Source organism: Streptomyces sp. NPDC014870, assembly GCF_043081505.1.
GTDB lineage: Bacteria > Actinomycetota > Actinomycetes > Streptomycetales > Streptomycetaceae > Streptomyces.
Window position 1 is genome coordinate 1 of sequence record NZ_JBIBWQ010000016.1, and the last position, 107,669, is coordinate 107,669.

The following is a 107,669-nucleotide window of genomic DNA, read 5'->3' on the forward strand; positions in this document are numbered from 1 at the left end:
ACCCTGTGGGAGAGTAGGACGCCGCCGAACAATCATTGTGGGAAAGCCCCGCACCATCTGGTGCGGGGCTTTTCTGCGTTCACGGCCAATTATCGTTGAGGCATGCGCTATGACCTGGTCGTCTTCGACAACGACGGTGTGCTCGTCGACAGTGAGCCCGTCGCCAACACCATCCTGGCCGGCTATCTGACCGAGCTCGGGCACCCCACCTCCTACGAGGACTCCCTGCGCGACTACATGGGCGCCGCCGTCCATCGCGTACACGACCTGATCGGGGAGCGGACCGGGCAGCGGCTGCCCGCGGACTTCGACGCGACCCTGCATGCCCGTACGTTCGCCGCCTTCGAGCGGGAGTTGGAGCCTGTCGTCGGGGTGACCGATGTGCTGAAGCAGCTCGTCGACGCCCGCGTTCCGTACTGTCTCGCGTCCTCCGGGTCCCATGAGCGGATCCGGGTCGGGCACCGGAAGACCGGGCTCGACGTGTGGTTCCGGGACGAGAACATCTTCAGCGCCCAGGACGTCGGGCGGGGGAAGCCGGCGCCCGACCTCTTCCTTCATGCCGCCGCGCGGATGGGGGTCGCGCCGGAGCGGTGCGTGGTCGTCGAGGACAGTCGGCTCGGCGTCCAGGCGGCGCTGGCCGCCGGGATGGACGTGTACGGGTTCACCGCGATGACGTCCGAGGAGAAGCTCGCCGGCGCCACCGGGTTCTTCGGAGGGATGGACGAGCTTCCGGCGATTTTGGGTCTGTGATCCATCTACCCACGGGTAGCGCCTGGGCCTACTCTGTGCGGCCATGACGGATGCGCGGTTGCGGCGTGGGCGGGGATCCCTCGCGTTCAGTTTCTTCGTACAGGGAGTGACGTTCGCGCTCCTGGTGACCCGAATACCGGCCATCCAGGACCGCTACGGGATCTCCGACGGGCTGCTGCCCCTCTTCCTCGCCGCCGTACCGATCCTCGCCGGTGTGTCCAGTGTGGCGACCGAGAAGGTCGTGGCGCGGGTGGGGCCGGGGGTGGTGCTGCGGTGGGCCCAGCCGCTCGTCCTGCTCGCGCTGCTCGCCGTGGGGGCGGGGGATCAGCTGTGGCAGGCCGCCGTCGCCCTCGGGGTGTTCGGGCTCGCGGTCGGCGCCCTGGACGCCTCCATGAACATGCTGGGGGTGAGCCTGCAGCGGGCGTACGGGCGGTCCATCATGCTCGGGTTCCACGCCGCGTACAGCCTGGGCGGGATCGCGGGGGCCTCGCTCGCCTGGGCCGGGGCGCACTGGGATCTGCCGCTGTTCGTGTCGTACCTGCCCGTCGTGGCGGTGCTGTTGCCGGCGGCGTTCGTGGGCGGTCGGTGGTACTTCGGTGGGGCGGTCGCGCCCGCTGCCGTCGACATCGGCAAGGGCGAGGGCGGTGGGGTGGCCTTCAAGCTGCTGCTGCCGCTCTGCCTCGTGATGACCTTCGCGTACATCGGGGACTCGACCGTCTCGAACTGGAGCGCCAAGTACCTGCAGGACGTGCTCGGCAGTTCGGAGGAGCTGGCGACGGTGCCGTACAACGCGTACATGGTCACCACGCTGCTCGGGCGGGCCGTGGGCGACTTCGGAGTGCGCCGTCTGGGCGCGGCCGCCGTGGTGCGGGGTGGGGCGGTGCTTGCGGCGCTGGGGTTCGCGGTGGTCGCCGTGGCGCCGGGGGCCTGGGTGGGGATGGTCGGGTTCACCGTTCTCGGGCTCGGGCTCAGTGTGATCGTGCCGCAGACGTTCGCGGCGGCCGGGCGGCTCTTCCCGGGGGCGAGCGACGCGGCGGTCGCGCGGCTGAACGTCTTCAACTACGTGGGGTTCCTGATCGGCTCCCCGCTGGTCGGGGCGCTCGGGGACGCGTGGAGCTATCGGGGGGCGATGCTCGTGCCGATGGTGCTGGTCCTGGTGACGGTGGTGTACGCCACGTCGTTCGGTTCTCGGGCGGCCCGATACGGTGGCGGGCATGAGCGGCCGCGCACTGTTGATGTGGGATGAAGCTGTCACGCAGTACGACTTCGGGTCCCAGCACCCGATGGATCCCCTTCGGCTCGCGCTGACCATGGGGCTGGTGCGGGCGTACGAGCTCGACCGTGCCGTGGACGTGGTGGCGGCGAAGCCGGCCGGTGATTCGACGCTGCGGCTCGTGCACCGTGAGGACTACGTGGCGGCCGTGCGGGCGGCTTCGGCGAACCCGAGGGCCGCGGACCAGGCGTACGGGCTCGGTACGGTCGACGATCCGGCGTTCTCGGGGATGCACGAGGCGTCCGCGCTGATCGCGGGGCAGTCGGTCGGGGCGGCGGAGGCGGTGTGGCGCGGTGAGGCCGCGCACGCGGTGAACTTCGCGGGTGGGCTGCACCACGCGATGCCGGGGTCCGCGTCCGGCTTCTGCATCTACAACGACGCGTCGCTCGCGATCGCCCGGCTGCTGGAGCTGGGTGCGGAGCGGGTGGCGTACGTGGACGTGGACGTGCACCACGGGGACGGGGTGCAGGCGGCGTTCTGGGAGGACCCGAGGGTCCTGACCATCTCGCTGCACGAGCACCCGAGGACGCTGTTTCCGCAGACCGGGTGGCCGGAGGAGACGGGCGCGGCCGGGGCCGGTGAGGGCTCGGCGGTGAACGTGGCGCTGCCTGCGGGGACCGGGGACGCGGGCTGGCTGCGGGCCTTCCACGCGGTCGTACCCGAGCTGCTCGCGGACTTCCGGCCGCAGGTCCTGGTGACCCAGCACGGGGCGGACACGCATTTCGAGGACCCGCTGGCGCATCTGGCGGTGTCGCTGGACGCCCAGCGTGCGGTGCAGGTCGCCTGCCACGAGCTGGCCCACGCGCACGTGGACGGTGGGAAGTGGGTCGCGCTGGGTGGCGGCGGATACGCGGTCGTGGATGTCGTACCGCGGTCGTGGACGCATCTGGTGGGGATCGCCGGGCATGCCGAGATCGAGCCCGCGTCGGAGATCCCGGCGTCGTGGCGGGACCTGGTGTACGCGCGGACGCGGCAGCCGGGGCCGGTGCGGATGACGGACGGGCGGTGGCCGGTGGGCTGGCGGGACTGGGAGGAGGGGTACGACCCCGCCGACCGGCTCGACCAGGCGGTCCTCGCGACGCGGCGGGCGTCGTTCCCGCTGCGGGGGCTGCTGGCGTAGCACGGGGTCCGGGCCGCGGTCGCGCGGTTACGCCGACTGTGCGGTCTCGGACGGGTTTTGGCCCGTCGTCAGGTGGGCTGCGGCAGCATCGAGAGGTGCTGAGTACCGGGGCGCTGCGGGCGCATCTGTTGGCGGCGGGGTTGGCCGGGACGGTGGCGACCTCGCGGGAGGAGAGTCTGCGCAGTTATCGGCTCTTCGCCGCGCGGGATCCACGGGTGATGCTGGGCCTCGACCCCGAATGGGGTTGGGGCGAGGGAGACTTGCTGCGGCTGATGGCCGACAAGTGCGGGGTGTCGGGGGATCCGGCGCACCGTTCGGGGCCCGATGTCATCGATCCGGAGCGGACGTTGAACGCGTTGGAGGCGTTCGCGGAGCGTCTGGGCGAGGCGGCCGGGCGGCGGGCTCCGGTGCTGATCGGGACCGGACATCCGCACCGATTGCTGGGGTTCTACGCTGCGCTCGCAGACGCTCTGTCGGCGGTGGGATGTCTTGTCCTCACCCCCGCGCAGGGGCGATGTGTCGACATAACGACCCGGTTCGGTCTACGCACGTACATCCTCGACTACGCGCGCGGTGTGGCGTTGGTGCGAGAACCCGGTCTGCCGGGAACGGGGCGTGAGACGGGGGCGCACACCCACTCGCCGCTGCCGGTTAGGGCCGCTCTCGAGGGGGTCGTGGAGGGCGGCTGGCCGCTTCCGGAACTGGTCATCGGGGATCACGGCTGGGTCTGCGGTGCAGGTCAGCTGGGTATCGAGGCCATCGGTCTGGCCGACACGGACGATCCCGCGCTGTTTGTCGGGGAGGCCGAGGGGCAGGTCTCGGTGGCCGTTCCGCTTGACGATGGGGTGTGCCCCGACCATTACCGGCCGCTCACTCGCTATGTACTCAATCGAGCGTGTCTGTCACGGTAAACGGCCGATGGCTGCTCCTCTTCCCCACTCGTACCACACGCCCCTAGTCTGGAGCGTGAGCGCACAGCGACGCAGGGTCACCGGAGGGGAAGCCGGTGGGCGTCGTGTGCGGAAGGTACAGGTGGGTCATGGCTGCTGGCGATAGGCCTCTCAACGAGGTCAAGTTTCTTACCGTGGCGGAGGTCGCCTCGGTGATGCGTGTGTCGAAGATGACCGTGTACCGCTTGGTGCACAGCGGTCATCTGCCGGCGATTCGGGTGGGCAGGTCCTTCCGGGTCCCGGAACAGGCGGTTCACGAGTACCTCAGGGAGTCTTTCGTGGGGGTGGAGACGGCCTAGCCGGAGCTTGTGAACCCCTCGGATTACAAGCTCGGCGCTCGGGCCGGTAGGCTAGGCCGACGTAGGTCGTGTGGGCCCAGACGCCCCGCACCGAGTGAGAAGAAGTGAGCGAGGGTAGTCGTGGGCTCTGTTATCAAGAAGCGGCGCAAGCGGATGGCCAAGAAGAAGCACCGCAAGCTGCTCAAGCGCACCCGCGTTCAGCGTCGCAACAAGAAGTAAGCGACGGCTGTAACGACGGCTGTTTGTGCGTCGAGCGTGGCCCCGCACCGAAATCGGTGCGGGGCCACGCTTTTTTCGTGGCGTTTTCGGGTCGGGTTCCCGGACGTTGCCCACGGCGGTCATCGCGGCGCAACACCGAGGCGCTACGGTGGCGCACAGGGCCTCGAGGGAGCATCCGGAGGCCCGTACCGACGGAGAACCGACGGAAGGCGCTGATCTTGGGCAAGGTCGTGCTCGTCACCGGTGCGGCCCGGCATCTCGGAGGGCGTTTCGTACGGCGCCTCCAGCGGGATCCCGATGTGGAGCGGGTGATCGCGGTCGACGCGGTCGCGCCGCCGCACGACCTCGGTGGGGCCACCTTCGTACGGGCGGACATCCGGCAGCCGGCCATCGCCAAGGTGCTCGCGGAGCACGAGGTGGACACGGTGGTCCACATGGACGTCACGGGGACGGCGCTGGGCGCCGGCGGCCGGACGTCCATCAAGGAGACCAACGTCATCGGCACCATGCAGCTGCTCGGCGCGTGCCAGAAGTCGCCGCGGATCGGGCGGCTGGTGATCAAGTCCAGTACGAGCGTCTACGGCTCCGCGCCCCGGGACCCGGCCGTGTTCACCGAGACCACCCCGGCGAAGTCGCTGCCGAGCGGTGGCTTCGCCAAGGACGCCGTCGAGGTCGAGGGGTACGTGCGGGGCTTCGCGCGGCGCCGGCCGGACGTGGCCGTGTGCGTGCTGCGGTTCGCGAACATCCTGGGGCCGCGGGTGGACTCCCCGCTGGGCGAGTACCTGTCGCTGCCGGTCATGCCGACCGTGTTCGGCTACGACCCGAGGCTGCAGTTCGTCCACGAGGACGACGTGGTGGACGTGCTGCACCTGGCGGCGGGCGAGCCGCGTCGGGCGACGCTGAACAGCGGCACGTTCAACGTGGCCGGGGACGGGGTGCTGCTGCTGTCGCAGTGCGCGCGGCGGCTGGGGCGGCCGACGGTGCCGGTGCTGCTGCCGGCGGTCACCTGGGTGGGTTCGGCGCTGCGCACGGTCGGGGTGACCGACTTCTCGCCCGAGCAGATCCGGCTGCTCACCCATGGCCGGGTGGTCTCCACGGTCCAGATGCGCGAGACGCTCGGATTCACCCCCCGGTACACGACGGCCGAGACGTTCGCGGACTTCGTCCGCAGCAGGGGTCCGGGGCTGCTGCCGCCGGAGACGCTCGCGGGGGCGGTGGACCGGGTGGCTGCCCGGCTGGATCAGAAGGAGCCCAGGTAACGATGGCGGACGCCAAGGTCATTCCGTTCGACGACGACCGGTCCCGGACGCGCCGGGGACGGCTGGGCAGGGCAGCAGCCGGGGACGCCGCCGTGCGGGCTCTGCCGGGACAGCACGGGCCGGAGGAGGCCCCCGCGCGGGCCGTGGGCCCGGTGGAGCCCCTTCGGGCCGCCGACGACAGTGGCAGCGGTGCCACGGCCGGCGCCGCCGGGGGCTCCTCGGATTCCGTGGCGCGCCGGGACGCGTGGGAACGGCGGCTCGCGGGCGGGCTCGCGTTCCTGCGGCGGCGGGTGACGGGTGAGTACGAGGTCGACGAGTTCGGCTACGACAAGGAGCTCACCGACCAGGTCCTGATGTCGCTCGTGCGGCCGCTCGCGGAGAAGTACTTCCGGGTGGACGTGAAGGGCGTGGAGAACATCCCCGCCGAGGGCGGCGCCCTGGTGGTGGCGAACCACTCGGGGACGCTGCCGCTGGACGGCCTGATGATGCAGGTCGCCGTGCACGACCACCATCCGGCGGGCCGTCATCTGCGGCTGCTCGCCGCGGACCTGGTCTTCATGCTGCCGGTGATAAACGAGCTGGCCCGCAAGGCCGGGCACACGCTGGCGTGCGCGGAGGACGCGGAGCGGCTGCTGCGGGCCGGGGAGATCGTCGGCGTCATGCCGGAGGGCTTCAAGGGGATCGGGAAGCCGTTCAGCGAGCGGTACAAGCTCCAGCGCTTCGGCCGGGGCGGGTTCGTGTCGACGGCGCTGCGGGCCGGGGTGCCGATCGTGCCGTGCTCGATCGTGGGCGCGGAGGAGATCTACCCGATGCTCGGCAACGCCAAGACGCTGGCGCGTGTCCTTGGCTTCCCGTACTTCCCGATCACACCCACGTTCCCCTGGCTGGGGCCGCTGGGCGCGCTGCCGCTGCCGACGAAGTGGACGATCCAGTTCGGCGAGCCGATCATGACGGACGGCTATCCGCCGGAGGCGGCGGAGGACCCGATGCTGATGTTCAACCTGACCGATCAGGTCCGGGAGCAGATCCAGCACACGCTGTACAAGCTGCTGGTGCAGCGGAGGTCCGTCTTCTTCTGAGACGCGACACGGCGGGTGCCCCCTTCCGGCGAAGGGGGCACCCGCCGTGTCCTAGCGGGCGTCCTCGCTGTCGATGCCGAGGCCGGGGAGCAGGCCCGGCAGCAGCGGTGGCAGGGTGACGTCCGGCATCGGGGGCGTCGACTGGCTGCCCGAGGGGGTCGGCTGCGTGCCGCCCGTCGGTGCCTGGTCGAGGAGCCCGCCGGTGTTTCCGCCGAGCAGGCCGTCGTTCTCCGGCGAGCTCGTGCCCGGGCCGCTGCCCGAGGGTTGGGGCCGCGTGGAGCCCTCGCCGCCCGCGGTGGGGGCGGCGGGGGAGGACGGCGGGCGCTGGGTGTGCGTCCGCGGGGTGTCCTGCGGGGTGGCGGCGCCTCCACTGTCGACGGCGCCCTTCTCCGGCGTGCGCGGGAGCATGCCCTGGAGCGGCTCGACGTCTTCGTCTATGGCGACGAAGACGTCGTTGACCTCGTTGCCGACGTCGGTGAGCTGGACCGGCAGGCGGTCGCGCAGGCCGATCCAGGTGGAGCGGTGGGCCTGGGCGAAGGAGTTGAGCCGGGCCATCGGGCCGATCTCGCCGTCCCGCTGGTACGCCTGGCGCAGCAGCCGGTGGCCCTCGGAGGCGTCGTGCTTCATGCCGCCGAGGACGCGCCGGATCTCGCTGAGCGACTCGTGGTCGAGGTCGCCGGCGCGGCCGCGCTCCATGAGCCTGCGGGCCTCGCTGAGCCGGGTCGATGCCTGGTCCAGATAGATCCCGCCCCGGTCGGCGTCGTCGTCCGCCATCCCGAGCTTAATGTCTTCCATGCCACGCTTCAGCCCGTAGAGCGAGTCACCGGGGAGGGCGTCGGAACTCGCAGCGGCCACACCGCTGAAAGCGCCCGCGGCCACACCGACCGTGAGCCCGCCCGCGGCGATCCCCTTCGACCAGCGGGAGCGGGGGCGCAATTTCCGGAGCGGGGAGGCCCGGTGGGCACCCCGCCCGCTCGACGTCCGCTGCTCCGGCACCGTAGGGCCCGCGGCTGCACTCCCCTCCGCGAGCATCGCTTCCATGGCGGCGACGAGCTGTGCCCGTTGCACCACCTTGACCTCGGGGTCCAGCTCCGGCTTCGGCAGCTCGCCGAGTCCGTTCGCCAGGGCCAACAGCCGCCCTTGCTCGGCCGGTTCGGCCGAGGCCTCGGGCTGCTCGGCCGTCGCGTCCTCGGGCGTCCGATCGTCCAGGGCCTGGGCGAAGGCGTTCGCCCGCCGGTGCGCCGATACGTTCGCGATCACTGGCGGCACCTCCTCTCGTCATGACGGTCGACTCCCCGGGGTGTCCGGAAGGTTGCACACCTTGAGCACATCCACACGAAAGAGTGAGTGGCTGTGGGCATGGCGTGACCACAGGGAGCCTGCATCCCGCACAACGAGCGGCGCGGCACTTGGGTTACGCGCGAAAGATGATCGGACCAGTGCGTCATCGAGGCGTCACCGACTGTGAGTTGGGCGGGGGTCGGGGGGACGTGGGGGGAGGGTGGAGAAAAGGGGCGTGGGAGGGCTGGGGTGGGGGCGCGACGCGGTCGGTGGGGGGCGCGTGCGGGGGGCGCGGAACGGGTCTCAGCGGGCGTCGTCCGGGAGCAGGCGTGCCAGGGTGCGCACGGCCCGGTACTGGAGGGTCTTGATCGCACCCTCGTTCTTGCCCATGACCCGGGCCGTCTCGGCGACCGAGAGGCCCTGCAGGAAGCGCAGGGTCACGCACTCCTGCTGCTGGGGGTTGAGCCGGCGGACGGCGTCGAGGAGCGCGGCGTTGGAGAGGGACTCCAGGACCGAGTCCTCGGGGCTGCGCTCGACCTCGTTGGCGTCGAGCATCTCGCCGGTGGTCACTTCGAGGCGGAAGCGGCTCGACTTGAAGTGGTCGGCGACCAGGTTGCGGGCGATGGTCACCAGCCAGGCGCCGAAGTCGCGGCCCTGCCAGGTGAAGGTGGAGATCCGGCGCAGGGCGCGCAGGAACGTCTCGCTGGTCAGGTCCTCCGCCGTCGCCTTGCCGCCGACGCGGTAGTAGATGTAGCGGTAGACGGTGTCGCTGTACTGGTCGTACAGCCGGCCGAAGGCCTCGGCCTCACCGGCCTGGGCGCGCTCGACGAGGTCCATCATGCGCGCGCTGTCGCTGTCGGCGGTGGGGCGGCGGGCGGCGGTCGAGGTTCCGGTGCCGCCGCGGCTGCCCCTTCTGCCGACAGCGGCTCCGCTCTCGGCGAGGGCATAGCAGGGACCGGCGGGTGCCGGTGCGGCGAAGGCAAAGGCGGGGACAGGGCCGGCGTACGCGGTGGGGACGAAGCCGCGCAACTGGTCGAGGACCGTTGCGCGCAGCGTAGCCAGGCCCGAGGCGTCAACCCCGACGTGTGGGTACACGGGACTCCCAGAGGCAGAGCTTCCATCACGTGCAGTGCGGGACCGTTCACTCGTCGTGGCGACGTGTGGGTTCCGTTGTGCGTCTGAGGAGAATAACGCTTCGTACAGGCAGCGCTACACCCAGTTGCTCAAATCATCGATTCCGTCGCATTGGTTACTGCTTGTGGGCGGGATCGATCGCGCTTCGTGACCGGTTGTTGATCGTATTGCTTCCGAGTGTGACTGCGCGCACGCTCTGTTGTGCTCAAGTGCTAGGGCGGGGAGTGATCCGCGCCGCTGCGGGGTAAGGAGCCGCGAATGCGCGCGAGTCGACCTGTGCGGTCGTGTTCGACCACGCACGGGTGAGGGGTGTTGGTCCCGGGTTGTCGGAGATGATCGCAGCCGAAACGTATCGGCAGCGGCCCGTCACGCCGTGCGGGCCGCTGCCTTCCGGTGGGGTGGACCCTGCCTCAGCGCCGTCGGCGGTGCAGGGCGACCGCGGCGGCCGTGCCGCCCGCGAGCGCGCCGACGCCCGCCGCGGCGGGGATGCCGACCTTGGCGGCCTTGCGGCCGGTCCGGTAGTCCCGCAGTCGCCAGTCACGGGCCTTGGCGTGCTTGCGCAGCTTGGTGTCCGGGTTGATGGCGTACGGGTGCCCGACCAGGGAGAGCATCGGGATGTCGTTGTGCGAGTCGCTGTACGCCGCGCAGCGGTTGAGGTCCAGGCCCTCGGCGGCGGCCAGCGCGCGCACGGCTTCCGCCTTGGCGGGGCCGTGCAGCGGTTCGCCGACGAGCTTGCCGGTGTAGACGCCGTCGACGGACTCGGCGACCGTGCCGAGCGCGCCGGTCAGGCCGAGGCGCCGGGCGATGATCGTGGCCGTCTCGACGGGCGCGGCGGTGACGAGCCAGACCTTCTGGCCGGCGTCGAGGTGGGCCTGGGCGAGCGCGCGGGTGCCGGGCCAGATGCGGTCGGCCATGTACTCGTCGTAGATCTCCTCGCCGATGGACATCAGCTCGGAGACGCGGTGGCCCTTGACGATGGACAGCGCGCTGTCGCGGGCGTCCTGCATGTGCTCGGGGTCCTCGACGCCGGCCAGCCGGAACCACGCCTGCTGCCAGGCGAAGCGGGCCAGTTCGCGGCGCTGGAAGAACTTCCGCTTGTACAGGCCGCGGCCGAAGTGGAAGATCGCGGCGCCCTGCATCACGGTGTTGTCGAGGTCGAAGAAGGCGGCGGCCTCGGCGTCCCCCGCGACGGGGAACTCGGGCTCGGTGGGCTTCGGCGGCTTCTCGGCGGCGCGCGCCGTCTCCCGTTCCGCTTCGAGCTGTTGCGAGGTCTTGCGCGCCGCCTCGGCGGCGGCCTCGCCTGCCAGAACGCTGCGCGCGGTGGCGGAGCGCCTACGGGGGGTGAGCCATCCCATTGCGGCCATGTCGTGAGCATAGCCAGTCTGTTCGGTACTTCCCGACCTCCTGGGATGCCGAGGCGTGAACACTCCGCGACTCTCCTGTTAAACGGACAATGGGGGCAAGCTGGAGACAGGGGTCCCGGCCGTTAAGGCCGGGGGTGGCGTCGGGCGCGGCGCAGAATGGACGGCATGTTTGGACGAGCGAAGAAGAACACCTCCGCCGCCGACGCCGCCGCGCGGACGGTGACGCTGATCGGGAAGCCGGGCTGTCATCTCTGCGACGACGCCCGGGCCGTGATCGAGGCCGTCTGTGCCGAGACGGGGGCGCGCTGGGAGGAGAAGGACATCACCCAGGACGAGGAGCTGCACCGGGCGTACTGGGAGCAGATTCCGGTGGTTCTGGTCGACGGCGAGCAGCACACCTTCTGGCGTGTGGACGCCGGGCGACTCCGCCGTGAACTGGGTGGCTGACGCGAAGACGGTTACCATCGTGGACGTTTTGACGGGTTTCGGGGGCGTGATCGTGAGGAGAGTGTGCGGTTTTGCCCCCTTCGGGTATTCAACGGCCTGACGCGCTCCGTGGTTCCGTCCCGGCGCGATCCTGTCGCGTGACCCCGGTCACTTTGGCCGGACAAAACGGACACCATCTTTGTGCACGCGTTCACAAAGACATAGCCTGCATTCGACGGGGCGGTCTTGGGACACACGGCCGCCTGCAGCCCCGCTCATCCCGCAGGAGCACCGTGGCAACTGGCCGAACTCACCGACCGGCGACCCGTAGCCGAGGAATTCCCGAGGCCACCGTCGCCCGGCTTCCGCTGTATCTGCGTGCGCTCACCGCACTGTCGGAGCGCTCCGTACCCACGGTCTCCTCCGAGGAGCTCGCCGCCGCCGCGGGCGTCAACTCCGCGAAGCTGCGCAAGGACTTCAGCTACCTCGGCTCGTACGGGACGCGCGGCGTCGGCTACGACGTCGAGTACCTCGTGTACCAGATCTCCCGTGAGCTGGGCCTGACGCAGGACTGGCCCGTCGTCATCGTCGGTATCGGTAACCTCGGCGCCGCGCTCGCCGGCTACGGAGGCTTCGCCTCCCGCGGCTTCCGCGTCGCCGCGCTGATCGACGCCGACCCCGCCATGACCGGCAAGCCGGTCGCCGGGATCCCCGTCCAGCACAGCGACGACCTCGAGAAGATCATCGAGGAGGACGGCGTCTCCATCGGCGTCATCGCGACCCCCGCGGGCGTCGCCCAGCAGGTCTGCGACCGGCTGGTGGCCGCCGGAGTCACCTCCATCCTGAACTTCGCCCCGACCGTGCTCTCCGTGCCCGACGGCGTGGACGTGCGCAAGGTCGACCTCTCCATCGAGCTGCAGATCCTCGCCTTCCACGAGCAGCGCAAGGCCGGCGAGGAGGCGGAGGCCGAGGCCGCCGTCGTACCGGCGCCGCCCGTGCCGCTCTCCACCGCGGGCGAGAACCAGCCCCGGAACACCGGTCGCAAGGGACCCGACGGGGACGTCCCCGCGGTGATGCCCGCATGAGCCTCCTCGTCGTCGGCCTCAGCCACCGCAGCGCACCCGTCTCCGTCCTGGAGCGGGCCTCGCTCGCCGCGGACACCCAGGCCAAGCTGCTGCAGGACACCCTCGCCGCCGAACCGGCCGCCGAGGGCGCCGTCCTCGCCACCTGCAACCGCATCGAGCTCTACGCCGACGTGGACAAGTTCCACGCGGGCGTCGCCGAGCTGTCCACGCTCCTCGCCCAGCACAGCGGCGTCGGGCTCGAAGAGCTCACCCCCTACCTGTACGTGCACTACGAGGACCGGGCCGTCCACCACCTCTTCTCGGTGGCCTGCGGGCTCGACTCCATGGTCGTCGGCGAGGGCCAGATCCTCGGCCAGATCAAGGACGCCCTCGCCCTCGGCCAGGACCTGCACACCGCCGGCCGGCTCCTCAACGACCTGTTCCAGCAGGCGCTGCGGGTCGGCAAGCGCGCCCACAGCGAGACCGGGATCGACCGGGCCGGGCAGTCGCTCGTCACCTTCGGCCTGGAGCAGCTGGCCGGGTCCACGGACGTCGACAGCTGGGCCAAGGGCAAGCGGGCGCTGGTCATCGGCGCCGGTTCGATGTCCTCCCTCGCCGCCGCCACCCTGGCGCGCGTCGGCGTCTCCGAGATCGTGATCGCCAACCGCACGGCCGCCCGCGCCGACCGGCTCGTCCAGATCCTCACCGAGCCCGGATCCACGGGCGTCGCCGCCCGGGCGGTCGAGATGGTTGCCGTCGGCGACGAACTGACACGTGCCGACATCGTCGTCTCCTGCACCGGAGCCACCGGGCTCGTCCTGACCGGCGACGCCGTCGAGACCGCCATGGCGGGCCGTACGGCCCCGCTCGCCCTGCTCGACCTCGCCATGCCCCGCGACATCGACGCCGCCGCGCACCGCATGCCGGGCGTACGGCTCGTCGACATCGAGTCGCTCGCCGAGGCCTCCGCCGACGCGCCGATGGCCGCCGACGTCGACCAGGTCCGCTCCATCGTCTCCGACGAGGTCGCCGCCTTCGGCGCCGCCCAGCGCGCCGCGCACATCACCCCGACCGTCGTCGCGCTGCGGACCATGGCCGCCGACGTCGTCGCCGGTGAGGTCGCCCGCCTCGAAGGGCGCCTGCCCGACCTCGACGACAAGCAGCGCGCCGAGATCACCCAGACCGTGCGCCGCGTGGTCGACAAGCTCCTGCACGCGCCGACCGTGCGGGTCAAGCAGCTGGCGAGCGAGCCCGGCGGCGCCGGGTACGCCGACGCGCTGCGGACACTCTTCGACCTCGACCCGGAGACGGTCGCCTCCGTCTCCCGGGCCGACCTGAATGACGCCGACGTCAAGAACCGAGGGCGAGTATGACCGAGAGGGCACTGAGGCTCGGGACCAGGCGCAGCAAGCTCGCCATGGCCCAGTCCGGGCAGGTGGCCGACGCCGTCCGGCGCGCGACCGGCCGGTCCGTCGAGCTCGTGGAGATCACGACGTACGGGGACGTCTCCCGTGAGCACCTCGCGCAGATCGGCGGCACCGGCGTGTTCGTCGCCGCCCTGCGCGACGCGCTCCTGGCCGGCGAGGTGGACTTCGCCGTCCACTCCCTGAAGGACCTTCCGACGGCCCAGCACCCCGACCTGGTGCTGGCCGCCATCCCCGAGCGCGAGGACCCGCGCGACGTGCTCGTCGCCCGCGCCGGCCACACGCTCGACACGCTGCCCGAGGGCGCCCGGATCGGCACCGGTTCGCCGCGCCGGACCGCCCAGCTCAACGCGTACGCGCGCAGCCACGGGCTGACCATCGAGACCGTGCCGATCCGCGGGAACATCGACACCCGCGTCGGATACGTACGCGGTGGAGAACTGGACGCGGTGGTTCTCGCCGCGGCCGGCCTCAACCGCATCGGCGGGACGGCGGAGCTCACCGGCTCCCTGTCGCTCGACCACCTGTCGGTCGACTCCGTCCTGCCCGCCCCCGGCCAGGGGGCCCTCGCGATCGAGTGCCCGGCGTCCGACGCCGACCTCGTCGCCGCGCTCGCCGTGCTCGACGACCCGCTCACCCGGGCCGCCGTGACCGCCGAGCGTTCCCTGCTCGCCGCCCTGGAGGCCGGCTGCTCCGCACCCGTGGGTGCGCTGGCCGACCTGCTGGCCGAGGATTCCGGCCGCGGGCAGGTTGTCACTGAAATGCGCCTGCGCGGCGTCGTCGGCACCACCGACGGCTCGACGCTGGTGCAGCTGTCCACCACCGGTCCCGTACCCGCGTCGCACGACGAGGCGATGGCGCTCGGACGCGAACTCGCGGACGAGATGCTCGCCAAGGGTGCGGCCGGTCTTATGGGGGAGCGAGCACTTTGAGCCCCACCAGCCCGACCACCAGCCCCGCGCCCGCGGCCGTCTTCGGACACGGGAGCGTCACCTTCCTCGGCGCCGGACCCGGCGACCCAGGACTGCTGACACTCCGGGCCGTCGAAGCCCTCGCCGGCGCGGACGTACTGATCGCCGAGCCCGAGGTGCTCGAAGTCGTCCGGTGCCATGCGCGCGCGGGGGTGAGCACGCCTGAGCTGACCGTTGTTGACGAGGCGTCAACAGCCGCCGGAGTCCCCGTGTTGAGGGATGCGACCAATCTTGTCATGGAGGCCGCACGCGGCGGCAAGCGGGTCGTCCGTGCGGTGACCGGCGACCCCGGCCTCGACGGAAACGCAGGTCAGGAGATGCTCGCCTGCGCCACCGAGGGCATCCCCTTCGAGGTCGTCCCCGGCGTCGCGACCGCAGTCGGCGTCCCCGCGTACGCCGGCGTCCCGCTGCGCGACGCGCAGGGCACCGATGTGCGCTTCGTGGATGCCCGCACCGCCGACGACCGCTGCTGGACCGAGGTCGGCGCCTCGGACGGCACCGTCGTCGTCTCCACCACGCTCGACGCGGTGGCCGCGGCGGCCGGTGAACTGGTGGCGGCTGGCCGTAAGCCGGACACCCCGCTCACCGTGACCATCGGCGGCACCACGACCCGGCAGCGGACCTGGACCGCGACGCTCGGCACCATCGCCCAGGTCTTCAAGCAGGGCAAGGTGCTCCCCTCGCCCGAGGGCCACCGGCCGGTGATAGCCGTGGTCGGCGAGCGCAGCGCCCCGGCGCAGCGGGACCAGCTGGCCTGGTTCGAGTCCAAGCCGCTCTTCGGCTGGCGGGTGCTGGTGCCGCGCACGAAGGAGCAGGCCGCGTCGCTCTCCGACCAGCTGCGTTCCTACGGTGCGGTGCCGCACGAGGTCCCGACGATCGCCGTCGAGCCGCCGCGGACCCCGCAGCAGATGGAGCGGGCCGTCAAGGGGCTCGTCACCGGACGCTACGAGTGGATCGCGTTCACCTCCGTCAACGCCGTCAAGGCCGTACGGGAGAAGTTCGAGGAGTACGGGCTCGACGCCCGGGCCTTCGCCGGGATCAAGGTCGCGGCCGTCGGCGAGCAGACGGCCGCGGCGCTCGTCGACTTCGGTGTGAAGCCGGACCTGGTGCCCAGCGGCGAGCAGTCGGCCGCGGGTCTCCTCGAGGACTGGCCGCCCTACGACCCCGTCTTCGACCCGATCGACCGGGTGTTCCTGCCGCGGGCCGACATCGCCACCGAGACCCTGGTCGCCGGGCTCATCGAGCTCGGCTGGGAGGTCGACGACGTCACCGCCTACCGGACCGTGCGCGCCTCGCCGCCGCCGGCGGACACCCGTGAGGCGATCAAGGGCGGTGGCTTCGACGCCGTGCTCTTCACCTCGTCCTCGACGGTACGGAACCTCGTCGGCATCGCCGGCAAGCCGCACAACGTGACCGTCATCGCCTGCATCGGGCCCGCCACCGCGAAGACCGCGGAGGAGCACGGGCTGCGGGTCGACGTCCTGTCGCCGGAGCCGTCGGTGCACAAGCTCGCCGAGGCCCTCGCGGACTTCGGTCTGCGGCGGCGGGCCGCGGCCCTTGAGGCCGGCGACCCGGTGACCCGCCCGTCGGAGCGGCGGCCGGGCGCGCGGAGGCGTCGGACGACGTAGCAGCTCGTACACGCACGGGGTGCGGGACCTTTCCGGGGTCCCGCACCCCGTGCGGTTTACAGGTCCCGCACCCCGTGCGGACAGGTCCCGCACCCCGTGCGGTCTACGGGTGGATGCCCACAGAGGGTCGGCAAAAGTGGTCCATGCGCGGGCGTAGCCTCGGGCGTATGAACTCGTACGGAACCTTTCCCGGGGCGCGGCCGCGGCGGCTGCGGACGACGCCTGCCATGCGGCGGATGGTGGCCGAGACGCGGCTGAGCCCGGCCGACCTGATCCTGCCCGCCTTCGTGCGCGAGGGGATCACCGAGCCGCGGCCGATCACCGCGATGCCCGGCGTCGTCCAGCACACGCGGGACACCCTGCGCAAGGCGGCCGTGGAGGCGCTGGCGGCCGGGGTCTCCGGGATCATGCTCTTCGGCGTGCCCGAGGACGAGAAGAAGGACGCCGCCGGGACGGCGGGCACCGACCCGGACGGGATCCTGCAGGTCGCCATCAGGGACGTGAAGGCCGAGGTCGGCGACGACCTGGTGATCATGTCCGACCTCTGCCTGGACGAGTACACCGACCACGGGCACTGCGGCGTCCTCGACGAGCACGGCCGTGTCGACAACGACGCGACGCTGGAACGTTACGCCGAGATGGCCCAGGTCCAGGCCGACGCCGGCGTCCACGTCGTCGGACCGTCCGGGATGATGGACGGCCAGGTCGGAGTCATCCGCGACGCGCTGGACACCATCGGCAAGGAGGACGTGTCGATCCTCGCGTACACCGCGAAGTACTCCTCCGCCTTCTACGGCCCCTTCCGCGAGGCCGTCGGGTCCTCCCTCCAGGGCGACCGCAAGACCTACCAGCAGGACCCGGCCAACCTCCGGGAGTCGCTGCGCGAACTCGCCCTCGACCTGGAGGAGGGGGCCGACATGGTGATGGTGAAGCCGGCCGGACCGTACCTCGACGTGCTCGCCAAGGTCGCCGAGTCCGTGGACGTGCCGGTCGCCGCCTACCAGATCAGCGGCGAGTACGCGATGGTCGAGGCCGCGGCCGAGAAGGGCTGGATCGACCGCGACAAGGCCATCCTGGAGACGCTCACCGGCATCCGCCGGGCCGGGGCGCAGATGATCCTCACCTACTGGGCCACCGAGGTCGCCCAGAAGCTCGGCCGCCCTCTCACCGCTTGATCAGCAGCTCCACCATGCGCGACGCGCCGTCCCCGGCGTAGCCCTCCTCGACCGCGCGGTCCAGGAGGGCCTGGAAGGGCTCGAACAGCTCGGTGCTGACCCCCTGGGCCCTGAACGTCGAGAGGAAGTTCGGGAACGCCGCCTGGCTCACGGCCAGGCTGGACACGTCCGTGAGGTGGCTTCCGGAGTCGACGGCCCTGGCGATCTCGGGAACCCCGCCGAGCATCGCCGTCATCCACGGGACGAGCAGCTCGGCGTACTCCTCGGCGCCGATGTTCTCCGTGCGGACCAGGGCGAGCGCCTGCACGACACCCGTGAACATGCCGTACATGCCCGTGAGCAGACCGAGGTCGTACAGGGCGGCGAGGCCCGGGTCCGTACCCGTCCACCGGGTGCCGCCCAGCACGGCCAGGGTCGACCGATGGGTCTCGTACGCCTCCTCGTCACCGCTGTAGAAGACGTACGCCGCCGGGCTCGCGATCATCTGCGGGACCGCCATGATGCCGCCGTCGACGTACCGCGCGCCGAGCGCCGTGGCCCGGGCGGACAGGGCGCGGGCCTGCTCCGGGGTCCCGTTGGTGAGGTTGACCAGGGTCTTTCCGGCGAGCGGGCCGCCGTCGAGGCCGTCGAGGCCGCCTTCGCCGAGGCCGCCTTCGCCGAGCCCGTCGAGGACCTCGTCGACGTTGTCGTTCGTCAGCAGGCACAGGACCACGAGCGGACTCGCCGCCACCGCGTCCGCGGGCGTCGCCGCCGGCAGCGCGCCCTGGGCGACCAGGGGGCCCGTCCTGGCGGGCGAGCGGTTCCAGACGGTCACCGGATGGCCGGCCCGCAGGAAGGCCGAGGCGAGGGCCGAACCCATCATTCCCAGGCCGAGGACGGAGACGGGGGTGGGTGTGGGCTTGGCTGCGGGCATGGGTGTGCTCCAGGTCTTGGAAAGGGAGGTGCGAGCCGTTCCTCGGCTCGCGTTCGATCCTTCTCCCGGGCGATCGGTCCCACAAGTACCGACTTGTTCGTCAGCTACGCACCGGTTGGTAAGGGAGGGCCGAGCGGCGCACCCTGGAAGTACTCAGGAGGTGGTCCTCATGATGCACACGCTCGTGGGATGGCACGTCGAGATGGAGTTCCAGGAGGAAGGCGACCGGACGAGGGCGGCCGCCATGGTGCGGCTGGGCGACGGCACCGAGTTCCGCGCCCACGGCAACGCCATGCGGCACCCGTCCGACCCGGAACAGCTGCGGGTCGGCGAGGAGATCGCGGGCGCCCGCGCGCTCATGGATCTCGCCTCACAGCTGCTCCAGAAGGCCCACACGGAGATCGACGAGGTGTCCGGACGGACGTCCCGCCCGATCCGGTGAGGGACTGAGGGGCGACTCGTGACGGGCGGCCCGCCCCCGTGGCTGTCTTCGGGGCGGGCCGGTCGCACGTGGTTCGTCGACGGTTGGTCATTGATGGTTGATCAGGGCGATGACGATCGCCGTACAGGCGATCAGCACCGCCAGGGCCACGGTGTCCGTGATGCGGTCGGTCGGCATGGCTCCCACCTTGCGGACCCCGTCGTCGGGCCCGCAATGGGCACGGGACAATAGGGGAAGCCGGAACGCCTGCACCTACTGTGACCTGGGATTACACGCTCTCCCTGGAACGCGTTCCTGGGACGGCGATACGAGGGGGATGGGGCGGGTGGCAGCGGAGACCGACGGTTTCGCGGAGTTCGTACGCGGGCTGAAGGAGCGATCCGGGCTCAGTTACGGGGTGTTGGCCAAGAAGCTCCACACGAGTACGTCGACGCTGCACCGGTACTGCAACGGGGATGCCGTCCCCGCGGAGTTCGCGCCCGTGGAGCGGCTCGGGCGGCTGTGCGGGGCCACGCGCCCCGAGCTGATCGAACTCCACCGCCTCTGGATCCTGGCCGACGAGGCGAGGCGGCGGCGGGCTTCCCTGCCGACTTCGGACGCTGCGGATGCCGCTTCGAATGCCGCTGAGGATGCCGCTTCGGGGGCGTCCGGGGCGGTCGAGGCCGTGGGCTCGCAGGTCGCAGGGGTCGATGTGGCTGCCGAGGCCGAGGCCGAGGTCGAGGTCGAGGCCGAGACGGTCGTGGTCGGGCCCGGCGAACCCGACGAGGCCGTACGGGCCCGGTCCCGCAAGCGGCTCCGCGTGGTCCTCGCCGCGGCCGCCGTCGTCGCGCTGGCCGTGCCCGTCGCCTACGGGATCGGCCGGTCGGTGACCGGCGACGACGGCGCCGGCCGGAACGCGGCCGGGCCCTCCGACCTGCGGGGCGGGAGCGTCGCGTCGAGCGGGGGACCGTCGGCAGCCGGCTCGCCGCCCGCCACGACCTCGACGTCCCCCTCCGCCACCGCCCCGCGGTCCGCCTCCGCCTCGGCCACCGCTTCCGGGACGGCTTCAGGTACCCCCGTGGCCCCGACCCGGGTGAGCGCCGCCGACGCGCCCCTGAGCGTCGGCATCAGCTCCTACAACTGGGCCGGACCCTGCGGGCAGCACTACCTGATCGGCCGGCCGCCCGAGCAGGTCCCGCCGCCGCCCCCGCCGCAGGACTCCCGACGCTGGGCGACCGCGCTCGGCGGGGTCGACGGCGGCCACATGAACCTGGAACTCACGGCGACCGGCCGCACCGACGCGGCGGTCGTCATCAACGCGCTGCACGTGCGCGTGGTCGAGCGCGCCGAGCCGCTCGCAGGGAACGCGTACTTCATGGGCGACGGCTGTGGCGGCGGCATCACGCCCCAGACCTTCGACATCGACCTCGACGAACCGGCGCCGTACGCGAGGCCCGTCGCGGGCCTCGACGGCGAACGCCGGGTGCCCGCCAAGGACTTCCCGTACAAGGTGTCCACCACCGATCCCCAGGTCCTGAACCTCGACGTGCACACCGAGAGCCACGTCGCCGCCTGGTACCTGGAGCTGGACTGGAGCAGCGGCGGACAGCACGGCACCATCCGCGTCGACGACGGCGGGAAGCCCTTCCGTACCACCGCCGTCGACGGCAGGAAGACCTACGACTACCGGCACGACCCGGGCCAGTGGGCCACGGGCTGAGCCACCAACGGCCACGGAACACAGAAGAAGGCCCCGGCACGGGTGACCGTGCCGGGGCCTTCCTTCACTTCCTCAGGCCGACTTCCTCAGCCCGCCCTCCGCGCACTCGCGCCGTCGCGCCCTCGCGATCAGAGGCGCTCGGGCGTCCGGATGCCCAGCAGGGCCATGCCCTGGTGGAGCGTGCGCGCCGTCAGGTCGCAGATGAACAGGCGGTTCTCCGCGACCTCCTTCGGCGGCTCCGGCTTGATGACCGGGCACTGGTCGTAGAACGTCGTGTACAGCGACGCCAGCTGGTACAGGTACGCGGCCAGCTTGTGCGGGGCGTACTCGGCGGCGGCCTCGGCCACCGTCTCGCCGAACTGGTCCAGGTGCAGACCGAGCGCGCGCTCCGCCGGCGCCAGCTCCAGCTCGGGGTGGGCCAGCGGCGTGCGGTCGCCGGCCTTGCCGAAGATCGACTTGATACGCGCGTACGCGTACTGGAGGTACACCGACGTGTCGCCGTTCAGCGACACCATCTGGTCCAGGTCGAACTTGTAGTCCCGCGCCGCCGACGTCGACAGGTCCGCGTACTTGACCGCGCCGATGCCCACCTGGGCGCCCCGCTCGGCGATCTCGTCCTCGGTCAGGTCCCGAGCCTTCTCCCGGACCACGGACGCGGCCCGGTCGATCGCCTCGTCCAGCAGGTCCACCAGCCGGACCGTCTCGCCCTCACGGGTCTTGAACGGCTTGCCGTCCTTGCCGAGCACCGTGCCGAAGGCCAGCTGGACCGCCTTCACGTCCTCGTTCAGCCAGCCCGCCCGACGTGCCGTCTCGAAGACCATCTTGAAGTGCAGGGACTGCCGGGCGTCGACCACGTACAGCAGGGTCGTCGCCTTCAGGTTCCCCACCCGGTCCCGGATCGCCGACAGGTCCGTCGCCGCGTAGCCGAAACCGCCGTCGGACTTCTGGACGATCAGCGGCGTCGGGTTGCCGTCCGGGCCCTTGATGTCGTCGAAGAACACGCACAGCGCGCCGTTGGAACGGACCGCGACGCCCGACTCCTCCAGGATCCGGCAGGTCTCCGTCAGCATGTCGTTGTAACCCGACTCGCCGACGATGTCGGGGTCCCGGATGTCCATGTCCAGCTTCTCGAAGACGGAGAAGAAGTAGATCTTCGACTCGTCGACGAACTTCTGCCACATGGCGAGCGTCTGCGGGTCCCCGGCCTGCAGGTCGACCACCCGGCGGCGCGCCCTCGTCTTGAACTCCTCGTCGGAGTCGAAGAACTTCCGCGCGGCCTTGTAGAGGCGGTCCAGGTTCGACATCGCCTCTTCGCCGGACACCTCGGCGTCCTTGTGGTCCAGCTCGTGCGGGTGCTCCTCCAGGTACTGGATGAGCATGCCGAACTGGGTGCCCCAGTCGCCGATGTGGTGGCGCCGGACCACCTTCTCGCCCGTGAACTCCAGGATCTCGACCATCGCGGCGCCGATCACGGCCGACCGGAGGTGGCCGACGTGCATCTCCTTGGCCACGTTCGGCTGCGCGTAGTCGATCACCGTCGTGCCCGCGTCCGCCGCGAACGGCACACCGAGCCGGTCGTCGAGGGCACGCGCGGCGAGCGTCCTGACGATCGCCTCGTCCGTGACCGTGATGTTCAGGAAGCCGGGGCCCGAGACCTCGATCTCCTTCAGCACGTCGTTCGCCGGGATCCCCTCGACGACCTTCGTCGCCAGCTCACGCGGGTTGCCCTTGAGCTGCTTGGCGAGCGCCAGGATGCCGTTGGCCTGGAAGTCGGCCCGGTCGCTACGTCGCAGCAGCGGGTCGGCAGAACCGGCCTCCGGCAGGGCTGCCGAGAGACCTTCCGCGAGACGCTGCTGCACGGTCGAAGCGAGGGAAGGGACCGAGGCCATGAGCTTCCGTTCCTGTCGGTGGTTCGGGTGGGCTATTTCGCTTGTCAAGTGTCCCATGGGTGGGCAACGTGTTTTCTCCACCTGTGGACAAACCTCAGGGCTGTGGACAACCTCCGAGCGCCCTCTTCCGTCTGGGAGAATGGCTGACGTAAGGCTGCAAGGCGTTCGAGGGAATCAAGGAAGAAGGACGTACCGACCGTGGCTCAGAGCAGCACCGAGACCGACTGGGTCTCCCGTTTCGCGGACGAGGTCATCGCCGAGTCGGAGCGACGTGCGCCTGGCAAACCGGTCGTCGTCGCCTCCGGACTCTCCCCCTCCGGCCCGATCCACCTCGGCAACCTCCGCGAGGTCATGACCCCGCACCTGGTGGCCGACGAGATCCGCCGCCGCGGCCACGAGGTCCGGCACCTGATCTCCTGGGACGACTACGACCGCTACCGCAAGGTGCCGAACGGCATCGAGGGCATCGACGCGTCCTGGGCCGAGCACATCGGCAAGCCGCTGACCTCCGTGCCCGCCCCGGCCGGCTCGGCGTACGCGAACTGGGCCGAGCACTTCAAGGCCGCCATGGTCGAGTCGCTCGCCGAGCTCGGCGTCGAGTACGACCCCATCAGCCAGACGGAGCAGTACACCGCGGGCACCTACCGCGAGCAGATCCTGCACGCCATGAAGCACCGCGGCGACATCGACGCCATCCTCGACCAGTACCGGACGAAGAAGGCCCCGAAGAAGCAGTCGCAGAAGCCCGTCGACGCCGCCGAACTCGAGGCCGAGGAAGGCTCCGGCGCGGCCAACGAGGACGACGGCTCCGGCGGCACCGGCGGCTACTACCCGTACAAGCCGTACTGCGGCCGCTGCGAGAAGGACCTGACGACCGTCACGTCGTACGACGACGAGACCACCGAACTCGCCTACACCTGCACCGCCTGCGACTTCACCGAGACCGTGAAGCTCAGCGAGTTCAACCGCGGCAAGCTGGTCTGGAAGGTCGACTGGCCCATGCGCTGGGCGTTCGAAGGCGTCATCTTCGAGCCCTCCGGCGTCGACCACTCCTCGCCCGGCTCGTCGTTCGTCGTCGGCGGCCAGATCGTCCGCGACATCTTCGACGGCGTCCAGCCGATCGGCCCCATGTACGCCTTCGTCGGCATCAGCGGCATGGCCAAGATGTCCTCCTCGAAGGGCGGCGTGCCCACCGCGGCCGACGCACTGAAGATCATGGAAGCGCCGCTGCTGCGCTGGCTCTACGCCCGCCGCAAGCCCAACCAGTCCTTCAAGATCGCCTTCGACCAGGAGATCCAGCGGCTCTACGACGAGTGGGACAAGCTGGAGGCCAAGGTCGCCGACGGCACCGTGCTCCCCGCCGACGCCGCCGCGTACGCCCGGGCCGCCCGCACCGCCGCCGGCGAGCTGCCGCGCACCCCGCGCCCGCTGCCGTACCGCACGCTCGCCTCGGTCATGGACATCACCGCAGGACACGACGAGCAGACCCTCCGGATCCTCACCGAACTCGACCCGGAACAGCCCGTCACCTCCCTCGACGAGGTCCGCCCCCGCCTGGACCGCGCCGAGAACTGGATCACCACCCAGGTCCCGGCCGACCAGCGCACCATCGTCCGCGACGAGCCCGACACCGAGCTGCTCGGCTCCCTCGACGACGAGGGCCGCGAATCCCTGCGCCTCCTCCTCGAGGGCCTGGACACCCACTGGTCCCTCGACGGCCTCACCACGCTCGTCTACGGCGTCCCCAAGGTCATGGCCGGCCTCGACCCCGAGGCCAAGCCGACCCCCGAGCTGAAGGTCGCCCAGCGCTCCTTCTTCGCCCTGCTCTACAAGCTCCTCGTCAGCCGCGAGACCGGGCCCCGCCTGCCCACGCTCCTCCTCGCCGTCGGCGCGGGGCGCGTACGCAAGCTGCTCGGCGCGTAACCGTACGACCACGGCGAAGGGCCGCCACCGGGATCGCTTCCGGTGGCGGCCCTTCGCCGTGCCGACGCGGGCGGCCGTCACCTGCGACCTTCGGACTAGCCGCGATTCCGACGTGCGCACGACGAAAACCGCCGGCTCGCACGAGACCGTGAAGACATGAAGAACGAAGCCATCGCCATCATCGGCTGGATCACCCTCGTCCAGGGTGGACTCGGCGCCGGCGGCCAGATCTTCGGCGACAGGGCCTGGGGTCTGCTCCAGAAGTGGTGGGACATCCCCACCGCCGGATACCTCGCCCTGGCCGTCGTCGGCCTCGCCCTCGCCCTCTGGGGCGAGACCACGAAAAAGCGGGCCAAGGCCTGAGCCCCGGCCCGCCACCCACCACCCGTCACGGAATGTGGTTCTCGGCCATTTCCAACTCGATGCGCTGACGGATCTGCGGAGTCAACTCCCGCAGGATCGACGCACTCCGCGGATGCTGCACGCCGTACATGTCACTCAGCCATATGTCGAGCTGCTCGGCATTGGGGAAGTCCTGCCGCTCCTCGACGTAGTCCCACATCGCCTTGTACGCCGCCTCCGCGAACTCGTCCGGATGCGGCTCCGGCTCCACGTACTCCGGATACTCCTCGAACTGCTCCGCACCCTGCTCCTGGCGCGGACCAGGGACCGGAAGCTCCTCCGGACCGTACGGCACCGCCACCGGCGTCGGCTCCAGACCCTCGACGATCTGAGGCGCGTACGCACCCTCGTACGCCTCCGGAGCCATCTGCTGCGCCGCGAACCACGGGCTGTCGTGGTTCGCCTCCAGCTCTTCCTGCTGCTGCTCCAGCTGGTCCCGCAGCTCCTGCTGAGGGCCCTGCCCCTGCTTCCGCAGCCCGCCGCCGGCCGCCGGACCCTGCTCGAGCTCCGGCGCCGTCGGCCCCACCGGCGCAGGAACCGCCACCGCGAGCGGCTCGGCCTGCGCCACCACCGGCTGCGGCGGCAACAACACCGGCTCCACACCCGCCGCCGCGAGACCGGCCGCAGCCGTCTCCGCCAGCGGCACCCCGTACTTCGCAAGACGCAACGGCATCAACGCCTCCACCGGCGCCTTCCGCCGCCACGCCCGCCCGAACCGAGCCTGCAACCGCGCCTGATAGATCAGCCGGTCCTGCTCCAGCTTGATCACCTGCTCGTACGAACGCAGCTCCCACAGCTTCATCCGCCGCCACAACCGGAACGTCGGCACCGGCGACAGCAGCCACCGCGTCAGCCGCACACCCTCCATGTGCTTGTCGGCGGTGATGTCGGCTATTCGACCCACCGCGTGCCGCGCCGCCTCCACGGCCACCACGAACAGCACCGGAATCACCGCGTGCATACCCACGCCCAGCGGGTCCGGCCACGCGGCCGCGCCATTGAACGCGATCGTCGCCGCCGTCAGCACCCACGCCGTCTGGCGCAGCAGCGGGAACGGAATCCGGATCCACGTCAACAGCAGATCCAGTGCGAGCAGCACACAGATACCGGCGTCGATACCGATCGGGAAGAAGTACGAGAAGGTACCGAAGCCCTTCTCCACGGCGAGCTCGCGCACAGCGGCGTACGAACCCGCGAAACCGATGCCGGCGATGATCACCGCACCGGCGATCACCACACCGATCAGCACCTTGTGCGTGCGTGTCAGCTGCACCGCGGCCACCCGCGATCCCCTCCCGTCAAATCCACATCTCGCGGGCACAGCGTGGCACATGCGCGAGGAGCCCGACCCCCGGGGGAGGGACAGGCTCCTCGACAACACGTGCAAAACCGGGTGTACGCGACGCGGACGCGCCCCCCTGTGACCTAACGGTTCCCTACTGGTTCGCCGCCGCGACCGCCGCGACCGCCTCCTTCGAGGCCTTCACCGCACCATCGAGGATCGCCTTGTCCGACGGCGCCTCCGCACCCGCGTACCCCGCACCGTTGTACGTGAGCAGCACCAGCACATTGCCCGTGCGCGCCACCACGGAGACGTACTTGAAGTCCTCGTCCGTCTTCTTCAGCTCGTACGCCACCGTCTTCGACTGGTCGCCGATGCCCGCGCCGTCCGCCGTACGGATCTTCTTGGCGCCCTCGGTCGCCTCGACCTTCGCCAGCTCCTTCGCGAAGTTCGCCTGGGCGCGCTCCTGGCCACTGCCCAGCGAGGCGTCCGACGCGTAGCGGTAGAACGAGACGTCGAGCCAGCGGTACTGCGAGCCCTTCACACCCTTGTCGTCCAGACCGTTCCACGAGCAGCCGCCACGGCTCTCGACATCGCTGGACGGCGCCGCCGTACCGTTCTTCGCCTTCGCCTTCGGCACCAGACTCGCGGTCGTCTTCGCGGAGATCGACTTGCAGACGTCCGGCAGCTTCGCGAACTTCGCGGGCTCGACCGCCTTCGTCGACTGCGAGGCGCTCGGCGCCGACGACGCCGAACCCTTGCCCTTGTCCGGGGTGCCCGAAGCACCGTCGGAGTCCGAGGAGCAGCCGGCGACGACGAGCATCACCGGGACGGCTGCGCAGGCGAGTATGCGGGTGAGTCGCGGGGCTGATCGGTGCATGGTTCCTTCAGTCGCTTGTCGTACGGATCCGGGTTCCGGCGTGCGGCCAGGAGGGAGTACGCCGACACGTTACGTGGTCCGGCACCCGTCACGGAGCGGCTCCGGGCACCCGCCGGGCGGCTACTCCTCCAGCCGCTCGGCGAGCAGCCGGGCCAGATTCCGGGCCTTTTCCTGCAGTTCCTGGCTGTCGGGGGCCTCCGCGGAACCCGTCGTCTGCTCCACGTACTCGACCGTCACGATCACATTGGATGTGCGGAACACCACGCTCACGGTGCGGTGCCGGCCGTTCGCGCCACCAGCGCTGAGCGCGTCGTCGAGGAACGCCACCTGACCGAGGCCCGCCAGCACGCGAGGCTCCAGACCGGTGGTGGGCGCGGTGCTCGGGGTGACGGGCGCGCTGCCGGTGGCGGTGCCGGCGGGCGAACCGGTGGGGGAGCCGCCGGTGGGGGTGTCGCCGGTGGGGGTGCCGGGGGCCGTCGCCGCCGTCCCCGCCGTCGCCGTGCCGCTCGGGGTGGTCCCCGTCGGGCTCTGAGGGCTCTGCGGGGGCTGGGGGAGGTCCGCCGCGAGCTGCTTGCCGGCGAACACCTCCTGCGCGCGATCGTCGTCGCTCACCGTCGGGTCGTACGACACCACCCGCTCGATGTCGAGCCGCAGCCGGTGCATCGTGTCGGGGGTGTCGGCCTTCCAGCTGCAGCCGACCCTGCGGTCCGTGTCGTATGTGACGGCGGCGGTGCCGCGGTACGTGGCCTCCCGCTCGTCGTCGGGCAGCTCGGTGGCGCCGGGGAGCAGGTCGCGGAGCGTGTTCTGCGGGACGGCCCGGCACGGCTCGAAGAGCGTGCGGTAGCGGCCGGGGGGAGCTGCGGAGGCGGCCGGGCCGGCCTTGGAGTCGACGTCGCCGGTGCCTGCGCCGCTGCCGGCGGAGCATCCGGTGAGCCCGAGGACGAGCACGGCGCCGAGCGCCGTCAGACCGGGTACGTACGCCTGTCGCTGCACGCTCCAAGGCTCCCTTCTGCCGAGGACTCCCCGAAAACCCTTTGCCGCCGGAGACCGGTCGGTGGACACAATGTCTATCGCACGCGCTGCCGTTGATGCCGGTCCGTTGTCACCTGTACGGGCCTTGGAACCGGTTTTTGCGTTATCAGGCTTTTTGGGGGAATCGAGGAAGTATGTCGTATGTAGAGGTACCGGGTGCGAAGGTGCCCATCCGGATGTGGACCGATCCTTCCATGATCGACGACGGCGCGATGCGCCAGCTCCACAACACTGCCACTCTTCCGTGGATCAAGGGCCTCGCCGTGATGCCGGACGTGCACTACGGCAAGGGCGCGACGGTCGGTTCGGTGATCGCGATGCAGGGGGCGGTCTGTCCGGCGGCGGTGGGCGTGGACATCGGCTGCGGGATGTCGGCGGTGAAGACGTCACTGACGGCGAACGACCTGCCGGGGGATCTGTCGCGGCTGCGCTCGAAGATCGAGCAGGCGATTCCGGTGGGGCGTGGCATGCACCGGGACATGGTGGATCCGACGAGGCTGTACCAGTTCGGCACGGCGGGGTGGGACGATCTGTGGTCGCGGTTCGACGGGATCGCGGAGTCGGTGAAGTTCCGCCATGACCGGGCGCAGAAGCAGATGGGAACGCTAGGCGCGGGAAATCACTACTGCGAAGTTTGCATCGATGGCCAAGGGTCGGTCTGGTTGATGCTGCACTCGGGGTCCCGAAACATCGGCAAGGAGCTTGCCGAGTACCACATCGGCGAAGCACAGAAGCTGCCCCATAACCAGGGTCTCGTGGACCGTGACCTGGCGGTCTTCGTCGCGGACACCCCGCAGATGGCGGCGTACCGGAACGATCTCTTCTGGGCGCAGGAGTATGCGAAGTACAACCGCGCGGTGATGATGGCGCTCCTTCAGGAGGTCATCCGCCGCGAGTTCCGCAAGGCCAAGGTCGCTTTCGAACCGATCATCTCCTGCCATCACAACTACGTGGCGGAGGAGCGGTACGAGGGGATGGACCTGCTCGTCACCCGCAAGGGGGCGATCCGGGCCGGTGCCGGTGACTTCGGCATCATTCCGGGGTCGATGGGGACCAGTTCGTTCATCGTGAAGGGCCTCGGTAACGAGGCCGCGTTCAACTCCGCCTCGCACGGCGCTGGGCGGAGGATGAGCCGGAGCGAGGCGAAGCGTCGCTTCACGGTGCGGGATCTGGAAGAGCAGACGCGGGGCGTGGAATGCCGCAAGGACGCCGGCGTCGTGGACGAGATCCCTGGTGCGTACAAGTCGATCGAGAAGGTCATGGAGCAGCAGCGGGACCTTGTCGAGGTGGTCGCTCAGCTGAAGCAGGTCGTCTGCGTGAAGGGATGAAGGGCCGACGGGCGGAAGGGGGCAGCGTGAAAGCGCGCCCCCTTCCGCCTTCCTTTCAGTCGGGGAGGGGCGCCAGTCCGTGAGTCAGCTTCCAGCGACGCACCTGGCATGCGCTCTGAGAGAGCCCCAACGTCGCGGCGGCTTGCGCCAGGGTCGGTGCTGCCAGCAGGATGCGATCCTTCTCCGGCGACCATTTGATCCGAGGCGCCGCCTTCTTCATTCCGGCCGGACGCACCCACATTTGGATCGTGGCCGCATTGGCCTTCTTGTGGTCGAGCGCCAGGCAGCCGGGATAGTAGAGGTGCTCCGCGAGCCGCTGCGCCTGCTCCTTGACGTAGGTGACGACGTAGACCTGGTCGCGGGTGTTGCGGCGGGCGATGCGCTCGGCACCGGTGATCCTCTTGGCGTAGTGGCACAGATACGCGGCCGCGGCTGTGCTGGCGGAAGTGAACGAGAGGAACGGGAAGCCCTCGGCGGTCCAGCCGAGTGACCCGTCGGCATCGATCAAGCCGCGGACGTAGTCCGGCCGGGAGAACTCGACGCGGGGTGGCCGGATGGCCCGTGACTTCTTGCCGTAGGGGATCCCGAGTTCGTTGACGATGGCCCGTGCCTCTTGGTCGCACAGGGACCACGTGGCCGAGTGGTGGTTCTCGGCGAAGTTGGTGGTGCGGACCCGCTCCGTGACTGAGCTGTAGTACGGGGTCAAGCGCTGGAACTCGTAGAGGATGTGGATGTCCCGCGCGTTGATCTCGGCGGTCAGCCTGCCCTTCTGGCCCGCTCCCGCCGCGAGGTGCCCGTCGGCCTGCAGGAAGCCGAACATGTAGGCGTAGCAGGGGTCTTCGAGGTCCATGAAGGCTGTCTTCGGGGCTTCGGAGGTGAGGGCGCCGAGGTCGAAGAGTGTGGGCGCGTTAGGGTCGTGCTCAGCCACGAGGAAGTCTCTTTCCTTGGTGGTCAGACGCCCGGCCGGGACGGCAATCCTGGTCGGGCGTCGTTTGTTTGGGTTGTGGCTGACCCTAGGTCGCGTTTTCGGTTGTCGTCCGGGTGATCCAGTCGGTTCACCCAGACGTGTGGCCTTCGGGTCAGAGTGCGCGGTGGACCTTGGTGTTGGAGGCCTGGGCTCGGGGGCGGACGACGAGGAGGTCGATGTTGACGTGCGGGGGGCGGGTGCAGGCCCAGGTGATGGTGTCGGCGACGTCGTCGGCGGTGAGGGGTTCGGCCACGCCCGCGTAGACCTTGGCGGCCTTCTCGGTGTCGCCGCGGAAGCGGGTGGTGGCGAACTCGTCCGTCTTGACCATGCCGGGGGCGATCTCGATGACGCGGACGGGGGTGCCGACGATCTCCAGGCGGAGGGTCTCGGCGAGGACGCGGGCGCCGTTCTTGGCGGCGACGTAGCCCGCGCCGCCTTCGTAGGTGGAGTGGCCTGCGGTGGAGGAGAGGACGACGACGGTGCCGTCTCCGCTCGCGGTGAGGGCCGGGAGCAGGGCCTGGGTGATGTTGAGCGTGCCGATGACGTTGACCTCGTACATCTGGCGCCAGTCATCGGGGTCGCCGGTGGCGACGGGGTCGGCGCCGAGTGCGCCGCCCGCGTTGTTGACGAGGACGGCGAGGGTGCGGAAGGCGGTCGCGAACTCGTCGACGGCGGTGCGGTCGGTGACGTCGAGGGCGTAGGCGGTGGCCTGGCGGCCGGCCGCGACGATCTCGGCGGCGAGGGCTTCGATGCGGTCCTTGCGGCGGGCGGTCAGGACCACGCGGTATCCGGCGGCGGCGAGCTGCCTGGCCGTGGCGGCGCCGATGCCGCTGCTCGCTCCGGTGACGACGGCGATGGGGGTACCGGCGGCGGTCATGACGTGCTCCTCGCGCGTGTGGTCGATTATGTCGATCGCGTGGTCAGGATAGGTCCGGGTGGTCGGCGGGTGCGGGGGCGGTGTCGGACACGCTGACTGATGGATAGTCAGAACATGTGTCGATTCGTCGGTATCTTCTGGCTATGGGTGCGATGCGCAAGGCGCTGCTCGGGGCGGTTCTCGCGGGTGTGGTGGTGGTCGGTACGGGTACGGGTGCCCGTGCTGTGGGGGGCGAGGCCGACCTGGCCCATCACGGTCATCTCTCCTTGTGGGAGGGGCGGGTCGGGGTCTGGCTGGTCAGTGCGAACCATGGGCCGTCGGACGTGTCGCAGGCGACGGTGCGGCTGGCGTTCTCCGAGCCGATGGCGGGTGGGCAGGAGCTGCCGCCGTCCTGTCTGTGGGGCGGTGACCGGGTGGTGGTCTGCCGTACGGGTGAGCTGCGGGCCGCGGGGGTCGTGGGGGAGCTGGCCCTGGATCTGCGGACCGCCGCGTCCACGGACGAGGTGACCGTGGACATCTCGACGGTCTGGATGGACGGGGTCGTGGATCGGAACGCTCGGAACGACCGGCATCGTGTGCTGGTGCTCGCCACGGGTGATCCGTACGTCTTCTGACGTCTTCCGGCGTCTGCTGGGCGTCAGTGGGTGTAGCCGTCGGGGCGGACCAGGAGTGTCGTGGTGCGGGTGGGGTCGGTCCAGGTGGCCCGGACGACGCGGGCCGGTGTCGTGGGGGCGGCCGGGAGCTCGGGTGTGGCGCCTTCGGGGGCGATGAGGACGAACTCGCCGGCGCGCAGCAGTTCGTAGAGCCTGCCCTCGCGCAGGGCGAGGTCGGGGACGCGGCGGTGGGCCCGGCCGTAGTCGATGCCGAGGCCGCTGATCATGCCCATCGCCTTGGCGGAGGCCGGGGGCACCTTGCTGATCAGCTGTGCGGCGAGGGTGCGCGCGGTGCGCAGCAGGGGGCCGCGGGCCATGGCGAGGCGGATGATGGCGCCGCTGCTGCGGAGCACGGTCGCCCCCACCGGGTGGCGTTCGGCCTGGTAACTGTCGAGGAGGGCCTCGGCGTCGGGGGCGTCGCCGCGGAGCGCGGCGGCGAGCTTCCAGGAGAGGTTGGCGGCGTCCTGGAGGCCGGTGTTCATGCCCTGGCCGCCGGCGGGGGAGTGGACGTGGGCGGCGTCGCCGGCGAGGAAGACGCGGCCGACGCGGTAGCGGGGGGCCTGGCGCTCGTCGCTGTGGAAGCGGGAGATCCAGCGGGCGTCGTGCATGCCGTAGTCGGTGCCGAAGGCGAGGCGGGTGATCTCGCGGACCTCGTCGAGGTCGACGGGCTCGCTGTCGGGGACCTGGCGGGTGCGGTTCCAGCCCATGACGCGGTACCAGCCGTCGCCGAAGGGGGCGATGAAGGCGAAGGCGTCGTCCGCTCCGGCGACGCTGAGCAGCTCTTCGGGCTTCTCGGTGAGGCGGACGTCGGCGAGGACGAGGGAGCGGATCGCCGCCGCGCCGGGGAAGGGCAGGCCGAGTGCCGTCCGGACGGCGCTGCGGTGGCCGTCGGTGCCGACGAGGTAGCGGGCGTGGAGGGTGAGGGGGGTGCCGTCGGGGTCGGTGGCCTCGGCGGTGACCCGGTCGGAGTCCTGGCCGAGTCCGCGCAGCTCCGTGCCGTACCGGATGTCCACACCCGCGGACTGTGCGCGGCGGTCGAGGACGCGCTCCACTTCGTACTGGGGGGTGACGAGGAGGTAGGGGAAGCGGGAGCGGAGCCGGGCCAGGTCGAGGGAGAGGCTGCCGAAGAGCCGCAGCTGGGTGATGGGGGTGCCGGTCGCGACGATGTCGTCGGCGAGGCCGCGGGCGTCGAGCTGCTCCAGGGTGCGGGCGTGGACGGCGAAGGCCCGGGTCATGTTGCTGATGCCCTGCGGGCGGCGTTCGAGGACGGTGACGCGGTGGCCCGCGGCGGCGAGGTCGCCGGCGAGGAGCATTCCGGTGGGGCCGGCGCCGATGACGAGGACGTCCGTGTCCAGGACGTTCGCGTCGTGGGCGGTCGTGTCGAGGTGGTTCATGGCTGCCTCCAGCTGGGTGCGTGTGCCATCAACGGTCGTTTGCCAACGCTTGTTGGTCAACGCTTGTTGGCAACGGTAGAGCCGATCGGGCTGGCACGTCAACACCTGTTGGCCTACAGTTGTTGGCATGACGACCGCCCGCCGCTCCGACGCCACCCGCGCCGCGATCCTCGAGGCCGCCCGTGAACGCTTCGCGTCCGACGGCTACGAGCGCGCCACGATCCGCGCCATCGCCCGCGACGCGGGCATCGACCCGTCGATGGTGATGCGCTACTACGGCAGCAAGGAAGGGCTGTTCACCGCGGCGTCCGACTTCGAACTGGACCTGCCCGAACTGGGCGCGCTGCCGTCCCGGCACATCGGGGCGGTCCTCGTCACGCACTTCCTCGAACGCTGGGAGCGCGACGACGTCCTGACCGCGCTCCTGCGGGTCGGCGTGACCAACCCGGCGGGCGCCGAACGCATGCAGGCGATCTTCGCGGGCCAGCTCGGGCCGATCACCCGGGGCGTCTGCCCCGACCCCGCGCAGGCGCCCCGGCGGGCCGCGCTGGTCGCCTCACAGATCCTCGGCATGGCGCTCGCCCGCTACGTGCTGCGGCTGCCGCCCGCGGTGGAGATGTCCACGGACGAGGTCGTCGCCTGGCTGGCGCCGACCGTCCAGCGCTATCTGACGGCGCCGGAGCCGTAGGCCCGCCGTCCCCGCGGCGTACGAGACCGGGGTCGGGCGCGGACGAGGCCGGTCAGGCGCGTTCGAGGCCGGTCAGTGGGCCGCCGCGCCGCCGAACTCGCGCACGGCGTCGGTGACGATCGCCTCCAGGCGGGCGTGGTGGGCGCCCCGCCAGTACACCCGCTCGCACTCCGTGCACCGGGCGAAGACGTCGTACGTCTTCTCCGTGCCGCGCTCCAGGCGCTCGCGCACCGAGTCCTTGTCGGCGGTCGTCAGCGGCCCGTTGCAGGCCGTGCAGCGGGTCCAGGGCCTCAGAGGCGGCGCGAACCGCTCCAGTACGTCACGGAGTTGGTCGTCGGGCTGGTCGCTGTACACATAGGCGCCCGCCCACAGCTCCCTGCGGCGCAGCAGCCCCCGGTCCCGGGACAGCATCACGCGCCGCTCCCGTGCGGAGAGTGCCGCGAGCGCGGGGTCGCCGATGTCCTCGCTCTCGTACGCCGCGTCGATGCCGAGGAGCCGCAACCGCCGCGCGAGCGTGCCCAGATGGACGTCGAGGAGGAACCGGAGCGGGGCACCGGGCACCGCCTGGGGGCGCTCCACGTCCTCTACCTCGATCGTCTCGCCGGCGGCCGGGATGTGGGACACCTCGACCGGGCGTCCGTCGACCAGGATCCGGCCGGCCTCGGTCAGCGGCACGCCCAGCGACTCCACGACATGGCCGAGCGTCGAGGCGCCGTCGGTGGCCACGGCGGTCCGCCCCGTGCGCCGCTCCGCCGAGACGAAGAGCCTCAGGCCGGGGGCGAAACTGATCTGGATCTCCGGTCCGTTCACGTGGCCAGGATGTCACCGCTGCGGGTGGCGCGGCCAGGCATTTCGGCCGGGCGCGGCCTGCCCCGGCGAGCGCCGTGGGCCCGTGACCCCCGCGGGCCAATGAGGCCGTGACCGCCGTAGGCCCGTGCCCGCGAGCGCCGTGGGCCCCCTCCCGCCACTCCGAGGCCTGGGATACCGTCCCCCGCATGAAGATCGTCGACTTCGCGCCCGGTGACCCGCGCCTGGACTCCGACCTGCTCCCCGTCCTGCGCGAGCTGCGCCCCCACCTCACACCGCAGCTCTTCCACGAGGTGCAGGAGCGGGGCCACGCGCAGGGACTGCGCTTCACCGGCGCCTACGCGGACGACGGCGCGTGCGTGGGCGCCGCCGGCTGGCGGATCGTCGACAACACCAGCTCGATCCGCAAGCTCTACGTCGACGACCTGGTGACCGCCGCCGGCGCCCGTTCCACCGGCGTCGGCCACGCGCTCCTGGCCCACCTGGAGGAACACGCGCGTGTGGCGGGCTGCCGGGAGCTGAACCTGGACTCCGGCACGCAGCGCACCGGAGCCCACCGCTTCTACCTGCGTGAGCGCCTGGACATCGTCGCCTTCCACTTCACCAAGGAGCTCGTGAACGAGGCCGAGCGGGGCTAGGCGACGCCCTCCAGGCCCAGGCCCAGGCCCAGTTCCAGGTCCAGGCGCCAGTCGTTGCAGCGCAGCGGGTGGCCCGGTGGGTACTCGAGTTCGCGCTCGCCGCGCAGTTCGAAACCGGCCTTGCGGCACACGGCGTTCGACGGCCCGTTGTCCGTCGACGGGAACGCGTGCAGGTGGCGGCGGGCACGGGTGGCACGGGCGAGTTCCGCGACCGCGCGCGTGGCGGCCGTGGCGACGCCCCGGCCCTGGAAGCCGGGCAGCACCGTCCAACCCGTCTCGTACACGGGCTCCCCGTCCCAGGTCTGCGCCCAGAACCCGATGCTGCCGACCGTGACCTCCTCGGGGAGCAGCACGATCCGGAACATCCGCCCCGCGTCCGCCGGCCGCTCGTCCGACGACGCGCTCAGGTCCACGTAGCGCCGGTGCCGCTTGAGCAGCGCGTCCTCGGTCTCGGGGCCGCCGAGGTGCTCCATGAGCTCGGGGGCGTTCATGGCCTGCAGGAGCCACAGGTCGTCCTCGGACCAGGCTTCGAGGCGTACGGGTGAGGTGTTGACGTCCATGGGGCGCACTGTAGGTCAGGGGTCTGACACCTGACCGCCCGACGGCTGCCGGGCGTACGCGGTGGGCGGCACCCCGACCGTGGCCGTGAAGTCCCTTACGAGATGGGCCTGATCGCTGTAGCCCAGCTCGGCGGCGAGCGCGGCCCAGTCCGGGGATCCCTCGGGCCCGGCCGCCTCGGCGCGCTCCAGGGCCTCGTGGATGCGGTAGCGCAGGATGACCCATTTCGGGCCCACGCCCACGTGGTTGGCGAAGAGCCGCTGGAGCGACCGGCTGGAGAGGCCCGCCGCGCGGCCCAGTTGGGACACGCGGCGGATCGACCGGTCCGTACGGGCCTGCCGCACCAGCTCCGTCGCCAGCGCGGCCTGCGGATCGGGTGCGGGGCCATGGGCGAGGAGGAAGGCGTCGAGGGCCGCCACGCGCGCGTGGTCGCCTTCCGGGTCGAGTACGGCCGCCACGGAGGCGGGGCCGGCGTCGGCGAACACCTCGTCGAGCGGGACGCGCAGGCCGGTCCAGTGCGACACGGGCCGGCCGGGGGCGAAGGGCCGGAAGCCGCCCGGCAGGAACTGCACGCCGCAGACCCGGCCGACGCCGGTGAGTTTCTTCGTGAACAGTTCGAGACCGATCCCGGAGACCTCCGCGACGTCCTCACCGGCTGTGTCCCCGTCCCGGTACCGCTGGAAGACGATGTTCACGGAGGGGTGCGGGACGACATGCGTGGCGTACGGCTCGGTGAGCTGCCAGTCGATGAACCAGTAGTGCTCCAGGTACGGGCGCAGCTCCGGCGCCGGGTCGTGGCGGCGGAAGCGGACGCGGGTGAGGAGTTCGGCCGCGTCGACGATGCCCCGGGTGTCGCGGCGCGGGCCGGGACTCACCGCAGCCGGCCCGCCGAGCTCAGCGTGAGGCGGGAGACGACCTGGCCGAAGGCGTCCTCTTCGGCGGGGGTCAGGGACACGGTCTCCTGGGGGTGCCAGACCCGCTCCAGGGGTGCGGCGGCCCGGGCCCTGCGGGCATGGGCGCGCAGGCTCATTGCCACCCACACGGCCGTGGACACGGTGAGGAGCCCGAAGAGCGTGATCACGCGGGGGTCCGAGAACTGGCCGGGCAAGGACGACATGGCTGACTCCGGGGAGCGAGGGCCCTGCGGTGACGCGCCCTGGCAGACGGCGCGCGCGCACGGCGCTGACGATTCCTACTGCTTCCTCCCGACCTGTTCAGTCAACACCATTCCGGGGACTTTCGGCAGGGGGGCCGGGCCCTGGGTCCGGGCCCTAGGTCCTGGCCGGTACCGGGTGGGTCGGGGGCCCTCTTGCGGCGGGCCGGTGTAGCGCCCCGAGGAGGCGGGAAGGGGGTCAGGCAGGTTTCCGGCCGGGGAGGGAGCAGCCGCATGTCGGAGACGAGGGCGTGGGGGTTCACCGACGACAGGGGCACGGCGGTGGAGGCCGTACGGGCGCCGGTGAGGGTGGCGGCATATGTACGGGCGGGGGCGGCCCTGCTGGACCTGGGGGTGACGCCGGTCGCGGTGTACGGCTCCGGGCACGACGGCGACGTCCTCGACCCGGTCAAGGCGGGTCGGCTGGAAGCGGCCGGTGTGCCGTATCTGGGGGCGGGGCGGGCCTTGGACGAGGCGCGGCTGGAGGGCCCGCGTCCGGACCTGATCGTCGACGTCACGTACGACGGGAAGAGCGCGTACGCGGTGGACGAGGGGGTCGCGGAGCGGGTGGGGGTGCCGGTGGTGGCGCTCTCGGTGGGCAACGAGCTGACGCTCGGGGCGATCATCGGGCGGTTCGGGGAGTTGGCCGTGGCGTTGGGCGGGAGCGGCAGCGGGGCTCCGGCGGCCGGGGTCGCCGAGGCCGCCGAGTCCCTGGCCTCCGCGGAGGCGGTCCTGCGGGACGTGGCCGCAGTGGTGGACGTCAGCGTGCTCGCGCTGTCCGGGGCCGGTCCCGACCAGGTGCACCTCGCTCGGCCGCAGGCGTGGCCCGAGCTGGCACGCCTTGCCGAGCTGGGCGTCCGGTTGCTGGATCCCGGGCCCGGGCCCGGGGCGAACTGGCTGACGGCGGACTGGGAGCGGGTGGCCGCGTTGGCGCCGGGGCTCGTGCTGTACGACAGCCGCGCGAACGCCGTCGTGCCGACCGGTACGGCGGCGGGGTCGGCGGCGGAGTCGGGGTCGGCGGCGGGTGCGCGGGTGGCGCCCTGGAACCCGGAGACGCCGCCGAGCGCGGTGGCGTACGCCGCGTTCTTCCTGGAGTTCGCGGAGGCCCTGCGGGCGTAGGACCCCGGACCGAACCGAACCACGCGGGACCGAACCGAACCACGTAGGACCGAACCGAACCGGCCGGGCAGGACCGGGCCGAACCGGGCGGGACCGCCCCGCCCCCTACCCCAGCCTCGCCCGCAGGGAGCCCGCGAATTCCTCCGCTCTCGCCAGTTGGGCGCGGAGTTCCGCGACGCGTTCGCTCGCCGCCTGTTCGTAGCGGCGGATGCGGGCGAGGAGGGTGGCGCGTTCGGCTTCGGTGAGGGTGGGGTCGGTGAGGCGGTCGACCGCCGTCATGAGGTCGCGGGTCTCGTCGATCGTGAAGCCCAGGGGCTTCATGCGGCGGATCACCATCAGGCGGTCGACGTCCGCGTCCGTGTAGAGCGGGAAGCCGCCCTGGGACGAGGCGGAGGGGACCACGAGGCCGCTGTCCTCGTACTGGCGGATGGTCCGCAGGGACAGCTCCGTCCGTGCGGCGACCTCGCCGATCTGCATGGGTTCACCGGCCATGCGCAGTCTGCTCACGGCACCCGTCCTTCCCGCGCGGCTTCCGCGCACCCAGAAGTCATTTGTCCTAACTTCAGCACTTATGAGAGCTGGAAGTGCGGCGAAACGCCTGCTCGTGGGACGGCCTTTGGACAGCGGCCGGCTCGGCGAGACACTGCTGCCCAAGCGGCTCGCCCTGCCGATCTTCTGCAGCGACCCGCTCTCCTCCGTCGCGTACGCCACGGAGGAGATCCTGCTGATCCTCGCCCTCGGCGGGCTCGCGGTGCTCCATCTGGCCTGGTACGCGGCGGTCGCGATCGTGATCCTGCTGCTGGTCGTCGTCGCGTCGTACCGACAGACCTGCTATGCCTACCCGGGCGGCGGCGGGGCCTATGTCGTCTCCGCCGAGAACCTCGGCCAGACCGCCGCGCTCACCGCCGCCAGCGCCCTGCTCATCGACTACGTGATGACCGTCGCCGTCTCCATCGTCTCCGGCGTCGCGGCCATCACCTCCGCCGTGCCCGCGCTCGACGGATACGCCGTCGGCCTGTCCGTCGCCTTCGTGGCGATCCTGGCCTGGCTCAACCTCCGCGGTGTCCGTGAGTCCGGGCGCTACTTCGCCATCCCCACGTACGCCTTCATCGCCACTATCTACCTGATGTTCGCCGTCGCGGCCGTCCGCATGGCGACCGGGTCGACCATCCGCGCCGAATCCGCCGACCTGCCCGTCGAGGCGGAGTCCACGTACACGGGCCTCGCGCTCGTGCTCCTCGCCATGCGGGCCTTCGCCTCCGGCTGTACGGCCCTGACCGGTGTCGAGGCGATCAGCAACGGCGTACCGGCCTTCGAGAAGCCCAAGAGCCGCAACGCGGCCACCACCCTCGCGATCATGGGCGGCTTCGCCGTGACCATGTTCTTCGGCATCACCACGCTCGCCATGATCTACGAGGTGCACGTCGCCGAGGACCCGACCGAGCTCGGGCTCGCCCCCGGCACCGCCATGCCGACCGCGCTCGCCCAGATCGGCCGCGCCACCTTCGGCAGCTGGCACTTCCTCTTCTATCTGCTCCAGGCCGTCACCGCCGCCGTCCTGATCATGGCGGCCAACACCGCCTTCAACGGCTTCCCCATGCTCGCCTCCGTCCTCGGCCGCGACCGCTACGCGCCCCGTCAGCTCTTCCACCGCGGCGACCGGCTCGTCTACTCCAACGGCGTGCTGCTGCTCTCCCTCGCCGCCATCGCCCTGATCGTCGCCTTCGACGCCAACCTCACCCGGCTCATCCAGCTCTACATCATCGGCGTCTTCGTCTCTTTCACCCTGTCCCAGGCGGGCATGGTCAAGCACTGGCGGCGAGAACTCGCCACGCCGGCGGGCGCGGCGGACCGGGTCCACATCCTGCGCCGTCTCTCCATCAACGCCTTCGGCGCCTGCCTCACGGCCGTCGTCCTCGTGATCGTGCTGATCACCAAGTTCACGCACGGCGCCTGGATCGTCGTCGTCGCCATGCCCGTGCTCTTCGCCGGGATGAAGGGCGTGCGCCGGCACTACGAGGCCGTCGCCGCCGAGGTCGCCGTCCCGTCGGGCGCCCGCCCCCAGCCGCTCTCCGAGAACCACGTGATGGTCCTCGTGGCCTCCGTCAACGCGCCGAGCCTGCGGGCCCTGTCCTACGCCAAGACCCTGCGCCCCGCCTCACTGACCGCGGTCACCGTCGCCGAGGACCCCGCCGAGGCCGAGGTCCTGCGCGCCTCCTGGGACGCCCACGGCATCGACGTACCCCTGCGGGTGCTCAGCTCTCCGTACCGCTCCGTGGTCCAGCCGGTCCTGCGGCACATCCGCGACGCGCCCGAGCGGACAGAGGATTCGGTGGTGTCGGTGATCATCCCCGAGTACGTCGTCGGCCACTGGTGGGAGCAGCCGCTGCACAACCAGAGCGCCCTGCGCCTCAAGGCCCGGCTGCTCTTCATGAAGAACGTCGTCGTCATCGACGTCCCCTACCGGCTCGCCTCCGCCCGCGAGCTGGCCGCCGAGCGGGCCAGGGCCGCCGCGGCGGCGCGCGACGAGGAGAACGGCCGGAACAGCTAGGACTACGGCCAGACCAGGCAGTACGGCTGGTGGCCCGCCTCGTGCAGGCGGTGCGAGAAGTCCTGCCACTCGTGGAGCAGCTGGTAGACGTTGAAGGCGTCGCGCGGGCCGCCGCGGTCGGGGACCGTGGACCAGATGAAGGCCGCCGCGCCCACCGATTCCTCGCCGATGCCGCGCAGCGGGTCGACCACGGTCATGGGCAGCTTCACCACGGCGTAGTCGGGGTGGAGGACGACCAGTTCCAGCGGGGGCACCTTGTGCAGGGGCATGCCCTGGATGCCCGTGAGGACCATCGCGGCTATCGTCTCGGGCTTGATCTTGCTGAACATGCCGCCCATGCCGAGTTCGTCGCCGCCCAGCTCCTCGGGGCGCATCGAAATCGGGACGCGGGCCGCCGTGGCACCGTCGGGCGCACCGAAGTACTTGTACGTCACCCCCAACCGGCCACTCCCGCTTCCCGTCGTGGGCTCCGTCGATCCCGACGATCCCGCCGGTCCGCCCGTGGACCCTGTGGACTGCGTGGGTTCTTCCGTACGCCGTCGCCGGTGCCTCCCCCGCCGGGCAGGCTCAGGACCCAGATCGTCCGTCCCCTCGCCCAGTCCGCCACCGCGATGCATATCTCCACCCGACTGCTTTTTGGGCAACACGGTCCCCGCCGTGCAACCCGATCATCGTGACAGTGACCTCCCCCACGCTCTCGCGGTGAAACACCTGTCCGCAAGAACGTCCGGCCCTCTGACACCATGGATTCCGTGAGCCATCCCTATGTCGCCCCAGTTTCGCAGACGCGGAGGAGCTACGCCCGGGCGTAATGCGCGGGGCATTCCACGGGTTGCTCACACCCTCCCTCCGTACTCGCAGCCGTACTCGCAGGTCAGGACCACAGTGCCGTATTCATACGAAGCCCCAGTCTCACAGACGCTTTTCGACCGCGCGTCCCTCGTGACGCCCGGCGGCGTGAACTCACCGGTGCGCGCCTTCCGGGCCGTGGGCGGAACGCCCCGGTTCATGGTGTCCGGTACCGGCCCGTACCTCACCGACGCGGACGGCCGGGAGTATGTCGACCTCGTCTGCTCGTGGGGGCCGATGATTCTCGGACACTCCCACCCCGAGGTGACCGCCGCCGTGCAGGCCGCGGTGGCCCGCGGCACCTCTTTCGGTACGCCGGGAGAGGGTGAGGTCGCCCTCGCCGAGGAGATCGTCTCCCGGATCGAGCCCGTCGAGCAGGTTCGGCTGGTTTCCTCCGGTACGGAGGCCACGATGTCCGCGATCCGGCTCGCCCGGGGCTTCACGGGCCGGGCGAAGGTCGTGAAGTTCGCCGGCTGCTACCACGGTCACGTGGACGCGCTGCTCGCCGCGGCCGGCTCCGGTGTGGCCACCTTCGGGCTGCCCGACACGCCCGGCGTGACCGGCGCGCAGGCCGGCGACACGATCGTCCTGCCGTACAACGACCTGGAGGCCGTGCACGAGGCCTTCCACAAGTACCCGGGCGAGATCGCCTGTGTCATCACCGAGGCCTCGCCGGGCAACATGGGCGTCGTCCCGCCGCAGCCGGGCTTCAACCAGGGCCTGAAGGACGCCTGTGCGAAGAACGGCGCCCTGTACATCTCCGACGAGGTCATGACCGGCTTCCGGACCTCGCGCGCCGGCTGGTACGGCGTCGACGGGGTGAAGCCCGACCTGATGACCTTCGGCAAGGTCATGGGCGGTGGCTTCCCGGCCGCGGCCTTCGGCGGCCGCGCCGACGTGATGGGGCACCTCGCCCCGGCGGGACCGGTCTACCAGGCGGGCACCCTCTCCGGTAACCCGGTCGCCACCGCCGCCGGTCTCGCGCAGCTGCGGCTGCTCGACCAGGCCGCGTACGACAGGGTCGACGCGGTCTCGACGGAGATCCAGGGTCTCGTCACCGACGCGCTCGCCAAGGAGGGTGTCGCGCACCGGCTGCAGACCGCCTCCAACATGTTCTCCGTGTTCTTCACGGCCGGTGAGGTGCGCAACTACGAGGACGCGAAGAAGCAGGAGGCGTTCCGCTTCAACGCCTTCTTCCACTCGATGCTGGCCGACGGGGTCTACCTGCCGCCGTCCGCCTTCGAGTCCTGGTTCGTGTCGTCGGCCCACGACGAGCGGGCGATCGAGCGGATCGCCGCCGCGCTGCCCGCCGCCGCGCGCGCCGCCGCGGAGGCCACCGCATGAGCGTGAAGAGCGACGACGACATCACCGTCGTCCACCTGATGCGCCACGGCGAGGTCCACAACCCCGACGGCGTCCTCTACGGCCGCCGCGCCGGCTACCACCTCTCCGACCTCGGCCGGCAGATGGCCGACCGGGTCGCCGAGCACCTGGCCGAGCGGGACATCACGTACGTGGTGGCCTCGCCGCTGGAGCGGGCGCAGGAGACGGCCCAGCCGGTCGCCAAGGGCCACGGCCTGGACCTGGCCACGGACGGGCGGCTGATCGAGGCCGGGAACGTCTTCGAGGGCAAGACCTTCGGGGTCGGCGACGGGGCGCTGCGCAAGCCGGGCAACTGGAAGCACCTCACCAACCCGTTCAGGCCGTCCTGGGGCGAGCCGTACGTCGAGCAGGTCGTGCGGATGATGGGCGCCCTCGACGCGGCGAAGGACGCGGCGCGCGGGCACGAGGCGGTCTGCGTCAGCCACCAGCTGCCGATCTGGATCGTGCGGAGCTTCGTGGAGAAGCGGCGGCTGTGGCACGACCCGCGGCGCCGCCAGTGCACGCTGGCCTCGCTGACCTCGTTCACGTACCGGGGCGACAAGATCGTCTCGGTCGGCTACAGCGAGCCGGCGCGTGACCTGGTCCCGGCGCACCTGCTGGCCGGCGCGAAGCCGGTGAAGGGGAAGTCGAAGGCCTTCGGCGCGTAGCGCTCCGCGGGGAGAGCGGTAGGAGCTACCAGGGTCGGTGCGCGGGTGCCGGTCCGTCGTGGCCTGTCGCGCAGTTCCCCGCGCCCTCAGCGGGCCCTGCCCGTGCGCACTTTGTTCGAGTCCCGCACATCTGGGTACACCCTCAGGGCGATCGGATGACAGAAAGTCATCTGGTCGCCCTGAAATTTTTGTGCTAATTCCCGGAACCTACGTGTTCCTCCCGTCATCTCACTCATTGTCGGTTTGGATGACCAACAGGTCATACGTACACGCGAATGGGGACGTCATGCGCGGGATCACTCGAAGGGGCCTCATCGGGGCGGGTGTTGGTGCGGCGGCTGCGCTCGGGATCGCCGGGTGCGGCGGCGACGGACCGGACAAGACCGGAACTTCCGGACCTGGTAAGGGTGGGGACGCCTCGGGGTCGCCGAGCGCCCGGCCCACCGGTCCAGAGGCGAAACTCATCGGCGACGGTTCCACCGCCGACACCGGAAAGCAGCCGAACCAGCCCGACGCCCCCGTCCCGCTCGAACCCGGCCAGACCCCGCCCCAGTTCGTGATCTTCTCCTGGGACGGTGCCGGCGAGGTCGGCAACGGGCTCTTCCCGCGCTTCCTGGAACTCGCCAAGAACCACGACGCGGCGATGACCTTCTTCCTCTCCGGGATCTACCTCCTCCCGGAGTCCAAGAAGGACCTCTACCGCCCCCCGAACAACCGCGTCGGCGCCTCCGACATCGGCTACCTCACCGACGACCACATCAAGGACACCCTCAAGAACGTCCGCCAGGCCTGGCTCGACGGGCACGAGATCGGCACGCACTTCAACGGCCACTTCTGCGGCGGCTCCGGCTCGGTCGGCAACTGGACCCCGGCCCAGTGGCAGAGCGAGATCGACCAGGCGATGAAGTTCGTCACCGAGTGGAAGACCAACAGCGGCTGGACCGACCTCGACCCGCTGCCCTTCGACTACAGCAAGGAACTCGTCGGCGGCCGCACCCCCTGCCTGCTCGGCCAGGACAAGCTGCTGCCCACCGCCAAGCGCCTCGGCTGGCGCTACGACGCCAGCTCGCCCGGCGGCCGCCAGATGTGGCCGGACAAGCGGCAGGGCATCTGGGACCTCCCGCTGCAGGCCGTGCCGTTCCCCGGGCACTCCTTCGAGGTCCTCTCGATGGACTACAACATCCTCGCCAACCAGTCGAAGAACACCACCAAGGGCGTGCCCTCGCGCTACCCGGGCTGGCGCAAGCAGGCCACCGAGGCCTACCTCGCCGGGTTCAACCGGGCCTACGAGTCCAACCGCGCGCCCTTCTACATCGGCAACCACTTCGAGCAGTGGAACGGCGGCATCTACATGGACGCCGTCGAGGACGCGCTGAAGGGCATGGCCGGCAAGAAGGACGTGCGGCTCGTCTCCTTCCGCCAGTTCGTCGACTGGCTGGACGTGCAGGACCCCCAGATCCTCGCCAAGCTCCGTACGCTCGAGGTCGGCCAGGCGCCCGCCGGCGGCTGGAACGCCTTCCTGAAGCCCGCGGCACCGCCCGCGACCTCCTCCGCGCCGCCCGCGGCATAAAGCGGCGTACGTCCCTTAAGCCCCCTTGACAAGGGGCTTTACGGGCACCCAGGGGGGCGCCCAAGATCCCCCAAACGCCCATGCGAAACTTTTCACATGAGCCTTAGCCGTGCCCCTCGACGCACCCTGCTCGCCGTCGGATTCCTGTCGGCCGCCCTCGCTCTGTCGGCCTGCGGTTCGGACTCCAACGGCAAGTCGGGAGGCGGCGGCGGAACCAACTTCGTGACCAACACGGGCGGTATCTCCACCGTCGCCAAGGGCGAGCGCACGGCCCCCAACAAGATCGCCGGCGAGACCCTCGAAGGCGAGCAGCTCGACATCGCCGACCTCAAGGGCAAGGTCGTCGTCCTCAACGCCTGGGGATCCTGGTGCGGCCCCTGCCGCGCCGAAGCCCCGCACTTCGCCAAGGTCGCCGGCGACCTCAAGGCCAAGGGCGTGGAATTCGTCGGCCTGAACACCCGCGACTTCAACAAGCAGCAGGCGCTCACCTTCGAAGAGGGCTACGACGTCCCCTACCCGAGCCTGTACGACCCGGCCGGGAAGCTGATCCTCAACGGATTCCCCAAGGGCACGCTCAACCTCCAGGCCATCCCGTCCACCGTCGTCCTCGACAAGGACGGCAAGATCGCCGCCCGCGCCCTGATGGCTCTCGACGAGAAGAAGCTCCGCTCGATGATCGAGCCGCTTCTCGCGGAGAAGTGATCCGGTGAACGAGACGGTCTTCAGCGGGGCACTCCTGCTCGCCCTGCCCATCGCCGTCCTCGGCGGCCTGGTCTCCTTCTTCTCCCCGTGCGTCCTGCCGCTCGTCCCCGGCTACCTCAGCTACGTGACCGGCGTCACCGGCACCGACCTGGCCGAGGCCAAGCGCGGCCGCATGGCGGGCGGCGCCGCGCTGTTCGTCCTCGGCTTCACCGCCGTGTTCGTCTCCGGCGGCGCCCTCTTCGGCGGCTTCGGCAACACCCTGCAGGAACACCGGGAGATCATCTCCAAGGTCCTCGGAGCCCTCACCATCCTGCTCGGCCTGTTCTTCATGGGCGCGATGCCCTCGATCACCCGCCGCGAGTTCCGCTTCCACAAGCGGCCCGTGACCGGACTCCTCGGCGCGCCCATGCTGGGCGTGCTGTTCGGCGTCGGCTGGGTGCCCTGCATCGGCCCGACCCTCGCCGCCGTGCTCGCCCTCGCCTCCAACGAGGCCAGCGCCGGACGCGGAGCCGTCCTCACCGTGGCCTACTGCCTGGGCCTCGGACTGCCGTTCATCCTCACCGCGATCGCCTTCCGCAGGGCCCTTGGCGCCTTCGGCTGGGTGAAGCGGCATTATGTCTGGGTCATGCGCATCGGCGGCATCATGCTGATCGCGACCGGCCTGCTGCTCGTCACCGGAGCCTGGGATCGCATCGTGTCCGAGATGCAGGTCTGGACTGCCGGCTTCACCCCGGGGATCTGACCCAATGACCCACACCAGCCCGAACGAGACCAGCCCCAACGAGACCGCAGCGCGCGACGACCTGGCCGCCGCGGGCTCCCAGCTCTCCACCGCCCCGCGGGAGGAGACCGCCGTCGCCGGCCCCACCCTCGGGGTCATCGGCTGGATCCGCTGGTTCTGGCGGCAGCTCACCTCCATGCGGGTCGCGCTGATCCTGCTCTTCCTGCTCTCCCTCGGCGCGATCCCCGGCTCCCTCATCCCGCAGACCCCCGCGGACGAGCTGAAGGTGCGGACCTTCCAGGAGGCCCACCCCACGCTCACGCCGATCTACGAGAAGCTCCAGCTCTTCGACGTCTACAGCTCGGTGTGGTTCTCCGCGATCTACATCCTGCTCTTTGTCTCCCTCATCGGCTGCATCGTCCCGCGCAGCTGGCAGTTCATCGGCCAGCTCCGCGGCCGCCCGCCCGGCGCCCCCGGCCGCCTCACCCGGCTTCCCGCGTACACGACCTGGCGGACCGAGGCCGAGCCCGAGCAGGTCCGCGAGGCCGCGCTCACCCTCCTCAAGGGCCGCCGGTTCCGCGCGCACACCGTCAAGAACGCCGTCGCCGCCGAGAAGGGCTACCTCCGCGAGGCCGGCAACCTGCTCTTCCACCTCGCGCTGATCGTGATGCTGATCGCCTTCGCCTGGGGCCAGCTCTTCAAGTCCGAGGGCGGCAAGCTGATCGTCGAGGGCGACGGGTTCTCCAACACCCTCACCCAGTACGACGACTTCAAGTCCGGCTCGCTCTACAGCGCCGACGACCTCGCCCCGTTCAGCTTCCAGCTGGACAGCTTCACCGGCACGTACGAGAAGAGCGGCCCGCAGCGCGGCACCCCGCGCACCTTCGAGGCCGCCGTCACCTACTCCGAGGCGGCCGGCAAGGACAAGAAGGCCGTCATCCGGGTCAACGAACCGCTGCAGGTCGGCGGCTCCAAGGTCTACCTGATCGCCCACGGGTACGCGCCCGTCGTCACCGTCAAGGACGGCCGGGGCAAGGTCGTCTTCCACGGCGCCGTCCCGCTGCTGCCGTTCGACAACAACATCACCTCCACCGGCGCGATCAAGGTGATGGACGGCTACCACGACAAGAACGGCAAGAAGGAGCAGCTGGGCTTCAACGCCTTCTTCGTGCCCACGTTCGCCGGTGCCGGCAAGGGCGACATGTTCTCCCAGTTCCCGGCGCTCGACTTCCCCGTCATGGCGCTCACCGGCTACCACGGTGACCTGCGCGTCAACTCGGGGCTGCCGCAGAACGTGTACCAGCTCGACACCTCCAAGATGAAGCAGTTCTCGGTCGAGGGCGGGACCGGCGTCGCGCAGCGGATGCTGCCCGGCGAGACGATGAAGCTGCCCGACGGCGCCGGCTCGATCACCTTCGAGAAGGACATCAAGGAGTGGGCGAGCTTCCAGATCTCCCAGCAGCCGGGCAACGGTCTCGCCCTCACCGGCGCGATCGCGGCCATCGCGGGCCTCACCGGCTCGCTCTTCATCCAGCGCCGCCGCGTCTGGGTGCGGGCCGTACAGGGGAAGGACGGCGTGACCGTCGTCGAGATGGCGGGCCTTGGCCGGAGCGAGTCCGCCAAGCTCCCGGAGGAGCTGGCCGAACTCGCGGCCGCGCTCCACGCACAGGCGCCGACCGCGCCGGAAGCCGAACGGGCGGACGCCGAACCGGCGGACACCGCAGAACCTGCCGAAGCGGAAGCCGAAGCCGAAGCCGAAGGGGCTGAGAAGTGAATCTCGCCGCCGTGAGTCTCGCCGCCGAGACCAACGAGAGCCTGGCGCAGCTGAGCAACGAGCTCATCTACGCCTCGATGGCCGTCTACACCCTGGCCTTCCTCGCGCACATCGCCGAGTGGGTGCTCGGCAGCCGCAGCAAGGTCGGCCGGACGGCCGCCGCGCTCACCCCGCAGGCGAAGGCGACCGCAGCCGCCCCCGCCGTCCAGGTGAGGACGGCCGGCGGATCCACCGCCGTCCTCGACAAGCCGCAGGTCGTCACCCGCTCCGGCGCGGGCGTCCGCGACGTGCCCGACGGCCCCGGCGCGGCCGGCGGCACGGTCAAGGGCGACCTGTACGGCCGTATCGCCGTCTCGCTCACCGCGCTCGCGTTCCTCATCGAGGCCGCCGGCGTGGTCTCCCGCGCCCTCGCGGTGCAGCGCGCCCCCTGGGGCAACATGTACGAGTTCTCCACCACGTTCTCCACCGTGGCGGTCGGCGCGTACCTCGGCTTCCTCGTCGCGAAGAAGAACGTCCGCTGGATCGGTCTGCCGCTGGTGACGACCGTCCTGCTCGACCTCGGCCTGGCCACCACCTGGCTGTACACCGACAGCGACCAGCTGGTCCCGGCGCTCGACTCGTACTGGCTGTGGATCCACGTCTCCACCGCGATCTTCTGCGGCGCCGTCTTCTACCTGGGTGCGGTCGCCACGCTCCTGTACCTCTTCCGCGACTCGTACGAGAACAAGCTCGCCACCGGCGGCAACCCGGGCTCGTTCGCCCGCTCCGTCCTGGAGCGGCTGCCGTCCGCGGCCTCTCTGGACAAGTTCTCGTACCGGGTCAACGCGGCGATCTTCCCGCTCTGGACCTTCACGATCATCGCGGGCGCGATCTGGGCCGGCGACGCGTGGGGCCGGTACTGGGGCTGGGACGCCAAGGAGGTCTGGTCCTTCATCACCTGGGTCGGCTACGCGGCGTACCTGCACGCGCGCGCCACGGCCGGCTGGAAGGGCCGCAAGGCCGCGTACATCGCGCTCATCGCCTTCGGTTGCTTCCTCTTCAACTACTACGGCGTGAACATCTTCGTGAGCAGCAAGCACTCGTACGCGGGCGTCTGACCCGCTCTGAGCTGGCACGGTGCCCGTACCGGCGTGACGCTTGAGGCATGAGCGAGATTCCTCGGGGCAGGTGCGAGACCCACGACGGCAACCTGCGTCACCTGCGGTACGTGATCGATCTGCCCCACCCGCTCGCGCGGGTCTGGGCGGCGGTCGCCAGCCCGGAGGGCCTGCCGCAGTGGCTCTGCGCGGCCGATCCGCTGGAGCCGAGGCTCGGCGGAGCGGTCACGCTGCGCTGGCTGAACGGGGACACGGTGGTCTCGGGCACGGTCACGGCCTGGGACCCGGAGTACGTGGCCGAGTACACGGTCGAGCCGACGCACGGCCGGATCAGGTTCCATCTGGAACCCTCCGGCGGCGGCGACTCGACCGTGCTGCGTTTCACCAACGAGTTCCGGGCGGGACGGGACGAGAAGCTGGACGTCATGGCCGGGTGGCACGACCACTTCGAACGGCTCGCCCGCGCCCTCGACGGCCACCCGACGGACTGGCGGGACTGGACCGCCGAGCGCTGGCAGCACCTGCGGGACCTGTACGAACGGGACGAGGCGCCCTGGCCGAAGTGGGAGCCGTGAACCGCCGGTACGGGTGACTCACCCCCGCCGCGGCGGCAGGCACTCCGCCTTCGGCGCGGTGCGCTCCGGCCACGCGATCTGGACGAACCGCTGGCTGCCGTCCTCGGCCAGCTCCACGATCGGGACCGCCTTGTTGAACGGGTTGCCGTAGTTGTCCAGGCAGATCCAGCCGCTCGCCCCGTCCACCCGAAGCGAGCCCTTCACCTGGGGCCACTGCGTGACCACGTCCGCGAGCTCCGGGTACTGGGCACCCCGCGGGGTCGCCTGGCGGATCGCGTGGACCGCCGTCGCCATCGCGTCGTACGCCACGATCGCCTGGCCGTCCGCGAGCGGCAGCGGCTTCTTCGACGCGCGGGCGATGTCCGCGACGAACGTCTCGTAGGCGGCCGTCGAACCGCCCGTCGCCGGGACCGGGCGGCCGGTCGCCGGCTTCCAGGCGTCCGGGTGGGCCAGCGAGGCGTAGCGCACGGTCAGCTTCGCCCGCAGCGCGGACCGGTTGAGCTTGGTGTCCGCGCCCAGGTACGAGCCCTCGTCGCCGGTCAGGATCGTGAACGGCCGCTCGGCGCAGCCCCGCGCGCCGAGCGCGTTGATGAACTGGCGCAGCTGGGTGTGGCGGCCCGCGAAGAACACCGTCTCCGCCTGCGTGTCGCAGATGAGGTGCGTGATCTGGCGGAAGGTGTTCGCGGTCGTGCCCTCCTCCGTGGGGTCCGGCGGGGAGGTGAAGAGCTGCGGCTCGTACGGCGCGCCCTTGAGGGAGGCGGAGAACGCCGCCTTGAGGGTGTCCGTGTAGTGGTCGCCGGTCCGGGTGTCCTGGACGAGCAGCGCCTTGGCCCCCTCGACCCTCCCGAAGTGGGCGAGCGCCTTCGCCTCGTCGCCGTTGGTGGGGGAGACCCTGGCGAGGCCGGGGTAACGGTTCTTCCCGGCGCCGGGGCCGTTGGCGATGTCGTCGGCGGTGATGGTGGTGCCGACGACGGCGATGCCCGCGCCGGTCAGGGCCGCCACCGCCTGCCGTATCTCGGTGGAGGAGGTGGCGACGCCGGAGACCGCCCGCAGCCGGTCCTCGCCGCCCGTCATCCCCTTCAGCTGCTCGACCGTCGTCCGCCAATGGGCGTTGCCCTTGCCGGTGTTGGCGAGGACGAGCCGGATCTTCGGGGTCTCGCTGTTCGACTCGTGGTTGGCCCGGTACTGACGGGCGTACGCGCCCGTGACCTCGTACAGCATCTTGTCCCGCATGCCGGGGTCGGTGGAGGTCAGCGGCAGCAGCAGGGCGACCGTCGCGTACTCGCCCGGCTTCAGGGAGCCGTTCTCGGTCCGGATCAGCCCGGCGATCTCGGTCAGCGACGGGACCCCGAAGTCGTAGCCGTCGCCGTTGACGCCCACGCACTCGGCGCTGCCGGTCGGCCGTGCCACGCCCGCGGCGCAGGAACGGTCCTCCGGGGTCGTCGCGCGGTCCACCGCGTACCAGCTCACGCCGGCGAGGAGGGCCACGGCGACGGCGCCGGTGAGGATCTTCTGCCGGGCGGTGTACCAGAAACGGGCGCGCAGGGGGCTGACCATGGCCTCAGACTCCGTTCTCCGCCCCGGGCGGGAGCGAGAGCGCCCGCCAGGCGCGGATGTCCCTCGGCCAGTGGGTGGCCGCGTCCCAGAGCGGACTGTTCCCCGTCCGGTGGCGGCCGGAGAGCTGGCGCAGCTCGTGCGCCAGCTTGTCGGTCACCGCCTCGTCGGGCAGCGCGAGCGGATCGGTGAGCAGCCAGACGGCGTGCAGCAACCGCCGCAGAGAGAGGTGGAGTTCGACGGTGTCGTCGTCGAAGGTGGCCGGCAGCGGTTCGCCGGTGACCTGGCCGAGCGCGATGGCGCGGCGGGGATCGCGGCGCGGATCGGGGTGCGGGTCGTGGCGGGCTTCGTGCCGCGGATCGGGGCGCTCGGGGTGGTGTCTCTCGCGCGGGTACGGCGCCGAGGCGATGAAGCGGAGCCGGTCGAGCCAGCCGAGGACGTCCGGCTCGGGGAACGTGAGGCGCAGATGGGTCACCGCGTCGTCGGTGCGGCCGAGCGCCAGCTCCTGGTGCAGCCGGTACGGGACGGGCCCGGGGGCGTAGTGCCGGTGCAGGGTCTCGTGGACGGCCCGCCAGGTCGCGTACTCCTCGCCGTCCTCGAACCGCAGCCGGTGCAGGAGCAGCGCGCGCAGCAGCGGGTCGGCGACGAAGCGCTCGCGGCCCTCTGGCCAGTCCTCGGCGCGCAACTGGTCCCGTACGCGCAGGGCCATGTCGCCGTCGAGGGACTCGCCGCGCAGCCGGGTCCGGGCGAGCAGCCGGGCCGAGTCCTCGTCGTGGGCGGCGGCGAGCACGGAGTACGGGCCCAGGCGCAGACCCGGCAGGAGCTGTGCGAGGAGGGTGGGCGCGACGGGCACGGGGGCGCTGTCCTCGCGCAGTTCGACCGTGAGGTCGAGGAGCGCGCCGGGGGTGAGCGTGGGCTTCCGGTCGGCCGGTGCCTCACCGGCCGCGCGACCGAGGAGGACGACGCCGAGCGGCCTGCCGCCGGTCAGCCGGTGGACGGCGCGGGCCAGTTCGGCGGGGGTGCGGCCGGCCGGGTCGAAGCGGTCGAAGGCGCTGCGGGTCTGGGCCGGCGACAGCGGGGACAGTTCGACGGCGAGGATGCCGGAGGTGACGTCCGGGCCGCGCGGGCAGGGCGCGCGGTGCGCGGTCTCCGGCAGCCGCAGCCGGGTCGCGTGCCGGAGGGAGTCGTGGTCGCGGACGCGGGAGGCGGCGATGACGACGACCCGGTCGCGGCGGCCGTCGGCGCGGGCCCGCAGGATCGGTTCGACCAGGCGCCGGCCGAGCGGCTCGTGGGCGTTGTCGAGGAGGACGACGGGTCTGCCCCGGCGGGCGCCCCGGTTGGCGAGGCCGGTGAACGCGCGGGCCAGGTCCTCGACGAGGGCGCCGACGAGGAAGTCCTCGGCCTCGCGGCGGCGGCCGCCGCCCTGCTCGAAGTCCATGGCGAGCTGCTGGAGCCCGGCCTTGCCGCGGCCGCCGGCGTTGCGGTAACTCCCGTACCACCCCTCGGCCTTCTGCTGGAAGCGGCCGAACACCTCCTCCAGGACCGTCTCGACGGTGGCCTCGGCGAGCAGGCCGGCCATGGGGGCGGTGGCCTCGGCGAACTTGGCGGCGAACTTGGTGAGGACCTTGGTGACCCAGTTCGCGGCGGCGCCCTTGGTCGCGTCGACGGTGGACAGGACGGGGCCGAGCCGCTGCAGGTCGCGCCGGGCCCGCTCGTCGTCCTCCTGGGACCAGCCGATGGAGGCGACGGCGACGAGCCCGAGCGAGAGCCGGGGGAACTGCACGGGCTTGGCGGCGAGCACGCGCGGCGACAGCTGCACGGCGAGCTCGGCGAGGGCGCCGGTGAGCGGGTTCCAGCCGGGGCCGTGGTCGGCCGGCGGTTCGATGTGCGCGCAGTCGAGCAGGGCGAGCGGAGTGGCGGCCTTGTAGGCGTTGCGGACCTGCTTCAGGAGGGCGGTCTTGCCCATGCCGCGACCGCCGGTGAAGACGGTGACGGGTGGGTCGTCGTCGTGCTCGTACGGGGTGCGGGCGTAGCGGTACGGCGTCATCCCGATCAGTCGTGGGGCGAGCCCGGCGTCCTGGAAGACCGCCTCCCGCCCGTACAGCTCCCTGTCCACGTGCCGCCACCCCCGTCACGCCACCGTTCACCCTCAACTCAAGGATATGCAGAGGGTGTTGGAATGACGGCTGTCCATTCGACTCTGTTGTGGGTCTGTTGTGCGCCTGTTGCGCGGAAGGGTTCAGTCCGTGGCAATCGCGTCGAGTTGCCCCCGGAGGTAGGCGTGGGACTCGATGCCGTGGATGGTCGTGCCGGGGTCGCACTCGTAGAAGTAGACGAGCGAGATCAGCTCCTCGGCGGGCGCGTCGGCGGGCGGCGGCAGCACGCGATGGCGGCCGGAGCGCCAGCGGGTCCCGGTCCAACCCGCCATCAGGTCACCGATGTTGACGGTGAAGGCGTCGGGGTCGTACGGCGCGTCCTGCCAGCCGGCCGCGTCGGTGTGCACCTGGAGCCCGCCCTTGCCGGCCTGCCGGTCCAGGATCGTGACCGTGCCGAAGTCGGTGTGCGGCCCGATCCGGAACTGCCCCGGCTCGGGCTCGCCGGTCCGCTCGCGCCCCGGGTACCAGTTGATGTTGAAGCCGAAGGTGGGGTGTCCGGTGTGCCGGGTGAAGAAGTCCCGCTCCTCGCCGAGGGCCTCGCCGAGGAGGTCGAGGACGTGGTCGGAGAGGACCTGCATCTGTGTGAGGTAGGACTGGACGAGCGGCTTCAGCTCGGGCACCTCGGCGGGCCAGGTGTTCGGCAGGAACCACTCGGCGTCCACGGCGAGGTCGCCGGTCGGTTCGTCGGCCGCGAAGGAGAGCGACTCCTTGAGGTCGGGCGGGGTCGCGGTGCCCTCCGCGTACCCGTTCGCCTCCGCGCCGGGCCCGAGCCACCCGCGCCCGCCGACGCGCACGGCGTACGGCTCCTTGGCGGCGGCCGGGAGGTGGAAGAACCGCCGGGCGACGTCCCGGATCTCGGCCCGCAGCCCCGGGTCGACCCCGTGCCCGGCGACGAGCAGGAACCCGGCCTCGCGCAGGGCACGGTCGACGGCGGGGAGCTGGGGGGCGGGGTCGCGGGAGAGGTCGATGGTGGGGAGGGCGGCGGTGGGGGGCTGTTCACTCAAGTCACTCATGACCGATGTCCTCGTTCCAGAGAGCGGGGTGGTGGGCGACGAACTCCCGCATGAGCGCGACGCATTCGGGATCGTTGAGCTGGATGATCTCCACCCCGTGTTCGGCCAGCCAGTCGTGGCCGCCGTGGAAGGTCTCCGCCTCCCCGACGACGACCCGCGAGATCCCGAACTGCCGGACGAGCCCGGAGCAGTACCAGCAGGGCGAGAGGGTCGTCACCATCGTGGTCCCCCGGTACGACCGCTGCCGCCCGGCGGCCCGGAAGGCGGCGGTCTCCGCGTGCAGCGACGGGTCCCCGTCCTGCACGCGCCGATTCCGCCCCCGCCCGAGCAGCGTCCCGTCGGCACCGTAGAGGGCGGCGCCGATGGGGATCCCGCCTTCGGCCCGTCCGGCCCGCGCCTCGTCGAGGGCGGTGGCGAGCCACTGGTGTGCCTGTTCCTGGTCCACGGGGGAACCCTTCCCCGGACGGGCTCTCGCCTCACGCGCGGATCGGGTGAGGGGGGCGGGGCGGGGCTTCCTTGCCTTTCGTGGCCAGGGGTCTTCGCGAGCCTCTGGCGCCGGCCGCCCTCGTCTTGAGTGTGGCGACCTCCGGCGGTGCGTCAAGGGCGCTCCCTGCGGTCGCGTCGGCTGCGCCGATTACACCCTTGACCCACCACCTCCGGTCGCCGGTTTCTACTCGGGGGGCGGCCGGGGGGGCGTGGCCACGGGGGAGGACGGGGAGTGCCTTGGGCGGTGGGGCGGGGTGCGGCCCGGTGGGGTGGGGGGCCGGGTATCGCTCCGGTCGGGGTGCGGATTACGGCCGGTGGGTGGGGGCTTGGTTTGTTGTGGGGGTGGGGGAGTCGGTGCGGGTTGGGTGTGGGGCGCGGCAGTGGGATGGGGCGGTGGCGGCACCGGCTCGGCGGCGGACGCCGACTGGGCCGCCGGGCTTCATGCCCCGCCGGTCGCTCTGGTCGGGCAGGAGGGGAGTACGCGGGAGGTCGCCGTGCCCTAAGTGCAGCGAACCCCGCGCAGACCATGTGAGCAATGGCTGCTACCGGGCAAACCGGGCACCTGCTGGTGACTTCGGGGGCAAACGTGCAGTCAGACGGCGAACTGGGAGGTGGCCCCGGTCTTCTGCGGTCTTCCCGCCGGGTGCGAAACTCCGGCCGTGTCCGAGGAACTGTCGCGCTGGTATAGAGGCCGCTTGGTCGTGGGGCCGTTCAGACCGTACGGAGCCGACGAGGTTGAAGCGTTGGAACGGGAGATCGGCCTGCCGCTGCCATCCTCGTACCGCTCCTTCCTGGAAGCGGCGGGTGGGGAGAGTCTCCCGTACTCGGTGCGGTTGTCGGCCTGCGAACCGGAGCCGTTCCAGAGCTTCGGCGATCTCTACGGGCTCGGTCGTGACGCCGAGGGTGAATACGGCTGGGGCACCCTGCTGGGCGAGTACCGCCGAAGCCGCGAGGGGTGGCTTGCTCGTGGGGTCTCGACGGCCGGCCTTCTCCCGATCGCCCGCAACGGCGGCAACGACACTCTGTTCCTGGACCTGAACCGGGCCACCCAGGGCCGGATTCATGCCTTCGTTCACGGCATTCCTCACCCCGGGTACCTCTCGGAGGGGGTCTACACGAGAGTCGCCGACGACTTCGACGCGTACCTCGACAGCCTGGTGGTCGAGCCGGACCTCGCGGAGGACACCTGGGCAGATGCCGTCGACAGTGACCCCACCGACCCATGGCGGCGGACCGTCGAGGAGTGGCTGGACAAGGAATTGCCGGGTTGGCGTGCCGAGCCGTGGGCAGCGGCCTGAGCTACCGGTTCGCCGTCTGTCTGCACGTTTGCCCCCGAACTCGCTAGCAGGTGCCCGTAGTAGCCACTACTCGCAGGGGTCTGCGCGGAGTTCGCTGCACTTAGGGCAAGGCGACCGACCAGAGCGACCGGCGGGGCATGAAGCCCGGCGGCCCAGGCGGCGTCGGACGCTGAGCCGGTGTCGTCACCACCCCATCCCACTGCCGCGTACCCCGAGCCGACCGGCACCGACTCCCCCACCTCGGCCGCGAACCGAGCCCCCACCCACCGGGGCGAGGGGTCCGTCTCGCCGGAGCGATGCCCGGCCCCCCACCCGCCGGGCCGCAGGCCGGTCGGGGGGCGGAGCGATGCCCGGTCTGCGAGGGCGGCCCCGCCAGAAGCTCGCGAGGTCGTTCAGTGCGAGTGCGGGAGGGGCGGAAGCCTGTGGGGGCGGAACCCTCAGGCCCCTGCCGGAGGGCCCTGCTGCCCGGCGGTGGGCAGAACGTAAGAGCCCTTGCCGGGAACGGTGACGATCAGTCCGCGCTCACGAAGTTCCCGCATCGCGCGGCGGGCGGTCAGCACTGCGATGCCGTACTCCTCGGAGAGACGCCCAGGCGTGGGGATCATCCGGTCGGGGGCGAACTCCCCGGAGGCGATCTTCGCTGCGATCACGTCGGCCAGCTGCATGTACAGGGGCCGTGCCGACTTGGGATCAAGGCTGCTCATAGTCCAACAGTAGATAGTCGTACAAATACACGTTGGGATGGCTCTAGCTACAGCGTGATGCATCACAGTGCATCACGCACTACGGTGGGCGTGAACGCAGAACCCCGGCGGCCGCTGGAACGGCCCCGGGGCATGGCCACCAACTGCTAAGGGAGTTGATGACGTGCGGAACCCTATCGCGCGCCTGCTGATCTGGCTGCTCGTCCTGACCCTGCCACCCACGGGCCGGCACCGCCCGCGTCCGGCGGTTCGACGCCGCCCGACGCCACCACCGCTCGCCGCGCCGCGCCACCGCACCCGCCGCTCTCCCTACGCCCAGGAGCAGGCGCTGCTCCTCGACGGCGCTCGGTCTCCACTGGAGCGGCCCTACGTCCAGCGCAGGCGGCGCCAGGTGTTGTGGCTGGCCACCGTCGGGGTGGACGCCGACCGGCGGAACATCCACGCCGGGGGCGTCCGTTGAGCCGCTGCGGGGCGCGGCGGCCCGTGGTCGCCGTAGTGGAGGTCATGCGGGCGGTCTGCGCGGGCTCGGTCTGCGTCCTCGCCGTGGGGCACGACGGTCCGCACCGCGACCGCGCGGGGGATGCCTGGTGGGTGACCCCGGAGATCGCCGACGCGGTGAGCGTGTCCCTGCTGACCCGCGCCCTCGTGGTCGAGCCCGAGCCGGAGTTCCGGTCACCGCGCTGCATCGACGGCTGCCGGGACGGGGTGCTCCGTGACAGCGGCGCGCAAGGGGTTCGCCATCTCGTCTGCGGGTGCTTCTGTCATCCGGATCGGAGCGCTTGATCAGCTCGGCTGTTCGATGACGCAGAAGCCGGAAGCCTTCAACGCCTGGTTGATGGCCTTGCCCTGCGCTTCGGTGGTGGTCACGTCCTTGTAGGTGAAGTGCTGCGAGGCGAACCAGTCGGGCTTGTAGGCCCCGTGGTTGAGGGATTGGCACTGGTCACGTGCGGCTTCGATGGCCTCGTTCTCGTAGCGGACGGTCTCGGGGGCGACTTTGCGTAGGGCGGTCAGGAGTTCGGTGCGGGCGTTGCCGGTCGGTGCTTCCGGGCGCCGGGCGGAGTCCCTGAGTACTTCCTGTCTGGCGGCCTCGGCCGCGGAGGCGGAGGCCTTGATCTCTTCGATTCCGATGCGCCTCTCCGGCCCGCCGACGCAGGCGGTGACGGTAAGAAGGGCCGTGGCGCCGAGGCCGGCTCCCGCTGCGATGGTGCGGATGCGCATGGTGTCCCCCAGTGCGTGGTGATGGCAGGAACGCATCAGGCGGCTCGTGGGTGAACGGGGAGGGGGCGTGGTCCTGAACAATGGCTTCGCCCGCCGCACGCCCCTCCCTCAGCCGAATCGGCCGGCCACCCGCCGGAGTTCACGGGCGCTTCGAGGTGACAGGGCCTGCAGCACGGAGTCGAGGAGGGCGCGGGCCTCGCGCGGGTTGCCGCAGCAGTACCAGTGCAGGTTGTCCCCCTCGTCGTCGTCCCACCGCTCGCGCGCGGGACGGCGGACGTGGTTCCTCCACAGGTGAAGGGCCGTGCTGACGTCTCCCTGGTGGAGATAGTTGCGGGTGCGTTCGAGACTCAGGATCTCGGACATCGCACGTGCAGACAGGCCGTCGATGGCCGGCTGTGGTGCTCGGGCCCGGTGGCGGGAGACCCCGGCCCGGGCGGGTCCTCGGCGCCTACGTGGCATGGACCCTTCGGTTCGTCGTCATGCCGCGCATCGTGCCACGGCCTCGGACGTCGAATCGACCGGATTACTGGCAGGGCCCACTCGCCACGTCGTCGTCGCCGCCGATCGGCTGAAGCCCGGGACGGTACCGGCCAGGTGTGCGGGGCGTGGGGATCCGGTGGTCTTAGCTGGCCGAGCAATCCGTCGTTCCACCGAGAGGTCTCTGCCATGCGTTCCCTGCTGACCGCCCTTGCCGCCGGTGCTCTCGTCCTCGGGGCCGCCGGGGTCGCGAGCGCCGACGTGTACGTGAACTACGAGCCGGAGGACTCGCACACCATCGTGTTCGGCGACTGGTTCCAGTTCGCGGAGGACGACGTGTTCAACGCCGGTCACGACAACACCGTGGGCTCCGACAACTAGGCCCCATCGGCCTCGCCGATGAGGCCATCGGCAGGACGCCCCACTGGGTCGTGGCCCGGGACCCGGCACCCTTCGTAGCGTCGGTGGCATGACAAACGAGAACCGTATGCAGCGCAGGGGAACCGTCGAGTTGACCCTTGCCATGGTGCTCTCCGGCACCCTCGGCATCTTCGTCGTCGAGTCCGGGGCCTCGCCCTTCAGCGTGGTGTTCTACCGGTGCCTCTTCGGCGCCCTGGCGCTGGGGGTGTACAGCCTCGTGCGGGGGTATTTCACCCAGCACGGGTTCACGCCGAAGAAGCTGGGGCTCGCCGCGCTCGGCGGGGTGTTCATCGTCTTCAACTGGGTGTTCCTCTTCGAGGCGTACGAGGCGACCTCGATCTCCTTCGCCACGGTGGTCTACCACACCCAGCCGTTCTTCCTCGTCGTCCTCGGCGCCGTGCTCTTCCGGGAGCGGATCACCGTGGCGAAGTTCGGCTGGCTCGCGGTCGCGTTCGTCGGGCTCGTGCTGGTGTCCGGCATACGGCCCGGGGACACCGCCTCCCTCAAGGGGCTCGGGTTCGCCCTGGCCGCGGCCGTGCTGTACGGGCTCTCCACCATCGTCACCAAGCGGGTCAGCGGGGTACGGCCGCATCTTGTCGCGCTCGTGCAGGTGCTTGTCGGGCTGCCCCTGCTGCTGCCCTTCGTCGAGTTCGAGGAGAGCGGGCGGATCGGGGGCGGGTGGGGGTGGCTCGTCGGGCTCGGGTTCATCCACACCGGGCTCATGTACGTGCTGATGTACGCCGCCTACCAGAAGCTGCCGACCGCGAAGATCGCCGTGCTCGCCTTCACCTACCCCGCCGTCGCGATGGTCGCCGACTGGGCCGTGTACGGGCATCACATCGGGCTGGTCCAGGCGCTCGGGGTGCCGCTGATCGTGCTCGCCAGTCTGCGGGTCACGCTCGCGGGGTCTGCTCCGACACCAGCTTCCGCGCCTGCTCCACGAACAGCCGCACATGCGCCGGAAGCCGCTTCCCCCGCCGCCACGCGATCTGCGTGAAGAGGGTGAACGGTGCCTTCCAGTCCAGTTCGACGAGGACTCCGGACGACAGTTCGTCCGCCACCGTGATCCTGGGCACCAGGGCGATGCCCAGGCCGCCCGCCACGCCCCGCTTCGTCGCCTCGATCGTGCCGAACTCCATGAAGGGCGGCGCCCACTCGCTGAGCGCCGCCTCGAACAGGTCGCGGTACGGGCAGCCCGGCTCGGTGCCCACCAGCTGCGCCGCCGCCAGGTCCGCCGGGGTCAGGGCCGTACGGCCGGCGAGCGGGTGGCGTGGCGAGGCGACCAGGGCCAGCGGTTCCGGGGCGAGGACCTCGCTCTCCAGGCCCTCGTGCTCCGTGTCCGGCTCCATCAGGAAGCCGATGTCGTACGTCCCCTGGCGCAGCGCCTGACGCGTCTCGTCACCGAGTGTCGTGCGCAGGGAGAGCTGGACCTTCGGGTAGCGGTGGTGGAAGAGCTCCAGGAGCGGTGGCAGGCGGTAGGACGTCAGGGATTCCATCGTGCCTACGGCGATCGTTCCCGACGGTACGTCCGTCTCCGCGACCGCCGTCCGCGCCTCCTCCGTCAGCTCGATGATCCGGCGGGCGTACGGGACGAGACGCTCACCGGCCTCGGTGAGCCGGATGCGGCTGCCGAGCCGTTCGAAGAGCTCCACACCGAGCGAGGATTCCAGGGCGCGGATCTGGCTGGTGACGGAGGACTGCGCGTAGCGGAGTTCTGCCGCTGCCCGGGTGAAGGAGAGGACGGTGGCCACCTTCTCGAAGGTGACGAGGAGCCTCAGCTCCATCAGCCGTTGTCCTTGCCCTTGTCCTCGTCCTGATCGCGCTTCTTCAGCTCCTCCTCGCGGCGGCGCAGGTCCGCCTCCCAGTCCTTGAGGAGGGACTCGTCCTTCCCCTTCTCCTCGCGGATGGACTTCAGGAACTCCGGGTTGTCGTCGGGCGCGACCCACTCGGTTCGCTGCGCGCGGCCGCCGGACGCTGCCTTGCGCTTCTTGCCCGCCGCGAGCCACACGATCGGGCCGACGATCCAGAACAGCAGGATGATGATGACCCAGACGACCTTCGGCAGGTGCTTGGCCTCGTCCTCGGGGGTGTTCAGGCAGTCGATGAACGCGTAGATCGTCAGCGCCAGCGGCAGGATGAACATCAGCGCCCTGAGCATGTGGGACAGCCCCCTGGAAACGGTGGCGGGGAACGATTCGACGGCCCCGGTGACAGGTCAAGCCTAGCCGGTGACCGATACTTGCCCCTATGGCTTACGACGATCTCCGCTCGCTGCTCAGGGCGCTGGAGCGCGAAGGTGACCTCAAGCGCATCAAGGCCGAAGTCGATCCGTACCTGGAGGTCGGGGAGATCGTCGACCGGGTGAACAAGGCGGGAGGTCCGGCGCTTCTCTTCGAGAACGTCAAGGGCTCCGCCATGCCGCTCGCGATGAACGTCTTCGGCACCGACCGGCGGCTGCTCAAGGCGCTGGGCCTGAAGTCGTACGAGGACATCTCCGACAAGATCGGCGGGCTGCTCAAGCCCGAGCTGCCGCAGGGCTTCGTCGGCGTACGGGAGGCCTTCGGCAAGCTGGGCTCGATGGTCCACGTGCCGCCGAAGAAGGTGAAGGCCGAGAACGCCCCGGTGCAGGAGGTCGTCCTCACCGGCGACGACGTCGACCTGGACCGGCTGCCCGCGCTCTTCACCTGGCCCAAGGACGGCGGGTCGTTCTTCAACCTGGGCCTTACGCACACCAAGCATCCGGAGACCGGGGTGCGGAACCTCGGGCTCTACCGGCTCCAGCGGCACGACAAGCGCACCATCGGCATGCACTGGCAGATCCACAAGGACAGCCGCAACCACTACGCGGTGGCGGCCGCGAAGGGCGAGCGACTGCCCGTCGCCATCGCCTTCGGCTGTCCGCCCGCCGTGACCTACGCCTCGACGGCTCCGCTGCCGGGTGACATCGACGAGTACCTGTTCGCGGGGTTCGTGCAGGGCAAGCGGATCGAGATGGTCGACTGCAAGACGGTGCCGCTGCAGGTGCCGGCGCAGGCCGAGGTCGTCATCGAGGGCTGGCTGGAGCCGGGCGAGATGCTCCCGGAGGGGCCGTTCGGCGACCACACCGGGTTCTACACACCGCAGGAGCCGTTCCCGGCGCTGAAGATCGACTGCGTGACCATGCGGAAGCGGCCGCTGCTGCAGTCGATCGTGGTGGGGCGTCCGCCGACCGAGGACGGGCCGCTGGGGCGGGCCACGGAGCGGTTCTTCCTGCCCCTGCTCAAGATCATCGTGCCGGACATCGTGGACTACCACCTGCCCGAGTCGGGCGGCTTCCACAACTGCGCGATCGTCTCGATCGACAAGAAGTACCCGAAGCACGCGCAGAAGGTCATGCACGCCATCTGGGGCGCGCACATGATGTCGCTGACGAAGCTGATCATCGTGGTGGACAAGGACTGCGACGTCCACGACCTGCACGAGGTGTCCTGGCGGGCGCTGGGGAACACCGACTACTCCCGTGACCTGACCGTCGTCGAGGGCCCGGTGGACCACCTGGACCACTCCTCGTACCAGCAGTTCTGGGGCGGCAAGGCCGGCATCGACGCGACGAAGAAGCTGCCCGAGGAGGGCTACACCAGGGACGGCGGCTGGCCGGACATGGTGGAGTCCGACCCGGCGACGGCGGCCCTCGTGGACCGCCGCTGGAAGGAGTACGGCCTGTGACCACCGCGGCCGTGCCCGGCGCCCAGCCGGGGCGTACGAAGGCGTTCCTGCGGCTGGTGATGATCGAGCACTCGGTGTTCGCGCTGCCGTTCGCGTACATCGCCTCGCTGACCGCGATGTTCCAGCTGGACAAGAACGTCCACTGGGGCAAGCTGCTCCTGGTCACCGTCTGCATGGTGGGCCTGCGGACCTTCGCGATGGCCTGCAACCGGATCATCGACCGGGAGATCGACGCCCGTAACCCGCGCACGGCCGGCCGCGAGCTGGTCACCGGCGCGGTGTCGGTGCGGTCCGCCTGGACCGGGGCCGGGATCGCCGTCGTCGTCTTCCTCGGCGCGGCCGCGCTGCTCAACCCGCTCTGCCTGGCCCTCGCGCCGCTCGCCGTGGTGCCGATGGTGGTCTACCCGTACGGCAAGAGGTTCACGAACTTCCCGCACGCGATCCTCGGCCTCGCCCAGGCCATAGGGCCGATCGGCGCCTGGCTCGCGGTGACCGGCACCTGGTCCTGGGACGCGGTGATCCTCGGCCTCGCGGTCGGCGTCTGGATCGGCGGCTTCGACCTGATCTTCGCCTGCCAGGACGTCCAGGCCGACCGCGCCCACGGCGTCATGTCCGTCCCGGCCCGCTTCGGTGTCCCCGCGGCGCTCTGGGGCGCGCGGGGCTCCGCGGTCGTCACGACGGGCCTGCTGGTCTGGTACGCGCTGGCCACCGACGCCGGGACGTTCTTCTGGATCGGCCTGGTGATCGTGGTCGCGGCGTTCTGCTACGAGCACACGATCGTCAAGCCGCACGACCTGTCCCGCCTCAACCGCGCGTTCTTCACGACGAACGGTTTCATCGGGATCTCCTTGTTCCTGTGCGCGCTGATCGACCTGGTGATGCGCGGCCTGACCCTCTGAGGCCAGTCCGGCGGCCGCGGGACCGCCCGCGCTCTCAGTCGATCTCGAAGCGCGGGCGGGCCGGTGCGGCGGGGCGCGCCGGCGGCGGGGGCGGGGTCTCGGGCTCGTTCATCTGCCGGAAGCCGCCCAGCGGGTTGGACCAGCTGTCGTCGGAGCTGTCGGAGTCGTAGTCCGAGTTCGAGCCCACGTCGGCGTTGATGTTCTCGCCCTTGCGCGGGGCGCCCTTCTTGTCGTTGCGCCGCTTGATGGAGTCCTGCAGGGTGTTCGGGTTCTCCAGGAGCGGGAGGCCGAGGCCGGGGGCGGTCTCGCCGGTCGCGGCCTGGAAGACCGAGCGGGCGAACGTGGTGCAGTTGAAGGTGGCCAGGTTGTAGGAGCGGCTCTCGTTGGCCCGGATGAACGCGCGCGCCTTCTCGTACTGCTCCTCCGTGAGGTCCGCGGTGAGTTTCGAGGTCGCGTTGCCGGGGTTGTCGTGGTTCCTCTTGACCTGACCCTTCACCGACCTGAAGGGCTTGTCGTGGGCGACTTCCTCGGCGGGGAAGAAGCCGTAGGACTTCCAGGTCTCCTGCCCGCCCTCCTCCTTGTAGAGGGCGACCCAGGCGTGGCCGAGTGCGAGGTTCCCCCAGTAGTCGAGGTGGTGGGTGCGGCTGTTCTTCGCCGTCTGGATCTGGATCCGGTACCGGGGTGCCTGAGCGGCCTGTGTGCCCTGCTCGCCCGGGGCGTCGCCGCCGGACCCGGTCCGCTGGATCGCGCGGACGGCGGCCGCGTTCCCCGCGGTGCGCTGGATGGCCTGGAGCCCGGCGGGCGTGAGGTGGTGCGGGTGCCCGGGGTGAGGGGCGTGCTCAGGGGCCGGGGACAGCTGCTCGCGCCCGTGGCCCGGTACGGCCTCGGTCGCTCCGCGGTGTCGGTGGGTGAACATGGCCGCTCCGGAAGGCGTGACGTCATGACCTGCGCCCGCTCAGTCTCCGCGGGGCCGGAACGAGCGGTCCAGGCCCGTGAGGGCAGACCCGGGGGAACGGCGGGGCATGTCCGGGGTGCGCCCGGGGGGTCAGCCCGGCGGGCCCGCCCGGGGGTGACGCCCCCGGCCCGGCGGGCACTCCCGAGGGGGCACCCCTTGGCGGCGAGGGCCCCGCTCGGCCGATCAGTGAACGAGAACCCGTACAGACCTGCAGGTGTGTACAGTTTTCGTATGGACACGTATCCGCTCGTGGAAGCTCGCAACCAGCTGGGCCAGTTGGTCGGCCGGGTCCGCCATGGCCGTGAGCACATTCTGATCAGCGAGTACGGAAAGCCCGCGGCGGCTCTCGTGCCCATAGAGGAACTCGCCGAACTCCAGCGCCTGCGCGACGAGGCGGACATCGCCGAGGCCAGGCGCCGCGAGACGGATCCCGGCGGGATGCGGCTCGGCCACGAGGAGTTCATGGCCCAGCTGGAGGCCGAGGACCGCGAGGCTGAGCGGTGACCCATGCTGTGGTGTGGGAGCACATCGCGATGCAGGAGTTCCGCCGCCTTCGGGAGTCCGACCCTGTCGGCGCCAAGGCCTGCGCGGCGGCTGTCCGGGCGTTGGCCGACGAGCCGTGTCCCGCCGAGGCGCGGCCTCTCGGCGGCTCCGGGTACTACCGCTTGTCCGTCGGTGACTGGCGGGTGCTCTACCGGCCGGACGACCTGACGATCACCGTGTACGTCGTGAAGGTCGGAAGGGCGGCCTGAGAGGGCGGGTCGCCCGCGCCGCCGGATAGGCTCGTCGGCGTGGAGCCGGTAGTAGAGGAACAGCAGCGTCGTCCCTGGGTGGTCGGGGTGTCCGGGGCGTCGGGGACGCCGTATGCCGCCGCCGTGCTGAGGGGGCTGCTCGCGGCGGGCGAGAGCGTCGACCTGGTCGTGTCGCGGGCGTCGCGGCTGACGCTGCTCGACGAGACCGGGGTCGCCTTCCGGGACGCGCACTGGCGCGAGGACCTGGCGACCTGGCTGGCGCGGGGCGCCGACGGGAAGCCCGACACCTTCGACGTCCGGGTGGACGACGTGCGGTACTGGGCGGCCGGGGACCTGGCCGCGGGACCGAGCAGCGGCTCGTACCCGGTGAAGGGGATGCTGATCGTGCCCGCGTCGACCGCCTCGGTGGCGGGCGTGGCGCTGGGACTTTCGAAGGACCTGCTGCAGCGGGCGGCGAGCGTGACGCTCAAGGAGCGGCGGCCGCTGGTGGTCGCGGTGCGGGAGACCCCGCTGAACGGGCAGACGCTGAAGCACCTGGTCGCGCTGGACGAGGCGGGCGCAGTGGTGCTGCCCGCCTCGCCGGCGTTCTACGCGGGAGCGACGCACATCCAGGATCTGGTGGACTTCGTCGCGGGGCGGGTGCTCGACGCGGCAGAGGTGCCGCACCGGCTGTACCGCCGTTGGGAGGGGGAGCTCGGTGGAGCTGCTCCCCGGGGGGCTTAGCGCTTCTTCGCGGCGCGCTTCTTCGCGGCGCGGCGGGCGAGCGCGGACGGCTGGTGGGCACGCGAGCGGTTGGCCAGGTCCTGCAGCTCGCGCATACGGGCGTAGGCCATCTCGATCGTGTACACGGTGAACACCACTCCTGAAAGATCGTCTTTGATCAACTGAAAGATTCACAGGGTGTCGACCCCTGTGTACCTTAGATTCTATACCTAAACTCGCGGTATCGCTGGACAATGGAAGGCTTCATACCTATGGACGCCGTGGACAGGCAGCTCATCCAGGCTCTGCGCGAGAACGGCCGCGCTTCGTACGCCGAACTCGGCCGACTCGTCGGGCTCTCCGGCCCCTCCGTCACCGACCGCATCAACCGCCTCGAGGCGGCCGGGGTCATCACCGGCTACCGCGCCACCGTCGACGCGGCCTCGCTCGGCCTGGGCGTCACCGCCCTCATCGGCATCTCCCTCTCCGACGCCGCCGACCACGAGGACGTGGCCCGCCGCCTGAAGGACCTCGCGGAGATCGAGGACTGCTGGTTCATCGCCGGCGACGACTCGTACATGCTCAAGGTCCGGGTCGACGACGTCGACGGTCTGGAGAAGACGATCCGCCGGCTCTCCGGCACCAAGGGCGTCTCCCGCACCCGTACGACGATCGTGCTCTCCACGAAGTGGGAGAACCGGGTCGGAGATCTGCCCGAGGAGGGCTGAGAGTACGGTGGGTGGAGCCTGAAATCGTCAGACATGGGAGGCGGCCCTAGATGGACGCGGGACTCAAGCGCGAGCTGGAGCAGAAGGTCCGTTCCGGAGAGCGGCTGAGCCGCGAGGACGGCATCGCTCTGTACGCGTCCGACGACCTGGCCTGGCTCGGCGGCCTGGCCCACGAGGTCAGGACCCGTAAGAACGGTGACGTCGTCCACTTCAACGTCAACCGCCACCTCAACATGACGAACGTGTGCACCGCGTCCTGCGCGTACTGCTCGTTCCAGCGCAAGCCGGGCGAGAAGGACGCGTACACGATGCGCATCGAGGAGGCCGTCCGCCTCGCCAAGGCGATGGAGAACGAGAACCTCACCGAGCTGCACATCGTCAACGGGCTCCACCCCAACCTGCCCTGGCGCTACTACCCGCGCTCGCTCTCCGAGCTGAAGAAGGCGCTCCCGAACGTCTCTCTGAAGGCCTTCACCGCCACCGAGATCCACCACTTCGAGACCATCTCGGGCATGTCGGCCTCCGACATCCTCGACGAGCTGATCGAGGCCGGTCTGGAGTCCCTCACCGGCGGCGGCGCGGAGATCTTCGACTGGGAGGTCCGCCAGCACATCGTGGACCACCGCACCCACTGGGAGGACTGGTCCCGGATCCACCGCCTCGCGCACGAGAAGGGGCTCAAGACCCCGTCGACGATGCTGTACGGGCACATCGAGGAGCCCCGGCACCGCGTCGACCATGTGCTGCGGCTGCGTGAGCTCCAGGACGAGACCGGCGGCTTCCAGGTCTTCATCCCGCTGCGCTACCAGCACGACTTCGTGGACATGCAGGACGGCAAGGTCCGCAACAAGCTCCAGGCGCGCACGACGATGGCGACCGGCGCGGAGGCCCTCAAGACCTTCGCCGTCTCCAGGCTCCTCTTCGACAACGTGCCGCACGTCAAGGTCTTCTGGGTCATGCACGGCGTCCAGACCGCCCAGCTCGCGCTCCAGCACGGCGCCGACGACATGGACGGCTCGGTCGTCGAGTACAAGATCACGCACGACGCCGACAACTACGGCACGCCGAACAAGCTGGGCCGCGAGGACCTGCTCGAGCTGATCCGCGACGCCGGCTTCCGCCCGGTGGAGCGCAACACCCGTTACGAGATCATCCGCGAGTACCCGGGTCCGGACGAGGGCCGCCGCGAGTCGCCCCAGCCGATGCGGCTCTGACGCCGATGAGCCTGCGCTTCGAACTCGACCCGCCGGTCACCCCCGAGCTGCGGGACGGTGTCCTGCGGCTCTGGGCCGACGTCTCCAACGCGGGCGGAGCCGTCGGCTTCGTCCCGCCGGTGACGTCCGAGGTGGTCCGGCCCGAGCTGGTCAAGCACCTCGTCGCCATGACCGAGGGCCGGATGCGGCTCGTCGTCGGCTACGAGCGGGACGGCACCGTCGCCGCCACCACCTTCGTCGCGTACAACACGCACCGGCTCATGAAGCACTGGGTCTGGCTCTACACGGTCATGGTCCACCCCTCCCACCAGGGCAAGGGGTACGGCCGTGACCTGATGGCCGCCGTCGAGGACGCGGTGCGCGGCCTCGACGGGATCGACGCGATCCGGCTCACGTGCCGGGGCGGCACGGGCGTCGACCGCTTCTACGGCTCCTGCGGCTACAAGGAGGTCGGGCGCGTGCCCGGCGCGATCCGGGTGGCCGAGGGCGACGACCGGGACGACATCATCATGCTGCTCCCGCTGAATTGATCACCTTTGTCCCGTGCTTCACTGGTGGGGCGAACTGACACAGAGAGAGAAAGGGGCCGTCGTGGCCGCGAACGGGACGGGCGCTGCGACCCTCCGCTACACCCTCATGCGCCTCGGCGTCTTCGCCGGGTGCTTCTTCGCCCTCTGGGGCCTCGTCTACGTGGGCGTGCTGCCGCGCGGCCTCGGCGACTCCAACCTGCTCTGGGTGCTGCTGCTCGCCATCGTGATCTCCGCGCCGCTCAGCTTCGTCCTGCTGCGCGGCCAGCGCGACGCGATGTCCGAGCAGATCGTGGCCAAGGTGGACAGGGCGAAGGACCGCCTCGCGGAGAACCGGTCGCGCGAGGACGTGTAGTCAGGCCGGGTGGGCGAAGCCCGGGCATGTAAGGCCCGGGTAAGTTTCCTCACAGTACAAACATCAACAGAACACCCCGAACCGGAGCTTCGAAGGCTCCTGGCCGGGGTGTTCTGCGTTTCGGAGGTCCGGGCGGGGTCCGGCTACCTCAAAGAAGGGCTTTGAGGTTCTCAAAGTTCAAGTGTTAACGTACCTGCCATGACGACAGCAGTGCGCCTCCTCGATGCCGCGAGCACCCCGCTCGTGGCGCGCCTGCATGTCGATCTGTGCCGCTGTATGTCCGCGGTCTGTTGCCGCGAGCTCTGACCCCGGCATCATGCAGCGGTACCGCCTTAACGCGTGTGTACCGCACCCCCGTCCCCGTATTTCCCCGATACGCACCGCTGGAGTGTGCCCGTGTCCGCGTCCGCGTCCACGCCCGAGACGAAGTCCCCGGCTTCCTCCCGAATACCCAAGATCCCCTTCTGGGCCCAGATCGTCGCCGGTCTCGTGCTCGGCGTCCTGCTCGGCTGGCTCGCCCGCAGCCAGGACATCAGCTGGCTGAAGGACACCCTCGGCCAGGTCGGCGACATCTTCGTCCAGCTTCTGAAGCTGGCCGTCGCCCCGCTCGTCTTCTTCGCGATCCTGGTGTCGATCACCAACCTCCGCAAGGTGAACAACGCGGCCCGGCTGGCCGCCCAGACCCTCGTCTGGTTCATGATCACCTCGCTCGTCGCGGTCGCCATCGGCCTCGCGATCGGCCTGCTCACCAACCCGGGAGCGGGCACCGGCCTCACCCCGCAGGACGGCAAGCTGCCCAAGCGCGAGGGCACCTGGATCGACTTCCTGACCGGGATCATCCCGACGGACGTCATCACCCCGTTCACCGAGCTGAACGTCCTGCAGATCGTCTTCATGGCCGCCGTCGCCGGCGTCGCCGCGCTCAAGCTCGGCGACCGCGCCAAGCCGATCCTGTCGCTCTCCGAGTCGGTTCTGGAACTGCTCCAGAAGGCCCTGTGGTGGGTCATCCGCCTCGCCCCCATCGGCACCGTCGGCCTCATCGGCTTCGCCATCGCCGACTACGGCTGGGAGCTGATCGGCAAGTACGCGACCTTCACCGCCGACGTCTACATCGGCTGCGCCCTGGTCCTCTTCGGCGTCTACCCGCTGCTGCTCGCCACGGTCGCCAAGGTCAACCCGCTCCAGTTCTTCAAGGGCGCCTGGCCGGCCATCCAGCTGGCCTTCGTCTCCCGCTCCTCGGTCGGCACCATGCCGGTCACCCAGAAGGTCACCGAGCGCCTCGGCGTCCCGAAGGAGTACGCCTCCTTCGCCGTCCCGTTCGGCGCGACCACCAAGATGGACGGCTGCGCCGCGATCTACCCGGCGCTCGCCGCGATCTTCATCGCGCAGATCTTCGACGTCCAGCTGGGCATCCAGGACTACCTGCTGATCGCCTTCGTCTCGGTCGTCGGCTCGGCCGCCACGGCTGGCCTGACGGGCGCCACGGTCATGCTGACCCTGACCCTCTCCACCCTGGGCCTCCCGCTGGAGGGCGTCGGCCTCCTGATGGCCATCGACCCGATCCTGGACATGATCCGCACGGCCACGAACGTCGCCGGCCAGGCCCTGGTCCCGGTCGTCGTCGCCGCCCGCGAGAAGATCCTCGACCTCGACACGTACAACTCCGCCTCGGCCTCCCCGGTCGACGGCGGCGACGTCCGCGAGGCCGAGCAGAAGGTCGCGGTCCCGGCCACCGCCTGACCCGACCCGCACGGGCTCCGTCCTGATGCCCACGTCCCTCCGGGGGGCGTGGGCATCACGCGTTCCCGGGGGCCCCTGTGAGGGACGTAGGCTCTCCTCCGGAGTCGGTGGGCAGGGCGGGGAAGGGCGGGGCGAGTTGGCTGGGGCGAAGGTCAGGCGGATGCCTCGGGAGGTGCGCGAGCGGCAGATGATGGACGCCGCCGTGCGGACCTTCGGGCGGCGGGGGTACCAGGCCGCCTCGATGGACGAGATCGCCGAACTCGCCGGTGTCTCCAAGCCGTTGGTCTATCTGTACCTGAACTCCAAGGAAGAGCTCTTCACCGCCTGCATCCGGCGCGAGGCGCAGGCGCTGCTCGCCGCCGTCGTGGGCGGCGTCGACCGGGCCGAGCCCGCCGAGGAGCAGCTGTGGGCGGGGCTGCTCGCCTTCTTCACGCACACCGCCGAGCACCCCGACGGGTGGGCGGTGCTGAGCCGGCAGGCGCGGACGCACGGGGAGCCGTTCGCCGGTGAGGCGGGGCGGATGCGGGACGAGATCGTCGCGTACGTGGGGACGTTGATCGGGGCCGCGGCCGAGGAGACCCACCGGGCGACGAACCGCGATCCTGAGCTGGCCGAGCGGGACGTCGCCGGGCTCGCCCAGGCGCTCGTCGGGGCGGCGGAGTCGCTGGCCTGCTGGGCCAACGAGACGCCGGGGATGACGGCCTGGGAGGCGGCGGCGACGCTGATGAACTTCTCCTGGGCCGGGCTCGGCAATCTGATGCGCAGTGAGCGGTGGTCCCCCCGGGGATTGTCCTCGCTCCCCGATCTCTCCTAGATTGACGCGGAGTTACTCGGAGTTACCCGCGCCCAGGAGCCCCACGTGTCCGTCACCGAGCCCCAGCCTCGGATCACCCTCGTCGCTGGAGAGGTACGGGAGGCTTCCGTACCGCCGCTCGTCCCGCCGGTCCGCGGCGGTTCGCTCGCCGACGTTCCCTACGGCAACGCGGCCGCGGAGCCGGACGCCGTCGTCTTCGGCCGCAAGCGCCCCGACGGCGGCTGGGCCGACGTCACCGCGGCCGCCTTCGCCGCCGAAGTCCACGCCGTCGCGAAGGGGTTGATCGCCGCGGGGCTGCAGCCCGGCGACCGGCTCGCGCTGATGGCGCGCACCACCTACGAATGGACCCTGATCGACTTCGCGGCCTGGGCCGCCGGTCTGGTCACCGTCCCCGTCTACCCCACCTCCTCCGCCTTCCAGACCCGCTGGATCCTCCAGGACTCCGGGGCCGTCGCCTGTGTCGTCGAGGACCCCGCGCAGGGCCGGCTCGTCTCCACCGAGCGCCGCGGACTGCCCGGGCTCGCGCATCTGTGGGTCCTCGACGCGGGCGCCGTCGACCAGTTGCGCCGCGCCGGGGAGCAGGTCCCCGACGAGGCCGTGACCGCCCGGCGCGCCCTGCTGGGCCCCGAGACCCTCGCCACCCTCGTCTACACCTCGGGCACCACCGGCCGCCCCAAGGGCTGCGCCCTGACCCACGGCAACTTCTTCGCCGAGGTCGACAACGCCGTCGCCTTCCTGCACCCCGTCTTCCGCGAACTCAGCAAGGAGGCGCCCGCGACCCTGCTCTTCCTGCCCCTCGCGCACGTCTTCGGCCGGATGGTCGCCATCGGCTGCGTACGGGCCCGGGTCAGGCTGGGCCACGCGCCGTCCATCGAGAACGGTGACCTGCTCGCCGACCTGGCCGGCTTCCGGCCCACGTTCCTGCTGGCCATCCCGTACGTCCTGGAGAAGGTGTACAACTCCGCCCGGGCGACGGCGGAGCGGAGCGGCCGGGCCTCCTCCTTCGACCGTGCCGCCCGGGTCGCCCGCCGGTACGGACACGAGGACGAGCCCTCGCTCGGGCTGCGCGCCGCCCGCGCGCTCTACGACCCGCTGGTCTACCGGCGGATCAGGGACGCCCTCGGCGGGCGCGTGCGGCACGTCATCTGCGGCGGCTCCCCGCTGGGCACCCGGCTCTCGGAGTTCTACTCGGGCGCCGGGATCGACGTCTACGAGGGGTACGGCCTCACCGAGACCTGCGCGGCCTCCACGGTCACCCCGCCCCGGCGCCCCCGCACCGGCACCGTGGGCCGGCCGCTGCCGGGAACGGCGGTGCGGATCGCCGACGACGGCGAGGTCTGGCTCGCGGGCGGCCACGTCTTCGCCGGCTACTGGGACGCCCAGCGCGAAGCCGCCGTGCCCTGCACCGACGAGGGCTGGTTCCCGACGGGCGACCTCGGCACGCTCGACGAGGACGGCTATCTGCGGATCACCGGCCGGAAGAAGGACATCCTGATCACCTCGGCGGGCAAGAACGTCACCCCCGCCCCGCTGGAGGACTGGCTCCGCGCCCACCCGCTGATCGGCCAGTGCATGGTTCTCGGCGACAACCGCCCGTACATCACCGCGCTGCTCACCCTGGACCAGGAGGGGCTCGTCCACTGGCGGCGGATGCGGAAGAAGGACCATCTCCCGCTGCGGCGGCTCGCCGACGACGAGGAACTCCTCGGCGTGCTCCAGCGCGCCGTGGACGACGCCAACCGGCTGGTCTCCCGGGCCGAGTCCATCCGCGCCTTCCGTGTCCTGGCCGGCGAGTGGTCGGAGCGGAGCGGCCACCTGACGCCCTCGCTGAAGCTGCGGCGCGCGGCGGTGCTGCGCGACTTCGCGGACGAGGTCGAGGAGATGTACGGGGGCGAGGACGCGGTCGTCAGACCATGAGGCTCACTTCGTGTATCTCGTCGGCGGCGTGGCCCGTACGGGCGTGAATGCGCTGCACCGCGTCGGCCGAGGGCCCGTGGGACAGGCAGTAGACCGTGCCGGACTCCGGGTCCGCCCACGCCTTCTCGAAGTGGACGCCCTCGTCCTTCTCGATCGCGAGGTCGGCCGCGTGCGCTTCCCTCAGCTGATCGGCGGTGATCCCCACCATGTTCCGGTGGACATCCATGTACGTACCCATGGTTCTCCCACCTCCTCCCTCCATGGTGCGCCCCGGCGCGGGGTCACGGCCAGAGCAGCTCCCGCGCCCAGCCACCCGTTGCGTCGCGGTGGTACCGGAGCCGCACGTGCCGGCGGCGCTCGTCGCCCTGGAAGAACTCGACCTCGGCCGGCTCCAGGACGTACAGCGTCCAGCTCTCGGCATGCGCCCCCGGCTCCGCCTCGGCCCGCTCCCAGGCCGCCTCGCTCACCCGGCGCAGCTCGTCCAACGACCCGAGCACCTCGCTCTGCCGGCCCACGAGCGCGGAGGCCAGGGCGCCGGTGGTGCGGGCGTGCAGATCGGCGTACGCCTCGTCGCGCGGCGCGGTGGAGACCGGGCCCCTGACCCGGACCTGGCGGCCCTGCGCGGGCCAGTAGAAGCCCAGCGCGGCCTCGGGGCGGGCGGCGAGCTGGCGGCCCTTGGCGCTGGTGGCGTGCGACGCGAAGTGCCACCCGCGCGCGTCGGCCCCGTGCAGCATCACGATCCGGACATCGGGCCGCCCGTCCTCGTCCACGGTCGCCAGGGACATGGTGTGCGGCTCCACCTGCCCGGCCCCTGCCGCCGCAACGAACCAGTCGTGGAACAGCGGCAGCGGCTCGGCGGGCGCGGTCTCCGGCGCGAAGGACGGCAGGGTGGTGTCCCAGACGCGGAGGGAGTGGAGGGTGCGGTCGAAGTCGGTCATGCGGGAAGCGTAGGCCGGAGCGGGTGGGGGCCGCTCCGGCGTGGGGCGTCAGAAGGCGGATTCGTACGACACGTCGTTCGGGAGTGCGTCGGTGACCTTCCCCGGCTTGAACGGCGCGCGCCAGTCGCCGGTACCGGCGTAGAAGGACGCCCTGCTGCCCGACGTGTCCCGCAGCGCGAGCAGGTCGGGGCGGCCGTCGCCGTTGCCGTCGCCGATGCCGATGACGTCCTTGAACGCGTTCCAGCCGGCGCCGATCCGGATCCGCGTGGCGAAGGTGCCGTCGCCCTTGCCGAGGTACAGCCAGAGCACGCCGTCCTTGTCCCGGGCGACGAGGTCGCCTGCGGGGGCGCCCGCGAGGTTGCCGGCGGCGGTGAGCTGGTTGTAGATCCCCCAGCCGCCGCCGATCTTCTTCCGCGTGGCGAAGGGCGCGTTGGCGTTGCCCGTGCCGGTGTAGAGCCAGAGGACGCCCGCCGTGTCGGTGGCCAGCAGGTCGGCCTTGCCGTCGTTGGTGAGGTCGCTCCCGCCGGCGATCCGGTCGTAGATCTGCCAGCCGGCACCGATCCTCGTCCGGGTCAGGAACGGCGTCTCCCCGAGGCCGGTGCCCTGGTAGAGCCAGAGCACACCGCTCTTGTCCCGGGCGGCGGCGTCGGCGACGGAGGTGCCGGCGATGTTGCCGGTGGCCTCTATCCGGTCGTAGATCTGCCAGCCGGCGCCGACCGTCGAGGCGCCGTCGCGCTGGATGCTGTCGCCCGCGTCGGAGGGCTTCGTTTCGAGGCGCACCAGACGCCCGTCATCCCAGCCGCGGACGAACACGTCGGGAGTGCCGTCGTCGTCGTGGTCGTGCGTGCCCACGGGCCGGGTCACGGTGAATCGACCGGTGGTCTTCAGTTCGGGGCCGATGCCGTCGTCGGGGCGCGCGGTCAGTTCCCAGATGTACTCCCCGTTCGGCGCGGGGCTGGTGGAGTCGTAGCTGGAGAGGTCCTTGCCGTTCCAGTGCAGGCTGACCGTGCGCGGAGACGTGTCGGTGCTCGTTTCGTCGACGAGCGGCCGCTGCACGCGCTTGCCGGTTCGTACATGGATCAGGTCGGCCCAGACCCACGCGTCGCCCCGGGACAGGTTCCAGCTGAAGTCGACGCCCTTGGTGAGCTGGTCGCCGGTGACCACGGTCGGGACGGTGCTGCCGAGCAGGGTCACGGCGGTCGCCTGGCCGGTCGGCGCGACCATCGTGGCGGCCGGCTTCCCGTCAGCGCCGAGGGCGACCCGGTAGAGGCCCTCGCCCGCCGCCAGGGTGCCACCCCGCACCATCAGGGAGCCGTCGGGGGCGGGGACGGAGGAGGAGAGGTGCGTGAGGAGTTCGACGGTCTCGCCGGTCTCCGCCGACTCGGCCGTGAGGGGCCGTGGCGGATTGTGCTGCTGACCGTGCCACCAGGCTCCGCCCTGCTCGAGTCGGGAGGGTTCGCCGAGGGTCACCCAGGCGCCCACCAGCCGGAAGTCGTCCTCGTAGTAGCTCTTCGTCCGGATCCGCCTGGTCTCGGTCGAGCCACGTCGTGCGGCGCCGATCACCACCTCACCGTCCACCCACTCGTGCCATGCCACATGCGTGCCGGAGACGGCTGCCTCCCACAGCCGGGCGGGCGAGCCGGCCTGGACGTGGGTGGAGACGACGGAGGCCGTGGTGAGATCGACGACGGCCTTCCCCCGGGTCTCGTCCAGTCCGAGCCCGCAGTCGAACACCGCGGTGTCCGTGGCGTACGCCGTCACGTTGAAGTCGCAGACTCCGTGCGCCATGCCGCTCACCGGGCGGTCTGTCAGGGAACCGCCCTCGACGGTGAGGAGGTGGGGCAGCCAACCGCCCTCCGGCGATTCCACAAAGACGATCAGCGTCGAGCCGATCGCGCCCGCGAACCAGTAGTCGGCGCCGAGCTTGTCGAGGTCCACCTCGACCGGAGCTGCCGATGGCGCCCTCATGTCGTGGATCTTCAGGACCCGGTTGTCGATCGGATCCGCCTTCTCCCCCGTCACCACGTAGTCCGACGCCCCGCCGGTCATCAGCGCGGCGCCCGGCAGCACGGTCGACGTGCCGTCCGCGTACCGCGTCCAGCGGTACTCGGGGGTGGCGGTGTTGGTCTTCGACAGGAAGCCCGTGGTGCCGGCGCTGACGACCTCCGCGTTCAGCGGGAACCGTACGGGGGTCGTCTGCTGCGGCGCCGTGTCGGCGGCGTTCGCCGGTACGGCGGTCACGGCGGCCACGGCCGTGGGCGCGGCCAGCGTCCCCCCGGTGGCCGCGAGGGCGGTGGCGACGGCGAGGGCCGTCAGGCGGCGGCCGTGTCTGTGCGTTTCCTTCATGGTGTTCCTCCCCTGGAGGGCAGGACAGTAGCCGGTCGCCTCGGCCGACTCTCGTCCGGGTAGGGGTTGTTGCCCCTGGTCAGAAGGAGGCGTGCCGCGCCGCGCGCTCGTGGCCGTACTCCTTCAGCGGGACCGCGTTCGCCGCGCGCTGGATGTCGTCGCGGATCTTCTTCGCGATCAGGTTCTTCCACGGGGTGCGGGGGAGCGTGCGGACCATGGCCATGCGGAGGGCGATCTTCCAGCGGGAGGAGACCGTCATCTCCTTCGCGAACCGTGCCGCGAACCGCTGGTTCAGCTCCACGCCCGGGCGCATCACCCGCTCGTACGCGGCGAAGGCCGTGCGGTGGTCGCCGCTCGCCGCCGCGAGTTCGCCCGCGAGGACGTACGCGCCGATGAGGGCGAGGCCGGTGCCCTGGCCCGCGGCGGGGGAGACGCAGTGGGCGGCGTCGCCGATGAGGACGACCCGGCCGCTCGACCAGCGGTCCATCTCGACGAGCGCGATGGAGTCGAAGTAGAAGTCCTCGGCGTCGGCCGAGTCGGCGATCAGGCGCGGGATCTCCCAGTCGTCGCCCGCGAAGGCCTCGGCGAGCAGCCGCTTCTGGGCGGCCGTGTCCCGGCGGTCGTAGGAGAGCTCCTCGGGCGAGGAGAAGACGAAGAGGTTCTTCGCGGTGTGCGCCTGCTCGCCTGCGGTGCTGTAGACGGAGATCAGCTTCCCCGGGCGGGCGTGGTACGTCTCCCAGCGGATGAGGCCGAGGTGGTTCGGGGCGGAGAAGATCGAGATGTACGCGCCCAGGTGGCGGGTGAAGCGCCGCTCGTCGCCGAAGGCGAGGCGCCGGGTGTTCGAGTGCATGCCGTCGGCGCCGACCACGAGGTCGAAGCGGCGGCGGGTGCCGCTCTCGAAGGTGACGTCGACGCCGTCGCCGTCGTCGTGCAGGGCCGCGATCGAGTCGCCGAAGACGTACTCGACGTCGTCGCGGGTCCGCTCGTACAGGATGCGGGCGAGGTCGCCGCGCATGATCTCGTCGTCCTCCTCGACCCGGCCACCGAAGATCTCCGCGGGCAGCTCGCCGATCGTGCGGCCCTTCGCGTCGACGTAGGAGCCGCCGTCCATGTCCGTGGATCCGGCCCGGACCTCGTCGAGGATCCCGAGGCGGCGGCAGACCTCGATGGCGGTGCCCCGGATGTCGACCTTGTAGCCGCCGGTGCGGAGTTCGGGGGCGCGCTCGACGACGGTGGGGGTGAAGCCGTGGCGGCGGAGCAGGAGGGCGAGGGCGGGGCCGGCGATGGAGGCGCCGGAGATGAGGACCGTGCGGTTGGTGAGCGGTGCGGGCGTCGTCGGCATGGCAGGACTCCTGTCGCGGTCGTGGGTGCGAGGCCGGTCCGGCCCCGCACCCACGACTATACGGTTGTCCTACACGGCTGTCTATGACGCTTGTATAGATTCTTGGGCGCGGAGGCGCCGGCCCGTGCCCGCGCCTCTGTGTCCGTCCCCGCGTCCGTCCCTGCCTCAGCCCCGGCCCAGCACCACCGTCCCCGACGAGCAGAACCAGCCGCCCGTGCCCGACGCCACCGCCAGTTCCGGCAGGCTGCCGTCCGGGCGCCGGACCTGGAGTCCCGGGGCCTCGCCGCGGAGCTGGCGGACCGCCTCCACCAGGAGGAACAGGCCGCGCATGCCGGGATGGCAGGCCGAGAGTCCGCCGCCGTCGGTGTTCACCGGCAGGTGGTCCTTCGCCTCCACGAACGCGCCGCCCTCCCCCTTCGCGCAGAAGCCCAGGTCCTCCAGGGTCACCAGCGTCATGTACGTGAAGGCGTCGTAGACCTCCGCGAGGTCGATGTCCGCCGGGGTGACGCCCGCCCGCTCGAACGCGAGCCGGCCGCTGACCGCCGCGGGGGAGACCGTGAAGTCCTCCCACTCCGACATCGTGGTGTGCGAGACGTGTTCGCCCGTGCCGAGGATCCAGACCGGCGCCTTCGCCGTGTCCGGTACGTACTCCTCGGCGGCGAGCAGCACCGCGCAGCCGCCGTCGCTGCGGATGCAGCAGTGCAGCTTGGTGAACGGGTCGGCGATCATCGGACCGCCGAGCACCTCGTCGACCGTGACCGGCTCGCGGAACATCGCCTCCGGGTTGAGCGCCGCGTTCGCCCGCGCCTGGACGGCGACCTCGGCGAGCTGCTCCAGGGTCGTCCCGTACTCGTGCATATGGCGCCGGGCGGCCATCGCGTACTTGGCGATCAGGGTGTGCCCGTAGGGGGCCTCGAACTGGAGCGGGCCGCGCGCCCCGAAGGAGAGGTTCGAGGTGCGGCGGCGGGCCTTGATGTCGGCGCGGGCGGTCGAGCCGTAGACGAGCAGGACGGCGTTGGCGTGGCCGGCCGCGATGGCGTCGGCGGCGTGGGCGGCCATGACCTCCCAGGTGGCGCCGCCGACGGCGGTCGAGTCCACCCAGCGGGGTCGGAGCCCCAGGTACTCGGCGACCTCGACCGGGGCGAGGGTGCCGAGCCCCGCCGAGGCCAGGCCGTCGATCACCGACCGGTCGAGTCCGCTGTCCGCGAGGGCGCGGCGGGCCGCCTGGGCGTGCAGAGTGTAGGGAGTGGCCTCGTCGACCCGGCCGCAGTCGGAGAGGGATATGCCGACGACGGCGACGCGTCGCCCGGCGCGGTCGCGGTTCCGTGAAGTGGTGGGCATGAATCTGACGGTACATCAGATAAGGAGTTTCGGGATGGCGAGCAGCACGGCCGAAGACGTCGACGGCTACCTGGAGGAGGTCATGGACCCGGACCGCCTGACGGCGCTCGTCCGGCTGCGCGAGCTCTGTCGCACCGAACTCCACGGCTTCGAGGAGGCCATGGCGTACGGGATGCCCACCTACCGCAGACCCGGCGGTGAGCCGGAGATCGCCTTCGCCTCGCAGAAGCAGTACATCTCCTTCTACTTGATGCGGCCGGACGTCCGTGAAGGGTTCGAGGAGCGGCTCGCCGACCAGGACATGGGCAAGGGCTGCCTGCGCTTCCGCCGCCCGGAGCGGGTGGACTTCACCCTCGTACGGGATCTGCTGCGGGCGACGGCGAAGGCGCCCGGCGAGATCTGCTGATCCGGCGCGGATCCGCTGCTCCGGCGCGCTCCCGGCGCCGGGTTTCTCCGCTCCGTGCCCTGGGTTTCTGGCTCCGCGCTCTGGGTTTCTGACCCCGCCCGCCCTAACATGACGGGCCGTCAGATACGGAGGGGAGCTCCATGGACGCCGCCTTCACCGCGGAGCAGGACGAGATCCGCCGCACCCTGCGCGAACTGCTCGCCAAACGCTCCGGGCCCGCCGAGGTCCGCGCCGCCGTCGCCACCCCCGAGGGGTACGACACCGACCTGTGGCACCGGATGTCCGGCACCCTCGGACTGCCCGGCCTCGCCCTGCCCGAGGAGTACGGGGGCGTCGGCTGCGGCCCCGCCGAACTGGTCCTCGCCTGCGAGGAGACCGGCCGGGCCCTCGCCCCCTCGCCGCTCCTCGCCACCGCCCTCCTCGCCGCCCCCGTGATCCACGCCCTCGGCACCGGACCGCAGCGCACCGACCTGCTGCCGCGCATCGCGGACGGCACGCTGACCTGCGCACTCGCCGTGCCCGGCGGCTCGCTCTCGCGCGCTCTCGGGCTGACCGGCGACAACGGTGCCTGGGCCGCGGGCGGCGGCCGGGCCGGCGGCGTCCAGGCGCGGGCCGTCGACGGCGGCGGCTGGCAGCTGTACGGGGAGGCCACCCAGGTCCTCGACGGGCACAGCGCGGGGCTGCTCCTGGTCGCCGCCCACGCCGGCGGCTTCGCGCGCAGCCGGACCCTGCTCTTCCTCGTCCGCGGGGATGCCGCCGGACTCGTCCGCGCACGGCAGCCGGCCCTGGACGCGACCCGCTCCCAGGGCTCGATCCAACTGAGGGACGTAGAGGCCGAGTTGCTCGGCGAGGAGCCGGTCGACGTGCTCGGGGCGCTCGCCGGGGCCGGGCGGACGGCGGCCGTGGCGCTCGCGGCCGAGGCCGTCGGCGCGGCCCAGGCCGCCCTGGACCGCACGGTCGAGTACGTCGGCTCCCGCGAGCAGTTCGGGCGGCCCGTCGGCTCCTTCCAGGCGGTCAAGCACCGGGTCGCCGACCTGTACGTCCAGGTGGAGGCGGCCCGCTCGCTGACCTACGCCGCCGCCCGCGCACCGGCCGGCGCGGGCGGGGGCACGGGCGCGCTCGCCCTCGCCGCGGCCCTGGAGGCGCTGCGGACGGTGGCCGGCGAGACGATCCAGCTGCACGGCGGCATCGGCTTCACCTGGGAGCACGAGGCGCATCTGTACTTCAAGCGGGCGACGGCGGACGAGCTGCTGTTCGGGCCCGCGCGGCGGCTGCGCGAGCGCGCGGCCCAGGTGACAGGACTCTTCGGAGAGGTGGCGGCCTGATGCCCGTCGGTGTGCGTCTGATGCAGAAGGTGTCGTCCACGCGGACGTTCGCGAAGGTCGCCCCGCACTTCATCCCGGCGATGGACCGGGCCGTGCACCGGCTGACGCGCGGCAAGGTGATGCTGAGCGCCCAGATGCTGCCGGGGCTCATCCTGACGGCGAAGGGCGCCAGGTCGGGGCAGCCGAGGGTGACGCCGCTCGCGTGCATGCCCGAGCCCGCCGGTACCTGGCTGCTGATCGGCTCCAACTTCGGGCGGGACGGCCACCCGGCATGGACCGGGAACCTGCTGAAACACCCCGAGGTGGAGGTGAGTTGGCGCGGCGAGACGATCCCGGTGCGGGCGGAGCTGCTCGCGGGGGAGGAGCGGGCCGCAGCCTGGCAGGCCGCGCTCGGGTTCTGGCCGCCGTACGCCACGTACCAGGCGCGGGTGGAGCGGGAGATCAGGCTCTTCCGGCTGACGAGGCGCTGAGGGGCGTCGGAACGCGCGCGCCGCACCCGCCTCGGACAGGGGAACGCCGGCGGCGGTCTCGTGAAGAGCACCGCCACCGGCGCGACAGGACGGAGGGCGGCCGACGTGCGGCGCGTGGGGGCCGGGCGTGGCCGGGTGCGGGCAGGTGGGGGCCGGGTGGTGCCGCCTACTTCGTCGGCTTCTTGCCCGTGATCCCCAGGTGCACCAACAGCGCCAGGTTCGGCTTGAGTTCGGCCTGCTTCACGCCCCAGGTCTGGAACCCCTTCTGGTGGCCGGCCACCGAGGCCAGCATCGCCACCAGGGAGCCTGCCATCGCCGCGGGGCTGACGTCCTTGTCGACCTTCCCCTTGGCCTGGAGGTCCTTCACCGCGTCCGTAAGGGAGTTGGTGACGGAGTTCAGGATCTTCATGCGGATCTTGTAGAACCGCTTGTCGCCCTCGGCGGCGCCGAGGTCCACGACCCGCAGGATCGCGTCGTGTCGGCGCCAGAAGTCCAGGAAGCCCTCGACCAGTTCCTCGGACGTCTGCCAGCCGGCCTTGCCGACCCAGGAGCGGCCGGAGACCAGCTCGGTCAACGCGGCGCCCTCCTTGGCCATTTCCTCCGCGATCTCGAGGACGGCACCCTCGACGTCGGGGAAGTACTGGTAGAACGTCGCGGGAGAAGTGCCCGCCTTCCGGGCCACGTCGATGACCTTGACGTCCCGGTACGGCGAGGAGCTGAGCATCTCGCTGAGGCAGTCGAGCAGCTTCTGCCGCGTCGCCTGACCGCGTCGTCCGGCCACGCGGCCGTCGACGGTGCGTACTTGTCCTGTCATGCCGTCAGCTTACCGAGGGGTGATCGGCGCGCGATTCGGCCGACTGCAAATGGGGTGCACCCCCTCCGGGGCGGCGCTCGGGCGGCGCTCGGGCGGTCCCGGAGAGGGTGGAAGGGGGGCGGGAGGGCCCCGCGGGGGTCTGCCGGGAGGAGTCCCGCTCGAAAAGGCTTATTAACAGCCTGTGGACAACTTCGGTGGACAACTCTGTGGAGACCGGGCCCGGCGGTTCCCTATATGGCGGTATGTTCGATTACGGGGCGTGCGCGGAGCCATCCCGCGACCTAGCGTGGAGCCATGGCGGTATTCACAGAGGGCACCCCCTGCTGGGTGGAGGCACAGCTCCCCGACCTGGAGGCGGGGAAGCGGTTCTACCGCGAGCTCTTCGGCTGGACCTTCGACCCCGACCGCGACGAGGCCCTCAGCGACGGCAAGCGCGTCGCCGGACTCGTACCGAAGAGCGACGGCCGGATGCCCACCACCTGGACCGTCTACCTCGCCACCGCGAACGCCGGCACGCTCGCCGCCCGGATCAAGGCCGCCGGCGGCCAGATGATCATGGAGCCGTACCCCGTGGGGCCCTTCGGCGTCCTCGCGCTCGCCGCCGACCCCGGCGGAGCCGTCTTCGGCCTGCGCCAGGCGGGCGACGACGAAGGCTTCGAGAAGACGATGCTCCCCGGCTCCTTCTGCTGGATGGAGATCTATACGAGGGAACGGGACGCGGTCGACACCTTCTATGCCTCCGTCTTCGGCTACCTCGGCCGCCAGGTCGAACCGGACGAGGAGGGCAGGGAGAACGACTTCGACTACCGCGTCTGGTCCCCGCCCGGCTCACGCGCGGGCGACGACACCGCCTTCGGCGGCCGGGCCGTCCTCACCGACGCCTTCCCGGCCGCGATGCCCGGCCACGTCCTCGTCTACTTCGCCGTGGCCGACTGCGACGCCACCTGCGCGACGGCCGTCGCCCTCGGCGGCCGCGTCACGAACCCGCCCTTCGACACCCCGCACGGCCGCATCGCCGTCCTCCACGACAACCAGGGCGCCCGCTTCGCGATCCTCGCGGAACCCCGGGAACCCGAGAACCCCCCGACTGCCACGGCACCCGAGTCCGCCGAACCGTCCGACCCGTCCGACCCGTCCGAACCCGCCGAAAAGCCCCCCGCCCCCACCGGCGAAATGAACTGAGACACCCCGATCCGCCCCCGGGTTCGCAACCGTCGCCTCGGACAGGAAGAATCAGGGCCACGGGGCCGTACCCTCATGGCCCGTACGGGGAGGTGGCAGGCAAGTGGAGCAGCTGACGCAGCACGACCCGAGACGGATCGGGCCCTTCGAGGTGCTGGGCCGGCTCGGTGCAGGTGGCATGGGCCTGGTCTATCTCGCGCGCTCGGCTTCCGGGCGGCGCGTGGCGATCAAGACCGTGCGGACCGAACTCGCCGAGGACCAGCTGTTCCGTGTCCGTTTCACCCGTGAGGTCGAGGCCGCCCGGGCCGTCTCCGGTTTCTACACGGCCGCCGTCGTCGACGCCGACCCGCGGGCCGCCGTGCCGTGGCTGGCCACCGCGTACGTCCCCGCGCCCTCCCTCGAAGAGATAGTGAACGAGTGCGGGCCGCTGCCGGCCCAGGCCGTCCGCTGGCTGGCCGCCGGGGTCGCCGAGGCCCTGCAGTCCATCCACGGCGCGGGCCTGGTCCACCGCGACCTGAAGCCGTCGAACGTCCTCGTCGTCGAGGACGGCCCCCGGGTGATCGACTTCGGCATCGCCTCCGGGGTCTCCAACACCCGGCTGACCATGACCAACGTCGCCGTCGGCACCCCCGCGTACATGTCGCCCGAGCAGGCCCGTGACTCGCGCAGCGTCACCGGCGCGAGCGATGTGTTCTCGCTGGGGTCCATGCTGGTGTTCGCCGCCACAGGACACGCGCCCTTCCACGGCGCCAACCCCGTCGAGACCGTCTTCATGCTGCTGCGCGAGGGCCCGGACCTGGAGGGGCTGCCGGACGAGCTGCGGCCGCTCATCGACTCCTGCATGCAGATGGACGTCTCACGGCGTCCGACCCCGGCCGATCTGCAGGCCCAGCTCGCGCCCCACCTCTTCGGACCCGGCAGCGACGACAGCGGTACGGCCTCGGCCTGGCTGCCGCGGTCCGCCGTCGAGATGATCGAGATCCGCCGCAACGGCCGCCCGAGCACCCCGCCGCGCCCGGTCGCCCCGCCCACCCCGCCGCGCCCGCCCCGGCAGCCGCCCGAGTGGAGCGGTGACGGCCGCCCCGGCGGTCAGGGTGGCCACGGCGGCGGCCGGCACGCGGGCTCGCCCGCCGAGGTCGGCGGTCCGGTACGCCTCGCGGGCGCCGCCGTCCCGATCGGCCCCGGCCTCCGGGTCGCCGACACCCGCGCCGCCCTCGCCGGGGTCGTCGACACGAGCACGGCCACCGGCTGGGTCCGCCCGCCCGGCGGCGCGAACACCCCGGAACCCGGCCCCCAGCCGGGCGCCCGGCTGCCCGTACCCCCGCCGACCCAGGAGCCCGCGCCGCCGGAACCCGCGCACTGGCGGCCCTGGCGCTTCCGGATGTCCAACGACGTCTGGGGCACCCCGGTCGTCGACGGCGACCTGCTCTACGTCACCTCCTTCGAGGTGCACGCCCTCGACGTGGCCAGCGGCCGCCGCCAGTTCAAGACCCGGGACGTCGCCTGGTCGATGGCCGTGGCCCAGGGCCGTATCCACGCCTCCGACGGGCCCACGCTGTACGCCCTCGACGCCGCCGACGGCAGCGAGCGCTGGCGGCTCCAGACCGACGCCTGGGTGTACTCGCTCAAGGTCGACCGGGGCACGGTCGTCACCGGCACGCGCGGTGGCGGGGTCCAGGGCTGGGAGGCGTCCAACGGCGCCAAGCTGTGGGAGATCTCCGGCGCGCAGACCGACTTCGAGACCCCGGAGGCGGGGCCCGCCGTGCACGGCGACACCGTGTACGTGTGGCGGGACGCCCGGCTCCAGGCGCTCGACGCCCGCACGGGTGTGGAGCGCTGGTCCTACCCCGTCGGCGACGCCGCCTCCTGCGGCAACGTGCCGGTGCGGGTGGCCCCGGCGGAGGACGGCTGCGTGTATGTCGCGGCCGGTACGCGCGTGCTCTCCATCGACACGGCCGGCGGCCGCGTCCGCTGGCACTTCGAGGCGCCCGCGGTCTTCCTCTCCCCGCCGGCCTTCGCCCCCGGTCCCGCTGTCACGGGCGGCGGGGTCTACCTCGCCGACTACCTCGGCACCGTGTACGCCCTCGACGCGACCACCGGCCAGGACCGCTGGCGGATCGCGACCGAGTCCCGCCAGTCGATCGAGCCGGTGCTCGTCGTCGACGGGAACGTGCACGTCGGCAGCGGCAGTGCGCTGTACACGCTCGACGCGGTCACGGGCACGCCGAAGTGGCGGTTCGCGGCGGGCGGCGAGCTGATCGGCACGCCGGTGGTGGCCGACGGGCGGGTGCACTTCGGCTCGGCGGACCACGTCCTGTACACGCTGGACGCCACGGGCGGCCAACTGCGCTGGAAGCTGGCGACCGGCGGCGAGATCACCGGCTCGCCGGTGGCGCGGGCCGGGGTCGTGTACGCCTGCAGCAAGGACCGGTGCGTGTACGCGCTCGACGCGGTGAAGGGCACGGCCACGGGGCGCGGCTCGGCGCCGAGGGCGTGAGGGTGAGCGGGACGGCGCCGTAAGGCGCCCGGGGCCACCGGCCCTAAGCGCGGTCGTTCCGGCCGGGGCCGGGAGCCTGGCCCTGGCCGCCGGAGTCGTAGTCCTGGCCGCCGGGGTCGTAGTCCCGGCCCTGGTTCCAGTCCTGGACCTGGGTCCGGTCCCGGTCGGGGTCCCAGGTGGGGACGTCCATCGTCCGCGTGGGTTCGCCGCCCCCGCCGTCCAGCGTCGGGTACGTGGGCCCCGTGGGGTACGTCGGGTACGTCGGCTCGGGTTCGAGGGGCAGGGTGCGGGCGCGGGTGCGGCCCGACATGACGAGCGCGCCGAGGAGCAGCAGGAGCCCGCCGCCGAAGGCGTTCGCGACGCCGTCGCCGAGCCCCGTACCGTCGCCGCCGACCGTCAGGCTGCCCTCGGCCTGCCCGACGCGGACCATCCACAGGATGGTGAAGCCGAGCACGACCAGTCCGGCGAACGCCACGAGCAGCCGGGAGCGCAGCACCACGCCGAGCAGGGTGACGACGGCCGCGAAGGCGAACGGGAGCAGGATCGAACCGATCACCTCCGCCTTCGCGTCGGTGATGCCGCCGAACAGGTCCTCGATGCGGTAGTCGCTGCCGTGACGGCCGTCGTACCAGGCACGGAAGGGGCTCCAGACGGCGGCCGTCGCTCCGGCGAGGGCCAGGACCGAGCCGATGACGTTGCGGACCATCGATCGGCCTCCTTACCGGTCCGGCTCTCGGTCTTGACGCTACGCCCGGTACGGGGGACCCGCCACGCGGCGCTAGGGTGGCGCGGACACGACAGGAGGAGCAGAGGATGGCAACGGGGACGGGGACGGGGGCGGCGCGCCGCAGGGGGCTCAGGCTCGCGGCGACGCTCACGGTGGTGGTGCTCGCGCTGACGGGCTTCCAGACCGGCAAGAGCGGCGGGAGCAGCGGGGGCAAGAGCAAGAGCAAGAGTTCGGGGGGCGGCTGCTCCAGCTCCAAGAAGAAGAACGACGACTACGACTACAGCGGCGACGACCTCGGCAGCGGTTCGAGCGGTGGCAGCGACTACACCACGGCCCCCGCGACGCCGAGCGTGACGTCCTCGCCGAGTTCCACGGTGGACGTGGTGGTCGTGGACTGTGTGAAGCCCGCGCAGAAGAAGCGGAAGGGCAAGCCGGCCCGTAAGGCGGACACGACGGCGACCCTGCGGATCACCTCGCGCGAGACGGTCACCACGACGTACAAGGTCGAGGTCGACTTCGAGGGCTCCGGCGGGGTGGATGTCGACGAGGCGCAGAAGGTCGTGACGGTCGAGCCGGGTGAGACGAAGACCTTCGACCTCGCGATGGAGTCGCCGAAGGCCGTCGACCGGGTCAAGACGTGTGCGATCGCAGGGGTCCGCGTCCAGTAGGGTGACGTGCGCTCGTCAAAACGAGGGCGTCTCGTTCCGCTCATTCGCGCTCTGCGCACATTCAACGGGGGTTGAAGCGTGAAGCTTCGTCATGTCCGTGCCATCGCCGTCTTCGGTATCGCCCTGGTCGCGCTGACCGGTGCCCGCGGCTCCAACGGCGGCAGCTGCAGCGGTGGCAGTTCCAGCAGCTCCAGCAGTTCCAGCAGCTCGGGCGGCTCCGACAGCGCCGGCTCCAGCAGCAGCAGTGGCGGTGTCACCACCGGCGGTGTCGGCGGCTCGTCGAGGGACAAGGCCAAGCGCGACGTCCGCATCGACGAGTGCAAGGTCAGCGCCGACGGCAAGAACCTGGTCGCCAAGGTGACGGTCACCAACAGCGACTCCTCGGCCTACCTCTACGACGTCTCCCTGCAGTTCAAGGGCGACCCGAGCGCCCCCCTGGCGATGGCGCAGGTCGACGACCTGCGCGTCGAGGCCGGTGCGTCGAAGTCGGCCGAGGCGACCACGCCGTACACCGGCACCGGTACCGGCTCCGAGTACAACCAGTGCGTCGTCGTCGACGCCGACCGCACCACCGCCTGACCGGTCCGGTAGCGACCAGGGCTCCTGGCGGAGCTAGCGGAGCCTGAAGCCGTCCCCCCTCCGGGTGAACAGCTCGGACTGCCGTTCCGGCGGCAGGTTCCCGAGCGTGACCAGGTGCGGTGCGTGGGCGAGGGCCTGGGCGCGGGTGGCCTCCTTGGCCGACCAGAGCGCCCGGACCGTGCCCTGCACCGCCTCGGTCGGGTAGGAGGCCATGACGGCGGCGGCGCGGCGGGCGGCGTCCAGCGCGCCGCCGTCCGTCGTGAGCTCGGAGACGAGGCCCGTCTCGTACGCGCGGCGGGCCGAGATCCGTTCGGCGCCGCCCATCAGGGCCATCCGGGCCACCTCCCCGAAGGGCATCCGCTGCGCCATGTGGATGGTCTCGAAGGCGCTGACCATCCCGTAGGTGGTGTGCGGGTCGAAGAAGGTGGCGCCTTCGCCGGCGATCAGGAACTCGGCCTCGCCGAGCAGGTAGAACGCGCCGCCGCAGGCCATGCCCTCCACGGCGGCGACGACCGGTTTCCACAGGTCGTTGGCCTTGGGGCCGATGGCGATGAGCGGGTCGTCGATCGTGTACGGGGAGGAGGGCTGCGGGATGTCGCCTGCCGCGGCCCGGTCGATGCCGGTGCAGAAGGCCCGCTGTCCCGCGCCGGTCACGACGGCCGCGCGTACGGTGTCGTCGTAGCGCAACTCCCGCCAGATCTCGCCCAGTTGCCGGGCCATGTCCAGGGTGAGGGCGTTGTGCTTCGCGGCCCGGTCGAGGGTGACGACCGCGACGCCGGTCTCCTTGTCGCGTGCGACGGTGACGGTCATCCGCGCTCCAGGAGCCAGCGCGGCACGGCCATGCCGTCGACCTCGGTGAACGCCACCCGGACGCCCGCCCCGATCCGCAGCCGGGCCGGGTCGACCGAGTCGAGCGCCGCGTCCGGGGTGGCGACGACGTTGCCGACGAGCCGGATGCGGGGCGCCTCGACTAGCTCGACGACGACGGCGTTGTACGGGGCGAACGCGGCGTACTCCGGCAGGAGTGGCGGGTGGGGCAGGACGTACGACCAGATCCGGCCGCGTCCGGACATCAGCCGCCACTCGGCGGCGAAGGACTGGCAGTGCGGGCAGCAGGGCCGGGGCGGAAAACGCAGTTCGCCGCAGTCGGCGCAGCCCTGGATCCGCAGCTCGCCCCGGGCGGCGTACTCCCAGAAGGGCGCCCCGTCCTCGTCCACGACAGGTGTGAGCATGGTGGGACTCAACTCCTCAGGATCAGGCTCGCAGCAGGACGGCCGATGTGGGGACGCCCTCGCCGGCGGTGACGAGGCAGGTGGAGGCGTCGGGGACCTGGGCGGTGGAGCTGCCCCGGAGCTGCTTCACGCCCTCGTTGATGAGGTTGAAGCCGTGGACGTACGCCTCCGAGAGGCCGCCGCCGCCGGTGTTGATGGGCAGCCGGCCCCCGATCTCCAGGGCGCCGCCCTCGGTGAACGCGGCGCCCTCGCCGCGCTCGCAGAAGCCGTAGCCCTCCAGGGAGAGCGGGATGAGCGGGGTGAACGCGTCGTAGATCTGGGCGACGTCGACGTCCTGGGGGCCGAAGTCGGCCTGCTTCCACAGGTGTCGGGCGGCGGTCCACGCGGGTCCGGTGAGCGGGTCGTCGTTCCAGTAGTTGACCATGCCGTGGTGCTGGGCTGGCAGGCCCTGGGCGGCGGAGTGGACGTACACGGGCTTCTGGCGGCAATCGCGGGCCCGCTCGGCGCTGACGATCACGCACGCCAACGCGCCGTCCGTCTCCAGGCAGTTGTCGAAGAGGCAGAGGGGTTCGCTGATCCAGCGGGCGGTCATGTACATCTCGCGGGTCAGCGGGCGTTCGTACATGATCGCGGCCGGGTTCTGGTTGGCGCGGTTGCGGCAGGCGAGGGCGACGTTGAAGAGGTGGTCGCGGGTGGCGCCGTACTCGTGCATGTAGCGGCGGGCCAGCATGCCGATCTCGTCGGTGGGGCGCAGCAGCCCGAAGGGGCGGGTCCACTGGCCGGGCGTGGGCAGCTGGACGGCGGTGTTCTTCCACGGGCGGGGTCCGGAGCCGCGCTTCCGGGACCGCCAGGCGACGCCGACGCTCGCCTGTCCGGTGGCGACGGCGGCGGCGAGGTGCCCGACGGTGGCGCAGGAGCCGCCGCCGCCGTACCCGATCTTGGAGAAGAAGGTGACGTCCCCGGCGCCGATGGCCTTGGCGACCTCGACCTCGTCGGTCTCCTCCATCGTGTACGAGGCGAAGCCGTCGACCTCGGAGGGGGCGATCCCGGCGTCGTCGAGGGCGGCGAGGATCGCCCGGCAGGCCAGGGTCTTCTCCGACTCGGGGAGCTGTTTGGCGAACGGTGTCTGACCGATGCCGACGATGGCTGTGCGGTCCTTGAGCACGCGACCCCCTCGATCGTCCTCACTGCTGACAGTGCGTCAGGGTACAGCTAATCTGACGGATAGTCAGCTACGGGTATGAGCTGCCGGTGTGGTCCTGGGTGCGACGGGAGGGGCGGTTATGCGCGGTGACCTGGAGTGGGGCTCCATAGCGGGCCTGGTGCGCTCGGCGGCCGAACGGTACGGCAGCGCGGAGGCGGTCGTCGAGGGCCGTACCCGCGTCTCGTACGAGGAGTTGGGCGCCCGGGTCGAGCGGGCGGCGGCGGCCTGCATGGCGGCGGGCGTGGAGCGGGGCGACCGGGTCGCGATCTGGGCGCCGAACACCCTGGACTGGATCGTCTCCGCGCTCGGCGCGGTGACGGCGGGCGCCGTACTCGTCCCGCTGAACACCCGCTTCAAGGGAACGGAAGCGGCGTACGTCCTCTCCCGCTCCCGGGCCAAGCTGCTCTTCATCACCGGCACCTTCCTCGGCACCTCGTACGTCGCGTCCCTGCGCCGCGCGGAGGTCGAACTCCCGGACCTGGAACGGGTGGTGGTCCTCGGCGAGACCGCGCCGGACGACTACGTCACCTGGAAGTCGTTCCTGGCGGAGGGCGACGGGGTGAGCGGGGCGCAGGTCCGGGCGCGGGCGGACGCCCTCGACCCCTCGGCCCCCTCGGACATCATCTACACCTCCGGGACGACGGGCGCACCGAAGGGTGCCGTGATCACGCACGCCCAGACCCTGCGCTGCTACGCGATCTGGTCGGAGCTGGCGGGCCTGAGGGAGGGTGACCGCTATCTGATCGTGAACCCCTTCTTCCACACCTTCGGCTACAAGGCCGGGATCATCGCCTGCCTCATGCGGGGCGCGGTGATGATCCCGCAGCCGGTCTTCAACGTGGACACGGTCCTCGCCAACATCGCGGCGGAACGGATCTCGGTGCTGCCGGGCCCGCCGACGCTGCACCAGTCGATCCTGGACCACCCCACGCGCGCGGCGCACGACCTCTCGGCGCTGCGCCTGGTGGTGACGGGCGCGGCGGTGGTGCCGCTGCGGCTGGTGGAGCGGCTGCGGGGCGAGCTGGGCGTGGGCACGGTCCTGACGGCGTACGGCCTGTCCGAGGCGAGCGGGATCGTCACGATGTGCCGCCGGGGCGACCCGGCGGAGGTCGTCGCCACGACCTCGGGCCGCCCGATCCCGGACACCGAGGTCCGCCTCTCGCCGGCGGGCGAGGTCCTGGTGCGCGGCCACAACGTGATGAGCGGCTACTTCGAGGACGAGGCGGAGACGGCGCGCGCGATCGACGCGGACGGCTGGCTGCACACGGGCGACGTGGGCGTCCTGGACGAGGCGGGCAACCTGCGGATCACGGACCGCATCAAGGACATGTTCATCGTGGGCGGCTTCAACGCCTACCCGGCCGAGATCGAGCAACTCCTGGGCCTTCACCCCGACATCGCCGACGTCGCGGTCATCGGCGTCCCGGACGCCCGCCTGGGCGAGGTCGGCAAGGCCTTCGCGGTCCGCCGCCCGGGGGCGACGGTGACGGCGGACGACCTGATCGCGTGGGCTCGCCGGGAGATGGCGAACTACAAGGTCCCGAGGGCGGTGGAGTTCGTGGGGGAGCTGCCGAGGAACGCGAGCGGGAAGGTCGTGAAGGGGGTGCTGCGGGGGCGGTAGCGGGGTGCAACCGGGGATGGTCGAGTACACGTCATAGGGGCCAAGATGTCAGCCGTACGAGCAGGACAGCGGCGGCGTCCCGCGCGGCAACGCCCGCAGGGCACCGCCCGAGCGGGCGGCACCGAGCACGTCCCCAGCACCACCGCAGCACAGCACTCCGCACCGCACCGCACCCTTTCCCCGTCCCCAGTGCCTAGCCTCACCCCTTGGAGCAGTTGGTGTCGACGCCCGAGTTCCCTCTCACGCTCACCCCGCAGCAGGCCGCCACAGGCGTGATCATCACCGTCCAGCTGCCGACCGGTCCCACGAACATCTCCGTCCCGCCCTGCCGCCACGGCGACCTCGTCCCGGCGCGCACCGCCGACGGGTCGGTGGTCAACCTGCGCATCAGCGTCAACCTCTTCGCCGGCCCCGGTGCCGGCGCCGGGCAGGCGGCTCCGCAGCGCAAGTCCGGTGTCCTGGGCTGCATCGTGCCGCTCGTCGTCGCCGGGGTGATCGGGTTCCTGATCTTCTCGAACGACGACAGCGACAGCGCCGACAACACGGGCGGCGGCTCGACGCCCTCGGCGACCGCGACCTTCGAGAACCCCCTCGACGCGACCACGGAGCCGACCCCGGCCCCGACGACCGAGAAGGCCCCGGACCCGTACACCAAGGGCACCTGCCTGAACGGACAGCTCCCGGACTCGGAGACCGCGCAGAGCGTCAGCAACGTGGAGGAGGTCTCCTGCTCGGCGTCGGACGCGCACTACAAGGTCATCCAGACGTTCCCGCTGACCTCGGACCTGAACAAGTGCAACAGCAACCCGAAGACCCAGTACGCCTTCTCCCACCGCTACACCCTCAACGGCGCGACGATCAACGAGTACGTCTACTGCCTGGTGGGGCTGGGCTCGTACGCGCGGAACTGATCCGCACGCTCACCTCACGCGCCGTCGGAAGCCGACGGCCCGGAGCACGGCCGGAGGGGCCGGGCAGACTGCCCGGCCCCTCCGTCTTGCCTGTCCGGTCGCGGTGCGGTGTCGCGCTCTGTCCTTCGGGTCCCCCCGGGCCCGGTGGACGTCCCCCGAGTGCGTGCGCTGCTCGCTTCCGGACGGTTACGGCCTCGGCGACTCCCCCGTCGGTGCCGCCGCGGCCGTCCCCCGGCAAGAGCCGGCCCCCGTCCCCCGTTCCCCCGTGGGCCGGCTCGGCTCTACTTGAGCGGGTCGCCCGTCGCGTGGGAGTCCAGCGGCTTGATGGGCGCGCCCGTCGCGTGCGAGTCCATGGCCGTGATCTCCTCGCCGGTGGCGTGGGAGTCGAGCGGCTTGATGGGCGCGCCCGTGGCGTGCGAGTCCATGGCGGCGATGTCCTCGCCGGTGGCGTGCGAGTCCGTGGGCTTGACGTTGTCGGCCATGAAGCAGCTCCTGAAGTCATGAGGCACTGTGGGACTGAGGGACGTACGCCCGGCAATTCCCCCGAGGACCGCCGGGCGGACGTCCAGGGCCGATCACCTTAACGGTGGGGCCGCGTGTCGAACCGTGTGCCCCCCGACGCGACGGGTCGACAAGGACGAGCTTGCCGTGTGGCGATAAACGATTGATGAACGACCGGTCCGGGTCAGGCAACCGCCGCCGGCCGCAGCAGCAGACGCACGTCCTGGGCCTCCGGCGAACCGAGGTTCTCGAAGACCGCGAGGGCGTCGCTCCAGCACACGCGCGCCCGGTCCGTCTGGCCGAGCGCGGTGAGGCCGCGGCCCAGCACGGTCAGCACGTTGGCCCTGCGCCACTCACCGCCGATGCCGTGGAGCACGGACAGCGCCTGCTCCGCGTGGGCGGCCGCCGCGGCGTACCGGCGGTCGGCGAGGTGGACCTCGGCGAGCCGGAACAGGGTCATCCCGTGCCACAGTTGCTGCCGGCTCTCCTGGAAGACGCTGAGCGCCTCGGTGAGCACCGCGCGGGCGTGCGTGGTCTGCCCGGACGCCGTCAGCGCGAGGCCCAGCGCGTACTTGGCGTTGGCCAGCCGCAGCGCGAGACCGGTGTCGGCCTCCTGGTAGAGGGTGATGCCCTGGGTCGCCAGTTCGACGGCGCTCGCCACGCGTCCCGTCGCGAGGTGGACGCGCGACAGGTTGCACAGCGCGCTCGCCTCGCCAGGCTTGTTCGCGTCGAGTCGGAACGCCTCCCGTGCCTGCGAGAGATGGCTCTCCGCGTCCACGTGACGGTTCTCGTACAGGGCGAGGATGCCGCGCTCGTTCGGCGCGTTCGCCCGGGTCCACGGGTCCCCGGACGCTTCCCCGAGGTCCATCGCGAGCCGGGCCTCCTCGTCGGCCTCGTCGAACCGCCCGGCGGTGCTGTAGGCCTGGGTGAGGGTGGTCCGGGCCCGGCCCTCCGAGCGGGCGTCCCGGAGTTCTCGCGCCGCGTTCCGCGCGGCGACCGCCGCCACCTCGTACCGCAGGGCGTTGACCCCGGACTCGGCCAGGTCCTTCGTGGCCATCAGGAGATCGACGGCCCGGCGAAGGGACCCCGACGCCAGGGACTGCTGCGCGCAGGCGAGTACGCAGTCGGCCTCGGCGTGCAGCCAGTCCAGGGCCTCGGCGTGGTCCGAGAACTCCAGGCCCGCGTGGTCGGTGGCCTCCAGATGCGCCACGGTCCGGTCCCCCGGGCGCTCGATCGCGTACACCCGGGCCGCGGTCGACAGGTAGAAGTCGAGGAGGCGCGACAGGGCCTTCTCGCGCTCCGTCGGGGGCTCTTCGTCCCGCTCCGCGCATGCACGCGCGTAGAGGCGCACGAGGTCGTGGTAGCGGTAGCGGCCCGGGGCGGCCGACTCCAGGAGGGACGTGTCGACCAGGGCCTCCAGGAGGTCCTCCGTGGCGTGGAGCTCCAGGTCGAGGACGGCCGCGGCGGCCGCCAGCGAGATGTCCGGGCCGTCCGCGAGGCCGAGGAGGCGGAAGGCGCGGGCCTGGGCCGGCTCCAGCTGGCCGTAGCCGAGTTCGAAGGTCGCCTTGACCGCGAGGTCGCCCGCCTGGAGCTCGTCGAGCCGGCGCCGCTCGTCGGCGAGCTTGGCCGCAAGGACCGCCACCGTCCAGGTGCGGCGGGCGGCCAGCCGCGAGGCGGCGATACGGATCGCCAGCGGGAGGAAGCCGCAGGCGGCGACCACGTCGAGGGCGGCCTCGCGCTCCGTCGAGACGCGCTCCTCGCCGACGATCCGGGTGAAGAGCTGCAACGCCTCCTCCGGTGACATGACGTCCAGGTCCACCAGATGCGCCCCCGCCAGGTCCACCATGCGGATCCGGCTGGTCACCAGCGCCGCGCAGCCCGCCGTGCCCGGCAGCAGCGGACGGACCTGGGCCGCGTCCCGCGCGTTGTCGAGCAGCACCAGGACCCGGCGGCCGTCGAGCGTGGAGCGGTAGAGCGCCGCCCGCTCCTCCAGCGAGTCGGGGATCGCCGAGTCCGGCGTGCCGAGGGCCCGCAGGAAGGCGCCGAGGACCGTCTCGGGCGCCGCCCAGCGGGAGCCCGCGCCCTGCAGGTCCACGTACAGCTGGCCGTCGGGGAAGTGCGGGCGGGCCTCGTGCGCCACGTGCACCGCGAGCGTCGTCTTGCCGACGCCGCCGATGCCCGCGAGCGCCGAGACCGCCATCACGGAGCCCTCGGCGGTGGCCAGTTGGTCGCCGAGTTCGCGCACGAAGGAGGCGCGGCCGGTGAAGTCGGGCACGGTCGCCGGGAGTTGCGCGGGCCGGGCGGCCGCCGCCGGCGCGGGTGCGGCCTCCTCGACCGGGCGTGCCAGTTCGGCGTCCGCGCGCAGGATCCGCTGCTGGAGGCGGGAGAGCTCCGGGTTCGGGTCGACGCCCAGTTCGTCGGCGAGGAGCCGGCGGGTGTCGGCGTACACGGCCAGCGCCTCGGCCTGCCGGCCGCTGCGGTAGAGCGCCAGCATGAGCAGCTCGCGCAGCCGCTCCCGCAGCGGGTGCGCCGCGGTCAGCGCGGTCAGCTCGGAGACGGCCTCCGCGTGCGCCCCCGCCTCCAGGTCCAGGTCGAGCCGCGTCTCCAGGAGCTGCAGCCGCCACTCCTCCAGGCGCGTGCGCTGGGTCTCGGCGTACGGCCCCGGTACGGAGGCCAGCGCCTCGCCGTCCCACAGGCCCAGGGCCTTGTTCAGTCGCGAGCGGGCCGCCGCGCGGTCGCCGGCCCCGCGCAGTTTGTCGGCCTCCGCGGCCAGGTCCTGGGCGACGTTCAGGTCGAGCGCCCCGGAGCGGGCGGTGCGGATGGCGTAGCCGCCCGACTCGGAGACCAGCACCCCGGGGTTGAGGACCTTGCGCAGGCGGGAGGCGTACGTCCGTACCGCCGCCAGGGCCTGCGAGGGCGGCTCGTCGCCCCAGATGGCGTCGATCAGCTCGCCGGCCGTGGCCGTCCGCCCGTCGCGCAGCAGGAGCGCGGCGAGCAGCGCGCGCTGCTGGGGGGAGCCGGAGGGCAGGGCCTCGCCGTCGCGCCAGGCGCGCACCGGGCCGAGCACACCGAAGCGCAGGTCGTGACCGGGGTCGTCATGACCGACGACGCCGGGACCTGTCGACGGAGCGCGCTGCTCCGGAACGCGCGGGCCGTTCGCACGGTCCATAGCTCCCCCTGCCCGTACCGCTGGTTTCGCCCTGGACAGTCTGCCTTGTCCGGAGGGGGCGCGTCAGCATCGGGTGACTGTCTGCACAAGTCCCGCCCCAAGATCCGACAGGTTCCGGCCGAACCGTCCGGCCACAAGGAGCTGACGGGTCGTCAGATCGGCGCTACCGTGAAAGCATGGAGACCTTCCCGAAGATCATCTCGGTGGACGACCACACCGTGGAGCCGCCTCACGTCTGGCGGGACCGGCTCCCGTCCAGGTACCGCGACACCGGACCCCGGATCGTCCGCGCGCCGCTGAAGGAAATGACCTTCCTCGGCGGCAAGTTCGCGCCCGTCATGGGCGCCAAGGGCGACGACGGACCGATCGGCGACTGGTGGGTGTACGAGGACCTGCACCGGCCGCTCACCCGCCTCGACACCGCCGTCGGCTACGACCGGGACGAGATCAGGCTCGAGGTCATCACCTACGAGCAGATGCGCCCCGGCTCCTACTCCGTGCCCGACCGCCTCGCCGACATGGACGTCAACCACGTCCAGTCCGCCCTCTGCTTCCCCACCTTCCCGCGCTTCTGCGGGCAGACCTTCACCGAGGCGAGCGACCGTGAGCTGGGGCTCCTCGGGATCCGGGCCTACAACGACTGGATGGTGGAGGAGTGGTGCGGGCCCGAGGCCCACGGGCGGCTGATCCCGCTCACCCTCATCCCCCTCTGGGACGCCGAGCTCGCCGCCGAGGAGGTCCGGCGGAACGCCGCCCGGGGCGTGCGGGCCGTCGCCTTCTCGGAGATACCGCCGCACCTCGGCCTCCCCTCCGTGCACACCGACTACTGGGACCCCTTCCTGCGCGCCTGCGACGAGACGGGCACGGTCGTCGCCATGCACATCGGCTCCTCCAGCCGGATGCCGTCCACCTCCGCCGACGCCCCGCCGGCCGTAGGCTCCACGATCACCTTCGCCAACTGCTGCTTCTCGATGGTCGACTGGCTGATGAGCGGCAAGTTCGAGCGCTTCCCGAACCTGCGGATCATGTACGCGGAGGGCCAGATCGGCTGGATCCCGTACATCCTCGAACGCGCCGACGTGGTGTGGGAGGAGAACCGGGGCTGGGGCGGGGTCGCCGAGAAGGTGCTGCGCCCGCCGTCGGAGCTGTTCGCCGAGCACGTCTACGGCTGCTTCTTCGACGATGCCTTCGGCCTGAAGAACCTCGACGCGATCGGGGTCGGGAACGTCCTCTACGAGACGGACTACCCGCACTCCGACTCCACCTGGCCCAAGTCGAGGGAGGTCGGCGAGGCCCAGATGGGCCACCTCGCGCCGGACGTGGTCGAGCGAATCGTGCGCGGCAACGCGATCGAACTGCTCGGTCTTACGGCGGACGGGCTCTGGGTGCCGTGACCGGCTGACGCCGGGCCCGCTGACGCCGGGAGGCCGCGACCCTCGCGGGGCGCGGCCTCCCGGGTCCGTCCGTGCCGGTCAGCCGAAGCGCACGGACGAGATCGTGTTGTCGAAGCCGATCGACGCCAGGTCGGCGATGGTGCCGCTCACCGACTTCGACGTGCCCTTGCAGTCCTTCTCCGTCCAGATCTTCACCGTGCCGCTCGCCTGCAGCGAGGAGGCGCTGTTGTCGCGCCCCACGTTCTGGCAGCCCGTGCCGGCCAGGCCCTCCGAGGGGTCGCCGAAGTTCTTCTCGTCGGAGAGGGTCACGCTGCTCTTCCCGCCGGAGCCGGAATCGCCGGACCCCGCGCCGCCGCCCGCCTTCCTGCCGTCCGGGGTCACGCCGAACCAGGTGCCGCCGACGCCCTGTCCGTTGGTGTCGCCGGGCTTCAGGTCCTTGTTGAAGCGGTAGACGGGCCAGCCGCCGATGGTGACCTGGAGGTTGCCGTCGTCCCGCTTGACCACGCCGACGTCGGACTTCTTGACCCCGTCGATGAAGATCCGCCCGCCGGGCTTGACGACCACCGGCGGCCAGGTGGTCGCGCAGGCGCCGTCGCAGGTGGACTTGGACGGCTTGGCGGTGTCGTTGTCGAAGCGGTAGAGCGTGAAGCCCGCGCCGTTGACGACGACCGGCGAGAGCGCGCCCGCGCTCGCGGCGCTCAGCTGCACCCACTTCTGCGGCTTGCCGGGCGAGTTGGCCCAGTCGCCGGTCTTGGGCTCGGCCTTGTTCTGCTTCGCGGTGCCGCTGAGGGAGGTGAACTCCGAGGAGGCGGGGGCGGCGGAGCTCGCGCCGTTCGCCGCGGGCCTGTCCGCGGCCTTGCCCGCGGCCTTGTCCTCCGTACCGCCGCACGCGGTGAGCAGGAGTGCGGCCGCGGTGGTGACGGCGGCGATCGCTCCGAGGCGCTGGATCTTCATGGTTCCCCCTGTGTGGTGTGGGCGTCGGTGCCCTTCGTGTGCTGCCTTCGCGGGGGAGTACGGAGGCGGTCGCGCGGGTCGCTCAGCCGGTTACGGCTCCGCGACATGCCCGGGACCGTTCCAGGACCTCGTCCCGGCGCACCCCTTGTCTGATGGGTCGTCAGACGCAAGCATGAGACCCGCCGACCGATATGACGAATCGTCAGATCCAGAACAGGGGGTCCCACCATGGTGGTCTACGGGATGCAGCTCCCGGTCCAGTCGCAGAGCACCCTCTATGCCGAGCCCTGGGAGGCCGACGCGGGCCCCGGTGATCTGCTGGAGATCGCCCGCGTCGCCGACCGGACCGGCTTCGACTACATCGCGAGCTGCGACCACGTCGCCATTCCGCGCCGGCTCGCCGGGCCGATGAGCACCATCTGGTACGACCCGGTCGCCACCCTCTCCTTCCTGGCCGCCGCCACCGAGCGGGTGCGGCTGCTCTCGCACGTGGCCGTCGTCGGGCTGCGCCACCCGCTGGTCTCCGCCAAGGCGTACGCGACCCTCGACCACCTCTCGGGCGGCCGGCTGGTCCTCGGGGTCGGGGCTGGGCACGTGCAGGAGGAGTTCGAGGCCGTCGGGGCCGACTTCGCCGGGCGCGGGGGCGTCCTCGACGAGACGATCGACGCGCTGCGGGCGGCCCTCGGGCCCGAGGAGTTCCCGGAGCACGCGGGGGAGCTGTTCGCCTTCAAGGACCTCGGGCAGCGGCCCCGGCCCGTACAGGAGCGGGTGCCGGTCTGGGTCGGCGGCTCCTCGCCGGCCGCCGTGCGCCGGGCCGCGCTCAAGGGCGACGGCTGGCTGCCGCAGGGCGACCCCAGGGAGAAGCTGGCCGCCCAGATCGCCCGGCTCGGGAGCCTCCGTGAGGAGGCCGGGATCGCCGAGCCGATCACCGTCGGCGCGATCACCGAGGCGCTGTACGTCGGCGAGCCGGGCTGGGAGGCCGGCCGGCGCACGCTGACGGGCAAGCCGGAGGCCCTCGCCGAGTCGCTGCGCGCGTACGGCGCGATGGGCGTGCACCAGATCCAGGTCCGGTTCCGCTCCCGGAGCCGTACCGAACTCACCGATCAGATGGCGGCGTTCGCCGCCGAGGTCGCCCCCCACCTGTAGACGCGAGGAGTACGCACATGGGCAAGCTGGACGGGCGGGTCGTCGTCATCACGGGCGCGGCGCGCGGGCAGGGCGAGCAGGAGGCGCGGCTCTTCGCCGCGGAGGGAGCGCGGGTCGTCCTCGGGGACGTGCTCGACGCGCCCGGCGAGGCGCTGGCCAAGGAGCTGGGGGAGGAGCGGGCGGTCTACGTCCACCTCGACGTCACGAGCGAGGACGACTGGGCCGGGGCGGTCGCCCTCGCCAAGGAGCGGTTCGGGCGGATCGACGGACTGGTCAACAACGCGGGCATCCTGCGCTTCAACGAGCTGGTCTCCACCCCGCTGGAGGAGTTCCAGGCGATCGTCCAGGTCAACCAGGTGGGCTGTTTCCTGGGGATACGGACGGTCGCGCCGGAGATCGCGGCGGCGGGCGGCGGCACGATCGTCAACACCGCCTCGTACACCGGTCTGACGGGCATGGCGGGCGTCGGCGCGTACGCCGCGACCAAGCACGCGGTGCTCGGGCTCACCCGCGTCGCGGCCCTGGAGCTGGCGGCGAAGAGGATCAGGGTCAACGCGGTCTGCCCAGGGGCGATCGACACCCCGATGAGCAATCCGGAGGGCGTGGACCCCGAGGCGACGGCGGGGCTCTACCAGAAGCTCGTACCGATGGGGCGGATCGGGAAGCCGGCGGAGGTCGCGGCGCTCGCGCTCTTCCTGACCGCCGACGACTCCTCCTACATCACCGGTCAGCCCTTCGTCATCGACGGCGGGTGGCTGGCGGGCGTCGCGCTGTTCTGACGAGTCACGTCTGACGACTCGTCAGGTATTGACGCACCCGCCACGCGGTGCGAAAGTCGGGCACATCGAGAATCTGACGGTACGTCAGAAACAACGAGGACGGTGAACCCCCTTGGAATTCGGGATCTTCGTACAGGGATACGTCGGCAAGCGCGCCGAGACCGATCCCGAGGCCGAGCACAAGGCGCTGATGGAGGAGACCGAGTACGTCATCCAGGCGGACAAGTCCGGGTTCAAGTACGCCTGGGCCTCCGAGCACCACTTCCTGGAGGAGTACTCGCACCTCTCGGCGAACGACGTCTACCTGGGCTACCTCGCCCACGCGACCGACCGGATCCACCTCGGCTCCGGCATCTTCAACCCGCTCGCGCCGGTCAACCACCCGGTCAAGGTGGCCGAGAAGGTCGCGATGCTCGACCACCTCTCCCAGGGCCGCTTCGAGTTCGGCTCGGGCCGTGGCGCGGGCTCCCACGAGATCCTCGGGTTCATGCCGGGCATCACCGACATGAACCACACGAAGGAGATCTGGGAGGAGACGATCGCCGAGTTCCCCAAGATGTGGCTCCAGGACGAGTACGTCGGCTTCCAGGGCAAGCACTGGTCCCTGCCGCCGCGCAAGGTCCTGCCCAAGCCGTACGGGAAGTCCCACCCGGCCATGTGGTACGCGGCCGGCTCGCCGCCCTCGTACGCGATGGCGGGCAAGAAGGGGCTCGGGGTGCTGGGCTTCAGCGTGCAGAAGGTCTCCGACATGGAATGGGTCCTCGAGTCGTACAAGACGGCCATCAAGGAGGCCAAGGCGGTCGGTGACTTCGTCAACGACAACGTCATGGTCACCTCGACCGCGATCTGCGCCGAGACCCACGACAAGGCCGTCGAGATCGCCGTCAGCGGCGGCCTGAACTACCTCCAGTCGCTGCTCTTCCGCTACCACGACACCTTCCCGCGCCCCGAGGGCATCCCGGAGTGGCCCGAGCTGCTGCCCGAGTACAGCGCGGAGATCATCGAACTCCTCATCCAGGAGGAGCTGATGATCTGCGGCGACCCGTCGGAGGTCCTCGCCCAGTGCAAGCGCTGGGAGCAGGCGGGCGCCGACCAGCTCTCCTTCGGCCTGCCGATCGGGGTCCCGTACGAGGACACGATGAACTCGATCAAGCTGATCGGCGAGCACGTGATCCCGAAGATCGACACGGACCCGGTCCACCGCACGACCCGCTTCCGGAGCGCCGCCGGGTCCTGACACCGCCCGCCCACCACGAGCGCGGGGCGGTGTCTTCCCGGATCGCCGTCCCGTCACCGGCCCCGGCCGGGGGCCTCGTAGTCGCGGCCGACTGCGTGGTTCCCGGCCGGGGCAGTCCACGTGCCGAAAGGACCGTCATGGCCGACCATCCGATCCCCGCCCCCCTGATCCTCGACCACCTGATCAAGGGCGCCACCGTCGTGGACGGCACCGGCGCCCCCGCACGCGTCGCCGACATCGGGATCAAGGACGGGCGGATCGTCCTCGCCGAAGCGGACGCCGTCGCCCGCACCACCGAGGACGCGCGCGGGCTCGTCCTCGCCCCCGGCTTCGTCGACCCGCACACCCACTACGACGCCCAGCTCTTCTGGGACCCCTTCGCCACGCCCTCCATGAACCACGGCGTCACCACCGTCGCCGGCGGCAACTGCGGCTTCACCCTCGCCCCGCTCCACCCGGACCGGCCCGAGGACGCCGACTACACGCGCCGCATGATGTCCAAGGTCGAGGGCATGGCCCTCAAGGCCCTGGAGGAGGGCGTCGACTGGAGCTGGTCCTCCTTCGGCGAGTACCTCGACGCCCTCGAAGGGCGCATCGCCGTCAACGCGGGCTTCATGGTCGGGCACTGCGCGCTGCGCCGGTACGTCATGGGCGCGGACGCCGTCGGCGGGGAGGCCTCCCCCGGGCAGATCGAGCGGATGACCGCCCTCCTGCGCGAAGCCATGGAGGCCGGCGCCTGGGGCCTGTCCACCACCCAGTCGTCCACCCACTCCGACGGCGACGGCGCTCCCGTCGCCTCCCGGCACGCCACCCCCGCCGAGCTGATCGCCCTCTCCCAGGCCGTCGGCGAGCACGAGGGCACCCAGATCGAGGCGATCCTGGCCGGCTGCCTCGACCAGTTCTCCGACGACGAGATCGACCTCTTCGTCGACATGACCGCCGCCGCCGGACGGCCCCTCAACTGGAACGTCCTCACCATCGACGCCGCCGTCCCCGAGCGCGTCCCGCGCCAGCTCGTCGCCTCCGAACGCGCCCGCAAGTCCGGGGGCCGGATCGTCGCCCTCACCATGCCGATCCTCACCCCCATGAACATGTCGCTCGGCACGTTCTGCGCCCTCAACCTCATCCCCGGCTGGGGCGAGATCCTGGGCCTGCCCGTCCCCGAGCGGATCGCGAAGCTCCGCGACCCGGACGTCCGCGCCGAGATGCTCCGCCGCGCCGACTCCAAGGAGGCCGGCGTCTTCCGCCGCCTCGCGCACTTCGGCCGGTACGTCATCGGTGACACGTACAGCCGCGAGAACGAGGGGCTCACCGGCCGGGTCGTCAAGGACATCGCCGCCGAGCGCGGTCAGGACCCCTTCCAGTGCCTCGTCGAGATCTGCGCCAACGACGAGCTGAGGACCGTCCTGTGGCCCATGCCCTCCGACAACGACCCGGCCTCCTGGGCGCTGCGCCGCGAGACCTGGGAGCACGAGGACGTGCTGCTCGGCGGCTCCGACGCCGGCGCGCACCTGGACCGGATGTGCGGCGCGCCGTACACCACCCGCTTCCTCGGCGACTGTCTGCGCGGCCGGAAGCTGGTCCCGCTGGAGCAGGCGGTGAGGATGCTCAGCGACGACCCGGCCCGGCTCTTCGGGCTGCGTGAGCGCGGCCGGATCGCCGAGGGCTACCACGCCGACCTGGTCCTCTTCGACCCCGAGCGGATCGACGCGGGCCCGGCGACCCTCGTGCACGACCTGCCGGGCGACAGCCCCCGGCTCGACTCGCGGGCGATCGGCATCGTCTCCGTCCGCGTCAACGGCGTGGAGACCATCCGCGACGACGAGGTGACCGGCGCGATACCCGGCCGGGTGCTGCGCTCCGGCCGCGACACGAGGACGGTGTCCACCCGATGAGCGAGCGGACGCAGGGACTGTTCATCGGCGGCGCGTGGGTCGAGCCCGACGGCGGGCACTACGAGGTGGTCAACCCGGCCACCGAGGAGGTCGTCGGCCTCGCGCCCGAGGCGAGCACGCGCCAGGTGCACGAGGCGGCGGACGCGGCCAGGGAGGCCTTCGCGAGCTGGTCCCGGACGAAACCGGAGGAGCGGGCCGCGATCCTCGACCGGGCCGCCGACCTGATGGCCAGGGACGCCGAGGAGAACGTGGTCCTGGCGCAGGCCGAGACCGGCGCGACCACCGGGACCGCGCGCGGCATGCAGGTCGCGGTCGGCTCGTCCCGCTTCCGGCGGTACGCGCGCGGCGCCCTGGAGCCCGTAGAGCAGGCCCTTCCCCCGCAGATCAACGAGGCCGGGCCCATGGGCAGGGCCGGGGTCTTCGGCGCGGTGGCCGTGCGCCGCCCGGTCGGCGTGGTCACCTGCATCACCTCGTACAACAACCCCTGGGCCAACCCGGCCGGTAAGATCGCCCCGGCGCTCGCCATGGGCAACACGGTCGTGGTGAAGCCCGCCCCGCAGGACCCGCTCTCCGTCTTCGCGATGGCCAGGGCCCTGGAGGAGGCGGGGGTCCCGGCCGGTGTCGTCAACGTCGTCACGGGCACGAGCGCCGCCGTCGGCGAGGCGGCCGTCGACTCGCCCGAGGTCGACATGGTCTCCTTCACCGGCTCCACGGCCGTCGGGCAGCGGATCGGCGAGGTCTGCGGCCGGGCCCTGAAGCGGCAGCTGATGGAGCTGGGTGGCAAGGGCGCGGCGCTCGTCCTCGACGACGCCGACCTCGACTCGGCCGTGATGGGCATCGGCACCACCTTCTCCTTCTACAGCGGCCAGATCTGCACGGCCCCGACCCGGGTGCTCGCCCAGCGCGGGATCTACGAGCAGCTGATCGAGAAGCTCACCGGCTACCTCGCCTTCATGAAGGTCGGCGACCCGACGGTCCCGGGCACGGTCGTCGGGCCGGTGATCTCGGCGGCCCACCGCGACCGGGTGGAGGCGTACGTCGAGCTGGGGAAGAAGGAGGGTGCCCGGGTGGTGGCGGGCGGGGCCAGGCCCGACATGGAGCGCGGCTTCTACGTCGCCCCGACCCTGCTCGCCGACTGCACCAACGACATGCGGGTGGTGCGGGAGGAGATCTTCGGTCCGGTCGTCGTGGTCGTCCCCTTCGACGACGAGGAGGAGGGCGTCGCGCTGGCCAACGACAGCGACTACGGGCTCCTCGACTACGTGTGGTCCGGGGACGTGGCCCGCGCATTCCGTATCGCGGCCCGGCTGCGGGCCGGCGGGGTCGGGGTGAACACGATCGGCCGGAACATGGAGGCGCCCTTCGGCGGCTTCAAGAAGAGCGGGGTCGGACGGGACGTGGGCTCGTACGCGCTGCACGCGTACAGCGAGACGCAGGCGGTGGTCTGGCCGGGCTGACCCGCTCCCCGCGAGGTTCCGGCCCGTTCGAAAAACTCTTCGGGAAAATTTGGAAACGGACATTTGGGGCGGTGCTGCGGTTCCCGTATATCGGACGGTCGGTGAGACGCCTACCAATCGGTCGGTCCGACCGGGCAGTCGATCTTTCAATCAATGCCGAGAGGTCTTGCGCCCCTCTCAATGCAAGGTGAAGATCGGTCAACGTCCCGGACTTACGTCCTCCGGATGTGGAAACCGCAGCACTTAACGTCCTGTTCATGACTCAGCTGGAAGCGCGGCCCCAGGCCGGAGACACGGTAAGGGGCGTCACCGCTCCCACCGACAGCCACGGCGTACGTGGCAAGGGCCTCGGCGGAAACTCCGTCGGACTGATGGGCAGTGCCGTCATCGGCATCTCGACCGTCGCCCCCGTCTACTGCCTGACCTCCACGCTCGGCTCCACCGCCGGCGAGGTCGGCCTCCAGATGCCCGCGATCTTCCTCGCCGGCTTCCTCCCGATGCTGCTCGTCGCCTTCGCCTACCGCGAGCTCAACCGGGTCATGCCCGACTGCGGCACCTCCTTCACCTGGACCGTGAAGGCCTTCGGCCCCAAGATCGGCTGGATGTGCGGCTGGGGTCTCGTCATCGCGACGATCATCGTGCTCTCCAACCTGGCCGGCGTCGCGACCTCGTACTTCTGGCTCCTCGCCGGTGAGATCACCGGATCCGAGTCCATCGCCGCCCTGGACGACAACAAGGCCGTCCACATCGTCACCTGCCTCGCGCTCATCGCCATCGCGACCGCGATCAGCTACCGCGGCATGACCGCCACCAAGGGCGTGCAGTACGCCCTCGTCGGCCTCCAGCTCGTCGTCCTCGCGGTCTTCGTCGCGATGGCCTTCCAGAAGGCCGGCAGCGGCGCCTTCGACACCGGGCTCTCCTTCTCCTGGGAGTGGATGAACCCGTTCGCCGTCCAGTCCTTCGCCGCCTTCACGGCCGGTCTCTCCCTGTCGATCTTCATGTACTGGGGCTGGGACGCCTGCATGGCGACCAACGAGGAGACCACGGGCTCCACCAAGACCCCCGGCCGCGCCGCGCTCATCGCGATGGTCGTCCTGGTCGGCTCCTACCTGGCCACCGGCGTCGCCGCGCAGATGGCCGTCGGCTCCGGCGACACCGGACTCGGCCTCGCCAACCCGGAGACCTCCGACAACGTCTTCGCGGCTCTCGCGGGCCCGGTCATGGGCCCCGCGCTCGGCGTCCTGCTCTTCGTCGCCGTCCTCGCCTCCGCGGCGGCCAGCCTCCAGACGACGTTCATCCCGGTCGCCCGCACCGTGCTCGCGATGTCGACGTACGAGGCGCTCCCGCCGTCCTTCGCCAAGGTCCACCCGCGCTTCAGGGTGCCGGGCAAGGCCACGATCATCGCGGGCGTCGCGACCGGCGCGTTCTACACCGTGATGACCCTGGTCAGCGAGAACGTCCTGGTCGACACGATCTACGCGCTCGGCCTGATGATCTGCTTCTACTACTCGCTGACCGCGTTCGCCTGCGCCTGGTACTTCCGCAAGGAGCTCTTCCGCTCCGGCCGGGACTTCCTCTACAAGGGCCTGTGCCCGGTCCTCGGCGGCATCCTGCTGACCGCCGTCTTCGGCAAGACCCTGTACGACATGTGGGACCCGGCCTACGGCAGCGGCTCGTCCGTCCTCGGCGTCGGCTCGGTCTTCGTGATCGGCGTCGGACTGCTCCTCGTCGGCTTCGTGATCATGCTGGTCATGCAGCGCAGGAGCCCTGCGTTCTTCCGCGGCGAGGTGCTGACGAAGGAGACCCCGTCGCTGGTGGTCGCCGACTGACACGCCGTACGCACGCCTGAGTGCACCTGAGTCATGAACGCGGGGGGGGGGGGGGGCCCCCCCCCGGCCCCCCCCCCGCCGGGGGGGGGGGGGGCCGCGTGCGGCAAGGCCCGGGCGGGGGCCCCCGTCGGCGGGCGTTGGG

Annotated in this window: 106 protein-coding genes; 65 read left to right on the forward strand and 41 right to left on the reverse strand. The window is 71.2% G+C overall.

Annotated elements, in window-relative coordinates; translation table 11 throughout:
• The first annotated feature begins 102 nt into the window (after positions 1-102).
• The 8 genes from ACF09C_RS35895 (at position 103) to ACF09C_RS35930 (ending at position 6,949) form a co-directional block, all read left to right on the forward strand.
• Positions 103-750 (forward strand): HAD family hydrolase, encoded by a 648-nt coding sequence (locus ACF09C_RS35895; protein WP_392097679.1) that lies wholly within the window; start codon positions 103-105, stop codon positions 748-750.
• A 43-nt stretch (positions 751-793) separates the two neighbouring features.
• On the forward strand, positions 794-1,996 hold the full coding sequence (locus ACF09C_RS35900) for an MFS transporter (RefSeq protein WP_392097681.1): 1,203 nt from the start codon (positions 794-796) through the stop codon (positions 1,994-1,996).
• Positions 1,965-3,143, forward strand: coding sequence for an acetoin utilization protein AcuC (locus ACF09C_RS35905; RefSeq protein ID WP_392097682.1), 1,179 nt, complete (start codon positions 1,965-1,967; stop codon positions 3,141-3,143). The genes ACF09C_RS35900 and ACF09C_RS35905 overlap by 32 nt, the downstream gene beginning before the upstream one ends.
• Positions 3,144-3,238: 95 nt before the next feature.
• Positions 3,239-4,054, forward strand: coding sequence for a phosphatase (locus ACF09C_RS35910; protein ID WP_392097684.1), 816 nt, complete (start codon positions 3,239-3,241; stop codon positions 4,052-4,054).
• Between the two features lie 128 nt (positions 4,055-4,182).
• On the forward strand, positions 4,183-4,392 hold the full coding sequence (locus tag ACF09C_RS35915) for a helix-turn-helix domain-containing protein (RefSeq protein ID WP_158988220.1): 210 nt from the start codon (positions 4,183-4,185) through the stop codon (positions 4,390-4,392).
• A 120-nt stretch (positions 4,393-4,512) separates the two neighbouring features.
• Complete coding sequence (locus tag ACF09C_RS35920) at positions 4,513-4,611, forward strand: 30S ribosomal protein bS22 (protein ID WP_003948845.1); 99 nt, start codon at positions 4,513-4,515, stop codon at positions 4,609-4,611.
• A 218-nt stretch (positions 4,612-4,829) separates the two neighbouring features.
• Positions 4,830-5,870: an NAD-dependent epimerase/dehydratase family protein gene (locus ACF09C_RS35925; protein ID WP_392097686.1), complete on the forward strand. Its 1,041-nt coding sequence runs from the start codon at positions 4,830-4,832 to the stop codon at positions 5,868-5,870.
• A 2-nt stretch (positions 5,871-5,872) separates the two neighbouring features.
• The gene (locus ACF09C_RS35930) at positions 5,873-6,949 is read left to right on the forward strand and encodes a lysophospholipid acyltransferase family protein (protein WP_392097687.1); all 1,077 of its coding nucleotides are present in this window, start codon (positions 5,873-5,875) and stop codon (positions 6,947-6,949) included.
• A gap of 51 nt (positions 6,950-7,000) precedes the next feature.
• On the opposite strand, the gene ACF09C_RS35935 is transcribed toward ACF09C_RS35930, so the two are convergent.
• The 3 genes from ACF09C_RS35935 to ACF09C_RS35945 all read right to left on the reverse strand — a co-directional run bounded on the left by ACF09C_RS35935 (position 7,001) and on the right by ACF09C_RS35945 (position 10,728).
• Positions 7,001-8,209 (reverse strand): DUF5667 domain-containing protein, encoded by a 1,209-nt coding sequence (locus tag ACF09C_RS35935; protein WP_392097689.1) that lies wholly within the window; start codon positions 8,207-8,209, stop codon positions 7,001-7,003.
• 324 nt (positions 8,210-8,533) lie between these two features.
• Positions 8,534-9,325 carry an ECF subfamily RNA polymerase sigma factor, BldN family gene (locus tag ACF09C_RS35940; RefSeq protein ID WP_361964681.1) on the reverse strand — a complete coding sequence of 264 codons (792 nt, stop codon included), beginning with the start codon at positions 9,323-9,325 and terminating at the stop codon, positions 8,534-8,536.
• A 449-nt stretch (positions 9,326-9,774) separates the two neighbouring features.
• A complete protein-coding gene (locus tag ACF09C_RS35945; protein WP_392097691.1) occupies positions 9,775-10,728 on the reverse strand; it encodes an HAD family hydrolase in 954 nt (317 codons plus the stop codon).
• A 156-nt stretch (positions 10,729-10,884) separates the two neighbouring features.
• Here ACF09C_RS35945 and ACF09C_RS35950 point away from each other — a divergent pair, with 156 nt between their 5' ends.
• The 6 genes from ACF09C_RS35950 to hemB all read left to right on the forward strand — a co-directional run bounded on the left by ACF09C_RS35950 (position 10,885) and on the right by hemB (position 17,416).
• A complete protein-coding gene (locus tag ACF09C_RS35950) occupies positions 10,885-11,175 on the forward strand; it encodes a glutaredoxin family protein (protein ID WP_392097693.1) in 291 nt (96 codons plus the stop codon).
• Between the two features lie 272 nt (positions 11,176-11,447).
• Positions 11,448-12,239 (forward strand): redox-sensing transcriptional repressor Rex, encoded by a 792-nt coding sequence (locus tag ACF09C_RS35955; protein WP_392097695.1) that lies wholly within the window; start codon positions 11,448-11,450, stop codon positions 12,237-12,239.
• A complete protein-coding gene (locus tag ACF09C_RS35960) occupies positions 12,236-13,591 on the forward strand; it encodes a glutamyl-tRNA reductase (protein ID WP_392097697.1) in 1,356 nt (451 codons plus the stop codon). The genes ACF09C_RS35955 and ACF09C_RS35960 overlap by 4 nt, the downstream gene beginning before the upstream one ends.
• Positions 13,588-14,574, forward strand: a complete 987-nt coding sequence (hemC, locus tag ACF09C_RS35965) for a hydroxymethylbilane synthase (protein ID WP_392097699.1) — start codon at positions 13,588-13,590, stop codon at positions 14,572-14,574. The genes ACF09C_RS35960 and hemC overlap by 4 nt, the downstream gene beginning before the upstream one ends.
• A complete protein-coding gene (locus tag ACF09C_RS35970; protein WP_392097701.1) occupies positions 14,571-16,241 on the forward strand; it encodes a uroporphyrinogen-III synthase in 1,671 nt (556 codons plus the stop codon). The genes hemC and ACF09C_RS35970 overlap by 4 nt, the downstream gene beginning before the upstream one ends.
• Positions 16,242-16,408: 167 nt before the next feature.
• Positions 16,409-17,416 carry a porphobilinogen synthase gene (gene hemB / locus ACF09C_RS35975; RefSeq protein WP_392097703.1) on the forward strand — a complete coding sequence of 336 codons (1,008 nt, stop codon included), beginning with the start codon at positions 16,409-16,411 and terminating at the stop codon, positions 17,414-17,416.
• Here hemB and ACF09C_RS35980 read toward each other — a convergent pair.
• Entirely contained in the window at positions 17,406-18,329 is a 924-nt protein-coding gene (locus tag ACF09C_RS35980; protein ID WP_392097705.1) for an NAD(P)-dependent oxidoreductase, read from the reverse strand. The genes hemB and ACF09C_RS35980 overlap by 11 nt on opposite strands.
• A gap of 172 nt (positions 18,330-18,501) precedes the next feature.
• Between ACF09C_RS35980 and ACF09C_RS35985 the strand changes: the two genes are divergently transcribed.
• Together ACF09C_RS35985 and ACF09C_RS35990 are read left to right on the forward strand one after the other, a co-directional pair.
• Positions 18,502-18,771, forward strand: coding sequence for a DUF1876 domain-containing protein (locus tag ACF09C_RS35985; RefSeq protein ID WP_392097927.1), 270 nt, complete (start codon positions 18,502-18,504; stop codon positions 18,769-18,771).
• Between the two features lie 316 nt (positions 18,772-19,087).
• The gene (locus tag ACF09C_RS35990; protein ID WP_392097707.1) at positions 19,088-20,470 is read left to right on the forward strand and encodes a helix-turn-helix domain-containing protein; all 1,383 of its coding nucleotides are present in this window, start codon (positions 19,088-19,090) and stop codon (positions 20,468-20,470) included.
• 128 nt (positions 20,471-20,598) lie between these two features.
• On the opposite strand, the gene argS is transcribed toward ACF09C_RS35990, so the two are convergent.
• Positions 20,599-22,359: an arginine--tRNA ligase gene (gene argS, locus ACF09C_RS35995; protein ID WP_392097709.1), complete on the reverse strand. Its 1,761-nt coding sequence runs from the start codon at positions 22,357-22,359 to the stop codon at positions 20,599-20,601.
• A 198-nt stretch (positions 22,360-22,557) separates the two neighbouring features.
• Here argS and lysS point away from each other — a divergent pair, with 198 nt between their 5' ends.
• Positions 22,558-24,282, forward strand: a complete 1,725-nt coding sequence (lysS, locus tag ACF09C_RS36000) for a lysine--tRNA ligase (RefSeq protein WP_392097711.1) — start codon at positions 22,558-22,560, stop codon at positions 24,280-24,282.
• Between the two features lie 156 nt (positions 24,283-24,438).
• Positions 24,439-24,645 (forward strand): hypothetical protein, encoded by a 207-nt coding sequence (locus ACF09C_RS36005; RefSeq protein ID WP_392097713.1) that lies wholly within the window; start codon positions 24,439-24,441, stop codon positions 24,643-24,645.
• A 25-nt stretch (positions 24,646-24,670) separates the two neighbouring features.
• Here the strand turns inward: ACF09C_RS36005 and ACF09C_RS36010 are convergent, their stop codons facing one another.
• From ACF09C_RS36010 to ACF09C_RS36020, 3 genes are all read right to left on the reverse strand, one after another.
• Positions 24,671-25,966 carry a DUF2637 domain-containing protein gene (locus ACF09C_RS36010; protein ID WP_392097715.1) on the reverse strand — a complete coding sequence of 432 codons (1,296 nt, stop codon included), beginning with the start codon at positions 25,964-25,966 and terminating at the stop codon, positions 24,671-24,673.
• A 154-nt stretch (positions 25,967-26,120) separates the two neighbouring features.
• Positions 26,121-26,846 carry a DUF3558 domain-containing protein gene (locus tag ACF09C_RS36015; RefSeq protein ID WP_392097717.1) on the reverse strand — a complete coding sequence of 242 codons (726 nt, stop codon included), beginning with the start codon at positions 26,844-26,846 and terminating at the stop codon, positions 26,121-26,123.
• A gap of 120 nt (positions 26,847-26,966) precedes the next feature.
• Positions 26,967-27,839 carry a DUF3558 domain-containing protein gene (locus tag ACF09C_RS36020; protein ID WP_392097719.1) on the reverse strand — a complete coding sequence of 291 codons (873 nt, stop codon included), beginning with the start codon at positions 27,837-27,839 and terminating at the stop codon, positions 26,967-26,969.
• Between the two features lie 173 nt (positions 27,840-28,012).
• Between ACF09C_RS36020 and ACF09C_RS36025 the strand changes: the two genes are divergently transcribed.
• Entirely contained in the window at positions 28,013-29,206 is a 1,194-nt protein-coding gene (locus tag ACF09C_RS36025) for an RtcB family protein (RefSeq protein WP_392097721.1), read from the forward strand.
• Positions 29,207-29,261: 55 nt separating this feature from the next.
• Here ACF09C_RS36025 and ACF09C_RS36030 read toward each other — a convergent pair whose 3' ends face one another.
• On the reverse strand, positions 29,262-30,134 hold the full coding sequence (locus tag ACF09C_RS36030) for an LAGLIDADG family homing endonuclease (RefSeq protein WP_392097722.1): 873 nt from the start codon (positions 30,132-30,134) through the stop codon (positions 29,262-29,264).
• Between the two features lie 151 nt (positions 30,135-30,285).
• Positions 30,286-31,050 (reverse strand): SDR family NAD(P)-dependent oxidoreductase, encoded by a 765-nt coding sequence (locus ACF09C_RS36035; protein WP_392097723.1) that lies wholly within the window; start codon positions 31,048-31,050, stop codon positions 30,286-30,288.
• A 143-nt stretch (positions 31,051-31,193) separates the two neighbouring features.
• Between ACF09C_RS36035 and ACF09C_RS36040 the strand changes: the two genes are divergently transcribed.
• The gene (locus tag ACF09C_RS36040) at positions 31,194-31,664 is read left to right on the forward strand and encodes a hypothetical protein (protein ID WP_392097725.1); all 471 of its coding nucleotides are present in this window, start codon (positions 31,194-31,196) and stop codon (positions 31,662-31,664) included.
• A gap of 23 nt (positions 31,665-31,687) precedes the next feature.
• Here the strand turns inward: ACF09C_RS36040 and ACF09C_RS36045 are convergent, their stop codons facing one another.
• Positions 31,688-33,097: an FAD-dependent oxidoreductase gene (locus ACF09C_RS36045; RefSeq protein WP_392097727.1), complete on the reverse strand. Its 1,410-nt coding sequence runs from the start codon at positions 33,095-33,097 to the stop codon at positions 31,688-31,690.
• A 127-nt stretch (positions 33,098-33,224) separates the two neighbouring features.
• On the opposite strand from ACF09C_RS36045, the gene ACF09C_RS36050 reads away from it, so the two are divergent.
• On the forward strand, positions 33,225-33,785 hold the full coding sequence (locus ACF09C_RS36050; RefSeq protein WP_392097729.1) for a TetR family transcriptional regulator: 561 nt from the start codon (positions 33,225-33,227) through the stop codon (positions 33,783-33,785).
• A 72-nt stretch (positions 33,786-33,857) separates the two neighbouring features.
• Here ACF09C_RS36050 and ACF09C_RS36055 read toward each other — a convergent pair whose 3' ends face one another.
• Entirely contained in the window at positions 33,858-34,595 is a 738-nt protein-coding gene (locus ACF09C_RS36055) for a Mut7-C RNAse domain-containing protein (RefSeq protein ID WP_392097731.1), read from the reverse strand.
• Positions 34,596-34,780: 185 nt separating this feature from the next.
• Between ACF09C_RS36055 and ACF09C_RS36060 the strand changes: the two genes are divergently transcribed.
• Positions 34,781-35,230 carry a GNAT family N-acetyltransferase gene (locus tag ACF09C_RS36060; RefSeq protein ID WP_392097733.1) on the forward strand — a complete coding sequence of 150 codons (450 nt, stop codon included), beginning with the start codon at positions 34,781-34,783 and terminating at the stop codon, positions 35,228-35,230.
• Here the strand turns inward: ACF09C_RS36060 and ACF09C_RS36065 are convergent.
• Genes ACF09C_RS36065 through ACF09C_RS36075 form a run of 3 tightly spaced genes read right to left on the reverse strand, consistent with a single transcriptional unit; the run spans position 35,227 to position 36,905 of the window.
• Complete coding sequence (locus tag ACF09C_RS36065) at positions 35,227-35,790, reverse strand: GNAT family N-acetyltransferase (RefSeq protein WP_392097735.1); 564 nt, start codon at positions 35,788-35,790, stop codon at positions 35,227-35,229. The two genes, ACF09C_RS36060 and ACF09C_RS36065, sit on opposite strands and share 4 nt — an antisense overlap.
• Positions 35,791-35,805: 15 nt before the next feature.
• Positions 35,806-36,663 carry a DUF6597 domain-containing transcriptional factor gene (locus ACF09C_RS36070; RefSeq protein WP_392097737.1) on the reverse strand — a complete coding sequence of 286 codons (858 nt, stop codon included), beginning with the start codon at positions 36,661-36,663 and terminating at the stop codon, positions 35,806-35,808.
• Positions 36,660-36,905: a hypothetical protein gene (locus tag ACF09C_RS36075; RefSeq protein WP_392097739.1), complete on the reverse strand. Its 246-nt coding sequence runs from the start codon at positions 36,903-36,905 to the stop codon at positions 36,660-36,662. The genes ACF09C_RS36070 and ACF09C_RS36075 overlap by 4 nt, the downstream gene beginning before the upstream one ends.
• A 270-nt stretch (positions 36,906-37,175) precedes the next feature.
• Here ACF09C_RS36075 and ACF09C_RS36080 point away from each other — a divergent pair, with 270 nt between their 5' ends.
• The gene (locus tag ACF09C_RS36080; protein ID WP_392097741.1) at positions 37,176-38,060 is read left to right on the forward strand and encodes an ABC transporter substrate-binding protein; all 885 of its coding nucleotides are present in this window, start codon (positions 37,176-37,178) and stop codon (positions 38,058-38,060) included.
• Between the two features lie 105 nt (positions 38,061-38,165).
• Here ACF09C_RS36080 and ACF09C_RS36085 read toward each other — a convergent pair whose 3' ends face one another.
• Complete coding sequence (locus ACF09C_RS36085; RefSeq protein ID WP_392097929.1) at positions 38,166-38,552, reverse strand: MerR family transcriptional regulator; 387 nt, start codon at positions 38,550-38,552, stop codon at positions 38,166-38,168.
• Positions 38,553-38,631: 79 nt separating this feature from the next.
• Between ACF09C_RS36085 and ACF09C_RS36090 the strand changes: the two genes are divergently transcribed.
• A complete protein-coding gene (locus tag ACF09C_RS36090) occupies positions 38,632-40,611 on the forward strand; it encodes an APC family permease (RefSeq protein ID WP_392097743.1) in 1,980 nt (659 codons plus the stop codon).
• A 2-nt stretch (positions 40,612-40,613) separates the two neighbouring features.
• On the opposite strand, the gene ACF09C_RS36095 is transcribed toward ACF09C_RS36090, so the two are convergent.
• Entirely contained in the window at positions 40,614-41,228 is a 615-nt protein-coding gene (locus ACF09C_RS36095) for a hypothetical protein (protein WP_392097744.1), read from the reverse strand.
• A 268-nt stretch (positions 41,229-41,496) separates the two neighbouring features.
• Here ACF09C_RS36095 and hemL point away from each other — a divergent pair, with 268 nt between their 5' ends.
• The 8 genes from hemL to ACF09C_RS36135 all read left to right on the forward strand — a co-directional run bounded on the left by hemL (position 41,497) and on the right by ACF09C_RS36135 (position 49,929).
• The gene (hemL, locus tag ACF09C_RS36100) at positions 41,497-42,804 is read left to right on the forward strand and encodes a glutamate-1-semialdehyde 2,1-aminomutase (RefSeq protein WP_392097746.1); all 1,308 of its coding nucleotides are present in this window, start codon (positions 41,497-41,499) and stop codon (positions 42,802-42,804) included.
• Positions 42,801-43,490, forward strand: coding sequence for a histidine phosphatase family protein (locus ACF09C_RS36105; protein WP_392097748.1), 690 nt, complete (start codon positions 42,801-42,803; stop codon positions 43,488-43,490). The genes hemL and ACF09C_RS36105 overlap by 4 nt, the downstream gene beginning before the upstream one ends.
• Positions 43,491-43,776: 286 nt before the next feature.
• Positions 43,777-45,060 (forward strand): hypothetical protein, encoded by a 1,284-nt coding sequence (locus tag ACF09C_RS36110; RefSeq protein ID WP_392097750.1) that lies wholly within the window; start codon positions 43,777-43,779, stop codon positions 45,058-45,060.
• 96 nt (positions 45,061-45,156) lie between these two features.
• Positions 45,157-45,762, forward strand: coding sequence for a TlpA family protein disulfide reductase (locus tag ACF09C_RS36115; protein ID WP_392097752.1), 606 nt, complete (start codon positions 45,157-45,159; stop codon positions 45,760-45,762).
• Between the two features lie 4 nt (positions 45,763-45,766).
• Positions 45,767-46,504 carry a cytochrome c biogenesis protein CcdA gene (locus ACF09C_RS36120; protein ID WP_362416468.1) on the forward strand — a complete coding sequence of 246 codons (738 nt, stop codon included), beginning with the start codon at positions 45,767-45,769 and terminating at the stop codon, positions 46,502-46,504.
• 4 nt (positions 46,505-46,508) lie between these two features.
• Positions 46,509-48,257 (forward strand): cytochrome c biogenesis protein ResB, encoded by a 1,749-nt coding sequence (locus ACF09C_RS36125; protein ID WP_392097753.1) that lies wholly within the window; start codon positions 46,509-46,511, stop codon positions 48,255-48,257.
• Between the two features lie 11 nt (positions 48,258-48,268).
• Positions 48,269-49,354: a c-type cytochrome biogenesis protein CcsB gene (gene ccsB / locus ACF09C_RS36130; protein ID WP_392097930.1), complete on the forward strand. Its 1,086-nt coding sequence runs from the start codon at positions 48,269-48,271 to the stop codon at positions 49,352-49,354.
• 47 nt (positions 49,355-49,401) lie between these two features.
• The gene (locus tag ACF09C_RS36135; RefSeq protein WP_392097755.1) at positions 49,402-49,929 is read left to right on the forward strand and encodes an SRPBCC domain-containing protein; all 528 of its coding nucleotides are present in this window, start codon (positions 49,402-49,404) and stop codon (positions 49,927-49,929) included.
• Positions 49,930-49,947: 18 nt separating this feature from the next.
• Here the strand turns inward: ACF09C_RS36135 and ACF09C_RS36140 are convergent, their stop codons facing one another.
• The 4 genes from ACF09C_RS36140 to ACF09C_RS36155 form a co-directional block, all read right to left on the reverse strand.
• Positions 49,948-51,486 (reverse strand): ABC transporter substrate-binding protein, encoded by a 1,539-nt coding sequence (locus tag ACF09C_RS36140; protein WP_392097757.1) that lies wholly within the window; start codon positions 51,484-51,486, stop codon positions 49,948-49,950.
• Between the two features lie 4 nt (positions 51,487-51,490).
• Complete coding sequence (locus ACF09C_RS36145; protein ID WP_392097759.1) at positions 51,491-53,599, reverse strand: hypothetical protein; 2,109 nt, start codon at positions 53,597-53,599, stop codon at positions 51,491-51,493.
• Between the two features lie 123 nt (positions 53,600-53,722).
• Positions 53,723-54,652: an isopenicillin N synthase family dioxygenase gene (locus ACF09C_RS36150; protein ID WP_392097760.1), complete on the reverse strand. Its 930-nt coding sequence runs from the start codon at positions 54,650-54,652 to the stop codon at positions 53,723-53,725.
• Positions 54,645-55,097 carry a nucleoside deaminase gene (locus ACF09C_RS36155; RefSeq protein WP_392097762.1) on the reverse strand — a complete coding sequence of 151 codons (453 nt, stop codon included), beginning with the start codon at positions 55,095-55,097 and terminating at the stop codon, positions 54,645-54,647. Before ACF09C_RS36155 ends, ACF09C_RS36150 begins: the two co-directional genes overlap by 8 nt.
• A gap of 700 nt (positions 55,098-55,797) precedes the next feature.
• Between ACF09C_RS36155 and ACF09C_RS36160 the strand changes: the two genes are divergently transcribed.
• Positions 55,798-56,436 carry an SMI1/KNR4 family protein gene (locus ACF09C_RS36160; protein ID WP_392097764.1) on the forward strand — a complete coding sequence of 213 codons (639 nt, stop codon included), beginning with the start codon at positions 55,798-55,800 and terminating at the stop codon, positions 56,434-56,436.
• A 437-nt stretch (positions 56,437-56,873) separates the two neighbouring features.
• Here the strand turns inward: ACF09C_RS36160 and ACF09C_RS36165 are convergent, their stop codons facing one another.
• Entirely contained in the window at positions 56,874-57,140 is a 267-nt protein-coding gene (locus ACF09C_RS36165) for a GntR family transcriptional regulator (RefSeq protein WP_392097766.1), read from the reverse strand.
• Between the two features lie 163 nt (positions 57,141-57,303).
• Here ACF09C_RS36165 and ACF09C_RS36170 point away from each other — a divergent pair, with 163 nt between their 5' ends.
• Complete coding sequence (locus ACF09C_RS36170; RefSeq protein WP_392097768.1) at positions 57,304-57,600, forward strand: hypothetical protein; 297 nt, start codon at positions 57,304-57,306, stop codon at positions 57,598-57,600.
• A 23-nt stretch (positions 57,601-57,623) separates the two neighbouring features.
• Positions 57,624-57,923: a hypothetical protein gene (locus ACF09C_RS36175; RefSeq protein ID WP_392097769.1), complete on the forward strand. Its 300-nt coding sequence runs from the start codon at positions 57,624-57,626 to the stop codon at positions 57,921-57,923.
• On the opposite strand, the gene ACF09C_RS36180 is transcribed toward ACF09C_RS36175, so the two are convergent.
• Both ACF09C_RS36180 and ACF09C_RS36185 read right to left on the reverse strand, forming a co-directional pair.
• Positions 57,924-58,358 carry a hypothetical protein gene (locus tag ACF09C_RS36180; RefSeq protein WP_392097771.1) on the reverse strand — a complete coding sequence of 145 codons (435 nt, stop codon included), beginning with the start codon at positions 58,356-58,358 and terminating at the stop codon, positions 57,924-57,926.
• Between the two features lie 108 nt (positions 58,359-58,466).
• Positions 58,467-58,721, reverse strand: a complete 255-nt coding sequence (locus ACF09C_RS36185) for a hypothetical protein (protein ID WP_392097772.1) — start codon at positions 58,719-58,721, stop codon at positions 58,467-58,469.
• A 303-nt stretch (positions 58,722-59,024) separates the two neighbouring features.
• Between ACF09C_RS36185 and ACF09C_RS36190 the strand changes: the two genes are divergently transcribed.
• Both ACF09C_RS36190 and ACF09C_RS36195 read left to right on the forward strand, forming a co-directional pair.
• Complete coding sequence (locus tag ACF09C_RS36190) at positions 59,025-59,216, forward strand: hypothetical protein (RefSeq protein WP_392097774.1); 192 nt, start codon at positions 59,025-59,027, stop codon at positions 59,214-59,216.
• An 88-nt stretch (positions 59,217-59,304) separates the two neighbouring features.
• Entirely contained in the window at positions 59,305-60,252 is a 948-nt protein-coding gene (locus ACF09C_RS36195; RefSeq protein WP_392097776.1) for a DMT family transporter, read from the forward strand.
• Here the strand turns inward: ACF09C_RS36195 and ACF09C_RS36200 are convergent.
• Positions 60,149-61,039, reverse strand: a complete 891-nt coding sequence (locus tag ACF09C_RS36200) for a LysR family transcriptional regulator (protein ID WP_392097778.1) — start codon at positions 61,037-61,039, stop codon at positions 60,149-60,151. The two genes, ACF09C_RS36195 and ACF09C_RS36200, sit on opposite strands and share 104 nt — an antisense overlap.
• On the reverse strand, positions 61,039-61,413 hold the full coding sequence (locus ACF09C_RS36205) for a PLD nuclease N-terminal domain-containing protein (RefSeq protein WP_392097780.1): 375 nt from the start codon (positions 61,411-61,413) through the stop codon (positions 61,039-61,041). The genes ACF09C_RS36200 and ACF09C_RS36205 overlap by 1 nt, the downstream gene beginning before the upstream one ends.
• A gap of 89 nt (positions 61,414-61,502) precedes the next feature.
• On the opposite strand from ACF09C_RS36205, the gene ACF09C_RS36210 reads away from it, so the two are divergent.
• Positions 61,503-62,960 (forward strand): menaquinone biosynthesis decarboxylase, encoded by a 1,458-nt coding sequence (locus ACF09C_RS36210; protein ID WP_392097782.1) that lies wholly within the window; start codon positions 61,503-61,505, stop codon positions 62,958-62,960.
• The gene (gene mqnP, locus ACF09C_RS36215; RefSeq protein ID WP_392097784.1) at positions 62,957-63,859 is read left to right on the forward strand and encodes a menaquinone biosynthesis prenyltransferase MqnP; all 903 of its coding nucleotides are present in this window, start codon (positions 62,957-62,959) and stop codon (positions 63,857-63,859) included. The genes ACF09C_RS36210 and mqnP overlap by 4 nt, the downstream gene beginning before the upstream one ends.
• Before the next feature lie 34 nt (positions 63,860-63,893).
• Here mqnP and ACF09C_RS36220 read toward each other — a convergent pair whose 3' ends face one another.
• On the reverse strand, positions 63,894-64,775 hold the full coding sequence (locus ACF09C_RS36220) for a hypothetical protein (RefSeq protein WP_392097786.1): 882 nt from the start codon (positions 64,773-64,775) through the stop codon (positions 63,894-63,896).
• 270 nt (positions 64,776-65,045) lie between these two features.
• On the opposite strand from ACF09C_RS36220, the gene ACF09C_RS36225 reads away from it, so the two are divergent.
• From ACF09C_RS36225 to ACF09C_RS36235, 3 genes are read left to right on the forward strand one after another with little or no spacing between them, the layout of a single operon-like run.
• Positions 65,046-65,318, forward strand: a complete 273-nt coding sequence (locus tag ACF09C_RS36225) for a type II toxin-antitoxin system Phd/YefM family antitoxin (protein ID WP_392097788.1) — start codon at positions 65,046-65,048, stop codon at positions 65,316-65,318.
• On the forward strand, positions 65,315-65,566 hold the full coding sequence (locus ACF09C_RS36230; protein WP_392097789.1) for a type II toxin-antitoxin system RelE/ParE family toxin: 252 nt from the start codon (positions 65,315-65,317) through the stop codon (positions 65,564-65,566). The genes ACF09C_RS36225 and ACF09C_RS36230 overlap by 4 nt, the downstream gene beginning before the upstream one ends.
• 39 nt (positions 65,567-65,605) lie before the next feature.
• Entirely contained in the window at positions 65,606-66,289 is a 684-nt protein-coding gene (locus tag ACF09C_RS36235) for a UbiX family flavin prenyltransferase (RefSeq protein ID WP_392097791.1), read from the forward strand.
• On the opposite strand, the gene ACF09C_RS36240 is transcribed toward ACF09C_RS36235, so the two are convergent.
• Positions 66,286-66,414 (reverse strand): hypothetical protein, encoded by a 129-nt coding sequence (locus ACF09C_RS36240; RefSeq protein WP_392097933.1) that lies wholly within the window; start codon positions 66,412-66,414, stop codon positions 66,286-66,288. The two genes, ACF09C_RS36235 and ACF09C_RS36240, sit on opposite strands and share 4 nt — an antisense overlap.
• 126 nt (positions 66,415-66,540) lie before the next feature.
• Between ACF09C_RS36240 and ACF09C_RS36245 the strand changes: the two genes are divergently transcribed.
• The 7 genes from ACF09C_RS36245 (at position 66,541) to ACF09C_RS36275 (ending at position 73,563) form a co-directional block, all read left to right on the forward strand.
• Positions 66,541-66,996 (forward strand): Lrp/AsnC family transcriptional regulator, encoded by a 456-nt coding sequence (locus ACF09C_RS36245; protein ID WP_318104107.1) that lies wholly within the window; start codon positions 66,541-66,543, stop codon positions 66,994-66,996.
• Between the two features lie 50 nt (positions 66,997-67,046).
• Entirely contained in the window at positions 67,047-68,210 is a 1,164-nt protein-coding gene (gene mqnE / locus ACF09C_RS36250; RefSeq protein ID WP_392097793.1) for an aminofutalosine synthase MqnE, read from the forward strand.
• A gap of 5 nt (positions 68,211-68,215) precedes the next feature.
• A complete protein-coding gene (locus ACF09C_RS36255; protein ID WP_392097795.1) occupies positions 68,216-68,740 on the forward strand; it encodes a GNAT family N-acetyltransferase in 525 nt (174 codons plus the stop codon).
• Between the two features lie 61 nt (positions 68,741-68,801).
• Positions 68,802-69,092 (forward strand): DUF4229 domain-containing protein, encoded by a 291-nt coding sequence (locus tag ACF09C_RS36260; protein ID WP_362416402.1) that lies wholly within the window; start codon positions 68,802-68,804, stop codon positions 69,090-69,092.
• Positions 69,093-69,488: 396 nt separating this feature from the next.
• The gene (locus ACF09C_RS36265) at positions 69,489-70,832 is read left to right on the forward strand and encodes a dicarboxylate/amino acid:cation symporter (RefSeq protein ID WP_392097797.1); all 1,344 of its coding nucleotides are present in this window, start codon (positions 69,489-69,491) and stop codon (positions 70,830-70,832) included.
• A 160-nt stretch (positions 70,833-70,992) separates the two neighbouring features.
• Entirely contained in the window at positions 70,993-71,646 is a 654-nt protein-coding gene (locus tag ACF09C_RS36270; RefSeq protein WP_392097799.1) for a TetR/AcrR family transcriptional regulator, read from the forward strand.
• A 45-nt stretch (positions 71,647-71,691) separates the two neighbouring features.
• Positions 71,692-73,563, forward strand: coding sequence for an AMP-dependent synthetase/ligase (locus ACF09C_RS36275; RefSeq protein ID WP_392097801.1), 1,872 nt, complete (start codon positions 71,692-71,694; stop codon positions 73,561-73,563).
• On the opposite strand, the gene ACF09C_RS36280 is transcribed toward ACF09C_RS36275, so the two are convergent.
• The 5 genes from ACF09C_RS36280 to ACF09C_RS36300 form a co-directional block, all read right to left on the reverse strand.
• A complete protein-coding gene (locus ACF09C_RS36280; RefSeq protein ID WP_392097803.1) occupies positions 73,553-73,801 on the reverse strand; it encodes an SCO4226 family nickel-binding protein in 249 nt (82 codons plus the stop codon). The genes ACF09C_RS36275 and ACF09C_RS36280 overlap by 11 nt on opposite strands.
• 43 nt (positions 73,802-73,844) lie before the next feature.
• Positions 73,845-74,501, reverse strand: coding sequence for a pyridoxal 5'-phosphate synthase (locus ACF09C_RS36285; protein ID WP_392097805.1), 657 nt, complete (start codon positions 74,499-74,501; stop codon positions 73,845-73,847).
• A 48-nt stretch (positions 74,502-74,549) separates the two neighbouring features.
• Positions 74,550-76,847, reverse strand: coding sequence for an FG-GAP-like repeat-containing protein (locus tag ACF09C_RS36290; RefSeq protein ID WP_392097807.1), 2,298 nt, complete (start codon positions 76,845-76,847; stop codon positions 74,550-74,552).
• Between the two features lie 79 nt (positions 76,848-76,926).
• Positions 76,927-78,189, reverse strand: coding sequence for an FAD-dependent monooxygenase (locus ACF09C_RS36295; protein WP_392097808.1), 1,263 nt, complete (start codon positions 78,187-78,189; stop codon positions 76,927-76,929).
• A gap of 165 nt (positions 78,190-78,354) precedes the next feature.
• Positions 78,355-79,530, reverse strand: coding sequence for an acetyl-CoA acetyltransferase (locus ACF09C_RS36300; RefSeq protein WP_392097810.1), 1,176 nt, complete (start codon positions 79,528-79,530; stop codon positions 78,355-78,357).
• A 34-nt stretch (positions 79,531-79,564) separates the two neighbouring features.
• Between ACF09C_RS36300 and ACF09C_RS36305 the strand changes: the two genes are divergently transcribed.
• The 3 genes from ACF09C_RS36305 (at position 79,565) to ACF09C_RS36315 (ending at position 81,731) form a co-directional block, all read left to right on the forward strand.
• Positions 79,565-79,936, forward strand: coding sequence for an iron chaperone (locus ACF09C_RS36305; RefSeq protein WP_392097812.1), 372 nt, complete (start codon positions 79,565-79,567; stop codon positions 79,934-79,936).
• A gap of 140 nt (positions 79,937-80,076) precedes the next feature.
• Complete coding sequence (locus tag ACF09C_RS36310) at positions 80,077-81,261, forward strand: acyl-CoA dehydrogenase family protein (RefSeq protein ID WP_392097814.1); 1,185 nt, start codon at positions 80,077-80,079, stop codon at positions 81,259-81,261.
• Positions 81,261-81,731 (forward strand): nitroreductase family deazaflavin-dependent oxidoreductase, encoded by a 471-nt coding sequence (locus ACF09C_RS36315; protein ID WP_392097816.1) that lies wholly within the window; start codon positions 81,261-81,263, stop codon positions 81,729-81,731. The genes ACF09C_RS36310 and ACF09C_RS36315 overlap by 1 nt, the downstream gene beginning before the upstream one ends.
• Positions 81,732-81,897: 166 nt before the next feature.
• Here ACF09C_RS36315 and ACF09C_RS36320 read toward each other — a convergent pair whose 3' ends face one another.
• Positions 81,898-82,545, reverse strand: coding sequence for a TetR family transcriptional regulator (locus ACF09C_RS36320; protein WP_362013000.1), 648 nt, complete (start codon positions 82,543-82,545; stop codon positions 81,898-81,900).
• 294 nt (positions 82,546-82,839) lie between these two features.
• On the opposite strand from ACF09C_RS36320, the gene ACF09C_RS36325 reads away from it, so the two are divergent.
• Both ACF09C_RS36325 and ACF09C_RS36330 read left to right on the forward strand, forming a co-directional pair.
• Positions 82,840-83,727 (forward strand): VOC family protein, encoded by an 888-nt coding sequence (locus tag ACF09C_RS36325; protein ID WP_392097818.1) that lies wholly within the window; start codon positions 82,840-82,842, stop codon positions 83,725-83,727.
• A gap of 103 nt (positions 83,728-83,830) precedes the next feature.
• On the forward strand, positions 83,831-86,224 hold the full coding sequence (locus ACF09C_RS36330) for a serine/threonine-protein kinase (RefSeq protein ID WP_392097819.1): 2,394 nt from the start codon (positions 83,831-83,833) through the stop codon (positions 86,222-86,224).
• 43 nt (positions 86,225-86,267) lie between these two features.
• On the opposite strand, the gene ACF09C_RS36335 is transcribed toward ACF09C_RS36330, so the two are convergent.
• The gene (locus tag ACF09C_RS36335; RefSeq protein ID WP_392097821.1) at positions 86,268-86,930 is read right to left on the reverse strand and encodes a hypothetical protein; all 663 of its coding nucleotides are present in this window, start codon (positions 86,928-86,930) and stop codon (positions 86,268-86,270) included.
• A gap of 107 nt (positions 86,931-87,037) precedes the next feature.
• Between ACF09C_RS36335 and ACF09C_RS36340 the strand changes: the two genes are divergently transcribed.
• Positions 87,038-87,619: a hypothetical protein gene (locus ACF09C_RS36340; RefSeq protein ID WP_392097823.1), complete on the forward strand. Its 582-nt coding sequence runs from the start codon at positions 87,038-87,040 to the stop codon at positions 87,617-87,619.
• Positions 87,620-87,697: 78 nt separating this feature from the next.
• The gene (locus ACF09C_RS36345) at positions 87,698-88,198 is read left to right on the forward strand and encodes a hypothetical protein (protein WP_392097824.1); all 501 of its coding nucleotides are present in this window, start codon (positions 87,698-87,700) and stop codon (positions 88,196-88,198) included.
• Positions 88,199-88,231: 33 nt separating this feature from the next.
• Here ACF09C_RS36345 and ACF09C_RS36350 read toward each other — a convergent pair whose 3' ends face one another.
• The 3 genes from ACF09C_RS36350 to ACF09C_RS36360 are packed head-to-tail and all read right to left on the reverse strand — an operon-like array spanning position 88,232 to position 90,595.
• Entirely contained in the window at positions 88,232-89,008 is a 777-nt protein-coding gene (locus ACF09C_RS36350) for an enoyl-CoA hydratase/isomerase family protein (protein ID WP_392097826.1), read from the reverse strand.
• On the reverse strand, positions 89,005-89,430 hold the full coding sequence (locus ACF09C_RS36355; RefSeq protein ID WP_362416352.1) for an OB-fold domain-containing protein: 426 nt from the start codon (positions 89,428-89,430) through the stop codon (positions 89,005-89,007). The genes ACF09C_RS36350 and ACF09C_RS36355 overlap by 4 nt, the downstream gene beginning before the upstream one ends.
• 22 nt (positions 89,431-89,452) lie before the next feature.
• Positions 89,453-90,595 carry a lipid-transfer protein gene (locus ACF09C_RS36360; RefSeq protein ID WP_392097827.1) on the reverse strand — a complete coding sequence of 381 codons (1,143 nt, stop codon included), beginning with the start codon at positions 90,593-90,595 and terminating at the stop codon, positions 89,453-89,455.
• Between the two features lie 118 nt (positions 90,596-90,713).
• Here ACF09C_RS36360 and ACF09C_RS36365 point away from each other — a divergent pair, with 118 nt between their 5' ends.
• Positions 90,714-92,255, forward strand: a complete 1,542-nt coding sequence (locus ACF09C_RS36365) for a FadD3 family acyl-CoA ligase (protein ID WP_392097829.1) — start codon at positions 90,714-90,716, stop codon at positions 92,253-92,255.
• 206 nt (positions 92,256-92,461) lie between these two features.
• Entirely contained in the window at positions 92,462-93,166 is a 705-nt protein-coding gene (locus ACF09C_RS36370) for a hypothetical protein (protein ID WP_392097831.1), read from the forward strand.
• A gap of 281 nt (positions 93,167-93,447) precedes the next feature.
• Here ACF09C_RS36370 and ACF09C_RS36375 read toward each other — a convergent pair whose 3' ends face one another.
• Positions 93,448-93,648, reverse strand: a complete 201-nt coding sequence (locus ACF09C_RS36375; protein ID WP_392097833.1) for a hypothetical protein — start codon at positions 93,646-93,648, stop codon at positions 93,448-93,450.
• 203 nt (positions 93,649-93,851) lie between these two features.
• The gene (locus ACF09C_RS36380) at positions 93,852-96,836 is read right to left on the reverse strand and encodes a BTAD domain-containing putative transcriptional regulator (protein ID WP_392097835.1); all 2,985 of its coding nucleotides are present in this window, start codon (positions 96,834-96,836) and stop codon (positions 93,852-93,854) included.
• 176 nt (positions 96,837-97,012) lie between these two features.
• Between ACF09C_RS36380 and ACF09C_RS36385 the strand changes: the two genes are divergently transcribed.
• On the forward strand, positions 97,013-98,230 hold the full coding sequence (locus ACF09C_RS36385; protein WP_392097836.1) for an amidohydrolase family protein: 1,218 nt from the start codon (positions 97,013-97,015) through the stop codon (positions 98,228-98,230).
• A 78-nt stretch (positions 98,231-98,308) separates the two neighbouring features.
• Here ACF09C_RS36385 and ACF09C_RS36390 read toward each other — a convergent pair whose 3' ends face one another.
• Entirely contained in the window at positions 98,309-99,184 is an 876-nt protein-coding gene (locus ACF09C_RS36390) for a hypothetical protein (RefSeq protein WP_392097838.1), read from the reverse strand.
• A 228-nt stretch (positions 99,185-99,412) separates the two neighbouring features.
• Between ACF09C_RS36390 and ACF09C_RS36395 the strand changes: the two genes are divergently transcribed.
• The 6 genes from ACF09C_RS36395 (at position 99,413) to ACF09C_RS36420 (ending at position 107,527) form a co-directional block, all read left to right on the forward strand.
• Positions 99,413-100,330 carry a TIGR03619 family F420-dependent LLM class oxidoreductase gene (locus tag ACF09C_RS36395; protein ID WP_392097840.1) on the forward strand — a complete coding sequence of 306 codons (918 nt, stop codon included), beginning with the start codon at positions 99,413-99,415 and terminating at the stop codon, positions 100,328-100,330.
• A gap of 17 nt (positions 100,331-100,347) precedes the next feature.
• Positions 100,348-101,109 (forward strand): SDR family NAD(P)-dependent oxidoreductase, encoded by a 762-nt coding sequence (locus tag ACF09C_RS36400; protein WP_392097842.1) that lies wholly within the window; start codon positions 100,348-100,350, stop codon positions 101,107-101,109.
• 112 nt (positions 101,110-101,221) lie between these two features.
• Complete coding sequence (locus ACF09C_RS36405; RefSeq protein ID WP_392097844.1) at positions 101,222-102,346, forward strand: LLM class flavin-dependent oxidoreductase; 1,125 nt, start codon at positions 101,222-101,224, stop codon at positions 102,344-102,346.
• A gap of 167 nt (positions 102,347-102,513) precedes the next feature.
• Positions 102,514-104,241, forward strand: a complete 1,728-nt coding sequence (locus ACF09C_RS36410; RefSeq protein ID WP_392097932.1) for an amidohydrolase family protein — start codon at positions 102,514-102,516, stop codon at positions 104,239-104,241.
• Entirely contained in the window at positions 104,238-105,698 is a 1,461-nt protein-coding gene (locus ACF09C_RS36415) for an aldehyde dehydrogenase family protein (RefSeq protein WP_392097846.1), read from the forward strand. Before ACF09C_RS36410 ends, ACF09C_RS36415 begins: the two co-directional genes overlap by 4 nt.
• A 257-nt stretch (positions 105,699-105,955) precedes the next feature.
• Complete coding sequence (locus ACF09C_RS36420; RefSeq protein ID WP_392097848.1) at positions 105,956-107,527, forward strand: APC family permease; 1,572 nt, start codon at positions 105,956-105,958, stop codon at positions 107,525-107,527.
• Positions 107,528-107,669 lie beyond the last annotated feature (142 nt).

Bases quoted from the DNA above. Each gene is read 5' to 3' on its own strand.
- ACF09C_RS35895 (WP_392097679.1), top strand. From the start codon at position 103: ATGCGCTATGACCTGGTCGTCTTCGACAACGACGGTGTGCTCGTCGAC.
- ACF09C_RS35900 (WP_392097681.1), top strand. From the start codon at position 794: ATGACGGATGCGCGGTTGCGGCGTGGGCGGGGATCCCTCGCGTTCAGT.
- ACF09C_RS35905 (WP_392097682.1), top strand. From the start codon at position 1,965: ATGAGCGGCCGCGCACTGTTGATGTGGGATGAAGCTGTCACGCAGTAC.
- ACF09C_RS35915 (WP_158988220.1), top strand. From the start codon at position 4,183: ATGGCTGCTGGCGATAGGCCTCTCAACGAGGTCAAGTTTCTTACCGTG.
- ACF09C_RS35930 (WP_392097687.1), top strand. From the start codon at position 5,873: ATGGCGGACGCCAAGGTCATTCCGTTCGACGACGACCGGTCCCGGACG.
- ACF09C_RS35945 (WP_392097691.1), bottom strand. From the start codon at position 10,728: ATGGCCGCAATGGGATGGCTCACCCCCCGTAGGCGCTCCGCCACCGCG.
- ACF09C_RS35950 (WP_392097693.1), top strand. From the start codon at position 10,885: ATGGACGGCATGTTTGGACGAGCGAAGAAGAACACCTCCGCCGCCGAC.
- ACF09C_RS35960 (WP_392097697.1), top strand. From the start codon at position 12,236: ATGAGCCTCCTCGTCGTCGGCCTCAGCCACCGCAGCGCACCCGTCTCC.
- hemC (WP_392097699.1), top strand. From the start codon at position 13,588: ATGACCGAGAGGGCACTGAGGCTCGGGACCAGGCGCAGCAAGCTCGCC.
- hemB (WP_392097703.1), top strand. From the start codon at position 16,409: ATGAACTCGTACGGAACCTTTCCCGGGGCGCGGCCGCGGCGGCTGCGG.
- ACF09C_RS35980 (WP_392097705.1), bottom strand. From the start codon at position 18,329: ATGCCCGCAGCCAAGCCCACACCCACCCCCGTCTCCGTCCTCGGCCTG.
- ACF09C_RS35985 (WP_392097927.1), top strand. From the start codon at position 18,502: ATGCACACGCTCGTGGGATGGCACGTCGAGATGGAGTTCCAGGAGGAA.
- ACF09C_RS35990 (WP_392097707.1), top strand. From the start codon at position 19,088: ATGGGGCGGGTGGCAGCGGAGACCGACGGTTTCGCGGAGTTCGTACGC.
- argS (WP_392097709.1), bottom strand. From the start codon at position 22,359: ATGGCCTCGGTCCCTTCCCTCGCTTCGACCGTGCAGCAGCGTCTCGCG.
- ACF09C_RS36005 (WP_392097713.1), top strand. From the start codon at position 24,439: ATGAAGAACGAAGCCATCGCCATCATCGGCTGGATCACCCTCGTCCAG.
- ACF09C_RS36015 (WP_392097717.1), bottom strand. From the start codon at position 26,846: ATGCACCGATCAGCCCCGCGACTCACCCGCATACTCGCCTGCGCAGCC.
- ACF09C_RS36025 (WP_392097721.1), top strand. From the start codon at position 28,013: ATGTCGTATGTAGAGGTACCGGGTGCGAAGGTGCCCATCCGGATGTGG.
- ACF09C_RS36035 (WP_392097723.1), bottom strand. From the start codon at position 31,050: ATGACCGCCGCCGGTACCCCCATCGCCGTCGTCACCGGAGCGAGCAGC.
- ACF09C_RS36040 (WP_392097725.1), top strand. From the start codon at position 31,194: ATGGGTGCGATGCGCAAGGCGCTGCTCGGGGCGGTTCTCGCGGGTGTG.
- ACF09C_RS36045 (WP_392097727.1), bottom strand. From the start codon at position 33,097: ATGAACCACCTCGACACGACCGCCCACGACGCGAACGTCCTGGACACG.
- ACF09C_RS36050 (WP_392097729.1), top strand. From the start codon at position 33,225: ATGACGACCGCCCGCCGCTCCGACGCCACCCGCGCCGCGATCCTCGAG.
- ACF09C_RS36060 (WP_392097733.1), top strand. From the start codon at position 34,781: ATGAAGATCGTCGACTTCGCGCCCGGTGACCCGCGCCTGGACTCCGAC.
- ACF09C_RS36065 (WP_392097735.1), bottom strand. From the start codon at position 35,790: ATGGACGTCAACACCTCACCCGTACGCCTCGAAGCCTGGTCCGAGGAC.
- ACF09C_RS36075 (WP_392097739.1), bottom strand. From the start codon at position 36,905: ATGTCGTCCTTGCCCGGCCAGTTCTCGGACCCCCGCGTGATCACGCTC.
- ACF09C_RS36080 (WP_392097741.1), top strand. From the start codon at position 37,176: ATGTCGGAGACGAGGGCGTGGGGGTTCACCGACGACAGGGGCACGGCG.
- ACF09C_RS36085 (WP_392097929.1), bottom strand. From the start codon at position 38,552: ATGGCCGGTGAACCCATGCAGATCGGCGAGGTCGCCGCACGGACGGAG.
- ACF09C_RS36090 (WP_392097743.1), top strand. From the start codon at position 38,632: ATGAGAGCTGGAAGTGCGGCGAAACGCCTGCTCGTGGGACGGCCTTTG.
- ACF09C_RS36095 (WP_392097744.1), bottom strand. From the start codon at position 41,228: ATGCATCGCGGTGGCGGACTGGGCGAGGGGACGGACGATCTGGGTCCT.
- ACF09C_RS36105 (WP_392097748.1), top strand. From the start codon at position 42,801: ATGAGCGTGAAGAGCGACGACGACATCACCGTCGTCCACCTGATGCGC.
- ACF09C_RS36110 (WP_392097750.1), top strand. From the start codon at position 43,777: ATGCGCGGGATCACTCGAAGGGGCCTCATCGGGGCGGGTGTTGGTGCG.
- ACF09C_RS36115 (WP_392097752.1), top strand. From the start codon at position 45,157: ATGAGCCTTAGCCGTGCCCCTCGACGCACCCTGCTCGCCGTCGGATTC.
- ACF09C_RS36125 (WP_392097753.1), top strand. From the start codon at position 46,509: ATGACCCACACCAGCCCGAACGAGACCAGCCCCAACGAGACCGCAGCG.
- ACF09C_RS36135 (WP_392097755.1), top strand. From the start codon at position 49,402: ATGAGCGAGATTCCTCGGGGCAGGTGCGAGACCCACGACGGCAACCTG.
- ACF09C_RS36140 (WP_392097757.1), bottom strand. From the start codon at position 51,486: ATGGTCAGCCCCCTGCGCGCCCGTTTCTGGTACACCGCCCGGCAGAAG.
- ACF09C_RS36150 (WP_392097760.1), bottom strand. From the start codon at position 54,652: ATGAGTGACTTGAGTGAACAGCCCCCCACCGCCGCCCTCCCCACCATC.
- ACF09C_RS36165 (WP_392097766.1), bottom strand. From the start codon at position 57,140: ATGAGCAGCCTTGATCCCAAGTCGGCACGGCCCCTGTACATGCAGCTG.
- ACF09C_RS36180 (WP_392097771.1), bottom strand. From the start codon at position 58,358: ATGCGCATCCGCACCATCGCAGCGGGAGCCGGCCTCGGCGCCACGGCC.
- ACF09C_RS36185 (WP_392097772.1), bottom strand. From the start codon at position 58,721: ATGTCCGAGATCCTGAGTCTCGAACGCACCCGCAACTATCTCCACCAG.
- ACF09C_RS36190 (WP_392097774.1), top strand. From the start codon at position 59,025: ATGCGTTCCCTGCTGACCGCCCTTGCCGCCGGTGCTCTCGTCCTCGGG.
- ACF09C_RS36195 (WP_392097776.1), top strand. From the start codon at position 59,305: ATGACAAACGAGAACCGTATGCAGCGCAGGGGAACCGTCGAGTTGACC.
- ACF09C_RS36200 (WP_392097778.1), bottom strand. From the start codon at position 61,039: ATGGAGCTGAGGCTCCTCGTCACCTTCGAGAAGGTGGCCACCGTCCTC.
- ACF09C_RS36205 (WP_392097780.1), bottom strand. From the start codon at position 61,413: ATGCTCAGGGCGCTGATGTTCATCCTGCCGCTGGCGCTGACGATCTAC.
- ACF09C_RS36210 (WP_392097782.1), top strand. From the start codon at position 61,503: ATGGCTTACGACGATCTCCGCTCGCTGCTCAGGGCGCTGGAGCGCGAA.
- ACF09C_RS36220 (WP_392097786.1), bottom strand. From the start codon at position 64,775: ATGTTCACCCACCGACACCGCGGAGCGACCGAGGCCGTACCGGGCCAC.
- ACF09C_RS36225 (WP_392097788.1), top strand. From the start codon at position 65,046: ATGGACACGTATCCGCTCGTGGAAGCTCGCAACCAGCTGGGCCAGTTG.
- ACF09C_RS36245 (WP_318104107.1), top strand. From the start codon at position 66,541: ATGGACGCCGTGGACAGGCAGCTCATCCAGGCTCTGCGCGAGAACGGC.
- mqnE (WP_392097793.1), top strand. From the start codon at position 67,047: ATGGACGCGGGACTCAAGCGCGAGCTGGAGCAGAAGGTCCGTTCCGGA.
- ACF09C_RS36255 (WP_392097795.1), top strand. From the start codon at position 68,216: ATGAGCCTGCGCTTCGAACTCGACCCGCCGGTCACCCCCGAGCTGCGG.
- ACF09C_RS36270 (WP_392097799.1), top strand. From the start codon at position 70,993: ATGCCTCGGGAGGTGCGCGAGCGGCAGATGATGGACGCCGCCGTGCGG.
- ACF09C_RS36280 (WP_392097803.1), bottom strand. From the start codon at position 73,801: ATGGGTACGTACATGGATGTCCACCGGAACATGGTGGGGATCACCGCC.
- ACF09C_RS36285 (WP_392097805.1), bottom strand. From the start codon at position 74,501: ATGACCGACTTCGACCGCACCCTCCACTCCCTCCGCGTCTGGGACACC.
- ACF09C_RS36290 (WP_392097807.1), bottom strand. From the start codon at position 76,847: ATGAAGGAAACGCACAGACACGGCCGCCGCCTGACGGCCCTCGCCGTC.
- ACF09C_RS36295 (WP_392097808.1), bottom strand. From the start codon at position 78,189: ATGCCGACGACGCCCGCACCGCTCACCAACCGCACGGTCCTCATCTCC.
- ACF09C_RS36300 (WP_392097810.1), bottom strand. From the start codon at position 79,530: ATGCCCACCACTTCACGGAACCGCGACCGCGCCGGGCGACGCGTCGCC.
- ACF09C_RS36305 (WP_392097812.1), top strand. From the start codon at position 79,565: ATGGCGAGCAGCACGGCCGAAGACGTCGACGGCTACCTGGAGGAGGTC.
- ACF09C_RS36310 (WP_392097814.1), top strand. From the start codon at position 80,077: ATGGACGCCGCCTTCACCGCGGAGCAGGACGAGATCCGCCGCACCCTG.
- ACF09C_RS36315 (WP_392097816.1), top strand. From the start codon at position 81,261: ATGCCCGTCGGTGTGCGTCTGATGCAGAAGGTGTCGTCCACGCGGACG.
- ACF09C_RS36320 (WP_362013000.1), bottom strand. From the start codon at position 82,545: ATGACAGGACAAGTACGCACCGTCGACGGCCGCGTGGCCGGACGACGC.
- ACF09C_RS36325 (WP_392097818.1), top strand. From the start codon at position 82,840: ATGGCGGTATTCACAGAGGGCACCCCCTGCTGGGTGGAGGCACAGCTC.
- ACF09C_RS36335 (WP_392097821.1), bottom strand. From the start codon at position 86,930: ATGGTCCGCAACGTCATCGGCTCGGTCCTGGCCCTCGCCGGAGCGACG.
- ACF09C_RS36340 (WP_392097823.1), top strand. From the start codon at position 87,038: ATGGCAACGGGGACGGGGACGGGGGCGGCGCGCCGCAGGGGGCTCAGG.
- ACF09C_RS36350 (WP_392097826.1), bottom strand. From the start codon at position 89,008: ATGACCGTCACCGTCGCACGCGACAAGGAGACCGGCGTCGCGGTCGTC.
- ACF09C_RS36355 (WP_362416352.1), bottom strand. From the start codon at position 89,430: ATGCTCACACCTGTCGTGGACGAGGACGGGGCGCCCTTCTGGGAGTAC.
- ACF09C_RS36365 (WP_392097829.1), top strand. From the start codon at position 90,714: ATGCGCGGTGACCTGGAGTGGGGCTCCATAGCGGGCCTGGTGCGCTCG.
- ACF09C_RS36375 (WP_392097833.1), bottom strand. From the start codon at position 93,648: ATGGCCGACAACGTCAAGCCCACGGACTCGCACGCCACCGGCGAGGAC.
- ACF09C_RS36380 (WP_392097835.1), bottom strand. From the start codon at position 96,836: ATGGACCGTGCGAACGGCCCGCGCGTTCCGGAGCAGCGCGCTCCGTCG.
- ACF09C_RS36385 (WP_392097836.1), top strand. From the start codon at position 97,013: ATGGAGACCTTCCCGAAGATCATCTCGGTGGACGACCACACCGTGGAG.
- ACF09C_RS36390 (WP_392097838.1), bottom strand. From the start codon at position 99,184: ATGAAGATCCAGCGCCTCGGAGCGATCGCCGCCGTCACCACCGCGGCC.
- ACF09C_RS36395 (WP_392097840.1), top strand. From the start codon at position 99,413: ATGGTGGTCTACGGGATGCAGCTCCCGGTCCAGTCGCAGAGCACCCTC.
- ACF09C_RS36400 (WP_392097842.1), top strand. From the start codon at position 100,348: ATGGGCAAGCTGGACGGGCGGGTCGTCGTCATCACGGGCGCGGCGCGC.
- ACF09C_RS36415 (WP_392097846.1), top strand. From the start codon at position 104,238: ATGAGCGAGCGGACGCAGGGACTGTTCATCGGCGGCGCGTGGGTCGAG.
- ACF09C_RS36420 (WP_392097848.1), top strand. From the start codon at position 105,956: ATGACTCAGCTGGAAGCGCGGCCCCAGGCCGGAGACACGGTAAGGGGC.